Annotated in this window: 103 protein-coding genes, 1 tRNA gene and 1 pseudogene (2 of these 105 only partly in view); 69 read left to right on the top strand and 36 right to left on the bottom strand. The window is 68.4% G+C overall.

What is annotated here, in order from left to right:
• A protein-coding gene (locus tag INQ40_RS10795; RefSeq protein ID WP_194340427.1) for an electron transfer flavoprotein subunit beta/FixA family protein crosses the window boundary here: on the bottom strand, positions 1–348 show its 5' portion. The gene continues 405 nt to the left of window position 1, outside the view; 348 of the gene's 753 nt are visible here — the first part of the coding sequence; its start codon is at positions 346–348; its stop codon lies off the left edge, out of view.
• 151 nt (positions 349–499) lie between these two features.
• On the opposite strand from INQ40_RS10795, the gene INQ40_RS10790 reads away from it, so the two are divergent.
• The 3 genes from INQ40_RS10790 to INQ40_RS10780 all read left to right on the top strand — a co-directional run bounded on the left by INQ40_RS10790 (position 500) and on the right by INQ40_RS10780 (position 4,214).
• Positions 500–1,918, top strand: coding sequence for a mannose-1-phosphate guanylyltransferase/mannose-6-phosphate isomerase (locus tag INQ40_RS10790; protein ID WP_228482208.1), 1,419 nt, complete (start codon positions 500–502; stop codon positions 1,916–1,918).
• 67 nt (positions 1,919–1,985) lie between these two features.
• Positions 1,986–3,689: a proline--tRNA ligase gene (locus INQ40_RS10785; protein ID WP_194340425.1), complete on the top strand. Its 1,704-nt coding sequence runs from the start codon at positions 1,986–1,988 to the stop codon at positions 3,687–3,689.
• A 147-nt stretch (positions 3,690–3,836) separates the two neighbouring features.
• Positions 3,837–4,214 carry an H-NS histone family protein gene (locus INQ40_RS10780; protein ID WP_194340424.1) on the top strand — a complete coding sequence of 126 codons (378 nt, stop codon included), beginning with the start codon at positions 3,837–3,839 and terminating at the stop codon, positions 4,212–4,214.
• A gap of 94 nt (positions 4,215–4,308) precedes the next feature.
• On the opposite strand, the gene INQ40_RS10775 is transcribed toward INQ40_RS10780, so the two are convergent.
• Positions 4,309–5,580, bottom strand: a complete 1,272-nt coding sequence (locus INQ40_RS10775; RefSeq protein ID WP_194340423.1) for a threonine/serine exporter family protein — start codon at positions 5,578–5,580, stop codon at positions 4,309–4,311.
• 71 nt (positions 5,581–5,651) lie between these two features.
• Between INQ40_RS10775 and INQ40_RS10770 the strand changes: the two genes are divergently transcribed.
• From INQ40_RS10770 to INQ40_RS10750, 5 genes are read left to right on the top strand one after another with little or no spacing between them, the layout of a single operon-like run.
• Positions 5,652–6,770, top strand: a complete 1,119-nt coding sequence (locus tag INQ40_RS10770; RefSeq protein WP_194340422.1) for an MlaE family lipid ABC transporter permease subunit — start codon at positions 5,652–5,654, stop codon at positions 6,768–6,770.
• Positions 6,767–7,582, top strand: a complete 816-nt coding sequence (locus tag INQ40_RS10765; protein WP_228482003.1) for an ABC transporter ATP-binding protein — start codon at positions 6,767–6,769, stop codon at positions 7,580–7,582. Before INQ40_RS10770 ends, INQ40_RS10765 begins: the two co-directional genes overlap by 4 nt.
• Positions 7,582–8,508: an MlaD family protein gene (locus INQ40_RS10760; RefSeq protein ID WP_194340421.1), complete on the top strand. Its 927-nt coding sequence runs from the start codon at positions 7,582–7,584 to the stop codon at positions 8,506–8,508. The genes INQ40_RS10765 and INQ40_RS10760 overlap by 1 nt, the downstream gene beginning before the upstream one ends.
• Before the next feature lie 47 nt (positions 8,509–8,555).
• Entirely contained in the window at positions 8,556–9,185 is a 630-nt protein-coding gene (locus tag INQ40_RS10755) for an ABC-type transport auxiliary lipoprotein family protein (RefSeq protein WP_194342536.1), read from the top strand.
• A gap of 51 nt (positions 9,186–9,236) precedes the next feature.
• Positions 9,237–11,345: a glycoside hydrolase family 99-like domain-containing protein gene (locus INQ40_RS10750; protein WP_194340420.1), complete on the top strand. Its 2,109-nt coding sequence runs from the start codon at positions 9,237–9,239 to the stop codon at positions 11,343–11,345.
• Positions 11,346–11,506: 161 nt separating this feature from the next.
• On the opposite strand, the gene INQ40_RS10745 is transcribed toward INQ40_RS10750, so the two are convergent.
• The 4 genes from INQ40_RS10745 to INQ40_RS10730 form a co-directional block, all read right to left on the bottom strand.
• Positions 11,507–12,139, bottom strand: a complete 633-nt coding sequence (locus INQ40_RS10745; protein ID WP_194340419.1) for a CoA transferase subunit B — start codon at positions 12,137–12,139, stop codon at positions 11,507–11,509.
• Positions 12,139–12,885 carry a CoA transferase subunit A gene (locus INQ40_RS10740; protein ID WP_228482002.1) on the bottom strand — a complete coding sequence of 249 codons (747 nt, stop codon included), beginning with the start codon at positions 12,883–12,885 and terminating at the stop codon, positions 12,139–12,141. The genes INQ40_RS10745 and INQ40_RS10740 overlap by 1 nt, the downstream gene beginning before the upstream one ends.
• 138 nt (positions 12,886–13,023) lie before the next feature.
• Positions 13,024–13,839, bottom strand: coding sequence for a DsbC family protein (locus INQ40_RS10735; RefSeq protein WP_194340418.1), 816 nt, complete (start codon positions 13,837–13,839; stop codon positions 13,024–13,026).
• Positions 13,840–13,939: 100 nt separating this feature from the next.
• Positions 13,940–14,653 carry an SIMPL domain-containing protein gene (locus INQ40_RS10730; protein ID WP_194340417.1) on the bottom strand — a complete coding sequence of 238 codons (714 nt, stop codon included), beginning with the start codon at positions 14,651–14,653 and terminating at the stop codon, positions 13,940–13,942.
• Positions 14,654–14,799: 146 nt separating this feature from the next.
• On the opposite strand from INQ40_RS10730, the gene INQ40_RS10725 reads away from it, so the two are divergent.
• The 21 genes from INQ40_RS10725 to INQ40_RS10625 all read left to right on the top strand — a co-directional run bounded on the left by INQ40_RS10725 (position 14,800) and on the right by INQ40_RS10625 (position 32,656).
• On the top strand, positions 14,800–16,029 hold the full coding sequence (locus tag INQ40_RS10725; RefSeq protein ID WP_194340416.1) for a cation:proton antiporter: 1,230 nt from the start codon (positions 14,800–14,802) through the stop codon (positions 16,027–16,029).
• 166 nt (positions 16,030–16,195) lie between these two features.
• Positions 16,196–16,543 (top strand): zinc ribbon domain-containing protein, encoded by a 348-nt coding sequence (locus INQ40_RS10720; RefSeq protein WP_194340415.1) that lies wholly within the window; start codon positions 16,196–16,198, stop codon positions 16,541–16,543.
• An 84-nt stretch (positions 16,544–16,627) separates the two neighbouring features.
• A complete protein-coding gene (aspS, locus tag INQ40_RS10715) occupies positions 16,628–18,400 on the top strand; it encodes an aspartate--tRNA ligase (protein WP_194340414.1) in 1,773 nt (590 codons plus the stop codon).
• Positions 18,401–18,409: 9 nt separating this feature from the next.
• Positions 18,410–18,937, top strand: a complete 528-nt coding sequence (locus INQ40_RS10710) for a GNAT family N-acetyltransferase (protein ID WP_194340413.1) — start codon at positions 18,410–18,412, stop codon at positions 18,935–18,937.
• 89 nt (positions 18,938–19,026) lie between these two features.
• The gene (locus tag INQ40_RS10705) at positions 19,027–19,569 is read left to right on the top strand and encodes a DUF3016 domain-containing protein (RefSeq protein WP_194340412.1); all 543 of its coding nucleotides are present in this window, start codon (positions 19,027–19,029) and stop codon (positions 19,567–19,569) included.
• A 2-nt stretch (positions 19,570–19,571) separates the two neighbouring features.
• Positions 19,572–20,237 (top strand): alpha/beta hydrolase, encoded by a 666-nt coding sequence (locus tag INQ40_RS10700; protein ID WP_345776524.1) that lies wholly within the window; start codon positions 19,572–19,574, stop codon positions 20,235–20,237.
• Between the two features lie 110 nt (positions 20,238–20,347).
• Positions 20,348–21,079 (top strand): YebC/PmpR family DNA-binding transcriptional regulator, encoded by a 732-nt coding sequence (locus INQ40_RS10695; RefSeq protein WP_194340411.1) that lies wholly within the window; start codon positions 20,348–20,350, stop codon positions 21,077–21,079.
• A gap of 17 nt (positions 21,080–21,096) precedes the next feature.
• On the top strand, positions 21,097–21,624 hold the full coding sequence (gene ruvC / locus INQ40_RS10690; RefSeq protein WP_194340410.1) for a crossover junction endodeoxyribonuclease RuvC: 528 nt from the start codon (positions 21,097–21,099) through the stop codon (positions 21,622–21,624).
• Positions 21,621–22,214 (top strand): Holliday junction branch migration protein RuvA, encoded by a 594-nt coding sequence (ruvA, locus tag INQ40_RS10685; RefSeq protein ID WP_193984421.1) that lies wholly within the window; start codon positions 21,621–21,623, stop codon positions 22,212–22,214. Before ruvC ends, ruvA begins: the two co-directional genes overlap by 4 nt.
• A 124-nt stretch (positions 22,215–22,338) precedes the next feature.
• The gene (locus INQ40_RS10680; protein WP_228482207.1) at positions 22,339–24,180 is read left to right on the top strand and encodes a potassium transporter Kup; all 1,842 of its coding nucleotides are present in this window, start codon (positions 22,339–22,341) and stop codon (positions 24,178–24,180) included.
• Positions 24,181–24,265: 85 nt separating this feature from the next.
• A complete protein-coding gene (gene ruvB, locus INQ40_RS10675; RefSeq protein ID WP_194340408.1) occupies positions 24,266–25,330 on the top strand; it encodes a Holliday junction branch migration DNA helicase RuvB in 1,065 nt (354 codons plus the stop codon).
• Between the two features lie 13 nt (positions 25,331–25,343).
• Positions 25,344–25,784, top strand: coding sequence for a tol-pal system-associated acyl-CoA thioesterase (gene ybgC / locus INQ40_RS10670; RefSeq protein WP_194340407.1), 441 nt, complete (start codon positions 25,344–25,346; stop codon positions 25,782–25,784).
• Between the two features lie 105 nt (positions 25,785–25,889).
• Complete coding sequence (gene tolQ / locus INQ40_RS10665) at positions 25,890–26,663, top strand: protein TolQ (protein WP_193987350.1); 774 nt, start codon at positions 25,890–25,892, stop codon at positions 26,661–26,663.
• 77 nt (positions 26,664–26,740) lie between these two features.
• Complete coding sequence (gene tolR / locus INQ40_RS10660; RefSeq protein WP_194340406.1) at positions 26,741–27,181, top strand: protein TolR; 441 nt, start codon at positions 26,741–26,743, stop codon at positions 27,179–27,181.
• Complete coding sequence (gene tolA / locus INQ40_RS10655) at positions 27,178–28,188, top strand: cell envelope integrity protein TolA (RefSeq protein WP_194340405.1); 1,011 nt, start codon at positions 27,178–27,180, stop codon at positions 28,186–28,188. The genes tolR and tolA overlap by 4 nt, the downstream gene beginning before the upstream one ends.
• A 94-nt stretch (positions 28,189–28,282) precedes the next feature.
• Complete coding sequence (gene tolB / locus INQ40_RS10650) at positions 28,283–29,614, top strand: Tol-Pal system beta propeller repeat protein TolB (protein WP_193984410.1); 1,332 nt, start codon at positions 28,283–28,285, stop codon at positions 29,612–29,614.
• Between the two features lie 113 nt (positions 29,615–29,727).
• On the top strand, positions 29,728–30,243 hold the full coding sequence (gene pal / locus INQ40_RS10645) for a peptidoglycan-associated lipoprotein Pal (protein ID WP_193984408.1): 516 nt from the start codon (positions 29,728–29,730) through the stop codon (positions 30,241–30,243).
• 99 nt (positions 30,244–30,342) lie between these two features.
• The gene (gene ybgF / locus INQ40_RS10640; RefSeq protein ID WP_228482206.1) at positions 30,343–31,068 is read left to right on the top strand and encodes a tol-pal system protein YbgF; all 726 of its coding nucleotides are present in this window, start codon (positions 30,343–30,345) and stop codon (positions 31,066–31,068) included.
• A 70-nt stretch (positions 31,069–31,138) separates the two neighbouring features.
• Positions 31,139–31,789, top strand: coding sequence for a 7-carboxy-7-deazaguanine synthase QueE (gene queE / locus INQ40_RS10635; protein WP_228482001.1), 651 nt, complete (start codon positions 31,139–31,141; stop codon positions 31,787–31,789).
• Between the two features lies 1 nt (position 31,790).
• Positions 31,791–32,483, top strand: coding sequence for a 7-cyano-7-deazaguanine synthase QueC (gene queC / locus INQ40_RS10630; protein ID WP_228482000.1), 693 nt, complete (start codon positions 31,791–31,793; stop codon positions 32,481–32,483).
• A gap of 97 nt (positions 32,484–32,580) precedes the next feature.
• Positions 32,581–32,656, top strand: a tRNA-Lys gene (locus tag INQ40_RS10625).
• Positions 32,657–32,696: 40 nt separating this feature from the next.
• Here INQ40_RS10625 and recQ read toward each other — a convergent pair.
• Positions 32,697–34,523 (bottom strand): DNA helicase RecQ, encoded by a 1,827-nt coding sequence (gene recQ, locus INQ40_RS10620; protein ID WP_194340402.1) that lies wholly within the window; start codon positions 34,521–34,523, stop codon positions 32,697–32,699.
• A gap of 394 nt (positions 34,524–34,917) precedes the next feature.
• Positions 34,918–35,460, bottom strand: a complete 543-nt coding sequence (locus tag INQ40_RS10615) for a Dps family protein (protein WP_305059709.1) — start codon at positions 35,458–35,460, stop codon at positions 34,918–34,920.
• Positions 35,461–35,591: 131 nt separating this feature from the next.
• Between INQ40_RS10615 and hrpA the strand changes: the two genes are divergently transcribed.
• The gene (hrpA, locus tag INQ40_RS10610; RefSeq protein WP_194340401.1) at positions 35,592–39,800 is read left to right on the top strand and encodes an ATP-dependent RNA helicase HrpA; all 4,209 of its coding nucleotides are present in this window, start codon (positions 35,592–35,594) and stop codon (positions 39,798–39,800) included.
• A 3-nt stretch (positions 39,801–39,803) separates the two neighbouring features.
• On the opposite strand, the gene INQ40_RS10605 is transcribed toward hrpA, so the two are convergent.
• Positions 39,804–40,313, bottom strand: coding sequence for a hypothetical protein (locus tag INQ40_RS10605; RefSeq protein ID WP_194340400.1), 510 nt, complete (start codon positions 40,311–40,313; stop codon positions 39,804–39,806).
• Between the two features lie 66 nt (positions 40,314–40,379).
• On the opposite strand from INQ40_RS10605, the gene INQ40_RS10600 reads away from it, so the two are divergent.
• Both INQ40_RS10600 and INQ40_RS10595 read left to right on the top strand, forming a co-directional pair.
• Entirely contained in the window at positions 40,380–42,590 is a 2,211-nt protein-coding gene (locus INQ40_RS10600; protein WP_194340399.1) for a bifunctional (p)ppGpp synthetase/guanosine-3',5'-bis(diphosphate) 3'-pyrophosphohydrolase, read from the top strand.
• Positions 42,574–44,064 (top strand): hypothetical protein, encoded by a 1,491-nt coding sequence (locus tag INQ40_RS10595; RefSeq protein ID WP_194340398.1) that lies wholly within the window; start codon positions 42,574–42,576, stop codon positions 44,062–44,064. Before INQ40_RS10600 ends, INQ40_RS10595 begins: the two co-directional genes overlap by 17 nt.
• A 12-nt stretch (positions 44,065–44,076) precedes the next feature.
• Here INQ40_RS10595 and INQ40_RS10590 read toward each other — a convergent pair whose 3' ends face one another.
• Complete coding sequence (locus INQ40_RS10590; protein WP_194340397.1) at positions 44,077–46,179, bottom strand: glycosyltransferase; 2,103 nt, start codon at positions 46,177–46,179, stop codon at positions 44,077–44,079.
• Between the two features lie 142 nt (positions 46,180–46,321).
• On the opposite strand from INQ40_RS10590, the gene mrcB reads away from it, so the two are divergent.
• Genes mrcB through tsaB form a run of 4 tightly spaced genes read left to right on the top strand, consistent with a single transcriptional unit; the run spans position 46,322 to position 52,152 of the window.
• Complete coding sequence (mrcB, locus tag INQ40_RS10585; protein WP_228481999.1) at positions 46,322–48,754, top strand: penicillin-binding protein 1B; 2,433 nt, start codon at positions 46,322–46,324, stop codon at positions 48,752–48,754.
• Positions 48,751–49,275, top strand: coding sequence for a hypothetical protein (locus tag INQ40_RS10580; RefSeq protein WP_194340395.1), 525 nt, complete (start codon positions 48,751–48,753; stop codon positions 49,273–49,275). The genes mrcB and INQ40_RS10580 overlap by 4 nt, the downstream gene beginning before the upstream one ends.
• A 1-nt stretch (position 49,276) precedes the next feature.
• A complete protein-coding gene (locus INQ40_RS10575; RefSeq protein ID WP_194340394.1) occupies positions 49,277–51,400 on the top strand; it encodes an ATP-dependent DNA helicase in 2,124 nt (707 codons plus the stop codon).
• Positions 51,397–52,152: a tRNA (adenosine(37)-N6)-threonylcarbamoyltransferase complex dimerization subunit type 1 TsaB gene (gene tsaB / locus INQ40_RS10570; protein ID WP_194340393.1), complete on the top strand. Its 756-nt coding sequence runs from the start codon at positions 51,397–51,399 to the stop codon at positions 52,150–52,152. The genes INQ40_RS10575 and tsaB overlap by 4 nt, the downstream gene beginning before the upstream one ends.
• Positions 52,153–52,161: 9 nt before the next feature.
• On the opposite strand, the gene INQ40_RS10565 is transcribed toward tsaB, so the two are convergent.
• On the bottom strand, positions 52,162–53,037 hold the full coding sequence (locus INQ40_RS10565; protein ID WP_194340392.1) for an energy transducer TonB: 876 nt from the start codon (positions 53,035–53,037) through the stop codon (positions 52,162–52,164).
• Positions 53,034–53,987, bottom strand: a complete 954-nt coding sequence (gshB, locus tag INQ40_RS10560; RefSeq protein WP_194340391.1) for a glutathione synthase — start codon at positions 53,985–53,987, stop codon at positions 53,034–53,036. The genes INQ40_RS10565 and gshB overlap by 4 nt, the downstream gene beginning before the upstream one ends.
• A 194-nt stretch (positions 53,988–54,181) precedes the next feature.
• Between gshB and pilG the strand changes: the two genes are divergently transcribed.
• The 7 genes and pseudogenes from pilG to INQ40_RS10525 all read left to right on the top strand — a co-directional run bounded on the left by pilG (position 54,182) and on the right by INQ40_RS10525 (position 65,802).
• Positions 54,182–54,580, top strand: coding sequence for a twitching motility response regulator PilG (gene pilG / locus INQ40_RS10555; protein ID WP_043957694.1), 399 nt, complete (start codon positions 54,182–54,184; stop codon positions 54,578–54,580).
• 18 nt (positions 54,581–54,598) lie between these two features.
• Complete coding sequence (locus INQ40_RS10550; RefSeq protein ID WP_194340390.1) at positions 54,599–54,964, top strand: response regulator; 366 nt, start codon at positions 54,599–54,601, stop codon at positions 54,962–54,964.
• Positions 54,961–55,518 (top strand): annotated as a pseudogene (locus INQ40_RS10545) (chemotaxis protein CheW); the annotation flags it as partial. The gene INQ40_RS10550 and the pseudogene INQ40_RS10545, both read left to right, overlap by 4 nt.
• A 67-nt stretch (positions 55,519–55,585) precedes the next feature.
• Complete coding sequence (locus INQ40_RS10540; protein ID WP_194340389.1) at positions 55,586–57,607, top strand: methyl-accepting chemotaxis protein; 2,022 nt, start codon at positions 55,586–55,588, stop codon at positions 57,605–57,607.
• 91 nt (positions 57,608–57,698) lie between these two features.
• Positions 57,699–64,055 (top strand): Hpt domain-containing protein, encoded by a 6,357-nt coding sequence (locus INQ40_RS10535; RefSeq protein WP_194340388.1) that lies wholly within the window; start codon positions 57,699–57,701, stop codon positions 64,053–64,055.
• The gene (locus tag INQ40_RS10530) at positions 64,045–65,274 is read left to right on the top strand and encodes a chemotaxis protein CheB (protein WP_194340387.1); all 1,230 of its coding nucleotides are present in this window, start codon (positions 64,045–64,047) and stop codon (positions 65,272–65,274) included. The genes INQ40_RS10535 and INQ40_RS10530 overlap by 11 nt, the downstream gene beginning before the upstream one ends.
• 9 nt (positions 65,275–65,283) lie before the next feature.
• Positions 65,284–65,802 (top strand): chemotaxis protein CheW, encoded by a 519-nt coding sequence (locus tag INQ40_RS10525; protein WP_228481998.1) that lies wholly within the window; start codon positions 65,284–65,286, stop codon positions 65,800–65,802.
• 32 nt (positions 65,803–65,834) lie between these two features.
• On the opposite strand, the gene INQ40_RS10520 is transcribed toward INQ40_RS10525, so the two are convergent.
• Positions 65,835–66,614, bottom strand: a complete 780-nt coding sequence (locus tag INQ40_RS10520) for a 16S rRNA (uracil(1498)-N(3))-methyltransferase (RefSeq protein ID WP_194340386.1) — start codon at positions 66,612–66,614, stop codon at positions 65,835–65,837.
• 100 nt (positions 66,615–66,714) lie between these two features.
• Here INQ40_RS10520 and nudE point away from each other — a divergent pair, with 100 nt between their 5' ends.
• The 16 genes from nudE (at position 66,715) to INQ40_RS10440 (ending at position 80,751) form a co-directional block, all read left to right on the top strand.
• Complete coding sequence (gene nudE, locus INQ40_RS10515) at positions 66,715–67,263, top strand: ADP compounds hydrolase NudE (protein ID WP_194340385.1); 549 nt, start codon at positions 66,715–66,717, stop codon at positions 67,261–67,263.
• Between the two features lie 42 nt (positions 67,264–67,305).
• Complete coding sequence (cysQ, locus tag INQ40_RS10510; protein ID WP_194340384.1) at positions 67,306–68,103, top strand: 3'(2'),5'-bisphosphate nucleotidase CysQ; 798 nt, start codon at positions 67,306–67,308, stop codon at positions 68,101–68,103.
• A 120-nt stretch (positions 68,104–68,223) separates the two neighbouring features.
• Positions 68,224–68,934: a response regulator transcription factor gene (locus INQ40_RS10505; protein WP_043957701.1), complete on the top strand. Its 711-nt coding sequence runs from the start codon at positions 68,224–68,226 to the stop codon at positions 68,932–68,934.
• A 16-nt stretch (positions 68,935–68,950) separates the two neighbouring features.
• A complete protein-coding gene (locus tag INQ40_RS10500) occupies positions 68,951–70,267 on the top strand; it encodes a HAMP domain-containing sensor histidine kinase (RefSeq protein ID WP_194340383.1) in 1,317 nt (438 codons plus the stop codon).
• Between the two features lie 153 nt (positions 70,268–70,420).
• Positions 70,421–71,866 (top strand): efflux RND transporter periplasmic adaptor subunit, encoded by a 1,446-nt coding sequence (locus tag INQ40_RS10495; RefSeq protein ID WP_194340382.1) that lies wholly within the window; start codon positions 70,421–70,423, stop codon positions 71,864–71,866.
• Positions 71,863–72,561 (top strand): ABC transporter ATP-binding protein, encoded by a 699-nt coding sequence (locus INQ40_RS10490; RefSeq protein ID WP_194340381.1) that lies wholly within the window; start codon positions 71,863–71,865, stop codon positions 72,559–72,561. Before INQ40_RS10495 ends, INQ40_RS10490 begins: the two co-directional genes overlap by 4 nt.
• Complete coding sequence (locus tag INQ40_RS10485) at positions 72,558–73,793, top strand: ABC transporter permease (protein WP_194340380.1); 1,236 nt, start codon at positions 72,558–72,560, stop codon at positions 73,791–73,793. Before INQ40_RS10490 ends, INQ40_RS10485 begins: the two co-directional genes overlap by 4 nt.
• A 183-nt stretch (positions 73,794–73,976) precedes the next feature.
• On the top strand, positions 73,977–74,867 hold the full coding sequence (locus INQ40_RS10480) for an isoaspartyl peptidase/L-asparaginase (RefSeq protein WP_345776523.1): 891 nt from the start codon (positions 73,977–73,979) through the stop codon (positions 74,865–74,867).
• Positions 74,868–75,042: 175 nt separating this feature from the next.
• Complete coding sequence (locus INQ40_RS10475; protein WP_194340378.1) at positions 75,043–75,435, top strand: diacylglycerol kinase; 393 nt, start codon at positions 75,043–75,045, stop codon at positions 75,433–75,435.
• 88 nt (positions 75,436–75,523) lie between these two features.
• Complete coding sequence (locus INQ40_RS10470) at positions 75,524–76,249, top strand: TerC family protein (protein WP_194342529.1); 726 nt, start codon at positions 75,524–75,526, stop codon at positions 76,247–76,249.
• Positions 76,250–76,351: 102 nt separating this feature from the next.
• Positions 76,352–76,954, top strand: a complete 603-nt coding sequence (locus tag INQ40_RS10465) for a LemA family protein (protein ID WP_194340377.1) — start codon at positions 76,352–76,354, stop codon at positions 76,952–76,954.
• 180 nt (positions 76,955–77,134) lie between these two features.
• Positions 77,135–78,001: a TPM domain-containing protein gene (locus INQ40_RS10460; RefSeq protein WP_194342528.1), complete on the top strand. Its 867-nt coding sequence runs from the start codon at positions 77,135–77,137 to the stop codon at positions 77,999–78,001.
• Positions 77,970–78,521 carry a TPM domain-containing protein gene (locus tag INQ40_RS10455; RefSeq protein WP_228481997.1) on the top strand — a complete coding sequence of 184 codons (552 nt, stop codon included), beginning with the start codon at positions 77,970–77,972 and terminating at the stop codon, positions 78,519–78,521. Before INQ40_RS10460 ends, INQ40_RS10455 begins: the two co-directional genes overlap by 32 nt.
• A 64-nt stretch (positions 78,522–78,585) precedes the next feature.
• Positions 78,586–79,455, top strand: coding sequence for a prolipoprotein diacylglyceryl transferase (gene lgt, locus INQ40_RS10450; RefSeq protein ID WP_194340376.1), 870 nt, complete (start codon positions 78,586–78,588; stop codon positions 79,453–79,455).
• A gap of 1 nt (position 79,456) precedes the next feature.
• The gene (locus INQ40_RS10445) at positions 79,457–80,251 is read left to right on the top strand and encodes a thymidylate synthase (protein ID WP_194340375.1); all 795 of its coding nucleotides are present in this window, start codon (positions 79,457–79,459) and stop codon (positions 80,249–80,251) included.
• Positions 80,248–80,751 (top strand): dihydrofolate reductase, encoded by a 504-nt coding sequence (locus INQ40_RS10440; RefSeq protein ID WP_194340374.1) that lies wholly within the window; start codon positions 80,248–80,250, stop codon positions 80,749–80,751. The genes INQ40_RS10445 and INQ40_RS10440 overlap by 4 nt, the downstream gene beginning before the upstream one ends.
• 50 nt (positions 80,752–80,801) lie before the next feature.
• Here INQ40_RS10440 and INQ40_RS10435 read toward each other — a convergent pair whose 3' ends face one another.
• From INQ40_RS10435 to INQ40_RS10395, 9 genes are all read right to left on the bottom strand, one after another.
• Positions 80,802–81,683: a symmetrical bis(5'-nucleosyl)-tetraphosphatase gene (locus INQ40_RS10435; protein ID WP_194340373.1), complete on the bottom strand. Its 882-nt coding sequence runs from the start codon at positions 81,681–81,683 to the stop codon at positions 80,802–80,804.
• A 13-nt stretch (positions 81,684–81,696) separates the two neighbouring features.
• Complete coding sequence (gene apaG, locus INQ40_RS10430; protein ID WP_193984347.1) at positions 81,697–82,080, bottom strand: Co2+/Mg2+ efflux protein ApaG; 384 nt, start codon at positions 82,078–82,080, stop codon at positions 81,697–81,699.
• A gap of 72 nt (positions 82,081–82,152) precedes the next feature.
• Positions 82,153–83,010 carry a 16S rRNA (adenine(1518)-N(6)/adenine(1519)-N(6))-dimethyltransferase RsmA gene (rsmA, locus tag INQ40_RS10425; RefSeq protein ID WP_194340372.1) on the bottom strand — a complete coding sequence of 286 codons (858 nt, stop codon included), beginning with the start codon at positions 83,008–83,010 and terminating at the stop codon, positions 82,153–82,155.
• Positions 83,007–83,993, bottom strand: coding sequence for a 4-hydroxythreonine-4-phosphate dehydrogenase PdxA (gene pdxA / locus INQ40_RS10420; RefSeq protein ID WP_194340371.1), 987 nt, complete (start codon positions 83,991–83,993; stop codon positions 83,007–83,009). The genes rsmA and pdxA overlap by 4 nt, the downstream gene beginning before the upstream one ends.
• Entirely contained in the window at positions 83,994–85,343 is a 1,350-nt protein-coding gene (locus INQ40_RS10415; RefSeq protein WP_194340370.1) for a peptidylprolyl isomerase, read from the bottom strand. It abuts the gene before it with no gap.
• Positions 85,340–87,700: an LPS assembly protein LptD gene (gene lptD / locus INQ40_RS10410; protein ID WP_345776521.1), complete on the bottom strand. Its 2,361-nt coding sequence runs from the start codon at positions 87,698–87,700 to the stop codon at positions 85,340–85,342. Before lptD ends, INQ40_RS10415 begins: the two co-directional genes overlap by 4 nt.
• Positions 87,701–87,809: 109 nt before the next feature.
• Positions 87,810–88,733, bottom strand: coding sequence for a histone deacetylase family protein (locus tag INQ40_RS10405; protein ID WP_194342526.1), 924 nt, complete (start codon positions 88,731–88,733; stop codon positions 87,810–87,812).
• A 27-nt stretch (positions 88,734–88,760) separates the two neighbouring features.
• Positions 88,761–89,315, bottom strand: a complete 555-nt coding sequence (locus tag INQ40_RS10400; RefSeq protein WP_193984330.1) for a cob(I)yrinic acid a,c-diamide adenosyltransferase — start codon at positions 89,313–89,315, stop codon at positions 88,761–88,763.
• 9 nt (positions 89,316–89,324) lie between these two features.
• Complete coding sequence (locus tag INQ40_RS10395) at positions 89,325–89,900, bottom strand: DUF6580 family putative transport protein (protein ID WP_194340368.1); 576 nt, start codon at positions 89,898–89,900, stop codon at positions 89,325–89,327.
• 41 nt (positions 89,901–89,941) lie between these two features.
• Here INQ40_RS10395 and ubiH point away from each other — a divergent pair, with 41 nt between their 5' ends.
• Both ubiH and INQ40_RS10385 read left to right on the top strand, forming a co-directional pair.
• A complete protein-coding gene (ubiH, locus tag INQ40_RS10390; protein WP_194340367.1) occupies positions 89,942–91,270 on the top strand; it encodes a 2-octaprenyl-6-methoxyphenyl hydroxylase in 1,329 nt (442 codons plus the stop codon).
• The gene (locus INQ40_RS10385; RefSeq protein ID WP_194340366.1) at positions 91,267–92,481 is read left to right on the top strand and encodes an FAD-dependent oxidoreductase; all 1,215 of its coding nucleotides are present in this window, start codon (positions 91,267–91,269) and stop codon (positions 92,479–92,481) included. The genes ubiH and INQ40_RS10385 overlap by 4 nt, the downstream gene beginning before the upstream one ends.
• Before the next feature lie 28 nt (positions 92,482–92,509).
• On the opposite strand, the gene INQ40_RS13100 is transcribed toward INQ40_RS10385, so the two are convergent.
• The 4 genes from INQ40_RS13100 to INQ40_RS10365 form a co-directional block, all read right to left on the bottom strand.
• Entirely contained in the window at positions 92,510–93,253 is a 744-nt protein-coding gene (locus INQ40_RS13100) for a hypothetical protein (RefSeq protein ID WP_228481996.1), read from the bottom strand.
• A gap of 115 nt (positions 93,254–93,368) precedes the next feature.
• Complete coding sequence (gene rlmM / locus INQ40_RS10375) at positions 93,369–94,442, bottom strand: 23S rRNA (cytidine(2498)-2'-O)-methyltransferase RlmM (RefSeq protein WP_194340365.1); 1,074 nt, start codon at positions 94,440–94,442, stop codon at positions 93,369–93,371.
• Between the two features lie 2 nt (positions 94,443–94,444).
• Positions 94,445–95,020 (bottom strand): nucleoside deaminase, encoded by a 576-nt coding sequence (locus INQ40_RS10370; protein WP_194342524.1) that lies wholly within the window; start codon positions 95,018–95,020, stop codon positions 94,445–94,447.
• 50 nt (positions 95,021–95,070) lie between these two features.
• Positions 95,071–96,825 carry a glutamine--tRNA ligase/YqeY domain fusion protein gene (locus INQ40_RS10365; protein WP_194340364.1) on the bottom strand — a complete coding sequence of 585 codons (1,755 nt, stop codon included), beginning with the start codon at positions 96,823–96,825 and terminating at the stop codon, positions 95,071–95,073.
• A 128-nt stretch (positions 96,826–96,953) separates the two neighbouring features.
• Here INQ40_RS10365 and INQ40_RS10360 point away from each other — a divergent pair, with 128 nt between their 5' ends.
• A complete protein-coding gene (locus INQ40_RS10360) occupies positions 96,954–97,223 on the top strand; it encodes a DUF2007 domain-containing protein (RefSeq protein WP_194342523.1) in 270 nt (89 codons plus the stop codon).
• A 29-nt stretch (positions 97,224–97,252) separates the two neighbouring features.
• Here the strand turns inward: INQ40_RS10360 and INQ40_RS10355 are convergent, their stop codons facing one another.
• The 3 genes from INQ40_RS10355 to ahpC form a co-directional block, all read right to left on the bottom strand.
• The gene (locus INQ40_RS10355; RefSeq protein WP_194340363.1) at positions 97,253–98,167 is read right to left on the bottom strand and encodes a LysR substrate-binding domain-containing protein; all 915 of its coding nucleotides are present in this window, start codon (positions 98,165–98,167) and stop codon (positions 97,253–97,255) included.
• A 56-nt stretch (positions 98,168–98,223) separates the two neighbouring features.
• Positions 98,224–99,837 carry an alkyl hydroperoxide reductase subunit F gene (ahpF, locus tag INQ40_RS10350; protein WP_194340362.1) on the bottom strand — a complete coding sequence of 538 codons (1,614 nt, stop codon included), beginning with the start codon at positions 99,835–99,837 and terminating at the stop codon, positions 98,224–98,226.
• 318 nt (positions 99,838–100,155) lie between these two features.
• A complete protein-coding gene (gene ahpC, locus INQ40_RS10345) occupies positions 100,156–100,719 on the bottom strand; it encodes an alkyl hydroperoxide reductase subunit C (protein ID WP_193984314.1) in 564 nt (187 codons plus the stop codon).
• A 297-nt stretch (positions 100,720–101,016) separates the two neighbouring features.
• On the opposite strand from ahpC, the gene prmC reads away from it, so the two are divergent.
• On the top strand, positions 101,017–101,838 hold the full coding sequence (gene prmC, locus INQ40_RS10340; RefSeq protein ID WP_194340361.1) for a peptide chain release factor N(5)-glutamine methyltransferase: 822 nt from the start codon (positions 101,017–101,019) through the stop codon (positions 101,836–101,838).
• Between the two features lie 72 nt (positions 101,839–101,910).
• On the top strand, positions 101,911–102,855 hold the full coding sequence (gene pip, locus INQ40_RS10335; RefSeq protein ID WP_194340360.1) for a prolyl aminopeptidase: 945 nt from the start codon (positions 101,911–101,913) through the stop codon (positions 102,853–102,855).
• 37 nt (positions 102,856–102,892) lie between these two features.
• On the opposite strand, the gene INQ40_RS10330 is transcribed toward pip, so the two are convergent.
• Genes INQ40_RS10330 through INQ40_RS10320 form a run of 3 tightly spaced genes read right to left on the bottom strand, consistent with a single transcriptional unit; the run spans position 102,893 to position 104,954 of the window.
• Positions 102,893–103,459 carry an NUDIX hydrolase gene (locus INQ40_RS10330; protein ID WP_194340359.1) on the bottom strand — a complete coding sequence of 189 codons (567 nt, stop codon included), beginning with the start codon at positions 103,457–103,459 and terminating at the stop codon, positions 102,893–102,895.
• Positions 103,460–103,491: 32 nt separating this feature from the next.
• Positions 103,492–104,436, bottom strand: a complete 945-nt coding sequence (locus tag INQ40_RS10325; RefSeq protein WP_228481995.1) for a 5'-3' exonuclease H3TH domain-containing protein — start codon at positions 104,434–104,436, stop codon at positions 103,492–103,494.
• Entirely contained in the window at positions 104,433–104,954 is a 522-nt protein-coding gene (locus INQ40_RS10320) for a nitroreductase (protein ID WP_228482204.1), read from the bottom strand. Before INQ40_RS10320 ends, INQ40_RS10325 begins: the two co-directional genes overlap by 4 nt.
• A gap of 204 nt (positions 104,955–105,158) precedes the next feature.
• On the opposite strand from INQ40_RS10320, the gene INQ40_RS10315 reads away from it, so the two are divergent.
• Both INQ40_RS10315 and INQ40_RS10310 read left to right on the top strand, forming a co-directional pair.
• Positions 105,159–107,555 (top strand): DUF1631 family protein, encoded by a 2,397-nt coding sequence (locus tag INQ40_RS10315; protein WP_194340357.1) that lies wholly within the window; start codon positions 105,159–105,161, stop codon positions 107,553–107,555.
• A gap of 128 nt (positions 107,556–107,683) precedes the next feature.
• Positions 107,684–108,847: an NAD(P) transhydrogenase subunit alpha gene (locus tag INQ40_RS10310; RefSeq protein WP_194340356.1), complete on the top strand. Its 1,164-nt coding sequence runs from the start codon at positions 107,684–107,686 to the stop codon at positions 108,845–108,847.
• A 143-nt stretch (positions 108,848–108,990) separates the two neighbouring features.
• Here the strand turns inward: INQ40_RS10310 and INQ40_RS10305 are convergent, their stop codons facing one another.
• From INQ40_RS10305 to INQ40_RS10295, 3 genes are read right to left on the bottom strand one after another with little or no spacing between them, the layout of a single operon-like run.
• Complete coding sequence (locus INQ40_RS10305) at positions 108,991–109,422, bottom strand: DUF3106 domain-containing protein (RefSeq protein WP_194340355.1); 432 nt, start codon at positions 109,420–109,422, stop codon at positions 108,991–108,993.
• Positions 109,419–109,868 carry a hypothetical protein gene (locus tag INQ40_RS10300; RefSeq protein WP_194340354.1) on the bottom strand — a complete coding sequence of 150 codons (450 nt, stop codon included), beginning with the start codon at positions 109,866–109,868 and terminating at the stop codon, positions 109,419–109,421. The genes INQ40_RS10305 and INQ40_RS10300 overlap by 4 nt, the downstream gene beginning before the upstream one ends.
• Positions 109,865–110,482, bottom strand: coding sequence for an RNA polymerase sigma factor (locus INQ40_RS10295; protein ID WP_194340353.1), 618 nt, complete (start codon positions 110,480–110,482; stop codon positions 109,865–109,867). The genes INQ40_RS10300 and INQ40_RS10295 overlap by 4 nt, the downstream gene beginning before the upstream one ends.
• Positions 110,483–110,673: 191 nt before the next feature.
• Here INQ40_RS10295 and INQ40_RS10290 point away from each other — a divergent pair, with 191 nt between their 5' ends.
• Positions 110,674–111,018, top strand: coding sequence for an NAD(P) transhydrogenase subunit alpha (locus INQ40_RS10290; protein ID WP_228481994.1), 345 nt, complete (start codon positions 110,674–110,676; stop codon positions 111,016–111,018).
• A complete protein-coding gene (locus INQ40_RS10285; protein ID WP_194340352.1) occupies positions 111,015–112,439 on the top strand; it encodes an NAD(P)(+) transhydrogenase (Re/Si-specific) subunit beta in 1,425 nt (474 codons plus the stop codon). The genes INQ40_RS10290 and INQ40_RS10285 overlap by 4 nt, the downstream gene beginning before the upstream one ends.
• Positions 112,440–112,497: 58 nt before the next feature.
• Here INQ40_RS10285 and INQ40_RS10280 read toward each other — a convergent pair whose 3' ends face one another.
• Entirely contained in the window at positions 112,498–112,932 is a 435-nt protein-coding gene (locus INQ40_RS10280) for a hypothetical protein (protein WP_194340351.1), read from the bottom strand.
• Positions 112,933–113,029: 97 nt separating this feature from the next.
• Between INQ40_RS10280 and sufT the strand changes: the two genes are divergently transcribed.
• A protein-coding gene (gene sufT, locus INQ40_RS10275) for a putative Fe-S cluster assembly protein SufT (RefSeq protein ID WP_194034136.1) crosses the window boundary here: on the top strand, positions 113,030–113,507 show its 5' portion. Its footprint extends 80 nt past the window's final position; only the first 478 of its 558 coding nucleotides appear in the window; it begins with the start codon at positions 113,030–113,032; the stop codon falls past the right edge of the window.

Below are 113,507 nucleotides of genomic sequence, written 5' to 3'. Positions count from 1 at the left end.
GATCACCAGGTCGGGCTGCTCCTTCTCGATCAGCTTGAGAAAGACCCGCGCGGCCGTCAGAGGCTGGACGTCCTGGCCGTCCTCGATCACCACGTGCAGCGCGCGATTGGCGCCCATCGCCAGGCCGTTGCGCAGGTGCGCCTGGGCGTTGGCCGGTGCGATGGTGGCGACGACGACCTCGGTGGCGATGCCCTTGTCGCGCAAACGCAGCGCCTCTTCCAACGCGATTTCATCGAACGGGTTGGCCGACAGCTTCACGCCATCGGTCACCACGCCGGAGCCGTCCGGCTTCACTTGGACGCGGACGTTGTAGTCCACGACGCGCTTGTAACCAACCAGGATTTTCATCGTTGTGGGGGGTCCTTGATGAGTCTGCATTACGTCTGCGGCCGTGCCCGGAACACCATGGATCGGGGGCCGAAAGAACGCCCATTCTATCCGAGCGGGGCCTCCGCCGCCTCGTCTGACGAGCTATTCTGTCCGGGTTCAATCCAAAGGAATCGGCATGTTACATCCGGTCGTTCTCAGCGGTGGCAGCGGTACCCGCCTGTGGCCGCTGTCGCGGCAGAACCAGCCCAAGCAGTTCCTGACCCTGATCGGCGAGCGCTCGCTGTACCAGGAGACGGTCCTGCGGGCCAGCCGTCTGCCTGGTGTCCAGCCGCCGATCACCATCTGCAGCCAGCTGCACCGGTTCATGGTCGGCGAGCAGTTGCAGGCAATTGCGATGGGCAATGGCGGCATTGTCCTGGAGCCCCTGGCACGCAATACCGCGCCGGCAATCGCGCTGGCGGCGATGCAGGCCCTGCGCTCGGACCCGGATGCCACCTTGCTGGTGATGCCCGCCGATCACCTGATCGAGGACGAGGCGGCGTTCCGCGACGCCGTCGGTCGCGCCCTGTCGTTGGCCGAACAGGCCTGGCTGGTCGCCTTCGGTATCACGCCCGATTATGCCGAAACCGGTTACGGCTACATCCGTCAGGGCGGGGCGTTGGGCTTCGAGGGCTATCGCATCGACCGGTTTGTGGAAAAGCCCGATCTCGAAACCGCGCAGGAGTATCTGGACGTCGGCGGCTACGCTTGGAACTCGGGAATGTTCCTGTTCAGCGCACGGGTGTATCTGGACGAGCTTGCGCGGCATGCTCCGGCGATCGTCGATGCGGTGGAGCAGGCTTGGGCGAAGGCCTCCACCGACTTGGATTTCATCCGGATCGACGAGCATGCCTTCGCGGCCAGTCCCAGTGACTCCATCGACTACGCGGTCATGGAGAAAACCGATCGCGCCGCCGTTGTACCGGTCAGTTGCGGCTGGAGCGACATCGGCTCGTGGTCCTCGCTATGGTCGGTGGCCGAGCATGACGCCGACGGCAACCGCCAGGAAGGCGACGTGATCTCGGTGGATACCACTGGCAGTCTGGTGAAGGCCTCCGAACGTCGCCTGATTGCCACCATCGGCGTCGAGGATCTGATCATCATCGATACGCCGGACGCCACGCTGGTGGCGCGCAAGGACCGGGTCCAGGACGTGAAACTCGTGGTCGACCGGCTCAAAGCGGCCGGGCGCAGCGAGCACCTGATCCATCGCAAGGTGTATCGGCCGTGGGGCAGCTACGACTCGATCGGCGTGGGTGAGCGTTTCCAGGTCAAGCGCATCGTGGTCAAGCCCGGCGCGGCGCTGAGCCTGCAGAAGCACCGGCACCGCGCGGAGCACTGGGTGGTGGTGTCGGGCACCGCCGAGGTGACCTGCGGCGAGCGCGTGTTCGACCTGCACGAAAACGAGAGCACCTTCATCCCGCTGGGCAGCGTGCACCGGCTGCGCAATCGCGGCACCGAGCCGGTCGAGTTGATCGAGGTGCAGTCGGGCAGTTACCTGGGCGAGGACGACATCGTCCGCCTGGAGGACGTGTACGGCCGGTCCTGAACGCAGGTGGGCCGGTACCGCGCTCACTGAGGCAGAATAGGCGCCCGACCATTCTGCCGGTTCCGCCATGCGCCTCTCGCAATTCCATCTCCACACCAGCAAGGAAGTCCCCGCCGAGGCGGAAATCATCAGTCACAAGCTGATGCTCAAGGCCGGGATGATCCGCAAGCTGGCCTCCGGCCTGTACACCTGGACGCCGCTGGGCCTGCGCGTGCTGCGCAAGGTCGAGCGCGTGGTCCGCGAGGAGATGGACGCCGCCGGTGCGATCGAGATGCTGATGCCCGCCGTGCAGCCGCGTGAGCTGTGGGAGGAGACCGGGCGCTGGGAAAAATTTGGCGGACAGTTGCTGAAAATCCAGGACCGCAAGGAAGCCTGGTACTGCTATGGCCCGACCCACGAGGAAGTCGTTACCGATTTCGCGCGCCAGGAGTTGGCCAGCTACAAACAGCTGCCGGCGTGTTTCTACCAGATCCAGACCAAATTCCGCGACGAGATCAGGCCGCGTTTCGGCGTCATGCGCGCGCGCGAGTTCCTGATGAAGGACGCCTACTCCTTCCATCTGGATGACGCCGACCTGGACCGCCAGTACGAGGTGATGCACGAGGCATACAACCGCATATTCACCCGACTGGGGTTGGAGTTCCGTGCGGTGTTTGCCGATACCGGTGCGATCGGGGGCAGCGCCTCGCACGAGTTCCACGTGCTGGCCGCGTCCGGTGAGGATGCGATCGCATTCTCCGATGCCTCCGGCTATGCCGCCAATGTCGAACTGGCCGAAGCACTGGCGCCGGGTTCACGAGCGGCTGCCGGCGAGAACATGACCCGGGTGGAAACCCCGTATCAGCGCACCTGCGAGGCAGTGGCGGAGCTTCTCGGAGCCGATCTGGAGCGCACCGTGAAGTCCGTTGCCGTGGTCGGCGAGGAGGGTTTCGTTCTCGCGCTCGTGCGCGGCGACCACCAGATCAACGAGATCAAGCTGGCCAAGCTTCCCGGACTGGCCGACTACCGGATGGCGACGGAGGCCGAGATTCTCGAGAACCTCGGCACGGAGCCTGGCTTCATTGGCCCGGTGAAGCCGCTCAAACCGGTGCACGTGATCGCCGACCGCAGCGTGGCGGCGATGACCGACTTCGTCGTCGGCGCCAATGAAAAGGGGTTTCATCTGGCCGGGGTCAATTGGGGCCGCGACCTGGCCGAACCCGATGCGGTCGCCGATATCCGAAATGTGATCGCTGGCGACCCGTCGCCCGACGGCAGTGGCAGCCTGCAGATTGCCCGGGGTATCGAGGTCGGCCACATCTTCCAGCTCGGCCGCACATATGCCGCGGCCATGGATTGCACGGTGCAGGACGCCAATGGCAAGGCCGTGACGCCGACCATGGGCTGTTACGGGGTGGGCGTGTCGCGCATCGTCGCCGCCGCGATCGAGCAGAACCACGACGCCAACGGGATCGTCTGGCCCGAGGCGATGGCGCCGTGGCAGGTGGTGATCTGCATCATCAATCCCAAAAAAGACCCGGCGGTGGTGGTCGCGGCTGAAGCGCTGCACCGTCAATTGCTTGGAATGGGCATCGAAGCGGCAATGGATGATCGCGGTTTGCGTCCCGGCGCGATGTTCGCCGATATGGAGCTGATTGGCATCCCGCACCGGATCGTGGTTTCCGAGCGCGGCATTGTCGCTGGTACCTTCGAATACCGGCATCGGCTGGCCGAGGCGTCCGAAAATATCGGGCTGGACGCATTGCTGATCCGGATCGGCGCCGGTGCTTGATCGCTCATTGCGCAAACCTGGGGGCAAGTAAATGAATGCCGGGCCGGCCGGGATAATAGTCAGCGTTTACTAACTCCGCTCGCCGGCCTAGTATTGGCTCGCCGGCCGTGCCGCGGCCGAGTTTCACCAATTCCCGGAGAATCCCCCATGTCAGTCGATATTGAATCCCTGTCAGCCAAAGAACTCACCGCGCTGATCAACGAGGCGAAGAAACGCAAGACCACGCTGAGCAAGCGCAAGCCCATTACCCAAGCGCGCAAGCGTGTAATGCAGGCGGCGAAGAGCGAGGGCTATACGATTGCCGAGCTGTTCGGCGCCGGCGGTGCCGCGGCGGCTGAACCACGTGTGCGCGCCAGTGCGCCGCGTAAAGCGCGCAAGACCACCGGCAAGGTCGCGCCAAAGTACCGCAATCCCGAAAACGCCAACGAGACCTGGACCGGCCGCGGCCGCCAGCCGCGCTGGTTGACCGCCTTCACCGATGCCGGCCGCAACCGCGACGAGTTCCTGATCAACCCCGAGGGTTGATGCCGGGACGCACTGGATCGAACTTCTCCGGCGATGCGCCGGCAGCAGGGAAACGCCGGCGAATGCCGGCGTTTTTCTTTCTCGCTTCAGTTATCTAGAGGTTCTTGCGCGTGGGCAGGAGCAGGTTGCCAAACAGCAGTCCGGCAATGACCGCCAACAGGATGTTCACCACCGCCATCAGCGCATCTTGTCCCACACCCACGTCCTGACGCTGGACCAGGTCCATCATTCCGCGCAGGCTGACGCTGCCCGGCAACAGCAGGATGATACCCGGCACCCGGACCAGTGCGCCGGGGCGGTCAAACCACCGCGCATAACCGTTCCCCGCCACCGTCAATACCAGCGCGGCCAAGAAGATTCCGACCGGACTGCCCCAGGCCAGCCCCCCATAGCGCGAGATCAGATAACCCGTCGCGGCGGAAATCATCACCAGTGGGTAATCGCGCACGTGCGCCCGGAACAGCACCGCAAACGCCAGTGATGCGGCGGCCAACGCCGGCCATTCCACCCATGGCGGCTGCGGTCGCAGCGCGCGCACGGCGGGCTCCAGGCCGACCAGGTGCGCCAGGTAAAGGGCGATGACCGTCCCCAGCGTCAACTTGAGCACCGTCGATAGCGCTCCGGCCGCGCGCGCCGTGCCGGACACCAAGTGCTGGCTGGTCAACTCGTTCATGGCGTTGGTCAGCGAAAGACCCGGCAGCAACACGATCAGCGAAGCGATGATCACCGTGTTCTGGTTGAGCGGCGCGATGAAGGTCGCCACCAGCACGACCACCAGCGTCGCGACCATCGCCAGCAGCGCGTCGGAGGCCTCGCGCAAGCGTGGTCGCGACGCCCCCAGCAGGGTCAGCACACCGATCAGCACGCCGTTGAATCCGGCCACCGCGATATCCAGCCACGGCAAGCGCAGCAGTCCACCCACCGCCGCTGCCACGAGGCCGAACGCCATGACCTGCAGGGCCTGGGCCCAGCGCGAGGGCGGCGTGTCCAACTCGCTCAGCGCCTCGAAGGCGGCCGCCAATCCCATCTCGCCGGCAATGACCGCCTCGGCGATGCGGTCCGTCTCGACCAGGCGCTGCAGGTCGGTGTCTCCCGGAGGCAGGCGGATCACGCGGGTGATGTCGCTGTGCCCCGGCAGCTGCTGCGGATCGCTGAAGGACATGATCAGGGCCGTCGGGCTGACCCAGGGCTCGCACTCCACGCGCAGGCGCTCGGCGACCGACAGCAACGCGCCTTCCAGGCGCTGGGCGGTGGTGCCGTACAGGTGCAGGCGCTCGGCCAGCTCGACCATGAAGGCGATGCGGTCGGGATAGCTGGCGTTGCTCAGCGGAATGGTGGCGGTGGCGTGGGATGACGTGCTGATCATCCCGCTAGGATCGCACGCGGGCCGGGGACCACGCGCTGTGCATGGGTCGCGCATGTATCCTTCGATCACCCATGAGTGCATCCAACCCTTCGCCACCGAGCTTCGCCCCCGATGACCGCGACGGCGGTCGCCAGGTGCTCGCCGGCCAGTGGACGATCGAACAGGCGCAGGCGGTCGGTGATCAGTTGGCATCCATGCCCGAAGACACCCGCGTGCTGGATGCCACTGGCGTGGACCGGCTCGATTCGCTGGGCGTGCTGCAGTTGCTGCGCTTCGCACGCGAGCGTGGGGTCGACTTCCAGGCGTTTGAGTTCCATCCCGACCACCGCGCGCTCGTTGCAGTCATCGACGACGTCACCGATGAGCGGTTGCCACGTCCGCGCGAGTTCGGCGTGCGCGAGGCGCTGGCACGGCTGGGCCGGGCCGTGGCCGGCAATTGGCGCGAGGCGCGCGCGCTGCTGGGGTTTTTCGGCGAGGTGCTGGTCAAGATGCTGCGACTGGTCCGCGACCCCAGGCGGTTCCGGCCCACCGCCACCGTCTTCCACATGGAGCAGGTGGGACTGGACGCGGTGCCACTGGTGGCGCTGCTGTGTTTCCTGGTCGGCGCGGTGGTCGCGTTTCTCGGCGCGAACGTGCTGCGTGACTTTGGCGCCACGATCTTCGTTGTCGAGCTGGTGAGCATCGCGTTCCTGCGCGAGTTCGGCGTGCTGCTGACCGCGATCATCCTGGCCGGCCGAACCGCCAGTGCGTTCACCGCCCAGATCGGCGCCATGGTCGGCCGCGAGGAGGTCGACGCGATGCGCACCCTGGGACTGGATCCGGTCGACCTGCTGGTGATTCCGCGGGTCCTTGCGCTGCTGGTCACCCTGCCGCTGCTGACCTTCGTGGCGATGATGGCGGGCTTGCTGGGCGGGCTGACGGTCGGTGCATTCAATCTGGACATTCCACCGCAGCAGTACCTGGCGCGGATGCAGGACACGATGTCGCTGAAGCATCTGTGGGTCGGGCTGGGCAAGGCGCCGGTGTTTGCGCTGGTCATCAGCCTCATCGGCTGCCTGGAAGGCCTGCAGGTGAAGGGCACCGCGCAATCGCTGGGCGAGCGCACCACCTCCAGCGTCGTGCAGTCGATCTCGCTGGTGATCGTGCTGGACGCGTTCTTTGCGATCTGGCTGATGGAGATGGGCTGGTGACGGCCCCCGCGGATCCCCGCCCGATCATCCGCGTGCGCGGGCTGGTCAACCGCTTTGGTGCGCAGGTGGTGCACGACGGGCTCGACCTGGACGTGATGCCCGGAGAGATCCTCGGCGTCGTCGGCGGATCGGGCACCGGCAAGTCCGTGCTGATGCGTTCCATCCTTGGCCTGCGCCGTCCCAACGATGGCAGCATCGAGGTGTTGGGCGTGGATGCGCTCAGCAGCGACAGCAGGACGCGCAGGCATATCGAGCAGAACACCGGCGTGCTGTTCCAGGACGGCGCGTTGTTTTCGTCGCTGACAGTGGGCGAGAACGTCGAGGTGCCGCTGAAGGAGTACTGCCCCGACCTGTCGGACTCGCTGCGCTACGAGCTGGCCTTGCTCAAGGTGAAACTGTCGGGATTGCCCGGTGACGCGCTGGAGAAGTTTCCGTCCGAGCTGTCGGGCGGCATGCGCAAGCGTGCCGGCGTCGCGCGTGCGCTGGCGCTGGATCCGCCATTGCTGTTCCTCGACGAACCCACCGCCGGCCTGGATCCGATTGGCGCGGCCGCCTTCGACCGCCTGATCCGGACCCTGCAGCAGGCGCTCGGGCTCACCGTGTTCCTCATCACGCACGACCTCGACACCCTTTACGCTATATGTGACCGGATCGCCGTGCTGGCAGACGGCAAGGTCGTGGCCTGCGCCCCGATCGAAGAAATCGAACAATGCGAGCACCCGTGGGTGCGTGAGTACTTCCACGGCCCCCGGGCCCGCGCCGCGCAGGATGCCGGCTCGGCCGCCCGCCCGCTCAACGAGGTCGTCCCCTGATGGAAACCAAGGCCAACTACGTCCTGATCGGCGCGTTTACGATCGTCATGACGCTCTTCCTGCTGTTTTTTGCGCTGTGGGCGGCCAAGTACTCGACCGACAAGAGCTGGCAGAGCTATCGCGTGATCTTCAACGAGCCGGTCACGGGCATGAGCGAAGGCAGCAGCGTGCAGTACAACGGCATCTCGGTGGGCACCGTGGAGAAGCTGCGCCTGGCACCCGATGATCCGCGCCGCGTGATTGCCACGCTCAAGGTCCAGGCCAGCGCGCCGGTGAAGACCGACACGCGCGCCAAGATGTCGATGACCGGCATCACCGGCAGCCCGATCATCCAGCTCACCGGCGGCGACCCGGCCAGCCCGCGGCTGGTGGACGTGGACAAGAGCGAGACCCCGGTCATCCAGACCGAGGCCTCCGCGCTGCAGAACATCGCCGATACCGCCAACCGGCTCGTCGCGCGCATGGACCAGTTGTTGAGCGAGGAGAACGTGGAGAGCGTGGCCCGCACGTTGGCCAACGTCGAGACGCTCACCGGCGCGATATCCGATCAGCGCGAAGACCTCAAGGCGTTGATCACCCATGCGCGCGCATCCAGCGAACAGCTGGAAGCGACCATCGGCAACGCCAATACCGCCGTGCTGAGCATCGACCGCGAGCTGGTGAGCAAGTTGCCGCAACTGGTCGCGCGGCTGGACCACACGCTGGCCCGCCTCGACTCGGCGGCCATCGGCGCCGACGGCATCGTCAACGACAACCGCGCGGCAATCAACAGTTTCGCCAACGACGGATTGTCCCAGCTTGGCCCGACGCTGAGCGAGCTGCGCGGCCTGGTGCGCGACCTGCGCCGGGTAAGCGACCGCCTGGACAGCAATCCGGCCCGCTACCTGCTCGGCCGCGATTCGCTCAAGGAGTTCGAACCCGAATGAACACCAACACGACCACGTCCCGCCCACGCAACCGCGGGCTTGCCGCTATGCGTACCGCGCTGCTGTTGTTCGGGTGCCTGTTGCTGGCCGCCTGCTCGGTGCTGGGCAACAACACCCGCGACCGCGCCACGGTGTACGACCTTGACCCGCGGGTGCAGGCGGATCCTTCGTGGCCGCGGGTGGACTGGCAGCTGTCGCTGGCCAAGGTGAACGCAACGCGGGTCGGCGACAGCCTGCGCATCGCCGTGCGTCCGTCAGCCAACGAGTTGCAGATCTACAAGGGCGCCAGTTGGGCGCGAATCCCGACCGACATGCTTGAGGGCGCGATATTGCGCACCCTGGAGGACTCCGGGCGGATTGCCGCGGTCGCGCGCCAGGGCAGCGGGATGAGCGCGCAGTACCGCCTGATGCTGGAAGTGCGGCGTTTCGAATCCGACTACGATGCGCCCGCGGCGCCGCCGACGGTGGTGATCGAGGTCAACGCCAAGCTGCTGCACATTGCCAGCCAGCGCGTGGTCGCGTCGCGTACTTTCCTGCAGCAGGCGCCGACGGCCAGTACATCGATCGAGGACGTGGTGCAGGCGTTCGACCAGGCCCTGCACGCGGTGACCGGCGAGATCGTGGGTTGGGTGCTGACCAGTGGCAGAACCGCCGACGCGTCCCGCGAGGACGTCTGAGCGGGGTCTTGCACCGGTCCGTGCGAGCCAACCCCCTGTAAGCTGCGCGCCATGCCGAATGCCAGAAATCTGATGCGCATCGCGCGCGAACGCTTGTTCCACGTATTACGCGTCGCCTTCCGGCTGGTGCCGCTGGGCGAGGCCAGGCGCGACCACTGGCGGCAGTGGTTTCTGCAGCGCTTCCCGGACGTGCGTCCCGCCGCGATCCCCGGCCAGTCGTCCGGGGCCACTCCGGCGCGACGCGCGCTGGCGACGTCCGATGGCCGGGCGCTTGGATACCGCGCCCACCAACCCGAAGCGCTGCCTGCACCGCTCCCGGCGACCTTGGTCGCGTTCTACCTGCCACAGTTCCATGCCATTCCAGAGAACAACGAATGGTGGGGCGAGGGCTTCACCGAATGGCGCAATGTCGGCCGCGCGCTGCCGCAATTCCAGGGGCATGCACAGCCGCGTTTGCCCGGTGCGCTCGGTTATTACGACCTCACCCATCCCGAGACGATGCGGGCGCAGGCCAGGCTCGCACAGGCGTACGGCATTTCTGCCTTCTGCTGCTATTTCTACTGGTTCCAGGGCGAGACCCTGCTGGAAGCCCCGCTGCGCCAGTGGCTGGATGATCCGTCCATCACGTTGCCGATCTGCCTATGCTGGGCGAACGAGAGCTGGGCGCGACGGTGGGACGGTCGCGCGGGCGAGATCCTGGTGCAGCAGAGCCACGATCCCGACGACGATCTGGCCTTCATCGCCTACGTATCGGACTATTTCCGCGATCCGCGTTACCTGCGCGTCGATGGCAAGCCGCTGCTGCTGGTGTACCGCCCCGGTTTGCTGCCCGATCCGGCCGCGACGGCTGCACGCTGGCGCCAGTGGTGTGACGGCAACGGCGTCGGCGAGATCTGCATTGCCTATGTGCAGGGGTTCGAACGCCCTGATCCGGCGACGCTGGGGTTCGATGCGGCGGTGGAGTTTCCGCCCAACCTGTCCACGCCGGCCGACATCACTGCGGATCAGGTGCTTGTCAACGACGCGTACACCGGTCAGGTACTGGACTGGCGCGAACTGGCGACCGACTACAGCCGACGGACGTCACCGACGTATCGGCTTTTCCCGGCCGTGAACTGCGGTTGGGATAACGAGCCCCGCCGTCCGGCGCAGGGCCGTACCTATCTGCATGCCGCCCCGCGGCGCTATCGGGACTGGCTGACCGCCGCCATCGGCCGCTCCGGACGGGACACTTCGGCAGTCAACCGGAACCCGGCTCCGCTGGTCTTCGTCAATGCCTGGAACGAATGGGCCGAGGGCGCGGTGCTTGAGCCCGATGCCCGGCTCGGCCACGCCTGGCTGCATGCAACGGCGGACGCATTGCGCAGCGCTGCGAAGGGGCCGGCGGCGAGCAGGAAAGCCAAAGTAGCGACGCGCCCGTGCGTGGTGATCCACGCCTGGTACGTCGATGCGTTTGCTGGTTTGCTCGACGCGCTGGCTGCACTTGCAGCCCCCATGCGATTGGTTGTGACCACCGGACAACAACAAGCCAGGCAGATTTCAGCCGAACTCGCGCGCCGCGGGATGACCGCCGAGGTGGAAGTCCACGAGAATCGCGGCCGCGATATCCTGCCGTTCCTGCGTGTCGCAGACCGTCTGCTCAACGAGGGCGAGACGCTGGTACTGAAGCTGCATACAAAACAGTCGCCGCACCTTCAGCACGGGTCGAAGTGGCGGCGCGAGCTGATCGATCGGCTAGCATCGCCCGAACGCAAAAAGAAGATCACGGAAGCCTTTCAGGAAACTCCATTGCTCGGTCTAGTAGCTCCGGAGGGACACTTGCATCCGCTGCCACATTACTGGGGCGCCAACCGTGACAACGTTCGCCATCTGGCAACCAGGTTGGGGATCCAAAAGCCAGAGGCCTTGGCCGACCACTTTGTTTCCGGCAGTATGTTCTGGGTGAGGCTGGAGGGGTTGCGGCCGTTGCTGGACGCGCATCTGGACGAGTGGGAGTTCGAGGCCGAAGCCGGCCAGCTCGATGGCACCTTTGCCCATGCGGTCGAGCGGGTATTCGCCCTGTGCGTTCGCGAGCATGGCATGCGGGTAGTGGACGCTGCGGCCCTGTGTGGGGACGCTCCCGTGGCCGCCGGAGCGTATCCATATGCGAGGCGCGACTGAGTCGCGACGAACAGGCACGGCGATCGCCCCGGCCTCCACGGCAGTGCCGCAGAAGCGCTGGAGTGTTTATGTCGCAAGACGCCCACGACGGCCGGAGCGATGCATCTCGCCAAACAACGAAGCCGCCCTCAGGCGGCCTCGTCATTCAGATCCGGAAGCGCTCAGGCCTGAGTGAACTCTACCCCGGTTTTGCTGCGCAGTTCGTCCTCGCTCACGCCCGGCGCCAGTTCGACCAGCTTCAGCCCATCGTCGGTGATGTCTATGACTGCCAGGTCGGTGATGATGCGGCTGACGACGCCCAGACCGGTCAACGGCAGGGTGCACTCGGGCAGGATCTTCGGCTCGCCATGCTTGGTGGTGTGCTCCATCAGCACCACGACGCGCTGCACGCCGGCAACCAGGTCCATCGCGCCGCCCATGCCCTTGACCATCTTGCCGGGCACCATCCAGTTGGCCAGGTCGCCCTTGTCGGTGACCTCCATCGCGCCCAGGATCGCCAGGTTGATGTGGCCACCGCGGATCATCGCGAAGGAATCGTGGCTGCCGAAATAGCTGGCGCCCGGGCGCGCGGTGACGGTCTGCTTGCCGGCGTTGATCAGGTCGGCGTCCAGTTCGTCCTCGGTCGGGAACGGGCCGATGCCGAGCAAGCCGTTCTCCGACTGCAGCCACACGTCCATGCCGTCGGGGATGTAATTGGCCACCATCGTCGGCAGGCCGATGCCGAGGTTGACGTAGGCGCCGTCGGTGAGTTCCTGCGCGGCGCGCTGCGCCATCTGCTCGCGTGACCAGCCCATTACTTGCCTCCTTCGCGCACGGTGCGCTGCTCGATGCGCTTCTCGGGGTTCGGGTTGTGCACGATCCGGTCCACGTAGATGCCCGGCAGGTGCACCTGGTCGGGGTCGATCTGGCCGATCTCGACGATTTCTTCCACTTCCACTATGCAGACCTTGCCCGCCATCGCGCAGGCCGGGTTGAAGTTGCGCGCGGTCTTGCGGAACAGCAGGTTGCCCGCCTTGTCCGCCTTCCACGCCTTGACCAGCGCCACATCGGCGACCAGAGCGGTCTCCATCACGTAGTGCTTGCCGTTGAACTCGCGGGTCTCCTTGCCCTCGGCGACCACCGTGCCGTAGCCGGTGGCGGTGAAGAAGGCCGGGATCCCGGCGCCGCCGGCGCGCAGGCGTTCGGCCAGGGTGCCCTGCGGGGTGAATTCCAGTTCGAGCTCGCCGGCCAGAAACTGGCGTTCGAACTCCTTGTTCTCGCCGACGTAGGACGACACCATCTTGCGGATCTGGCGTGTCTCCAGCAGCAGGCCCAGGCCGAAGCCATCCACTCCGGCGTTGTTGGAGATTGCGGTCAGCCCGGTCACGCCGGAGTCGCGCAGGGCCTCGATCAGTGCCTCGGGGATGCCACACAGCCCGAATCCGCCAACCGCCAGGGTCTGGCCATCGGCCACGACACCCTGCAGCGCGGTCTTTGCATCGGGGTAGATCTTGCTTTTTGCTCCGCCGACCGGCGGTGACACGGCACTGGCCTGGGCCATGACGAAACTCCTTGTTCGGGATGACGCCAGTCTAGCGCGACGCCCGCTGCGCGCCGAAGCGTACGTTCGGCCAATGGTCGCGGGCCAGATGCAATGACGCCGCCCGCAGGCGGCGCCGACACGGTCATCAGTGGGTGGTCAACCGTCGCTGGCTTCCAGCTTGTCCAGCGCGGCGCGCAGTGCCTTGGCGGGCAGGTAGCCGCCTAGCTGGCTGCCGTCGCGGGCGATGATCATCGGCGTGCCGGTCAGCCCGACGCTTTGGCCGACCTTGTACTGGTCGGCGACCGTGTTCCTGCAGTTGCGGCTTTCCACCTCACCGCTCGACTTGGCCTTGGTCAGCGCGCTCTTGCGGTCGGGCGAGCACCAGACCGAGACCATGTCGTTGTAGCCTTCGCTGCCGATGCCCATCCGCGGGAACGCCAGATACTCCACCGCGATGCCTTCGGCGTTGTACTGCTTGATCTCCTCGTGCATCTTGCGGCAGTAGCCGCATTCCACGTCGGTGAACACGGTGACGGTGTGTTTGGGGTTGGGCGGCGCGAACACGATCCGCTCGCCGGCCGGAATCGTCTGCAGCAACTTGTTGCGCATGCCGCCCAGGGTCGCCTCGCTGAGGTTCTTCTGGGTCCGGGTGTCGAGCAGCCCACCGCCGGCGCCGGTGAACAGCAGGTAATTGCCGTCGTCGCTGACGTAGATCACCTGGCCGCCGACGACCGCCTCGCGGAAGCCGGGCATGGGCGCTTTGCCCACGTAGTCGACCGTGACCTCGGGGTTGAGCGCGGCGATGGCGGCGACCGCGCGCTCCTCGGGTGAGCCGGGGGCCGGCTTGGTGGTCTCGGCGGGGGCCGCTGCAGCGGCCTGCGCCCGCTTCGCATCGTCGGCGGAGGCGGGCGCCTTGGCGCATGCGGAGATGCTGAGCAGGCCGAACGCCGCGGCCAGTAGGAGTCGCTTCATGGAGGTTCCTGACGGTGCGGACGCGCGAGGCGCGGCGCGAAAACAAGGGGAGCGCATTGTTGCACGCGGCGCCTGCGCGGCGACCGGGACCCGCGCGGCGTCAATCGCGCAGGAAGTACTCTACCGTCGTCACCACGCGCACCCGCTTGATCTGCGGGCTGCTCTGGTCGCGATCGCTGATGCTGACCACGCCCTGGTTGGCGCTGCGGATCCCGTCCAGCCGCGAATCGGAGTCCTTGGCGAACTGGACCGCCGAGTCGCGCGCAGCCGCCGTTGCCTCGGCGATCAAGGCCGGCTTGATGTCGTTGAGCTTGGTGTAGTCGAACTCCGGCGAGCTGTCCTCGCCGATCATCACGCCCTGGGTCACCAGCTCGCCGGTGCGCCGGACGGCTTCCAGCGCGCCCGCGACATTGGTCGTGCGCAGGCTGACCGTGGTCGCGTAGCGGTAGCGCTCCGGCGGCCGGCTGTCGCCGTAGGCCCACGCCCAGCGGTCTTCCAGCCGTGGCGGCGACACCACGATCTCATCGGCCTTGAAACCGGCGGCCTCGAAGAACCCGCGGATAATCGCGGTGTTCGCGTCCAGGTGGCGCTGGACCTCGCCCAGGTCGCTGCCGCCCACGGTGTGCGGCAGCGGCCACACCACCAGGTCGGCATCGACGATCTTCTCGGCCGAGCCCTTGACCACCACGTAGCGATCAGCGGTCTTCAGACGTTCCATGCCCCTGGCGGCGAACCAGCCGGCGCCGGCCAGCCCGACCATCAACAGGGCGGCGGCGATGATCGGGAGCGCGGGGCGGACAGTGATATTGGACATCTTCGGGTTTCCCGACGGGTGTGTCGGGCAAGCGTACACAACCCGCGACGTGCCGGCAGGTGTGGCCTGCATCGCGTGCCGGGGTTGTCAGTGGCCCGCGTGGCGCCGACTATGCACGCCGACCTCGCGTGCCGACGGCTGCTGCCATGAACAACGAACTGATCTACCTGCTGCTGATCTTCGGCCTGCTGGTCATCCCGCGGGCGCTGCAACGCTTCCAGCTGCCGGCACCGATCACCTGCCTGTTGCTGGGCCTGGGCGCGGTGCTGATGTGGGGCGAGCGCATGAACGATTCGGTGATCGTGCTGCTCTCCACCCTGGGCATCTCCTCGCTGTTCCTGTTCGCCGGGCTGGAGGTCGACCTGTCGGCGCTGCGCAAGGAGCTTGGCCGGCTGCTGGTGTACCTGACCACCCAGATCGCCTGCCTCGTTGGCGTCGCCTGGCTGGGCTGGAAGTACGCCGACCTCGGCTGGCAGGCGGCGGCGCTGGTGTCGCTGGCACTGCTGACGCCGTCCACCGGCTTCATCGTCGACACGCTGGAGCGCCTGGGCCTGAACGCCGACGAGCGCTTCTGGGTGACCAGCAAGGCCATTGCCGGCGAGTTGCTGGCGCTGGCCGCGTTGTTCGTGGTCCTGCAGGCCGGCGATCCGACCCAGCTGGCGATTTCGTCGGGGGCAATGGTCTTGATGATGGTCGGCCTGCCGCTGGTGTTCATCGCGCTGGGTCGTTGGGTGATGCCGCACGCCCCGGGCTCGGAGTTCTCCCTGCTGGTGATGGTCGGCCTGGTCGCGGCGTATATCACCTACAGCCTGGGGGTGTATTACCTGGTGGGCGCGTTCATCGCCGGCCTGGTGGCGCGCCTGCTGCGCTTCCGCATGCCGCTGCTCGCCTCGGACGAGAACATCCACGCCTTGCGCCTGTTTGCGACCTTCTTCGTGCCGTTCTACTTTTTCCATGCCGGTACCGAGATCTCGCGCGATGCGCTGACCTGGGAGGCCGCCGGCCTGGGTGTCGTGCTGACGCTGGTGATCGTGCCGCTCCGGATCGCACTGGTCTGGCTGCAGCGCCGGGTGATGTTTGGTGAGGGCCACAAGAGCAGCATGAAGGTGTCGGTGGCGCTCGCACCGACGCTGGTGTTCACGCTGGTGATGGCCAATATCCTGCACAAGGAATTCGGTCTGTCCGCCACGTTGTTTGGGGCGCTGATCCTCTACACCACCCTCAACACGCTGCTGCCGTCGCTGGTGTTCCGCACCCCGTTTGATGTCGATCTGTTTGACGCCCCCCTGCCGCCGCATCCGGAGGACCGGATGGGCAAGGCGGGCGAAGCGGGTGAGGCGCCTGCGGTGGCGAACGGGCCGACCGCCCTCACGTAAGCGTGTAGGCCCTCCCGTATTGCGTGGCGGGACTTGAATGCGCGGGCTTCGCCCCCATTCCAGCTGGCGCGCGCACCGCGCTGTACGCATCGCCGATCCGGGCCCCGCCCGGTCGGCGCACCGACTGTCGATCCGACGCGTTTGCTGACTCAAGGGTTCTGTTCCCATGCCGATCTATGCTTTTGAATGCGCCGCCTGCGGTCACGATTTTGATCGCCTGCAGAAACTGTCCGATGCCGATCCCATCGATTGCCCGGTGTGTGCCAAGCCCGAACTCAAGCGTCAGCTGACCGCGCCGCAGTTCCGCCTGTCGGGCACCGGCTGGTATGAGACCGACTTCAAGAAGGACGGCGACAAGAAGCGCAACCTGGCCGGCGACGGCGCAGCGCCGGACGCGCCAGCGAAGGGCGGCGAGTCCAAGCCCGAAGCCAAGCCGGAGTCCAAGCCGGCGGAGGCGAAGTCGACTCCGGCTGCACCGCCCACAGCCAAGCCCGCGCCAGCCGCCGGCGTCTGAGCGGGTTCCCGGAACCGGCGGCCAGCCCGTTAAACTAGGCGGTCCAGCCGGGACCGACCGGCGCGTCCCGTTTCCGGAGCCACCATGCGTACCCATTTCTGCGGCCTGATCGATGAAAGCCTGATCGGCCAGACCGTGACCCTGTGCGGCTGGGCCGACGTCGCCCGCGACCTGGGCGGCCTGTGCTTCATCGACCTGCGCGACCACGAGGGCATCGTCCAGGTGGTGGCCGAGCCGGCCGACGTGGAAGGCAACGACCGCGTCATCGCCACCGCGTCGGATGTGGGCTACGAGGACTGCCTGCGCGTGACCGGTCAGGTGCGCCGGCGCGAATCGGTCAACAACAAGATCCGGACCGGCCAGGTCGAGGTCGTCGCTACCGCCATCGAGGTCCTGAACAAGGCCGAGCCGCTGCCGTTCCACGCCCATGAGAACCCGGGCGAGGACATCCGCCTGAAGTACCGCTACCTGGACCTGCGTACCGCGGACATGCAGCGCAAGATGCGCACCCGGACCAAGCTGGTGCGCGCGCTGCGCCGTTGGTTGGACGAGCGGGACTTCCAGGACATCGAAACTCCGATCCTCACCAAGGCCACCCCCGAAGGCGCGCGCGACTTCCTGGTGCCGGCACGCATGCACCCGGGTGAGTTCTACGCGCTGCCGCAGTCGCCGCAGCTGTTCAAGCAGATCCTGATGGTGGCCGGCTTCGACCGCTACTACCAGATCGCGCGCTGTTTCCGCGACGAGGCCCTGCGCGCCGACCGCCAGCTGGAGTTCACCCAGCTCGACATGGAGTTTGCCTGGGTGCAGGAGTCCGACGTCCAGGAAACCGCCGAGGCGATGATCCGCGATGCCTTCCGCGAGGTGGTGGACGTCGAGCTCGCGCACCCCTTCCCGCGCATGACCTGGGCGGAGGCGATGCGTCGTTTCGGTTCCGACAAGCCCGACCTGCGCATCGCGATGGAGTTCACCGACATCGCCGAACTGGTCAAGGACTGCGAGTTCAAGGTCTTCACCGACTGGGCCAACGATGCGAAGGGCAGGGTCATCGCCCTGTGCGTGCCCGGCGGTGGCGGCCTGTCGCGCAAGCAGATCGACGAGGTCGCCGCGCACGCGGCCAAGTACGGCGCCAAGGGCCTGGCGTGGATGAAGGTCACCGACCCGACGCTCGGCCGCGAGGGCGTCAATTCGCCGATCGCCAAGTTCCTCGACGATGCGACGCTGGCGGCAATCGTGCAGGCCACCGCCGCCAGCGCCGGCGACCTGCTGCTGTTTGGCGCAGCCGCGTGGAGTACCGCCTCGGACTTCATGGGCGCGGTGCGGCTCAAGGTCGCCAAGGACCTGGGGCTGGTCCGTGAGGGTTGGGCGCCGCTGTGGGTGACGGACTTCCCGATGTTCGAGTGGGACGAGGACGCCCAGCGCCACGTCGCCCTGCATCATCCGTTTACGGCGCCGGCCGTGGACGACGTCGAGTCGCTGCGGGCCAATGCGCACACGGCCGTCTCGCGCGGCTACGACATGGTCCTCAACGGCAACGAGATCGGCGGCGGCTCGATCCGTATCCATCGCCCGGCGATGCAGGCGGCGGTGTTCGAACTGCTCGGCATCAATGCCGATGAGCAGCAGGCGAAGTTCGGCTTCCTGCTGGACGCGCTCAAGTACGGCGCGCCCCCGCACGGCGGCATCGCCTTCGGCATCGACCGCATCGCCGCGCTGATGGCCGGCACCGAGTCGATCCGCGACGTCATCGCCTTCCCCAAGACCACCGGTGCGCAATGCATGATGACCGGCGCGCCATCGCCGATCGCCGATGAGCAACTGGCCGAGATCCACATCGCGGTGCGCCCCAAAAAGTAGGGTTCAGCCATGACCCCCGTGATCCGCCGGGCCACGGTCGCCGACGCGGCAACGCTGGCGGAGCTGGCCACGCGCACCTTCACCCAGACCTTCGGCCACCTCTATCCGGCCGAGGATCTGGCTGCGTTCGTGGGTGAGAACTACACGGTCGATCGGCAGCGCAGGATCCTGGCGCACCCGGGCTATGCGGTGTGGCTGGTGGAGCAGGGCGGCGAGGCGGTCGGCCATGCCGCGGCCGGCCCGTGCGGGTTGCCACATCCGGATGTCCATCCCGACGATGGCGAGCTCAAGCGCCTGTACCTGCTGGAGCACATGCAGGGCGGCGGGCTCGGCGGCGAGCTGTGTGGGGTCGCGTTGGAGTGGCTGCTGCGCGACGGGCCACGCACGCTGTGGCTGGGAGTCTGGTCGCGCAACTTCGCCGCCCAGCGCTTCTATGCCCGACGCGGCTTCCGGCACGTCGGCGACTACCAATTCCCGGTCGGTCGCGTCCGCGATCACGAGTTCATCCTGCGCCGCATGCCCGTGCCGCTGGCTTGAACGGCTTTCGCCAGCCAACCCGAACCTACACGGTGCTGCGGCATGCGACGAGGCAGAATGGAGGCTCATTCGGCACAGGGAGTTCGACCATGAAAGCCATGACTGCGGGCATCGCCGCGTGCGTTCTGACCCTCGGCCTCGCGGCGTGCGCAAGCACACCGGTGGCAGGTGCGGGGCCGGGCCAGCTTCCGGCGGCGGGACCGGTCCAGGTGGCATGGGACGATCCGGCCACGTTCCGCGAAATCACCTACGGCCGCGACCTCATCGATACCCGGCGCGGCGTCTGGATCGAGCAGTTGGCGACCTACCTGCGGACCCAGGCGGAGCGACGCCTGCCTGCCGGTGAACAACTGCAGGTGACCTTGCTGGACGTCGACCGCGCCGGCGAGTACGAGCCGTGGCAGGGCCCGCGCTACGACGACGTGCGGATGATGCGCGACATCTACCCCCCCCGGATCACGCTGGAATTCCGCCGGCTGGACGCAGCGGGGCAGGTGATCGACGAAGGCCGCCGCCAGTTGACCGACATGGCCTATCTGTCGCGGCCCGGTTTCGGCCGCGACAACGATCCGCTGCGCTACGAGAAGCGGGTGCTGGACGACTGGCTGCGCCGGGAATTCCCGGCGCCCTGAGCGTGGCGGCAGACGCCGAAGACAATCCCGCCAGTACCGATCATGCGGGTGGTCCGGGCCGTCGCGTGTTGCTGCTGCACGGCCTGTGGATGCCCAGCGCGTGCATGGCCTGGCACGCGCGCCGGCTGCGCCGCGCCGGCTTTGACCCGCATTTGTTCGGCTATGACACCGTCGGCGGCGGCCCCGCGCGGGCGATCCCGGGACTGATGGAGGCCTTGCGCGATCCGGCCGACATCGTGGCGCACAGCCTGGGCGGACTGATCGCGGTACGTGCGCTGGAGCGCGAGCCGGGCTTGCCGGTTCGGCGCGTCGTCTGTCTCGGCACGCCGCTGGCGGGCAGCGCGGCGGCGACGGGCATGGCGCAATTGCCGGTGCTTCGGCGCTTTCTGGGCCGCAGCGCGCGGTTGCTCCGGCGGGGCTGCCACGCTTGGGAAGGCCACGCGGAACTGGGCATGGTGGCCGGCAACTCCGGCCTTGGCCTGGGCCGTTTCTTCGGCGATTTCGCCGGCGCGAGCGATGGCACCGTAGCGATCGCCGAGACCCGCGTGCCGGGGCTGGCGGACCACATTGTGCTGCCGACCAGCCACAGCGGCATGCTGGTTTCCGCGCCGGTGTCGCGCCAGGTGATCGCCTTCCTGCGCACGGGGCGCTTCGTCCATGACCGGTGAGGCGCCAGGGCGCTTCGGGTAAGCAAACAGCGATCGTGCACGCGCCGCCGGGCATCACGGGTTGGAGTAAAGTATCCGGCTGTCACCGTTCACTCAATTGGACACTGCACATGGGTAGGGGACCGTCAATCGAGGGTCGCAAGAACGCCTCGGACGCCAAGCGCGGCAAGATCTTCACCAAGCTCATCCGCGAGATTTCGGTCGCCGCGCGTGCCGGCGGGGGCGATCCGACCAGTAATCCGCGCCTGCGCTCGGCCATCGAGAAGGCCTACAGCGCCAACATGACCAAGGACGTCGTCGAGCGCGCGGTCAAGAAGGCCACCGGCGAGCTGGAAGGCGTCAATTACGAGGAAATCCGCTACGAGGGCTACGCCCCGGGCGGGGTGGCGGTGATCGTCGACTGCCTGACCGACAACAAGGTTCGCACCGTGGCCGACGTGCGCCATGCGTTCGGCAAGTTCGGCGGCAACCTCGGCACCGACGGCTCGGTGGCATTCATGTTCAACCGCCTCGGCGTGCTGACCTACGCGGCCAACGCCGACGAGGACGGCATCACCGACGCAGCGATCGAGGCCGGCGCCGACGACGTGGTGGTGTATCCGGAGGACGGTGCGATCGAGGTGTTCACCTCGCAGGAATCCTTCGAAGCGGTCAAGGCGGCGATGATCGCCGCCGGCCATCCGCCGGGCCATGCCGAGGTCACCTACCGCGCCGACAACGACATCGCGGTCGAGGGCGACGTGGCCGAGCAGGTGGTCAAGCTGCTGGACTGGCTGGAGGATCTGGACGACGTCCAGAACGTCTATTCCAACGCCGATCTGGGCGCGGGCGCCTACGCCTGAGGGCGTGAGCAGACGACGTGACCCGCATTCTCGGCATTGACCCCGGTTCCCAGTGGACCGGCATCGGCGTGATCGACGTGGGCGCCGATGGCCGTTGCCGTTTCGTCCATTGCGAGGCGCTCAGGTTGCTCGCTGCGCCGGACTTTCCTGCGCGGCTGGGCCTGTTGTGTGACGGTCTGGAGCGCGTGCTCGACCAGTGGCAGCCGCAGCAGGTCGCCATCGAGACGGTGTTCATGGACAAGTCGGCGATGTCCGCGCTCAAGCTCGGGCACGCGCGCGGCGCGGCGATGGCGACGGTGGTGCGGCGCAAGCTGGCGATCAGCGAATACGCGCCGCGGGTGATCAAGCAGTCGCTGGTCGGCAAGGGCGCGGCGGACAAGCTGCAGGTCCAGCACATGGTCCGGCTGCTGCTGAACCTCTCGGCGATGAAGCTGCAGGCGGACGCCGCCGACGCGCTGGCGGTCGCCCTGACCCACGCGCACATGAGTGCCACCGCGGCCCGCACCGGGCTGGCGGTGACCCAGTTACGGAGACGCGGCACATGATCGGCAGACTGAAAGGCAACGTCATCCACAAGCAGCCGCCGTGGCTGGTGGTCGACGTCAATGGCGTGGGCTACGAGCTGGAGGCGCCGATGAGCACCTTCTACGACCTGCCCGAGCTGGGCCGGGAAGTCTCGCTGTTCACCCACTACGCGCAGAAGGAGGACAGCGTGTCGCTGTACGGCTTCCTGCGCGATTCCGAGCGCCAGCTGTTCCGCGAGGTGCAGAAGGTCAAGGGGATCGGCGCGAAGATCGCGCTGGCGATCCTGTCGGGCATCAGCGTCGACGATTTCGTCCGCACCGTGCAGGCCAGCGACGTGGCCGCGTTGTGCCGCATCCCCGGTATCGGCAAGAAGACCGCCGAGCGCATGGTCGTCGAGCTGCGCGACCGCGCCGGCGACATGGGCGGGGAGGGCGTGATCCTGTCGCCGTCCGACATCCCGCGCGATCCGCAGAGCGAGGCGGTCATTGCCCTGCAGCAACTGGGCTACAAACCGGCCGAAGCTGCGCGTATGGTGCGTGACGCTTCCCCCGGCGCGGCCGATGACGCCGCCGCCATCATCCGCAAGGCGTTACAGTCCGCGCTTCGTTGAGCGTGCCGCTCACCCGTTTTCGCCGCTGACCCACTGCCCCATGTCGACACCCAAGATTCCCCCCGCGGGCACCGGCGCCCGCGCCGACGCTGCCGGCCATGGCCAGGTGGGCCTGGCCGGTCTCATGATGGGTGCCATCGGCGTCGTCTTCGGCGACATCGGCACCAGTCCGCTGTACACCCTGCGCGAAGCCTTCAGTCCGCACTACGGGCTGACCGCCAACCACGACACCGTGCTGGGCATCCTCTCGCTGGTGTTCTGGGCGCTGATGCTGGTGGTCACGGTGAAGTACGTGACCATCATCATGCGCGCCGACAACGAGGGCGAGGGCGGCATCATGGCGCTGATGGCGCTTGCCCAGCGCACCCTGCCCAAGGGGTCCAAGTCCGCATACGGCGTCGGCATCCTGGGCGTGTTCGGCGCGGCGCTGTTCTTCGGCGACGGGGTCATCACACCGGCCATCTCGGTGCTCTCGGCCCTGGAAGGACTGGAGGTCGTCGCCCCGGAGCTGGGCGCGTGGGTGGTGCCGCTGACGGTCGTGGTGCTGGTCGCGCTGTTTGCCAGCCAGCGCTTTGGCAGCCACCGGATGGGCAAGGTGTTCGGGCCGATCACCGGTACATGGTTCCTCTCGCTGGCCGCGCTGGGCGTGCTCAACATCACCCATGCGCCGCAGGTGCTGCACGCGCTCAATCCGATGTGGGCGGTGGAGTTCTTCCTCGTCCACCAGTGGCACGGCATCTTCATCCTTGGCGCGGTGGTGCTGGCGGTGACCGGCGGCGAGGCGATCTACACCGACATGGGCCACTTTGGCGCCAAGCCGATCCGCTACGCCTGGTACTACTTCGTTCTGCCGGCGCTGGTCCTGAACTACCTGGGGCAAGGGGCGCTGGTGCTGGAGGACCCGGCCGCGATCCGCAACCCGTTCTACGTCGGCGTGCCCGAGTGGGCGCGGATGCCGATGGTGGTGCTGGCGACCGCCGCCACGGTGATCGCCTCGCAATCGGTGATCACCGGCGCCTTCTCGGTCACCCGCCAGGCCATGCAGCTGGGTTACATCCCGCGCATGCACACCAAGCACACCTCGCGCGACACCATCGGCCAGATCTACATCCCCGCGGTCAACTGGGGAATGATGGTGGTGGTGATCGCGCTGGTGCTGGCGTTCGGCAACTCTTCCTCGCTGGCGACCGCCTACGGCGTATCGGTGTCAGGCACGATGCTGATCGACACCCTGCTGCTGGCGATCGTCGCCCAGGCCACCTGGAAGCACCTGCGCCGCTGGGTATTGCCGCTGTGCGTGGTGTTCATCATCGGCGACATCGGTTTCGTGATCGCCAACGGCGCCAAGATCATGCAGGGCGGCTGGTTCCCGCTCGCCGTCGGCGTCGTGTTGTTCACCCTGCTGCGCACCTGGCGCCGGGGACGCGAGTTGCTGCGCGAGGAAATGCAGAAGGGCGGCATCCAGCTGGAGAGCTTCCTGCCCGGCCTGATGCTGGCGCCTCCGGTGCGGGTGCCGGGCACGGCGGTGTTCCTCACCGCCGAGAAGGGCGTGGTGCCGCACGCCCTGCTGCACAACCTCAAGCACAACAAGGTGCTGCACGAGCGCAACGTGTTCCTGACCGTCGATACCCTGAAGGTCCCCTACGCCCCCAGCGAGCGGCGCCTGCAGATCGATGCCATCGGGGATGACTTCTATCGCGTGGTGGTGCGTTTCGGTTTCATGGAAACCCCGGACGTGCCGCTGGCGCTGATGCGCTCCTGCGACCAGGACGGCATCGCCTTCGATCCCATGGAAACCACGTACTTCGCCAGCCACGAGACGGTTGTGGCCGCGGCGCGCGGTGGCATGCCGGTCTGGCGCGACAAGCTGTTCGCCTTCATGCACCGCAATGCCGCGCCGGCGACCGGCTTCTTCCGCATCCCCGGCAACCGCCTGGTCGAGCTCGGATCGCAGGTGGAGATCTGATGCGGTCGTGGCGTGAACCGTTGCGACATCTTCCAATGCGGGCGCGGCCGCTGCCCGGCATCGTGCGCCATGCGACCATAGCGCGATGAACGAGGACCGCATCATCGCTGCAGACGCCACCTTCGATGACGAAGCGCTGGAAACCTCGATCCGGCCCCGGAGGCTGGACGAATACCTGGGCCAGGTGCCCGTCCGCGAGCAGATGAAGATCTACATCGAGGCGGCCAAGGGACGCGGCGAGGCGCTCGACCACGTGCTGATCTTCGGACCGCCCGGGCTGGGCAAGACCACCCTGAGCCACGTGATCGCCAACGAGCTGGGCGTCGGCCTGCGCCAGACCTCCGGCCCGGTCATCGAGAAGGCCGGCGACCTGGCCGCGCTGCTGACCAACCTGCAACCGTTCGACGTGCTGTTCGTCGATGAGATCCACCGCCTGTCGCCGGCGATCGAGGAGGTCCTCTACCCGGCGATGGAGGACTACCAGCTCGACATCATGATCGGCGAGGGTCCCGCTGCGCGCTCGATCAAGCTCGACCTGCCGCCGTTCACCCTGATCGGCGCGACCACCCGAGCGGGCCTGCTGACCGCGCCGCTGCGCGACCGCTTCGGCATCGTCCAGCGGCTGGAGTTCTACAGCGTCGAGGAGCTGACCCGGATCGTGCGCCGCTCCGCGGGCATCCTCGATATCGCCTGCGCGCCCGAAGGCGCGGCGGAGATCGCCCGGCGTTCGCGCGGCACGCCGCGCATCGCCAACCGGCTGCTGCGGCGCGTGCGCGACTTCGCCCAGGTCCGCGCCGGCGGCATCATCGACCACGCCACCGCGATCGCCGCGATGGAGATGCTCAAGGTCGACCCGGAAGGTTTCGACGAACTGGACCGTCGCCTGCTGCGCACCATCATCCAGTCCTTCGACGGCGGCCCGGTCGGGGTGGAGTCGCTTGCCGCCGCGCTCAGCGAAGAGCGCGGCACGCTGGAGGACGTCATCGAGCCCTATCTGATCCAGCAGGGCTACCTGATCCGCACCGCCCGCGGCCGCATCGCATCACCCAAGGCCTACCGGCACATCGGCCTGACCTCGCGCTCGCCGGTCGGCGAGCTGTTTGACGATCCGGTTGCCGGGGATGCCATCCCCGGCTCGCCGCGGCAGTAGGCGGCCGTTCGCGATGACGCCCCCGGAACCCTCCGCTATGCCTGCGTTCAGCCTTCCCGTCCGGGTTTACTGGGAAGATACCGACGCTGGTGGGGTGGTCTACCACGCCCGCTACGTTGCGTTCCTGGAGCGCGCGCGCAGCGAGTGGATGCGCGAGCAGGGCTACGGCCAGGAACTCCTGCGCCATGAACATGGTCTGGTGTTCGCGGTCCGGGCGATGGAGATGGACTTCCTCAAGCCGGCGCGGCTGGACGATGTGCTGCAGGTCGGCGTGGTCCTGCACGAGTGCCGGCGCGCCAGCGCGGTGTTCGTGCAGGACGTGCGTTGCGACGGTCGCCTGCTGCTGACCGCGCGGGTACGGATCGCCGCGCTGGATGCCGGCGGCTTCCGGCCACGGGCGATCCCCTCGCCACTGCTGGAGGCGTTGCAGGCGCAACAGGTTCCGGCAGGCTGACTGCCCGGAAATTCCGCGACAGATGTACAGACACGCTTTTACTCCCAACTCAACGCACAGCCATTTCGCCCCGCACCGGGCACCGGAGATCCAGGCATGACCCCAATGCTGAGCCTGATGCAGGCCGCCACCGCCGTCGAACCCCTGCCCGAGGAGGCCGCCAACGCGAGCACCAACCTGGCCGCGACGCTGCCGCCGGCGATCACCAGCGACGGCGGCCTGGATATCCTGCAGCTGATCCTGCATGCCTCCCTGCCGGTGCAGCTGGTGATGGTGCTGCTGCTGGGCGCCTCGATCGCCTCCTGGGTGATCATCTTCCGCAAGACCAAGGTGCTCAGCCGCGCCGAGCGCGAGGCCGAGACCTTCGAGGAGCGCTTCTGGTCGGGGACCGAACTGAGCAAGCTCTACGCCGGCGCGACCAGCCGCAACCGTGACACCGGCGGCATGGAGTCGATCTTCGAAAGCGGCTTCCGCGAGTTCTCCCGCCAGCGGCGGGTCGCCGATACGCGCATGCAGCTGGAAACCGCGCAGCGCGGCATGCGCGTGGCCAGCGCGCGCGAGCTGGACGGCCTGGAGCGCAACCTGGAGTTCCTCGCCAACGTCGGCTCGATCGCGCCCTACGTCGGCCTGTTCGGCACCGTGTGGGGGATCATGATCTCGTTCCAGGGCCTGGCCAACGTCACCGAGGCGACCATCGCCAGCGTCGCCCCGGGCATTTCCGAGGCCCTGATCGCGACCGCGATGGGCCTGTTCGCGGCGATCCCGGCGGTGTGGGCGTACAACCGATTCGCGACCAAGGTCGAGCGCATCGCCGTGCGTTACGACGCGTTCTCCGAGGAGTTCTCGTCGATCCTGGAGCGCCAGGTGCCGCAGGAGTGATCGACGGCGCGCGCCGCACCCCTGCGCGCCCCCGCCGGTCCTGACCTTCCGCCGCCCCAAGAACCCGGAAACCCCCTATGTCCGCCCCCTACCGACGACGCCGCAAGCGCCAGCTCAAGGCCGAGATCAACGTGGTCCCCTACATCGACGTGATGCTGGTGCTGCTGATCATCTTCATGGTCACCGCGCCGCTGATGAATCTGGGTGTCGGCGTGGAACTGCCGCGTTCCAATGCCAAGAGCCTGGCCCAGAAGCAGGAGCCCGTGGTGGTCAGCGTGGACGCCGAAGGCAACTACTTCCTGACCCTGCAGGGCGCGCCGCAGGAAGCCATGCAGGCGCAGGAACTCACCGCCCGCGTCGCCGCCTTCGTCAACAACAATCCCGACGTGCCGGTGTACGTCGCCGGTGACCGGCTGGCGAACTACGAGGTGGTGCTCAACGCGATGGCCCTGCTGCAGTCGGCCAACGTGCCGCGCGTCTCGCTGCTGACCCGGCAGGCGGAGACTCCGCCCAAGTGAGGGAAACGCGCGCCGATACGCAACAGGCCATCGTGCTGGCGATCATCCTGCACGTGGTCCTGTTTGCCCTGATGTTCGCCGGCATGCTCTGGACGCGCAGCGCTGCGCCGCAGTCGGCCGCCGGTGCGCCGGTGGAAGCCGACCTGGTGGATGCCAACGCGCTGTCGGCGGCCATGCAGCGCGTGCTTGACGACCGCCCCGAGCAGGTGCCGCCGCTGCCCGAACCGGTCGATGAGCCCGTCGAGGAGCCGGTCGCGCCGCCACCGGGGCCCACCCCGCAACCGCAGCCGCTGCCATCGCCGGTCCCGGAGGATTCGCCGACCCCGCCGCAATCGCAGCCGCAGGACTTCATCCCCAAGCCCGACACCACCGAGCAGGCCGAAGTGGTCGCCACGCCGACCCCGACGCCGTCCGACGAGAAGAAGCTGCAGGAAGAAAAGCGCCGCCAGGCGCAGGTGGACCTGACCGAGCGCGAGCGCCAGCAGGAGGCCGAGCGCAAGCGCCGCCTGGCCGAGCAGGCCAAGGAAGCCAAAGAAACCGAGGAACGCGAGAAGAAGCTCGCCGAGATACAGCGCAAGCGCGCCGAGGCCGAGCGCGAGATCAAACTCGCCGAGCAGAGACTCAAGCAGGTTGCCGACGCGCAGGCGCGTGCGTCCAACCGCAGCTCCGAGAGTAGCGGCGCGTCCGACGCCAGCCCGCCGCCGGGCAACAACGGCCGCGACACCGGGCTGGAGGCGCAGTACGCGGCGGCGCTGCGGCAGGCGATCGTTTCCAAATGGACCCGCCCGGAGACCGTGCCGCTGGGATCCAAGTGCACGATCGTCATCAAGCAGCTGCGCGGCGGCGAGGTGACTAGCGCCAGCGTGTCCTCCCCGTGCGCCTACGATGAACAGGGCCGGCGCTCGATCGAGGCCGCTGTCCTGAAGGCGCAACCGCTGCCCTACAGCGGCTTCGAGTCGGTGTTTGCGCGCACCCTGACCCTAAATTTCGAAGCCGCGGACCGCTAGTTTCCGCGCGCTTGGCCGCGTCTGCGTGTTCAGCTTTGAGAAAGCGTTCACACGGATGCTGGTACACCTTCTGCCTCACCACGGGACTTGCCGAATGAAACGAATCACCCCAAGACTGCCCGCGCTGTTCGCGATCCTGGCTTTCCTGCTCGTGCTGCCTTTCTCAACGATGGCGCAGCAGCGCGGCCTGGAGCTCGATATCGTCGGCGGCAGCGCGTCGGCCTTGCCCATCGCCATCGTGCCGATGCCCTATCAGGGCAGTGGCACCGCGCCGGAAACCGACGTGGCAGCCGTGATCGCCGCCGACCTCAACCGGTCGGGCCAGTTCCGTACCCTGCGCGAGGCCGACCTGGTCGAGCGTCCGACCCGCGGCAGCGAGGTCAATTACCCGACCTGGCGCGCGCTCAACCAGGACTACCTGCTGGTCGGCCGCGTGGTGGACGCCAGCGGCGGCTACCGGGTGGAGTACGAACTGTTCGACGTCGCCAGCCAGCAGCGCCTGCTCGGCTTTGCGATGACCGCGCGCGGCACTGCGATGCGCGACGTGTCGCACCAGATCGCCGATGCCGTCTACGAGAAGATCCTTGGCGTGCCGGGCGCATTCTTCACCCGCATTGCCTACATCACCGCCAAGGGCCTGGGCCGTTCCACCAGCTACTCGCTGATGGTCGCCGACTCGGACGGCTACAACCCGCAGACCGTGGTCAGCTCACCCGAACCGCTGCTCTCGCCCAGCTGGAGCCCGGACGGCAACCGCCTGGCCTACGTCAGCTTCGAGAGCGGCAACTCGGCGATCTACATCCAGAACATCAGCACCGGCAGCCGCGAGGTGGTGTCCAAGTTCCGCGGCATCAACAGTGCTCCGGCCTTCTCCCCGGATGGCCGCCGGTTGGCGCTCACCCTGTCGCGCAGCGGCAACCCGGAAATCTACGTGATGGATCTGGGCAGCAAGGCACTGAACCAGCTGACCAACCACTTTGGCATCGACACCGAGCCGGAGTGGAGCGCGGACGGCAGCGAGATCTATTTCACTTCCGACCGCGGTGGCAATCCGCAGATCTACAAGGTGTCTGCCGGAGGCGGCAGTGCCAGCCGGGTGACGTTCCAGGGCAGCTACAACGCGAGTCCCTCGCTGTCCTTTGACGGCAAGAAGCTCGCCACCGCGCAGGGCGCAGGCAACACCTACCGCATCGCCATGGCCGATTCCAGCCTGGGTTCGCCGCGCTGGAGCACGCTCTCGCCGGGCTCGCTGGATGAGTCGCCGGATTTCGCACCTAATGGCGCGATGATCATTTATGCTGCGCGGGAAGGCACACGGGGCGTGCTGTACGCGGTGTCGTCCGATGGCCGGGTGCGTCAGCGCCTGGTGCTGGCCGATGGCGATGTGCGTGAGCCGGCCTGGGGTCCATACCGAAAACCACAGTGAGGTCCTCCTGATCAGAGGACGTCGCTGGCGTCGCAGCACCTGTTGCACCGTTCCTGCCCGTTGCTCCAATCCGTCGTTCCACCCTTCCATTTCGCCAAGACGAGGAAACAACAATGAACAACACCACCCGTGTCCTGATGGTCGCGCTGCTCTGCGCCGCCGCCATCGGCTGCTCCAAGAAGGTCAAGGAAGCGCCGCCGGTCGATACCGGTACCACCGCTCCCGGTGCGCAGACCACCCCGGGCACCGCTGCCGGCGTGTACGGTCCCAACGACCTGGACACCGACTCCTGCCTGCGCCAGCGGGTGGTCTACTTCGACCTGGACCGCGACGCCCTGCGTCCGGAGTTCCAGGCACTGGTCGGTTGCCACGCCAAGTACCTTCGTGATCGTCCGTCCTCGCGCATGACCCTGGAAGGCCACGCCGACGAGCGCGGCAGCCGCGAGTACAACATGGGCCTGGGCGAGCGCCGCGGCAACTCGGTCTCCTCCGCGATCCAGGCCAACGGTGGTTCGGGCGGCCAGCAGAACGTGGTCAGCTACGGTGAAGAGCGTCCGGTGTGCACGGCGTCCAACGAAGATTGCTGGGCCAAGAACCGTCGCGTCGAGATCATCTACACCGCCAAGTAAAAGGGTCCGATGATGATGCGCAAATTGTCCATTGCAATTGCGACATCGCTCATTGCAGCGGCGGCCCTGGTGGCCGCCGCACCTGCTTCTGCCCAGCGCATGAGCCTGGCCGAACGGGTCGGCGTGCTGGAACAGCAGGCCGGCAACAATGATGCGACCGTCGACCTGCTGCGGCAGGTGAACATGCTCAAGGAGGAGGTCACGTCGTTGCGCTCCCAGGTCGAGGAGCTCAATCACTCGCTGGGGCAACTCAAGGACAACAGTCGCGCGCAGTTCCTGGATATGGACCAGCGCCTGGAGGAACTGGAAGGCGGCGGCGCGGCACCGCGGCCTGCGGCGGCGGTCGGCTCCGGTGCACCATCAACAACGCCCGCAAAGCCTGTCGCCGAGCGGGCCCCCAGTGTGCACGGCGATGCCGGGACGCTGGCGATGGGTGCCGACGAGCGCGAGGCCTACGAAACCGCTTTCAACGCGTTGAAGAACGGCGAATACGCCGAGTCCGCGCGCCTGTTCCACTCCTTCCTGGGTCACTATCCGGAAGGTGTCTACGCGCCCAACGCGCTGTACTGGCTGGGCGAGAGCTACTACGTCACCCAGAACTACAAGTTGGCCGTGACCCAGTTCAAGACCCTGCTGGATCGCTATCCGACCCACGACAAGGCGCCCGGTGCATTGCTGAAGGTCGGCCTGGCCCAGCAGGGGCAGGGTGATGAGGGAGCTGCCGAGCGCACCCTGACCGAAGTCACGACACGATTTGCCGGCAGCGACGCGGCGCGCATCGCCACCGATCGGCTCGGCGCGATCCAGCTCGGTCGCCTGCGCTAGGCAAGCCGGCCCGCCGGCCCGCCGGGTCGGCTAAAATGGGCGCATGAATCCTGTTGCTTCAGAACCGGGCGTGGCCGCGCCCGACCGCCTGCGCCTGACCGAGATTTTCCTGTCCCTGCAGGGCGAGTCGCGCAGCATCGGCTGGCCGACCGTGTTCGTGCGCCTGACCGGTTGCCCGCTGCGCTGCCAATACTGCGACACCGCGTATGCGTTTCATGGCGGGCAGTGGTGGGAGTCCGACGCGATCCTGGCCGAGGTTGCGCGGCATGGCGTGCGCCACGTCTGTGTCACCGGCGGTGAACCACTCGCGCAGAAGCGTTGCATCGGACTGCTGAAGCGCCTGTGCGATGCCGGTTACGAGGTGTCACTGGAAACCTCCGGCTCGATCGACATTGGTCCGGTCGATACACGCGTGTCCCGCGTGCTTGACCTGAAGACGCCCGGATCCGCGGAGGTCGCGCGCAACCTGTGGAGCAACATCGGCGAGCTGACGGCCAACGACCAGGTCAAGTTCGTGATCTGCTCGCGCGAGGACTACGACTGGGCGCGCGGCGTGGTCGAGGAGCATGGATTGACCGCGATTTGCGACGTCATGTTCTCGCCCAGCTTCAACCAGGTCAGTGCGCGCGATCTGGCGGACTGGATCGTCGCCGACCGGCTGCCGGTCCGCTTCCAGCTCCAGTTGCACAAGATCCTCTGGGATGACGAGCCGGGGCGCTGACATGCACGGGTCATCGGACAAGAAAAAAGCGGTGGTCCTGGTCTCCGGCGGCATGGACTCGGCGGTGGTCATCGCCATGGCGCGCGAGCAGGGCTTCGCGCCGTACGCGCTGAGCGTGGACTACGGTCAGCGCCATACGTCGGAGCTCGAGGCCGCGGCGCGCGTGGCGGCACAGCAGGGGGCGATCGCCCACAAGACCGTGCGCATCGATCTGCGCAGCATCGGCGGGTCGGCGCTGACCGACGACATCGACGTGCCGCTGGACGAGGTCGCGGGCGACGAGGCCATTCCGGTGACCTACGTGCCGGCGCGCAACACCATCATGCTCTCGGTGGCGCTGGGCTGGGCGGAGGTTCTGGGTTCGGCCGACCTGTTCTGCGGGGTCAACGCAGTGGACTATTCGGGCTATCCGGATTGCCGCCCCGAGTTCATCAGCGCGTTCGAGCGGCTCGCCAATCTTGCGACCAAAACCGGCGTGGAAGGCGTCGGTATCCGCGTGCACGCGCCGCTGCAGCACCTCAGCAAGGCGGACATTGCCCGCGAGGGCGTGCGGCTGGGAGTTGATTTCGCCGCCACCGTGTCGTGTTACCTGGCCGATGATGCCGGCCGCGCGTGTGGCCACTGCGACGCGTGCCGCCTGCGCGCGGACGGGTTTGCCGCTGCGGGCATCGCCGACCCGACACGCTACGTCTGAAGCGCAGCGCCAAGGATTCACTTTCGGATCCGGTGTCGCCGCACAGCTCCGCGTACTTGCGTTAGAATTCACGCCCCCGGCGCAACGCCGGGACTGTGGGCCGTTAGCTCAGTCGGTAGAGCATCGGACTTTTAATCCGCTGGTCGATGGTTCGAATCCATCACGGCCCACCATTTCAGAGGTCGACGCGGACGCATCTCGCGCGGCCCGTCCTCAGGCCACGTCGCAGTCCAATAGTTGCTGCAGCACCGCCTCGCCGTAACGCTCCAGCTTGCTGGTGCCGATACCGGCGATACGGCCCAGCTCCTCCAGGTCGGCCGGGTCGCTTTCCGCGATCTCGCGCAGGGTCGCGTCGTGGAAGATGACGTACGCAGGCACGTTCTGTTCTTTCGCCAGTTCCGCGCGCCAGCCGCGCAGGGAGCGGAAACGGCTGGCCGCCTCGGGCGCCAGGTCCATCGGCGGCGGCGCGGAGCCCGTGCGTCCGCGTCGGCCGGCCGGCTTGGGCGCATCGCGGCGCAGGCGCAGGGTCTGTTCGCCCTTCAGCACAGGGCCGGCCTTGCTGGTCAGGTACAGGGCGCCGTGGCGCTCGTGATTGGCCGCCAGCAGGCCGGATGCGACCAGCTGGCGGAACACGCTGCTCCACTGGCGCGTGTCCAGATGGGTGCCGATGCCCCAGGTGCTCAGTTTCTCGTGGCCGTGCTGGGCGACCTTGTCGGTTGGCACGCCGCGCAGCACATCGATGACGTGCCCCGCGCCGAACCGCTGGCCAGTGCGGAACACGCACGACAGCGCCTTGCGCGCGACCTCGGTGCCGTCCCAGCTTTCCGGCGGCTGCAGGCAGTTGTCGCAATTGCCGCAGTTGCCGGGATGCTCCTCGGCGAACCAGCCCAGCAGGGCCTGTCGCCGGCACTGGGTGGACTCGCAGTAGCCCAGCAGCGCGTCGAGCTTGCGCAGCTCCAGCAGCTTGCGCTCCTCGCTGGCATCGCCCTGCTTGATCAGCATGCTCAGGTTGACCACGTCGCCCAGCCCGTAATTGAGCCAGGCCTCGGCGGGCTCGCCATCGCGACCGGCGCGGCCGGTCTCCTGGTAGTAGCCCTCGACCGACTTTGGCAGGTCGACGTGGGCGACGAAGCGCACGTCCGGCTTGTCGATGCCCATGCCGAAGGCGATCGTGGCGACCATCACGATGCCGTCCTCCTGCAGGAAGCGGCGCTGGTTGGCCGCACGGACCTCGGTCGGCATTCCGGCGTGGTAGGCGAGCGCGTTGACGCCGGCCTCGCACAGCAGTTCGGCGGTTTTCTCCACGCGCTTGCGCGAGAAGGCATAGACGATGCCGCTCTCGCCGCGGTGGCCGGCAAGGAAGTCGAGTAGGGCGCGCTGGCCGCTGCCATCCTTCTGCGCCACCCGGTAGCGGATGTTGGGACGGTCGAAGGAGCTGACGAACTGGCGTGCATCCTCGAGCGCCAGGCGCTCGGCGATCTCCAACCGGGTCGGCTCGTCGGCGGTGGCGGTCAGGGCGATGCGCGGCACGTCGGGCCAGCGCTCGTGGAGCACGGTCAGCTCGCGGTACTCGCGGCGGAAATCGTGCCCCCACTGGGAGACGCAATGCGCCTCATCAATGGCGAACAGGGCGATGCCGCCGCCGGCATGGGCGCGGTCGATCAGGTTCATGCAGCGCCCTGACAGCAAGCGCTCGGGAGCGACGTAGAGCAGGTCCAACTCGCCGTCGAGCAAGCGACGCTCCACGTCGGCAGCGGTGGCCGCGTCCAGGGTCGAGTTGAGGTAGGCGGCGCGCACGCCGAGCTGGAGCAGCGCTTCGACCTGGTCCTGCATCAGCGCTATCAGCGGCGAGACCACGATCCCGCAGCCCTCGCGCAGCATCGCCGGCAGCTGGTAGCACAGCGACTTGCCGCCGCCGGTCGGCATCAGCACCAGGGCGTCGTCGCCCTTGACCAGGCAGTCAATGATCGCGGCCTGCTCGCCGCGGAAATCGGGGTGTCCAAAGGTGGTGCGGAGCAGGTCGAGGGCGGCGTCGTTCATGGCGCACAGGGTAGCAAGTGGCAGTCTCGCGCTGACCGCTCGAGCGCGGCCTGCAGACCTTCGGGGCGAATGTCCTCCGGCCCCGCCTGCGGCGGTGCCTCCTCCTTTATTTCGCCCCGAAGGTCTGCAGGCCACACACGCAGGTGTCGGCAGCGCCGGGAACCATCGCGATGCTTCAAAGACGGGAGTGGATGCCCTTGGCGCGAAATAAAGGAGGAGGCACCGGCCTCATCGGTGCCGGGGGACATTCGCACCAAGGGCATCCACTCCCGGTGCCCAGCCGCTCAGGCCACCCAGCAGGTGCCGCACTTTCCTCCCCGATGAGGGAAGAAACCATAAAAAATGCCCCCGGACGCTTCCAGTGCGGCCAGGGGCTGGTCTTCCAGTGCTGCGCCTACTGCAGCAGCGAGCGCAGCATCCAGGCGTACTTCTCGTGGGTATGCAGGCGCTGGGTCAGCAGATCGACGGTCGGATCGTCGCTGGCGTCATCGGCGGTGGAGAGCACCGAGCGTGCCGTGCGGCAGACCGCCTCGTTGCCGACGGTGAGCTGGCGTACCATCTCGCGCCAGTCGGCGGTATCGGCCAAGCCGGGTTCCTCGCGGATCGAGGAGAGCTTGGTGAACTCGGCGTAGGAACCCGGTGCATTGAAGCCCAGCGCGCGGATGCGCTCGGCGATCTCGTCCAGCGCCACCCACTGCTCGGAGTACTGGGTCTCGAACATCACGTGCAAGGTGTTGAACATCGGACCGGTGACGTTCCAGTGGAAGTTGTGCGTCTTCAGGTACAGCGTGTAGGCGTCGGCGAGGAAGTGGGACAGGCCGTCGGCGACGTTCTTGCGATCGGTGCTGCTCATCCCGATATCCACCGGTGGGGCGCCTGAGCCCTTCGCCGGGGATGCGACCGGACTGGGCCGCTTGCTCGCGCTCTTGGCCTTGATGGCGGAATCGGGGGTCTTCTTCGTTGCAACCGGTGCGGACTTGGCCACTGAGGTTCTCCTTTGATCGATCAGTGCGATGACAATGGCGCGTCGCGTGACACCCCACTGTGCTGTTTCTTTGAATCAACCCGATGAACCCTAGCAACTCCCATGGCAACGCCGCGTCACGACCCCGCAGCCCGGCGGCCGCAGGGCTCGATGCCGCGCGTCGCAACATCGACGCCGCGCTGACCCGGGATCGCGGGCGCTTGCACGGCCTGTGGTCGCGCTGGCGCAATGCCCCGGCCGATGCGGCGCTGCAGGCGCGTTTTGAGGATGCGCTGAAGGACTCGATCGCCCGCCGCGAGGCGCGGGCTGCAACCCTGCCGCGCGCACCGGTCGACCCGTCTCTGCCGATTGCCGGCCAGGCCGAGCGCATCGTCGAGCTGATCGGCAAACACCAGGTAATCGTGGTCGCCGGCGAGACGGGCTCGGGCAAGACCACCCAGTTGCCCAAGCTGTGTCTGGCGGCAGGGCGCGGGGCGGCGGGCATGATCGGGTGCACCCAGCCGCGACGGATTGCCGCGCGCGCGGTGGCCAAGCGCGTCGCCGAAGAACTCAACACGCCGCTGGGGACCACTGTCGGCTTCCAGGTCCGCTTCAGCGAGAACGTCGGCGACGACACCGCGATCAAGTTCATGACCGACGGCATCCTGCTGGCGGAGATCCAGTCGGATCGCTGGCTGTCGCGCTACGACACGATCCTGATCGACGAGGCGCATGAGCGCAGCCTCAACATCGACTTCCTGCTGGGGTATCTCAAGCAGCTGCTGCGCAAGCGGCCGGACCTGAAGGTCATCGTGACCTCGGCGACGATCGACACCGCGCGCTTCTCGGCGCATTTCGACAACGCGCCGGTGGTCGATGTCGAAGGCCGCGGCTATCCGGTGGCGGTGCGTTACCGTCCGCTGGAAGGCGGCGGCGAGACCGGGGATGGTGCCGCGGCGGGCGACGGCGAGCGCACGATCAATGACGGCATTGTCGCCGCCTGCGATGAGATCAGCCGCGAGGATCCGCGCGGCGACGTGCTGGTCTTCCTGCCCGGCGAGCGCGAGATCCGCGACGCCCACCGGGCGCTGGAGGCGCGCAAATACCGCCACACCGAGGTGCTGCCGCTGTACGCGCGGCTGTCGGTGCGCGACCAGGACCGGGTGTTCAAGCCCGGCACCCAGCGCCGGATCGTGCTGGCCACCAACGTCGCCGAGACCTCGCTGACCGTGCCGCGGATCGGCTACGTGGTCGATCCGGGGCTGGCAAGGGTCAAGCGCTACAGCCCGCGCAGCAAACTGGACCGGCTGCACATCGAGCCGATCAGCCAGGCCAGCGCCAACCAGCGCAAGGGTCGTTGCGGGCGGGTGTCGGACGGCATCTGCTACCGGCTCTACAGCGAGGCGGACTTCGAGTCGCGCCCGGAATACACCGACCCGGAGATCCACCGCGCCGCGCTGGCCGGCGTGATCCTGCGCATGCTGTCGCTGGGCCTGGGCGACATCGAGCAGTTCCCGTTCCTGGAGCCACCCGATACCCGCGCGATTGCCGACGGCTGGCAGCAACTGGCCGAGCTGGGCGCGGTCGATGAGAAGCGCAAGCTGACCGCGATCGGCCGGCTGATGTCGCGCATGCCGGTGGACGTGAAGCTGGCGCGGATGCTGGTGGCCGCCAACGCCCACGGCTGCATGCGCGAGATGCTCGCGATTGCCTCCTTCCTGGGCATCCAGGACCCGCGCGAGCGCCCGGCCGACCAGCGCGCGGCGGCGGACACCGCGCATGCGCTGTTCGCCGATCCGGCGTCCGAGTTCGCCGGCATCCTCAAGCTCTGGGACGCCTACCAGGACGCGCATGAGGCGTCCACCCAGTCGCAGCTCCGACGCTGGTGCGAGAAGCACTTCCTCGGCTTCCTGCGCATGCGCGAATGGCGCGAACTGCACCGCCAGCTGAAGTTGATGGCGGTCGAACTGGGCTGGGATCCGGGCGCGTCGGCCGTCGCCGCCGGCGGCACCGGACGCAACGACAAGACCGCGGTGCCAGCGTCCACTTCGGCGCCACGCGCGAGGCGACGTCGCCGCGGCGGCCGCCCGCCGGTTGATCAGCCGGTAGCGGCTGGTGACGGCCAGGTGGCGCCGACAGTTGAGGGTGAAGCGGAACGCCTGGGCCGGGGCGCCTATGCGCTCTTGCACCGAGCCCTCATCGCCGGCCTGCCAACCCAGATCGGTCACCGCATCAAACCGGCCGACGCGCCACAGCCTGCGGCGACGCCCAAGCCGGGCGAGCGCAAGGTCGTTGATCGCAAATCCGGTGGTTACGAAGGCCCGCGCGGCCGCCGCTTCCAGCTGTTTCCCGGATCGGCGCTGGCACGGCGACCGACGCCGTGGGTGTTGTCGGCGACGCTGCTGGATACGGCCCAGTTGTGGGCGATGACCAACGCCGCGATCGAGCCGGACTGGGTCATTGAGGAATTGCCGCACCTGCTTGCGCGCCGCCATCACGATCCGCGCTGGGCGCGCTCGCAGGGCAAGGTGCTGGGCAGCGAGCAGGTCAGCCTGTTCGGCCTGGTGCTCGCACCCAAGCGGCCGGTTCATTACGGAGCCCTCTACCCGGAGGAGAGTCGGGTGATCTTCGCCCGCGACGCCCTGGTGACCGGCGAGATCAACACCCGCAGCGTGTTCCTGCAACGCAACCTGGCCACCCTGGAGAAGGCGCTGGAGGAGGAAGCCAAGCAGCGTCGCGCCGGGCTGGTGGTCGATGAGGCGTGGATGGCCGAGTGGTACCTGCAGCGCCTGCCCCCCGATGTCCACAACGCGCAGGCACTGGATGCCTGGTACGCCCGCCTGCCCGCCCCGCAGAAAGCCGCGCTGGAGTGGACGCTGGATGACCTGATGGTCGGCGACAGCACCGACGGTCGCCGCTTCCCGTCATCCATTGCGCTGGGCAGCGTGCAATTGGCGGTCAGCTACCGCTTCGAGCCGGGCGCGCTCGACGACGGGATGACCGTGTCAGTGCCGCTGCACCTGCTCAATGCGTTGGACCCGGTGCGCTTGGGATGGCTGGTGCCGGGGCTGGTGGAAGACAAGGCCACCGCGCTGATCCGGGCCCTGCCCAAGGCGCAGCGGCGCAACTACGTGCCCGCGCCGGATTTTGCCCGCGCCTTCCATGAAGCGTTTCCCGACCCAGAGGGCGCGCCGATGACGGAGGTGCTCGCGCGCTTCCTTGGCAAGGTCACCGGCAGCGCGCTTGAGGCCGGTGAACTCGACGAGTCGGTCCTTGAGCCGCACCTGCGCGTCAACCTGCGCCTTTTGGACGCTGCGGACGAGCGCCAGCGCGGTGCCGACGTGGTGCTGGCCGAGTCGCGCGACCTGCAGGAGCTTCGTGCGCGCTTCGGCGAGCGCGCGGCCAGGGCCTTTGCCGCACGCGCAGCCAAGGGCATGGGCCAGCGCGGCCTGGTGCGCTTTCCCGACGAGCCGATCCCGGCCAGCGTTCCGGGGGTCGCGGGGATGCCGGCGTTCCCGGCGCTGCACGATGACGGCGACAGTGCCTCCCTGCAGGTCCACGCGGACCGCGCGAAGGCCGATCGCGCGCATCCCGGCGGCGTCCGCAGGCTTCTGTGGCTGACCCTGGGTGATGCGCGCAAGCAGGCGCGCAAGCAGCTGCCGGTGTCGGCCAAGGTGGGATTGCTGTACGCCGCGATCGAGGCCGCCGCCCCGCGCACGCAGGCGCCGCCGGAAGGCGATCGTCTGCGCGCGGATCTCGTCGATGGCGCCTTCGCCGCCCTGGTGGCCAACGATGTCGCCGGCATCCGCGATCCGGCGGCATTCGAGGCACGTCGTGCCGAGGTCGCCAAGGCCCTGTTCGGCGAGGCCATGGGGCGCCTGCAGCAGGCCGAGGAGATCCTGACCGCGGTCTCGCACGCCCGCGCCAGCCTGGAGTCGTCGCTGATGGGATGGGCCAGCGGCAATCTCGACGACATGCGCGCGCAACTGGCCGCGCTGACGCCGGCGGGTTTCCTGCGCGACGTGCCGGCCGACGTGCTCAAGGAGTACCCGCGCTACCTCAAGGCGCTGGCCTTGCGCGGCGAGCGCGCGCTGCGCGATCCCACCCGCGACCAGGCACGAATGCTGGAGCTGACGCCGTTCAGCGATGCGCTGGCGGAGGCTGCCGCGCGGGGTGACCTGGAGCAATCCGGATGGCAGGCGCTGCGCTGGCAGCTGGAGGAGTTGCGGGTGTCGCTGTTCGCCCAGGAACTGGGCACACGCGGCGTCTCGGCCAAGAAACTGGCCGCGCAGCTGGCCCGGCTGCGCGGGTGAGGCTTACTCGACGCGCTCGACCTTGGCCCGGCTGCCGTAGCCCTCGACCTGCATGTACCAGGCGGTGCCGACCAGGCTCGGGGTGATCCGGATCTGCGGGTTGTCGAGCTTCACGCCGTACAGGGTGGAATCGTCGGTCTGGCGCCAGACCTGGCCATTGTCGAGGGCGAAGCTGCGCCCCTTGCCAAACCCGTTGAACACGCCCTTCAGCCGCGCCGCCACCGGCTCGCGCGCGGCGCTGCCGCCAAATCCGAGGTTCCAGCGGTTGACCTTCTCCTCGGCGGCTTTGGCGGCCTTGGTCACCTCGATGTCCATGGTGCGATTCAGCCAGTCGTTGAGGTTGGCCAGTTGCGCGGGGTCCAGCCGGTCCAGGCCGGCCGCGCGGAACTGCTCGGGCGTCATCTGCTGCTCGATGCGCGCCGGTTCCTGCGCCATGGCGGCGGAGGCCATCAACATCGCGGTGGCGAAAACCAGGGGAAGCAGACGGCGTGGCGCGCGGGGGATGGCGTACATGGGCTGTTCCTGCAGACGGTTGGTCGATAGTGTAGTCAGTCCTCCAGGTCGATACGAAACACTGCAATGAAGCCGCCCGCGCGCTCCTCCCCGGCCACCGCCGGTCCGACGGCAGCCATAGGGCCGCACGCCGGCCCGGTCGATGCGTTGCGCGCGCTGCTCGACGTGGCTCCGGCGGATGCCATTGCCGCGCCGTTGCTGGAGCGCCTGCGGGACGCAACGGATACATCGCCCGCCGTCGCCGAAGACCCGCGCGATCCGGCGGACGTCGTCCGCGGCATGTTGCGCGCGTTGCAGCGTCTGGACGCCGACAGCGACAGCCTGGCCGCCGCGATCCTGCACACCTACCCGCAGTTGCTGGCCGCGCTGGGGCCGAAGTTCGAGGCCGAACACCCATCCATCGCGACCCTGCTGGACGGCCAGCGCGCCTCCGCCCAGGTGTGGGTCCTGCACGCCGAGCAGCAGGGCCGCAGTGGCAGCGAGGGCCTGCGCCGGCTGTTGCTGGCGATCGTCCGCGACATGCGGGTGGTGCCGATCCTGCTGGCACGCCAGCTGGCGCGGATGCAGCAGGCCGCCAGCCTGCCGGAGGAGCGCCGCCTCGTGCTGGCGACCCTGGCCCGCGACATCCACGCACCACTGGCCAACCGGCTGGGTATCTGGCAGCTGAAATGGGAGCTGGAGGACCTCGCCTTCCGCTACCTGCATCCCGATACCTACCGCCAGATCGCCCGCCTGCTGGACGAGAAGCGCGGCGACCGCGAGCGCTACATCGAGCAGGTCCAGCAGACCCTGCGCGAGGCGCTGGACGCGCAGGGTCTTGCGGCCGACATCGCCGGCCGGCCCAAGCACATCTACAGCATCTGGAAGAAGATGCAGCGCAAACAGGCGCCGATCAGCGAACTCTACGACCTGCGCGCGGTGCGCATCCTGGTGGACGACGTGGCGGCCTGTTACGCCGCGCTGGGCGTCGTGCACGCCACTTGGACGCCGATCCCCAGCGAGTTCGACGACTACATCGCCCGGCCCAAGCGCAACGATTACCGCTCCCTGCATACGGCGGTGATCGGGCCGGAAGGCAAGACCCTGGAAGTGCAGATCCGCACCGTGGAGATGCACCGCCAGGCCGAACTGGGCGTGGCCGCGCACTGGCGCTACAAGGAGGGTTCGGGCGGCGATGCGGCGTTTGACCGCAAGATCGCCTGGATGCGCAAGCTGCTGGAGCAGGCCGATGAGGGCGCTGGCGACGATGCGGCGCTGGCCCGCGAGCTGGACACCGAGCTGGTCGAGGACCGCGTCTACGTGCTGACGCCCAAGGGCGAGGTGATCGACCTGCCGGCCGGCTCCACCCCGCTGGATTTCGCCTACCGGGTGCATACCGAGGTCGGCCACCGCTGCCGTGGCGCGAAGGTGGACGGGCGGATCGTGCCGCTGGACCACCGCTTGCACAGCGGGGACCGGGTCGAGATCATGACCGCCAAGACGGGCGAGCCGCGGCGCGACTGGCTGATCGAAGCCAACGGTTTCCTCGCCAGCAGCCGCTCGCGCGAGAGGGTCCGCAACTGGTTCCACCGCCTGGACCGGGAGCGCAACGAAACCGCCGGCAGGGAGTTGCTGGACAAGGAACTGCGCCGGATGGGCCTGCTGGGTGCGGACCTGGCGCCGGCGCGCGAGCGTTTCAGCCTGGCCAGCGACGGTGAGCTGTATGTCCTGGTGGCGCTCGGCGACGTTGGGCCGCATCAGGTCGGCCGCTTGCTGCAGGATCATCAGCGCGCGCAGAGCGCTCCCGCAGCGACCGGAGCCGCGCCCGCGCCGGAGCGCCCGCGGCGGCGATCGGCCGGCAAGCAGCGCGACTTCACGGTGCAGGGCCTGGGCAACCTGCTGGTGCAGCCCGCGCGCTGCTGCCAGCCCCTGCCCGGGGAGCCGATCGCCGGTTACTTGACCCGGGGGCGCGGGGTGACAGTCCACCGGCAAGGCTGCGCGACGCTGCAACGTCTGGCCGACAAGGATCCCGACCGGGTGCTCACGGTGGAGTGGGGCGCCAGCGGCGGCTACGAGGTCGACATCGAAGTGCTGGCGGTGGACCGCAAGTGGCTGCTCAAGGAAGTGACCAACGTCGTCGCCCAGGCCAACGTCAACATGGGCGGCATCCGCAGCGATTCGCAGCACAACCGGATGCGCATCCGCATGCGCGTCAAGGTCGAGGATTTCGACCAGCTGACGCAGCTGCTGGGCAAGCTGGGCGCCGTGCCGGGAGTGGAGCATGCGCGCCGCTGCTGACCCGCGCGACCGTGGCGCGCGGCGATGGGGCTCGCTGGCCCTGGGCGCTCTCCTCGCCGCGGCTTTGTTGTGGTGGCACAAGCCGATCTCGGAGGCGATCTGGCCCGATACCCGCATCCAGCAGCTGCAATCGGACGCCGCCCGTGCATTGCAGGCCGGCGAGCTGAGCCGGTCTGACGGCCGCGGTGCCCGCGAGCTCTACGAGGCCGCGCTGGCGTTGGATCCGGATCGCGGCGACACCCGCGACGGATTGCTGCAGGTCGGCGAGGTGGCGCTTGCTCGTGCCGAAGCGCAAATCGAGGCCGGCAGGCTGGATGACGCGCGCGCCTCGCTGCAACTGGCACGCGAACTGGCCATGCCGCGGGCGGCCATCGACGAAATCGCCACCCGGCTGGAGCGCACCCGCGACAGCGCCGTTGACGTCGAGCGACTGGTGCGTCGCGCCGATGCCGCGCGCGCCGCGGGCCGGCTCGACGGCGACGGTGACGCGGCGCTCCCGCTCTACCAGAAGGCGCTGGGCTTGCGGCCCAATGACGTGGGTGCCCTGGAAGGGCGCGAGGATGCGCTGTCGGACCTGCTGCAGAGGGCGAGCCAGGCTGGCGAGGCCGGCGATCTGCTCGCTGCCGCGACCATGGTGGAGCGCGCAAGCGAGCTGGACCCGGGCCATATCGACCTGCCGCGCGTGGTCTCCCTGTTGGCCGGTCGGGTCGACCAGCGCCTGCAGAAAGCCGACGCGGACCTGCGGCGGGGGCGCCTGGAGCGTGCGCTTGAGGGCTACGACATGGTCGCCGCGATCCAGCCCGGCAACGAGGCGGCCGCGCGCGGTCGCTTGCGGGTCGCCAATGCCCACGCGTCGCTGAGCCAGCGCCACGCTGCCGATTTCCGGATCCGCGAAGCGCAACAGGAGCTGGGCGCCGCCGCGGCCATCGCGCCGGACGCTCCGGCGGTGATCGAGGCCAACGAGCACCTGGCGCAGACCCGTTTGCTGCAGGCGCGACTGGAAAGTGGCCTGCCGCCGGTGCAACGGAAGAAGCGCGTGCGCGAACTGCTCAAGGCCGCCGCGGCTGCCGAGGCGCGCGGCGACCTGCTCTCGCCGCCCGGCGACAGCGCCTACGACAAGCTGCGCACCGCCCGCGCGATCGCAGCCGATGACCCGGACGTGATCGCGATGACGCGACGCCTGCGCCCCGCGGCGCACGCGTGCTTCGTGACGGCCCTGCGGCGCAACCAACTGGCCACCGCAGGCGGATGCCTGGATGCCTACGCCGTGCTGGAAGGTGAGGAGAACAGCGTGCAGGCGTCCCGTCGCCAGCTGGCGCTGCGCTGGATCGCGGTGGGCGACGAACGCGTGGGCGCCGGCGACCTGCAGATGGCACGGCGCGCGCTCGGCATGGCCCGTTCGCTGGATCCCTCCGCCGAGGGGTTGGAGGCATTTTCGCGTCGGCTGGAGCGCGCCTCGCTGCCGCCGCGCTAGCGCGTGGATGCGTCAGCCACGTCCGAGCAGCACGCGACGCACCACCGCGCGTCCGGCGTCCAGCGAGAAATGGCGCTGGATATTCTCCCGACCATTGCGTGCGAGCTGCTGCCACAGGCCGGGCTCCCGGTACACACGAAGCACCGCGGCGGCGAACCCCGCGGCGTCATCGGCGACCAGCACGTCCACACCCGGCCGCAGGTGCATGCCCTCGATCGCGCACGCGGTCGCGACCACCGGTTGGCCGTGGGCCATCGGCTGGTTCACCTTGCCCTTGACGCCGGCGCCGTAGCGCAGCGGCGCGACGGTCAGGCGCACCCCGGCCAGCAGCGGCGTCAGGTCGGGAACGTGGCCGTGCACGACCACCCCCGGCCGCGTCGACAACGCCTGCACCTCCGGCGGCACATCGCCGCCGATGCAGTGGAACTGCAGCTCCGGCTCCTGCTCGCGCAGCAACGGCCACACCTCGTCGACGAACCAGCACGCCGCATCGACGTTGGGCGGATGGCGGAAACCACCGACGAACATCAGGTCGCGGCGCTGCTCAAACGGCAGGCCCTCGCCGCCCATCCGGTGCAGGTTGGACAGCACCTTGACCGGGCTCCCGGGCAGCTCGTTGGCCAACAGGTCCCGCTCCACCTCGCTGACCACGAAGGTGGCATCGCTGCGGGCGATCACGTCCAGCTCGCTGCGCCGGGTGCGCATCGCGGCGCGGGCGCGCGCCGGATCGTTGGCCAGTTCGGCGCCACGCTGCTCGCGAAGGTAGTGCAGATCCACCGTGTCCAAAATCACCCGCGCCTGCGGCGCGTGCCGGCGGAGCAGCGGCAGCACCTCGCGCATCACGTAATGGCGGCACACCAGCACGCTGTCGAAGCGAGGGCCGTGCTTGCGTAGCCAGGTCGGCAGCGGCTGCAAAAATGGCCTGTACCAGACCTCGATGCCGAGCTGCTGCATCTCCCGCGTGTAATCACCGGCATGGCCGCGGTCGGCCGGGACGAACACCACGTGGGCGCCTTCCTCGCGCAGCATCCGCATCAGGTTGAGCAGGCGCAGCGAGGCCGAGTCACGGTCCGGTCGCGGGCTGAACGCATCGATGACCAACACGGTGTGACGGCAGCGGTGGTTGGAGGCCTGATCCGCGTCGGCACCCGCTGCCGGCTGCAGCGCCAGCGCCGCTGCCCACTTGTCGGCGAATATCGCCTGGTTGCGCACCTGGTAGGCCTTTGGCCCGTGGCGTACGTCCGTGCCGGCGGTGATGCCCTCCAGGTGGACGACCCTTGCAGCCGGCTGATAGCGGACCTTCCAGCCGGCGTCGCGGACCGCGAACCCCAGGTCGGTGTCTTCGTAGTACGCCGGTGAGTAGCGCGCATCGAAACCGTCCAGCTGGGTAAACAGCGATCGGCGGATCGCCAGCGCTGCACCCGAGCAATAGTCCACTTCGCGTACGAACGCGTGCGCCGGCGCATCGGGCGCACCAAATCGCCCGTAATTCCAGCCGCTGCCATCGGCGAAGACGATTCCGCCCGCTTCCTGCAATCGGCCATCCGGGTAAACCAGCTGGGCGCCCGCAAGACCGGTGTCGGGGTACTGCTCGAAGGTGTCCAGCAGGCTGTCCAGCCAGCCGGGCTGCGGCACGGTGTCGTTGTTGAGGAACACCACAAACTCGCCGCGAGCCAGTGCTGCCCCATCGTTGCAGGCCGCGATGAATCCACCATTGCCGGCGCGGGCCTGGTAGCGAAGCCCTTCGATAGCGGGCAGGGCCGCGGCGGTGCCGTCGCTGCTGCCATCGTCGACCACGATGATCTCGATCTCCGCGCGAGGCGGATGCGCCGCCAGCGCGCGCAGGCAGCCTAGGGTGTGCTCGATCTGGTTGAACACCGGAACCACGATGCTGGCAAGCGGGCGAGCGCTTGTCGGGACCCGCTCAGGGACCGTCGAGGACGCCTGCGGCAGGTACAGCTGTGCCAGCTGCGCTTGTGGCACCGGTTGCAATTGCGCGATGGCGCGTTGGAGCGACGCCCGCACGCCGCGGGTGCGCACGCTGGTCAGGCCGCGCTGGAGCAGGCCGCTGCCACGGTCGAACAGGAACCGCAGTTCGGCCCGCGATATCGGCATCTTGCAACTCCATGATGAGGACAAATCCTGCGGCCATCGTCCGGTCGGGCGCTGAACCTGCATCGAACCGGGCCGCGCCAACCCGCCGGGCTGCCCGCGCCGGCTGCGTTAGACTCGGGTCTGTGAGGGCGCAGCCCTGTCATTGTCCCATGCCGTGGCCCGAATCGATTACGACGAAGACGATGTTGAAGAGGGCGATTCGCCCGGGCCGCGCTGGCCGCGCCTGCTGTCCACGGCGATCCTGGCTACCATCGGGCTGGGCCTGGGCTTCCTGATTCCGTATTCGCTCTACCTCAACCACGAGGTCGGGCAGCGCTTTGACCAGTTGCGCTGGCAGCTGCCCACGCGCGTGTACGGCCGGCCGCTGGAGCTGGCGCCGGGAGTGGCAACGGACGCCGCCACGCTGGAGGTCGAGTTGCGTGCCGCCGGGTACCACCCCGGTGACGGCCTGCGCCCCGGCACCTACCAGCACGATCAGGCGCGCTGGAAAATCTCCAGTCGGGGGTTCAACGACGTTGATGGCCCGGTTGCTCCGCGCCTGGCGCAGCTGACCCTGGGCGGCGGACGGGTCACCAAACTGGAGGCGACCGGCGGCAGGAATGCGCCGCCCCGGCTGCGACTCGATCCTGCCCGCATCGCCACCCTGTACGGGCAGAAGCAGGAAGAGCGCCGCCTGGTCCAGCTGGACGAGGTGCCAGAGTTGCTGGTCACGGGCCTGCAGGCCGTGGAGGACCGCGACTTCGCCAGCCACCACGGCATCGACGTGTCGGGCATCGTGCGCGCTGCGTGGATCAACATGCGCTCGGGCGAGGCACGCCAGGGCGCCAGCACGCTCACCCAACAGTTGGCGCGTAGCGGCCTGCTGGGCATCGGCCGCGAACAGACCTACACCCGCAAGTTCAACGAGATCCTCTACGCGCTGCTGATGGAGGCGCGCTACGACAAGCGGCTGATCCTGGAGGCCTACTTCAACCAGGTCTACTTGGGTCAGCGCGGGGCCCAGGCCATCCACGGGATGGCCGCGGCGTCGGAGTTCTGGTTCGGGCGCGACCTGGCCGACCTCAACACCGAGCAGATCGCACTGCTGATCGGCATCGTGCGCGGCCCGTCCTACTACGACCCGCGACGCAACCCGGAGCGGGCGACCGAGCGGCGCAATTTCGTCCTCGACAAGATGCTTGATTCCACCCTGATCGACGCTGCCGAGCATGAGCGCGCCCGCCAGGCACCGCTGGGAATCAGCACCGATCCGGGACGCACCTCGGCCAACCGTTTCCCGGCGTATGTCGACCTGGTCAGGCGCCAGCTCGCCCGCGACTATTCCTCCGAGGCGCTTGCCGGGGCCGGCCTGAGCGTAATGACGGCGATGGCGCCGTCCGCGCAGGCCTACGCCGAAGGCGCGGTGATCAAGACGCTGAAGGGCCTGGAGGGGAAGAACCGTCCCTCCTTGCAGGCTGGCCTGGTGCTGACCGATGTCGAACATGGCGACGTGCTCGCCGTGGTGGGCAGCGGCACCCCCGCCCAGCCGGGCTTCAACCGCGCCGTCGAAGCGCGACGGCCGGTCGGCTCGCTGATCAAGCCGTTCGTCTACCTGCTGGCCCTGGCCAGCCCGCAGCAGTGGTCGCTCGCCAGCTGGGTGGATGACTCGCCGGTCACGGTCACCCTGGGCAACGGCAAGCGCTGGACGCCGGGCAACTCGGATTCGCGCAGCCACGGAACGGTCCGCCTGATCGACGCGCTCGGCCGTTCCTACAACCAGGCGACCGTCCGCATCGGCATGCAGGTTGCACCGGCGCGCATCGCCGAACTGCTGCACACGCTGGCCGGCATCACCGCCGAGCCCAATCCGGCACTGATCCTGGGATCCCTGGACCAGAGCCCGTACGCGATGGCGCAGCTGTACCAGTTTCTGGCATCCGGCGGCGAGATCCAGCCGCTGCACTCGGTGCGCGGCGTGCTGGACACCGAAGGCAAGGCGCTGAACCGCTATGACGATCGCCCTGCCGCCGCCCAGGAAGGGGACATGGTCTTCGCCCGGTTGGTCACGATCGCCCTGCAACGGGCGGTCACGGCTGGAACGGGCCGGCAACTGGTGGCCGACGGTCTGGGCCACCTCAACGCCGCGGGCAAGACCGGTACCAGCAACGACGGCCGCGACAGCTGGTTTGCCGGCTATACCGGCGACCATCTCGCCGTGGTCTGGGTCGGCAACGACCAGAACGAGGCCACGGGTTTGTTCGGTGCCACCGGCGGCATGCGGGTGTGGTCCAACCTGTTCAAGCTGCTGCCCAGCGCGCCGCTCAAAGTGGGCGATGAAGGCATTGACTGGCAGTGGGTCAGCGGCAGCAACGTGAGCGATGCCAGTTGCCCGGGCGCCAGCCGCTTCGCCTTCGCCGATGGCTTTGCGCCCGCGTACATGCCGTGCCGACCGGCCGAACCTGTGTTCACTGACGATGCCCAGACGGCGGACGAGCAGGACGGTGCCCGTGGCGGTTGGCGGGAATGGTTCGGCTTCGGACGCGACCGCCGTGACGAGCCCGCAGCCCCGGCGCCCGCGCCGCAGGACTCCCCATGAAGCTTGTTGCGACCTGCGCTGCGGCCGCGCTCCTGTGCCTGCTCGCCGGCTGCACCTTCGCGCCCTTGGTGCCTGCGCCGCCGGTCGCCGCCGACTTCGACCCGGCGGCGATGATCGCCGCCATCGACCAGGCCGGCATTGCCGAAAGCCGCGAGCTGGTGGTGCGGCCGCTCAGCAATGGAAACATCGGCGGACTCAAGGAGGACCTCGGCGACCTGCGTGCACCGGATCGCCTGGAGGAAAACGCGCAACAACTGGACCTTGCGCTGGACACCCATCCCGACGATGCCGAACTGCTTCAGGCCCGGGCCGAGAACGCGATCCTGCAGCGTGACCTGGCCACCGCGGAAGACATGGCGCGCCGCGCCGCCGCCGTCGGCGCCCAGGCCGGCCCGCACTGCCGGCGCCATAGGGAGACCGTGGTCCAGGTCCTGCTCGCGCGCGCGCCGGACGGCGACGCCCTGGCCGAGGCTGAGGCCCTCCGCGACGCGTGCACCGTTGCCGCACCGCCACGGTACTGAAATGAGCGCCGACTCCAGCCGCCTCGGTCAGGCCGCGCGCGCCGCGCTCAGCGAAGGCGGCGACCTGGCCGGCAACATCCCGGCGTTTGCTCCGCGCGAGGCGCAGCAGGACCTGGCCGCAGCCATTGCGCACGCGTTCGATACCCGCGGCGTCCTGTTGGCGGAGGCCGGCACCGGCACCGGTAAGACCTTCGCCTATCTGGTCCCGGCGATCCTGTCGGGTCAGAAGACCATCGTCTCCACCGGCACGCGCGCCCTGCAGGACCAGCTCTACCATCGCGACCTGCCGCGCGTTCGCGAGGCGCTGGGCATCGGCCTGAAGACGGCGCTGCTGAAAGGGCGCTCCAACTACCTGTGCCACTACCGCCTGGAACAGGCCAAGGGCGAGGGCCGGTTCGCGAACCGGGAGACGGCCGCGCAGTTCCAGCGCATCGTCGCTTGGGCCGGGCGGACCCGGATGGGCGATCTGGCCGAGCTGGAGACCCTGCCCGATGACTCGCCGCTGCTGCCGCAGGTCACCTCGACCGCGGACAATTGCCTGGGCAGCGAGTGCCCGTTTTTCTCCGAGTGCTTCGTCGTCCAGGCGCGTCAGCGCGCCCAGGCGGCCGACCTCGTGGTCGTCAATCACCACCTGCTGCTGGCCGACCTGGCGTTGAAACAGGAAGGTTTCGGCGAGATCCTGCCCGGCGCGCAGGCTTTCGTGGTCGATGAGGCCCACCAGTTGCCCGAGCTGGCCGCGCAGTTTTTCGGCGATGCGCTCAGCGCCCGGCCGCTGGTCGAGCTGGCCCGCGACGCGCTGGCCGAATGCAGGCAGGTTCCTGCTGCGCTGGCGGTGTTGCAGGAGCCGGCCCGTGCGTTGGAACAGGCCGTCCGCGGATTGCGCGCGGCGATGGATGATCTGCCGGTGCGCGGCACCCGCCTGCGTGCTGCCGAAGACCCGGTCGCCGAGGCCGGGCTGGATGCGTTGCTGGAGGCGCTGCGCGCCCTGCACGCCGCGCTGCTGCCCTTGCGCGAAGCCGCGCCGGGCTTTGACAGCTGCACGGCGCGCGCCCGCGAGTTCGAGATGCGCCTGATGCGCTGGCGCGGCGGGGCCGATGCGACCGCGGACGCGGTGCCGGATGCCGACTTCGATCCCTTCGAGGAAACGGTTCCACCGCTTCCCGCCAACGATGGCGACGACGGCATCGCTCCGGCCGATCCCGACGACCGCGCACCGCTGAACGCCGATGATGCGCCCAGCGTGCTGTGGTACGAGCTGACCGCGCGCGGCTTCCGCCTCAGCCGTACCCCGCTGGACGTGGCCGGCCCCTTGGCCCAGCACCGCGCGCGCTCGCATGCGGCCTGGGTTTTTACCTCCGCGACACTCGCGATCGGCGGACGCTTCGAGCACTACGCGATCAAGCTCGGCCTGCGCGAACCGGCCACGCTACTGGCCCCCAGCCCCTTCGACTGGGCGCAACAGGCGCTGTGCTACCTGCCGCCCGGCCTGCCCGAACCGTCGGCCCGGCACTACACCGAATCGATCGTGTCGGCGATCCGGCCCGTGCTGGAAGCCTCCGGTGGCCGGGCGTTCGTGCTGTTCGCCTCGCACCGCGCACTGCGCGAGGTGGCCGACCTGCTGCGAAACGGGCCATGGCCGTTGTTCGTCCAGGGCGAAGCTCCGCGCTCCACCCTGCTGGAGCGCTTCCGCGCTTCGGGTAATGGCGTGTTGCTGGGTGCGGCCAGCTTCCGCGAGGGCGTGGATGTGGCGGGCGATACGCTCAGCGTCGTGGTCATCGACAAGCTGCCCTTCGGCGCGCCGGATGATCCGGTGTTCGAGGCCCGGCTGGAGGCGATCCGGCGCGCCGGCGGCAATCCGTTCCGCGACGAGCAGCTGCCGCAGGCGGTGATCGCGCTCAAGCAGGGCGCCGGGCGCCTGATCCGCAGCGAGACCGACCGCGGTGTGCTGGTGCTGTGTGATCCGCGGCTGGTGGCCAAAAGCTACGGCAAGGTGTTTCTCGATTCCCTGCCGCCGTTGCCACGCACGCGGCAAATTGCGGACGTGCAGTCTTTCTTCGATGACAGCCAGCAAGGCGAAACGGCGTTCGCGCCGGCCGCGGCGCAGGAGACGGGGATGCTGCTGTGAAACTGCTGGCGTTTGAACTGGCCACCGAGGCGTGCTCGGTCGCGCTGTGGGTCGACGGCGAGGTGCATGAGCGTTTCGAGATCGCGCCGCGCCGGCATGCCGAGCTCGCGCTGCCTTGGGCGGACGCGCTGCTGGCCGAGGCGGGTGTCGCCCGCGCGCAACTGGACGCCATCGCGGTCGGGCGGGGCCCGGGCGCCTTCACCGGCGTGCGGCTGGCGATCGCGATCGGGCAGGGCATCGCCCTCGCGCTGGACCGTCCGATCCTGCCCGTGTCGACGCTTGCCGCCCTCGCCGTGGGCGCGGTCCGCGCTGACGACCATCGCGACCAACGAAGCGCAGACCAGGTGGAGGGCGCCGCCCATCGCGTGTTGGCGTCGATTGATGCGCGCATGGGCGAGGTTTACGTGGGCGCGTTCAGCGTGCACGACGGTGACGCGGTCATGATTGGGAGTGAGGCCGTGCTGGCCCCCGATGCGGTCGCGCTGCCCGATGCCGACGCCGGCTGGCTGGGTGCCGGTACCGGCTTCGCCGCTGCCGAGGGCGCGCTGCGCATGCGCCTGTCGACACAGCTGGCGGAGGTCGATGCGGACGCACTCCCGCGCGCCGGCGATGTCGCACGGCTGGCGGCAAAAATGTGGCTGCGCGGTGAGGCGCTCGCGCCCGAGCGGGTGGAGCCGGCCTACCTGCGCAACCAGGTGGCACTGACGATCAGCGAGCAGAAAGCGCTGCGCGCCGAAAAGGATCGGGGCTGAGCGCAGGCGTCAGCGATCCACCAGCTCGCCGCCGGCAAGGAAGGCCCAGGTGCGCGTCACATGCAGGATGTCCGGGTTGTCGTCGGTCTGCGGCAGCGGTGGATAGGGCTCGGCAAGGCTGGCAATCCGCAACGCCGAGGCATCCAGCAGTGGGATCCCGCTGCTCAGCACGATCTGCGAGTTCTCCACGCTGCCGTCGCGACGGATCGCAATGCTGATCACCACCTGGCCGGCCAGGCGCCGCCGCCGCGCTTCATCGGGGTAGTTGAGGTTGCCGACCCGCTCGACGCGGTCGACCCACTCGCGCAGGTAACCCGCCCAGGCATATTCGGTGGTGCTGGCGGACACGAACTTGCGCTTGGGGCGCTTGGCATAGCGCTCGGACCGCAGGTGGATCTCGGCGGCCAGCCTCGCCATCGCCATGTCACGGTCGATTTTTTCCTGGCCCGGCGGCAGCGTGCGCTCGGCCGGCTCCGGGGTCTCCTGCGCGCTGGCGACGGCGTCCTCGCCGCGCGTGCTGGCGATGATCCGCGCCTGCGGCGGCGGCTGCTGCGTTGGCGACTGCGCGCGCAGCTCCCGCGGCGCCTGGCCGTCGGCATCCTGCGGCAATGGCCCGGACTGGTTGTCGCGCGGACGCACCGCGCGTTCGCTTTCCCCTCCGCCATCGTTGTTGGCCTGGGCGAGAAAGTCGGCCTGCTTGGGGGTCAGCGCACTGGTGGTGCGGGTAAGGATCACGTCGAGAGTGGGCACGACCGGCGCGGCCAGTTCCATGCTGAAACCCACACCCAGCAGAAGCACCGCGTGCAAAAGCAGCGACAGCACCATCGTCGCGCCCAGTCGTTGGCGCTCAACCGTGCCGGTCATCGATGCCGCCGCCACGCTCATGCCGTGGCAGCAACCCGCGCTTCGATCGCGTCAAACAGGCCGGAGGAGATGTTCAGGCCGAACTGGGCATCGAGCTCGCGGATGCAGGTCGGGCTGGTCACGTTGACCTCGGTGAGGTAGTCGCCGATCACGTCCAGGCCGACGAACAGCATGCCGCGCCGCTTCATTTCCGGCGCCACCTGGGCCGCGATCCAGCGGTCGCGATCGCTCAACGGACGCCCCTCGCCACGACCGCCCGCAGCGAGGTTGCCGCGGAACTCGTCGCCCTGCGGGATGCGCGCCAGGGTGTAGTCCACCACCTCGCCGTCGACCAGCAGGATGCGTTTGTCGCCCTCGCTGATCTCCGGCAGGTAACGCTGCGCCATCGCCAGGCTGCCTTCGCCGACCAGCGTTTCCAGGATGACATTGGTATTGGCATCGCCGTGGACGACGCGGAAAATCGAACGCCCGCCCATCCCGTCCAGCGGCTTGAGCACCGCCACCTCGTGTTCGGCGACAAAGGCCTTGAGTACCGCCGGATCGCGGCTGACCACCGTCGGCGGGCAGCAGTGCGGGAACAGCAGCGCAGCGAGCTTCTCGTTGTAGTCGCGCAGCCCCTGCGGATCGTTGACCACCATCGCGCCGGCAAGCTGGGCGAGACTGAGGATCTGGGTGTCGTGCATGTAGTCGTTGTCCACCGGCGGGTCGCGCCGCATCAGCACCACGTGGCCGGGGCCGAGATCGAACTGTGATGCGCGTCCCAATTCGAACCATCCGTCCGGATCGTCGCGAACCGTCAACGGCGCCATCATTGCCACCGCCTTTCCATCGCGCAGTCCAAGCCCTCCGGGCACCACGTACCAGAGCCGGTGCGAGCGCCGCTGCGCCTCCAGCAGCATGGCAAACGTGGAGTCCTTGGCTATCGTGATCGATTCGATCGGATCCATCACGACGACAACATCAAGAGGCATGGCAGGTGGCCTTGGCTGGGGTCGCGTGGATGGTAGCAGGCAGGCATCCGGGCAATGCCGCAGCGGCCCGCATTCAGCATCCAGGCGGCGCGCAAACGCGCTTGACACCTTGCGCCCGGCTTGGAATAAAGGGACCCTAGCTGGCGCGACGGGGAATTCGCGCGAGCGCTTCGCAATACTGGGGAACAGGGAACATGCAAGACGAGGTCCGCAGCGGCAGCCTCGATGGGCTGCGAGTCATGGTGATCGACGACTCAAAGACCATCCGCCGCACCGCTGAAACATTGCTCAAGCGCGAAGGCTGCGAAGTAGTGACCGCCACCGATGGGTTCGAGGCACTGGCCAAGATCGCCGACCAGAAGCCGCAGATCATCTTTGTCGACATCATGATGCCGCGCCTTGATGGTTATCAGACCTGCGCATTGATCAAGAACAACCAGGTTTTCAAGCACACACCGGTGATCATGCTGTCCTCCAAGGACGGCCTGTTCGACAAGGCCCGCGGCCGCATCGTCGGCTCCGAGCAGTACCTGACCAAACCATTCACGCGCGGGGAACTCCTCGACGCCATACGAACACACGTCAACGCCTGACCGGGGGGTAGGGCATTTATGGCACGCATTCTGCTGATCGAAGATTCGCCGACGGATACGGCGGTCCTGACCCAATTGCTGGAGCGCAACGGACACGACGTCCTGGTGTCGGGGAATGCGGAGGACGGCATCGAGATGTGCCGCCGCGAGCAGCCCGACCTGGTGCTGATGGACGTGATCCTGCCCGGCATGAACGGCTTCCAGGCGACCCGCGCACTGTCGCGTGACGAGAAGACCAGCACCATTCCCGTGCTGATCGTCAGCACCAAGGGCATGGAGACCGACAAGGCCTGGGGCCTTCGCCAGGGCGCGCGCGATTACATCGTCAAGCCGCCGCGCGAAGACGAACTGGTCGCGCGCATCAACGAGCTGCTCGGCCCGTGAGTCCAGCCGGCGTCGAGCGGGTCGACCCGTTCGCCATCCTCCACGACTACGAGCGCCGCAGCCTGGATCACGTGGCCGGTCTGCCCGAGCAGCTGGACGCGCCCGGGATGTGGCGCGGCGTGGGCTATCGCGTCGGCTCGCGCCGGCTGGCGTCGAGCTTCGATGAGGTGCTGGAAATCCTCCCGCTGCCGCAGGCCACGCCCGTGCCCGGCGCCCAGCCGTGGCTGCTGGGGCTGGCCAACGTGCGCGGCAACCTGCTGCCCGTGGTCGACCTGAAGCACTTCCTGGAAGGCGAGCGCACCGTCCTGCACGAGGGCCAGCGGATGTTGCTGGTGCGCCAGCCCGGCGGCGATGTCGCGGTCCTGATCGACGAACTGTTCGGCCAGCGCAGCTTCAACGAATCACAGCTCGACCCCGAGGCCGTCCGCGCGACGGGCCTGGGTGAGGGCCGCTATTCCTACTTCATCGACCAGGCCTACCGTCTGGGCGAACACACCTGGGGTGTCTTCAGCCTGGACCGGCTGGCACGCACCCCCGAGTTCCGTCACGCAGCGCTCGATACCCCACGGCTCGAGCGGTCCGCTACCGAAAACCACGCCAGCACCGAAATTGAGGTCGATCATGAGCACTGAGATGAATTCCGTCGCCGGCAAGGGCCGTACTGTTGGCTCCAACACCTGGCTCGTGGTGCTGGGCATTTCCGTACTGGTGCTTGCGCTCAACGTGGGTTACGCCACCTACAAAGCCAGCCTGCTCAGCGGCGCCGGCGCATCGGCCAGCAGTCTGCAGGTGGCCTCACAGCGCCTGGCGGTGCAGGGACGCGAGGCGGTGGGTGGCGACCAGGCGGCCTACTCGGCGTTCAAGACCACCCGCGGCGAGGTGGTTGCGGATATCGGCGAGCTGAACACGAATTTCGGTGACACCCCCGGCGTGTCCGGGCCGATCGCCACCGTGACCCAGACCTGGGCGCCGCTGGACAAGAGTGCCGAGCAGTTGATCGCCAGCGAGAACGCGGTGCTGGGCCTGGCCACCAACGCCAACAGCTTCGAGCAGCGCGTGCCGGATCTGCAGGCGCGACTGGATGAACTGGTGCGGGCGATGTCCGCCAGCGGCTCGCCGTCCTCGCAGGTCTATTACGCGCTGCGTCAGGTCGTGCTGTCGGGCACCATGGCCCGCCGCGTGACCGAGATCCGCGCCGGCGGACGCAACGCCGAAGCGGCGGGTGAAGGCCTGGCACGCGACGCGGCCGTGTTCGGCAACGTGCTGGCCGGTCTGCGTAGTGGCGACGAGGCGACCGGTATCACCGCGCTGGGCAATGCCGGCGCGGTGGCTGCGCTGGGCCAGGCCGAAGCGCTGTGGGAGACGATGAAAACCGACCTGGACGCGATCCTGGCAACTTCGCAGGACCTGTTCGCGGCCCAGTCGGCGGCCGATGCGATCACCACCGGCTCGGACAAGCTGCTCGCCGACAGCCAGTCGCTGTTCAACGCGTTCAACGCGCTCGGAACCCTGAAGGATCCCAGCCTGCTGGGCAACCTGTGGGTGTCCATCCTTGCCGGTGCGTTCGCGCTGGCCGCGATCGTGGGCCTGCTGTTCTCCCTGAGCAAGGCCCAGCGCGACCGCTACACCACCACCAAGGAACTCAACGACCGCAACCAGGAGGCGATCATGCGCCTGCTGGATGAAATGGGCTCGCTGGCGGAAGGCGATCTGACAGTGAAGGCCACGGTGACCGAGGACATGACCGGCGCGATCGCCGACTCCATCAACTTCGCGATTGAGCAGCTGCGCACCCTGGTGCAGACGATCACCGACACCTCGGTGCAGGTAGCCTCCAGCGCGCAGGAAACGCAGGCCACCGCCATGCACCTGGCCGAGGCCGCCGAGCACCAGGCGCAGGAGATCACCTCCGCGTCCAGCCGCATCAGCGAGATCGCGACCAGTATCGACCAGGTGTCCCGCAACTCCGCCGAGTCCGCCGACGTGGCGCAGCGCTCGGTGCAGATCGCGACCGCCGGTGCGGGCGTGGTCCGCCAGACCATCCAGGGCATGGACTCGATCCGCGACCAGATCCAGGAAACCTCCAAGCGCATCAAGCGCCTGGGCGAGAGCTCGCAGGAAATCGGCTCGATCGTTGAGCTGATCAACGACATCTCCGAGCAGACCAACATCCTGGCGCTGAACGCGGCGATCCAGGCGGCCTCCGCCGGTGAGGCGGGCCGCGGGTTCGCGGTGGTGGCCGACGAAGTGCAGCGATTGGCGGAGCGCTCCTCCAACGCGACCAAGCGGATCGAGTCGCTGGTCCAGGCCATTCAGGCCGATACCAACGAGGCGGTCAGCTCGATGGAGCAGACCACCACCGAGGTGGTCGCCGGTGCACGCCTGGCCGAGGACGCCGGCACCGCGCTGGGCGAGATCGAGAAGGTCTCCTCCGACCTGTCCGGGCTCATCCAGGGCATCTCGCTGGCCTCGCAGCAGCAGTCCGGCGCGGCGGCCAACATCACCGAGACGATGAACACGATCCAGCAGATCACCTCGCAGACCACGCAGGGTGCCAACCAGACCGCGCAGTCGATTGGCAACCTCGCGCAGATGGCCTCCGACCTGCGTCGTTCGGTCGCCGACTTCACGCTTCCTGCCTGAGCCCTGCATTGGATCGAAGGATGAACAGCATGACCCCCGGCCGCCGCCCGCACCCGCTGCGCCAGTGCGCAGCGCAATGGAGCATCGCGCCATGACGGTGATGCGCGATGCCATCGACACCACCACGCTGGGCTGGATCAAGCCGGAGCTGGACGAGACCCTGCGCCAGGCACGCGAGCAGATCGAGGCCTTCGCCGAGTCGCCCGCCGACAGCGAGGCGATGCGCATCTGTGCCAGCCACCTGCACCAGGTGCACGGCACGCTGCGCATGGTCGAGCTGTACGCTCCGGCGATGGTCGCCGAGGAAATGGAACGGCTCGCCCTTGGCCTGCTGCACGGCGAGATTGCCAACCGCGACGTCGCCTGCACGATCCTGATGCGCGGCGCGGTCCAGTTGCCCGATTACCTGGAACGCCTGCAGAGCGGCCACCGCGACATCCCCATCGTGCTGCTGCCGCTGCTCAACGAGCTGCGCGCCACGCGCGGCGAGTCGGGCCTCAACGAAAGCGTCCTGTTTGCACCCAACCTGGATCGCCCGCTGCCCGTCGACCTGCCGGCACCGGTGATCGAAGACGCGCCGACCATCCGCACCGGCGTGCAGCCGATGAGCGCGAACCTGACCGGTCTGCGCGAGGCCATGGCGCAGTGGCCCGAAGGCGGCGAGCCTGCCGATCCGGCCCGGCTGGCCGAAGTGGTCGATGGACTGCTGGCCGAAGTCTCGGTCGAGCCCCTGCGACGCATGCTGTGGGTGGCCTCCTCGGTGGCCGGTGCGCTGCGCGATGGCGCCCTGCCTGCGACCCGCGCCCTGCGCCAGGCGTTCGGCGGCGTCGAGCGCGAAGCGCGCCAGCTGCTGCGCGACGATTTCAGCGTCCCCGGCATCGAGCCCAACGCCGAGCCGACCCGCCAGTTGCTGTACCACGTCGCCCACAGCGATGGCGGCCATCCGGCGCTGGACAGTCTGCGCAAAACCTTCGAACTCGACAGCCAGTTGCCGTCGGAATCCGAACTGGACCACGCCCGTGGCAGCCTGAGCGGGCGCAACCGCGCGCTGCTGGACACGGTGTCGGCGGCAATCAAGGAAGACCTGCTGCGGGTCAAGGATGCGCTGGACCTGCACCTGCGCACAGGCCAGACCGGGGTCGAGGACCTGCGCCCGCAGGTCGACGCCCTCGGCCGCGTCAGCGACACCCTGGGGATGATGGGGCTGGGCGTGGCGCGTGGCGTGGTGATGCAGCAACGCGACGCCATGCACGAGATCGTCGCCGGCAACCGCGATGCCGACGAATCGGCGCTGCTGGATGTGGCCGGTGCGTTGCTGTACGTGGAGACCTCGCTGGACGACCAGGTGGCACGCCTGGGGCTGTCGGACGAGCGCGCCGACAAGGACCTGCTCGAGAGCGAGTCGCGCAAAGTGCTCGAAGTGGTCGTGCGCGAGGCCATCGGCAACTTCGGTGACGCCCGCCAGTCCTTCGTCGCTTTCGTGGAGACCAACTGGGACCACGCCGAACTCGTGGAAATCCCGCGCCTGCTGGACGAGGTCTGCGGGGCATTGCGCATCCTGGACCTGAACCCGCCGGCGGACTACCTGTATGGGGTGAAGCGCTACATCGAGGTTGAGCTGATCGGCCGCAAACGCATTCCCCACGGCAAGCAGCTGGACACCCTGGCCGACGCCCTGGCCAGCGTGGAGTACTACCTGGAGGCGCTGCGCGAGCAGCGTCCCAACCGCGACCGGATCCTCGAAATCGCCCGTTCCAGCTTGGAAGCGCTGAGCTATTGGCCGGTGCCCGAAGAGCAGGCGGAGGCCGACCAGACGGCCTCGCCGGTGTCGGAGCAGGATGAGGAGGACGCCGCCGCCGCGCTGGACCAGTGGGCCACCGCGGCGCGCCGGATGGACGCCCCGCTTTGGGTCGAGCCTGCCGGGAACCCGAGCGAAGAGATTGACGCGCCCGACGCCGGACTCGATGCGGGCGACGAACCCGCACGCTCCGAGCCGGTGCCCGTCAGCGGGCTGCCGGTCGACAGCGACGGGGTCGAGACGGCCGAGCATGTCGAAACCGTGGCCACCCCGGCCGCAGTTCCGGTCGATGCGGACGGGTTCGAAACGAGCGACGACATCGACGACGAGATCCGCGAGGTGTTCCTCGAGGAGCTCGAAGAGGAAATCGCCAATCTGGGCACGATGCTGGGCCAGTGGCAGCACGCGCCGGAAAACATGGAGCAGCTGCGTGGCATCCGCCGCGTGTTCCACACCCTGAAGGGCAGCGGCCGTCTGGTCGGTGCGAGGACGCTGGGCGAGTTCAGCTGGAAAGTGGAAAGCATGCTCAACGGCGTGCTCGGCGGAACCCGGCTTGCCAGCCCGGCGGTGGTTGCGTTGGTGCAGCAGGCCCACGCCGTGCTGCCGCAGCTGCATGCCGCCCTGGCCGGCACCGGCTCGGTCAGCGCCGATCTGGCCGCCCTGGAAGCCGTGGCCGAGCGGGTCGCGGAAGGGCAGGAGGTGTTCTACAGCGCGTCTGCGCACGAAGAGCAGACAACGGCGCAGCCCGACGTGTCCGGCGCGGATGCGGGTGTGCCGACCGTGGAGGACGAGCCGGCGCTGGAGCTGGAGGGTGTGCCCGCATCGGTCGATGCAGTGCTGCTGGAGATCCTCAACAGCGAGGTCACCGGACACCTGGAAACGATCCAGCAGTGGCTGGGCGAGGCGCAGCAGACACCGCAGCCGGCCGACGATCGCCTGCAGCGCGCCATCCACACGCTCAACGGCGCCTTCGCGATGACGGAGGTGCCGGTGATTACCGACATCACCACGCCGGCCGAGGCGTATGTGCGCCGCCTGCTGGTCGCCGGCGAGCCCGCCAGCGCCGACGGCGTCGCGGGGATCGCGGCGGTGTGCGCAGCGGTCGAGCACACCATGGCGGCGCTGCAGTCGAGCCATCCACGTATTCCCGCGTTTGCCGGTGTCGCCGAGCAACTGCTCGCCTTGCGCGACAGCCTGCCGGAAGTGCGAACCCAGCATCCGGTCGATCTGGATGTGCCGCTGCCCAGCGTTCCGACCGCCGGCCCGTCGGTGGTCAACCTCACTCCCTACGTGGATACGACGGACAGCGCGCAAGCTGATCCGGATTCCGAGACCGGTCTGGTCGGCGAAGTTGAGGATTCCGCGGAGGCCGAAGAGCTTGAGGCCGAGCGGCTGGAAGCCGAGCGTATCGAAGCCGAGCGTGTTGAGGCCGAGCGCATCGAAGCCGAGCGGCTCGAGGCCGAGCGGGTCCACGCCGAGCGCATCCAAGCCGAGCGCGTTGAGGCGGAGCGACTCGAGGCAGAGCAGATTGAGGCGGATCGGATCGAAGCCGAGCGGCTTGACGCGGAGCGGGTCGAGGCTGAGCGTGTTGAAGCCGAACGCCTTGAGCTCGAACGTCTTGAAGCCGAGCGCGAGGAAGCGGAACGGATCGAGGCGGAACGGCTCGAAGCCGAGCGCATCGAAGCCGAGCAGCTTGAGGCCGAGCGCATCGAAGCCGAACAGATCGAGGCCGAGCGCATCGAAGCCGAACGGCTTGAAGCGGCGCGTATCGAAGCGGCGCGAATCGAGGCGGAGCAGCTCGAGGCCGAGCGTGCAGAAGTCGAGCGGCTTGAGGCCGAGCGCGTAGAAGCCGAGCGGATTGAGGCCGAGCGCCTTGAAGCCGAGCGGCTTGAGGCCGAGCGCATCGAAGCCGAGCGCGTGGAAGCCGAAGATGCGGCCGAGTACGCGCGCCTGGAGGCGCAGTACGAGGCCGAGCGGATTGCAGGTGAGCAGGGCGAGGGCCCGGAGGCTGACGCCGACGCCGACGCCGATGCCGATTCCGACGCGCCGGCGATCGCCGCGAGTGCCGAAGCCATCGTCGTCGCACCGTCGGTGGCGTTTGCGACCATCGAGGATCCCGATGAGCCGCTCGACCTGAGCGACCTGGACCCGGAGCTGGTCGACATCTTCGTGGAGGAGGGCGGCGATCTGCTGGACCACTCCGACTCCCTGCTGGCCCAGCTCCGCGAGAGCCCGGGCGACGACGAGTTGCTGGTGGGCCTGCAGCGCGACCTGCATACGCTCAAGGGCGGCGCGCGCATGTGCGGCATCATGGAGGTCGGCGAACTCGGCCACGTCATGGAGTCGCTGCTGGAAGCGGTGGTGGCGCAGCGCTCCGAGCTCGGCAGCGACGGAGTGCCGTTGCTTGAACGCGGCTTCGACCGCCTGCACGCCATGCTGACCCGTGTCGGCGATCGCCGCGCCATTGCGATGCCGACGGCGCTGATCCACGAGTTCGAAGCGCGCGCGAGCGGCCAGGCCGTGGTTGCGGGAGTCGCCGATGTGCCGGCGAAACCGTTGGCGAGCGTGGTCGCGCAGACGAGTGCGACCGCAGGTGCCGAAGGGGCAGAGGACGCCGCGGCGACCAGTGATGCGTCAGACGCAGCGCAGCCGGAAACCACCGATGTGCCGGAAACCTCGGCATCGGCGCGCGTCGTTGACGACATCGAAAGCGTCGTCCCAGTCGCCCAGGTGATCCACAAAACGGTCGACGTCGGCCCGCTTTCCGCGCCGATCGTCGAGCAGCACGATGACGACGACGAGATCGGCATCCGTGCCCCGAAGGAGCAGGTGCGCATCCGCGCCGACCTGCTGGACCGGCTGGTCAACTACGCCGGCGAAGTGGCGATCTACCGCGCCCGCCTGGAGCAGCAGCTGGGCGCATTCCGCGGCGCAATCGGCGAGATGGCCGCCACCAACGAGCGCATGCGCGATCAGCTGCGCCGCCTGGAGATGGAGACCGAGGCCCAGATCGTCGCGCGCTACCAGCGCGAAGGCGAGGACGCCGAGCAGGCCTTCGATCCGCTGGAGCTGGACCGCTTCTCCAACCTGCAGCAGCTCTCGCGCGGCCTGTCCGAGTCGGCCGCCGACCAGAGCAGCCTGCAGGTCACCCTGGATGACCTGACCCGCCAGTACGAGACCCTGCTGCTGCAGCAGTCGCGGGTCAGCTCGGACCTGCAGGAAGGCCTCATGCGCACGCGCATGGTGCCCTTCGATGGCCTGTTGCCACGCCTGCGCCGGGTCATCCGCCAGGCCTCCGGCGAGCTGGGCAAGCAGGTCGCCCTCAAGCTGGACGGCGCGCAGGGCGAGCTGGACCGCAACGTGCTGGAGCGCATGACCGCGCCGCTGGAGCACATGCTGCGCAACGCGATCGCGCACGGCGTGGAGACGCCTGAGCAACGCCGCAGCGCGGGCAAGCCCGAGGAAGGGATCGTCCGCATTGCGATCCGGCGCGAAGGCTCCGAAGTGGTGCTGGAGGTCAGCGACGATGGTCGCGGGCTCGACAGCGCCGCCATCCGCCGCCGCGGCGAGGAGCGCGGCCTGCTCGCGCCGGACGCGGTCATGAGCGATTTCGCGCTGCATTCGCTGATTTTCCAGCCGGGCTTCTCGACGGCCGATTCCGTCAGCCGTCTGGCAGGACGCGGCGTGGGCATGGACGTGGTCGCCAGCGAGGTCCGCCAGCTCGGTGGCTCGCTGGACATCCAGTCCCGCCCGGGACAGGGAACCACCTTCGTCCTGCGTCTGCCGCAGACCCTGGCGGTCACCCAGGCGGTGTTCGTCAAGATCGGCGAGACCACCTTTGCCGTGCCGATTGCTTCGGTCCGCGGTGTCGGCCGCATCGCCCGGGAGGAGCTGGTCGACGACCAGGGCCAGCCGCGCGAGGCCAATTACCGCTACGGCGGTGATGACTACGCGGTGCATGACCTGGGACAGCTCGTCGGCCAGGCGCCGGCGAAGGCCGAAGGCCAGTTGCAGGTGCCCGTGCTGCTGATCCGCTCCGGCGATCTGCATGCCGCGGTGACGGTCGACCAGGTCATCGGCAACCGCGAGATCGTGGTCAAGCCGGTCGGGCCGCAGGTGGCATCGATGCCGGGCATCTTCGGCGCGACCATCATGGGCGATGGCCGCGTGGTGGTGATCCTGGATGTCGCCCCGCTGGTCAGGCGTGCCGTCTCGATGCCGCTGGCCGCGCTGGTGGCGCCGGTCGCGGCGGTGGAGTCGCGACCGGTTCCGCTGGTCATGGTCGTCGACGATTCGGTGACCATGCGCAAGGTCACCGGGCGCATCCTGGAGCGGCACAACTTCGAGGTCGCCACCGCGCGCGACGGCCTGGATGCGCTGGAGCGGATGGCGGAGATGGTCCCGGACCTGATGCTGCTGGATATCGAGATGCCGCGCATGGACGGCTACGAGCTGGCGACGCGGATGAAGGCCGATGCGCGCCTGCGCGATGTCCCGATCGTGATGATCACCTCGCGCACCGGCGACAAGCATCGCCAGCGAGCGATGGAGATCGGCGTGGACCGGTACCTTGGCAAGCCGTACCAGGAACCCGAATTGATGCGCAACGTGTACGAGCTGCTCGCCCTTGAGAACCGCCATGAGCAGTGAGGCGCTGAAGGTCGCCCTGCTGGCGCGCGAAGGCGCGGCGCGCGACCGGCTGCGCGAGGCGATCGAGGCGGCCGGGGCGCAATGCGCGCTCGAATGCGATCCGCAGGATATCGTCCCGGCCGACGTCGCCGCGAGCGGGGCCAAAGTCGTGCTGGTCGCTCTGGATCCGCAGGTCGAGGACGCGCTGGAGGCGTTTGACGAGGCGCTGGCCGATCCGGATCTGGAGGTCATCTACGAGGAGGCCAGCCTGGCCGCGGCGCGCGAGGGCTGGGACATGGCACGCTGGCAGCGCCACCTGGTAGCCAAGATGCAGCGCCACGGCGACGTGCTTCCGCCGGGAACCGAGCAGGAAGCGGAATCGACCACCCCGGAAAGCGCGGCCGGCACTGACGGTACTGAGCTCCAACTGGACGACGCCGAGCTGTCATGGGAAGCCGATACCGGCCTCGCCGCCGTTTCGGTCGAGACCGCGGGGCCCGACGTGGTCGAGACGATCAACCCCTTCGATCCGGTGTTCGCCGAACACGAACCCGAGGCAACGCCGCGGTTCGGCGAACTCAGCCTGGACGACGGATCCGCCCCGGCGGCCGTAATGTCCACGGGCACCGACGAGCGTTTCGCGCGCGACATCGATGAACTGGAAGAACGCATCGCCGGCCTGAGCCTGGTGGACGACTCGCCAGAAGAAGACGAGCCTGAGCAGTCGCGCGGCGCCGTGCTGGTGCTGGCCGGACTGGGCGGACCGGATGCGGTTCGCCAGCTGGTTGCCGCATTGCCGACCGAATTCCCGCGACCCATCCTGATCCAGCAACACCTGGACGGTGGTCGCCACGACCGGCTCGTGGCACAGATGCAGCGGGCGACCGAACTTCCGGTCCGGCTAGCCGAGCACGACCAGTACGCGATGGCGGGCACGGTCTACATCCTGCCCGATGACCTCGGCGTGGCGGTGAACGATGCCGGCGTGCGCTTCCAGGCGGGCACCGAGCTGCTCGCCGCCTTGCCGTCGAGTGACAGCGCGGTGTTGCTGCTCAGCGGTACCGACCCTTCGGTCCTCGACACGGCCCTGCGGCACGGCTGGGCGGGCGCGCTGGTCGCCGGCCAGACGGCCGAAGGCTGCTATGACGCCACCGCGTCGGCCGCATTGGAAGCCCGCGGCGGCGACACCGCAACCCCGGCAGAAATGGCGCAGCGGCTGGCCGATCGCTGGCCGGCCTGAGGAATGACAATGTCCAATGATCCAGTGATGACGCTTCACCACGACACCGGCCCATCTGGCGATGGTGCCGAACGCGACATCCGCGGCGTGCTCATCCAGATTGCCGGCGCGCGCCTGCTGCTGCCCAACGCGACGGTGGCCGAGGTGATGTCGTTTGCGCCGCCCGAATCCGTTGTCGGTGCGCCGGCATGGCTGCTGGGCCGGACCCGCTGGCGCGGCTGGCAGGTCCCCTTGATCGGCTTCGCACAACTGACCGGGCTGGCCGACGAACAAGGCACGCTGAACAGCAAGGTGCTGGTGCTGAAGGCCTTGGGCGGCAACCCGAAGGCCCCGTATTTCGCCATCCTCAGCCAAGGGTTCCCCAGGCTGGTGACGGTGTCGCGTGCGACCCTGGAGACCAGCGGCGATCCAGCCGAGCTACCCCCGATGGTGCTTGCCGAGGTACGCCTGAACGAGGACGACGCGTACGTGCCCGACTTGGTCGCCGTCGAGACCCTCATTATCGAGACGCTGTCCGCGGCGGCTTGAGATCGGCGCCATCGCGGCAGGCCAAGCGGCTCTCAGCGCAAGTCGCCAAAACCGGCTTGCAATGCCGCGATCGCCGCCAGCCCCGCGGTTTCCGTTCGCAGGATCCGTGGGCCCAAGCGCAATCCGCGGAAACCGGCTGCGAGCAGTTGCACGCGATCAGCCGGTGACCAGCCACCCTCGGGGCCAACCGCCAGCACGACCCCGGCATTGCCCAAGCCAAGCGGCAACCCGTTGAGTGCGAGGCCGCCGTCGGGGTCCAGCAGCAATCGCAGCGGCGCATCGCCGGATGGGAGCGCCGAACGGGCGTCCTCGGCGTCCGGATCGAGGCCCGCCAGCACCTTGGCCAGCGGTTCCGGTGCGGCCACCCTTGGCACGCGTGCCCGCCCGCATTGACCGCACGCGGCCGCGACGACGGCTTGCCAGTGGCTGAGCCGCCTCGCCGCGCGCGCGTCATCAAGTTTGACCTCGCTGCGTTGCGAAACCAGCGGCCGCACTTCGGCGATTCCCAGCTCGGTCGCCTTCTGCAGGATCAGGTCCATCTTTTCGCCGCGGGCAATTCCCTGCAGCAGCACGATGCGCAGCGGCGACTCGTTATCCACCGCAACCGGCGCCTCCAGGCGCACGCGCACCTCGCGCTTGCCGATGGTCGTCACGATGGACGGGTAGTCGTTGCCGTCGCCATTGAACAGCACGCAGCGATCGCCGACCGCCAGACGCAACACGCGGCTCAGGTGGGTCGCCGGGCCCTCGGGTAACGGCAGCTCTTCGCCAGCCGCCAGCGGCGTGTCCACGTGTACCCGGGTCAGGCGCATCCGCTGGCCTCTGCTAGCATCATGGAATCGTGATCCAGACTCGTCATTTTTCCATTATCGCTGTTCCGCGCTGTCGCGCCCGCGCTCCGGGGCGTCACGGATGACGCGCAAGCTGCCGATCATCCACCGCATCGTCGAGACCGACGCGGCGCCGTACCGTGTGGAAGAGCTCGACCTGGAGTTCAGCAACGGCGAACGGCGCCGGTTCCAGCGCATGCACGGACGTGGCCACGGCGCGGTGATCGTGGTGCCGATGCTGGACGCGGACACCGTCCTGTTGGTGCGGGAATACGCTGCCGGCGTCCACCGCCACGAGCTGGGTTTGGTGAAAGGGCGCATCGATGCCGGGGAGAGTCCGGTGGAGGCGGGTGATCGCGAGTTGAAGGAGGAAGCCGGCTATGGCGCGCGCTCCCTGCTCAACCTGCGCGAACTGACCCTGGCGCCGTCCTACATGAGCCACTCGGCCCATGTCGTCCTGGCTCGCGACCTCTACGAGGAGCGCTTGCCGGGCGATGAGCCCGAGCCGCTGGAGGTCGTGCCGTGGCGCATGGATGCGCTGCATGAGCTGATCCTGCGCGAGGATTTCTCCGAGGGCAGGAGTCTGGCCGCCTTGTTCATCGTGCGTGAGTGGTTGCGCATCCATGGCTGAGCCGCAGGAGCAGGCAGCGCTGCGCCGAGCCGGGACGAGCGCATGATCGAGCCGGCACTGCGCGAGGGCGTGATCCGCGTTGCCCGTGCGGCCGCTGCGGAAATTCTTAAGGTCTACCGGGGTGAATTCGACGTCGACCACAAGGACGACCGTTCGCCCGTCACCGCCGCCGACCTGGCCGCCCATCGCTGCATCGCGGCGGGGCTGGCGAGTCTGACGCCCGCCATTCCGCTGCTTTCGGAGGAGTCCTCCAGCCACGACATCGCCGAGCGCCGCCGGTGGTCGCGCCTGTGGCTGGTCGATCCGCTGGATGGCACGCGCGAATTCATCAAGCGCAACGGCGAGTTCACCGTCAACATCGCGCTGATCGAAAGCGGGGTCGCCACCTGGGGCGTGATCCAGGCGCCGGCGACCGGCGTGGTGTGGCACGGCGGTGCCGGGTTGGGTGCTTTTCGCCGCGAGAATGGGGGCAGCGACCGTGCGGTGCAGGCGCGGGCCCCGGCCACGCCGCCCCTGCGGGTGGCCGCCAGCCGTTCCCATCGCGACCAGCGCAGCATCGACTTCATCGCCCGCATGGGCGACACGCAGCCGCTGGGCATGGGCTCGTCGCTGAAATTCTGCCTGCTCGCCGAGGGTGAGCTGGACGTGTATCCGCGCTTCGGGCCGACCAGCGAGTGGGACACTGCCGCCGGCCAGGCCATTCTGGAAGGGGCCGGCGGTGGGCTGTTCGATCCGCTGGGACGTCCGTTCCGCTACAACCAACGCGCGAGCCTGCTCAATGGCGGCTTCGTCGCGCTGGGAGATACCGCACTGCCCTGGCAGGAGTGGTGTGGCGGGTGAGCGCGCGTCGCTGAAAGATCCGTTTCGCGACGGTTGGCCCGGTCATCTGTGGCCCCGCCTTCACGCCGTGTAGACCCCTTTGGCGTCAGCCTTCACAAAACTGAAGCCTAGGGGACTTACATGCAGAACACGCAAGACGGCGGACTCGTCCTCATCATTGAAGACAACCGCAATATTTCCGAGATGGTCGGCGAATACCTCGAGAGCAAAGGCTTTGAGGTCGACTTTGCCGCCGACGGGCTGGACGGCTATCGCCTCGCCGCGGAGAACAGCTACGACGTCATCGTGCTGGACCTGATGCTGCCACGCCTGGACGGTCTGGAAGTGTGCAAGCGCCTGCGCGAGGAAGCGCGCAAGTCCACGCCGGTGCTGATGCTGACCTCGCGCGACACCCTGGACGAGAAGCTGACCGGTCTGTCGGCGGGCGCGGATGACTACCTGACCAAGCCGTTCGCCATCCAGGAGCTGGAGGCGCGCCTGCGTGCACTGATCCGGCGCGAGCGCCGCCAGGTGGGCGGGGAGGTGCTCAAGGTGGCCGATCTGGTGCTGGATCCGGCCAGCCTGCGCGTCACCCGTGGCGGCAGCGAGCTGCAGCTCTCGCCGATCGGCCTGCGCCTGCTGACGATCCTGATGCGCGAGTCGCCGAGGGTGGTCAGCCGCCAGGAAATCGAGCGCGAGATCTGGGGCAATGGCCTGCCCGATTCCGACACCCTGCGCAGCCACCTCTACAACCTGCGCAAGACGATCGACAAACCGTTCGACAAGCAACTGCTGCACACCGTGCAGTCGGCCGGCTATCGCGTGGCGGACATCTCGCAGCCGCAGGAATGACGTTGCGGTTGTGTCAATGACTCCCGGGCTGCCGCGGCGGATCAAGCTGGCGTTTTTGCTGCAGGCGGCGCTGGCGAGCATCGTCATTACCGGCGGCGTGCTGCTGACCGGCGTGATCGTGCGCGACAGCGTCATCCAGGAGCGGCTGGACGCCGAGGCGGCGACCTTCTGGGCCGGGCGCGCGAGCAATCCGGCCTACCCCCTGCCGCAGACGGCCACCCTGACCGGCTATCTATCGCCCACGGGCGCCGGAGGGCGGGCGGTGCCGGACTACATGCGCGGGCTGCCCGCCGGACGCCATCGGATCTCCGCACCCACCGTGCCAGGCCCCGGCCGCTCACCCCGGCAGCGCTTTAGCGATGAGGTCGTGCTGGTGGAGACCCGGGGACCGGACACGTTCTACCTGAGTTTCGAGTCCGGCCACATCGATCGCGCGATCGGCCTGACCGGGCTGGTCTCGTTGCTGTTGTCGTTGCTGGCGACGTACCTGGTCACCTGGCTGACCTATCGCACCTCCAAGCGGCTGGTCGCACCGGTCAGCTGGCTGGCGGGCGTGGTCTCGCGCTGGGACCCGCGCGAATCGGACGTGACCGCCATCAAGGCCGGCAGCCTGCCGGCCGAAGCCGGCGTGGAGGTGCAGCAATTGGCCGAGGCATTGGTCGGGCTGGCCGACCGCGTGGCCGAATTTGTCCAGCGCGAGCGCGACTTCACGCGCGATGCCAGCCACGAGCTGCGCACCCCGCTGACGGTGATCCGGGTGGCGACCGACATGCTGCTCGCCGACCCCAACACCTTGCCGGCGACCAGTCGGGCGCTGGCGCGGGTGCAGCGCGCGGGTCGCGACATGGAGGCGGTCATTGACGCCTTCCTGATCCTGGCCCGCGAATCGGATGTGGGCCCGCAGGACCGCGAGTTCGACGTGGGCGAGGTGGTGCGCGAGCAGGTGGAACGCATGCAGCCGCTGCTGGCGGACAAGCCGGTCTCCATCGAGCTGCTCGACGAGGGCGCGCCCAGCGTGGTGGGTTCCCCGCACGTGCTGGCGGTGATGGTCGGCAACCTGCTCAGCAATGCGGCGCACTTCACCAACCTGGGACGCATCCAGGTGCGCATGTCGGCGCAGGAAATCGTGGTGCGTGACAGCGGTATCGGCATGGATCCGGAAACCCTGGCCAAGGCCTTCATGCCTTTCTACCGCGCTGACATCGCCAGCGAAGACCGCAAGGGAATGGGCCTGGCGATCACCTACCGCCTGGGCGAACGGGTGGGTTGGCCGGTGAGCCTGCGCAGCCAGCCCGACAAGGGCACCACGGCGACGATCCGGCTGCTCCCCTGACGCCGCAGCCGCGGGCGTGGCCGGGAGGTCAACCGATGGCCGCCTCGGGCGTTGACGGCTCCATTCCCTGGATTGACGGCGCCACCGATGACTGCAGCGACCAGCAAGAGCACTGACTCCCGCCGGGCCCGGACGTGGCCACGGCGATTGTTGATGGCCGGCGGATTGCTGGCCCTAGTGGTCGCCGGCGTCTACTTCTGGCAGCAGCGTGCTTCCGGGGACGGTGCAGGCGACTACCGCACCGCGACCGCCGAGCGCGGCGACGTGCGGGTGAGCATCTCCGCCACCGGGACGCTGGGCGCGATCTCCACGGTCGACGTGGGCAGCCAGATTTCCGGGCTGGTCACCGAGGTGCTTGCCGACTTCAATGACACGGTGAGCAAGGGGCAGGTGATCGCCCGGATCGATCCAAGCACCTTTGATGCGCAGATCGCGCAGGGCAATGCCGCCGTCCAAGCCGCGCAGGCCAGCCTGGCGACCGCCCGCGCCGCGGCTGCCAACGCCGAAGCCGATTTCCGCCGCAAGACCGAACTGGGCGAGCGCCAGCTGGTGGCGAGCAGTGACATCGACCTGGCGCGCACCGCGCGCGATCAGGCACGCGCTCAGGTGCAGGCGGCACAGGCGCAGATCACCCAGCAGCGCGCATCCACCCGGACCTCGCAGCTCAACCTGGATCGCACCGAGATCCGTTCGCCGGTGGACGGCGTGGTCCTGACCCGCACCGTCGAGCCCGGGCAGACGGTGGCCGCCAGCCTGCAGGCGCCGGTGCTGTTCCAGATCGCCGAGGACCTGTCGAAGATGGAGATCGTGCTGGCCATCGACGAGGCCGACATCGGCCAGGTCAAGACCGGCCAGGGCGTGTCGTTCGGGGTGGATGCGTTTCCGGATCGCCAGTTCCGCGGTAGCGTGCAGCAGGTGCGACTGTCGGCCACCAACACCAACAACGTGATCACCTACCCCGTGGTGGTGGCGGTCGACAACCCCGACCAGATCCTGCTGCCCGGGATGACCGCCAACGCCGAGATCGAGGTGAGCCGGCGCGATGACGTGCTGCGGGTGCCCAACGCGGCGCTGCGTTACAAGCCCGCTGAGGGCGACGCGGCTGCGCCACCGACCGCCACGCGCGCCAGTCCGACCGAGGAACTGCCGCGGATTGCTGCCGCGCTGGAGCTGGACGCCCACCAGCAGGCGGCCTTCGATGAGGCGCTGGCCGGCATGCGCGAGCGCGCCGCCGCCCGCGCCACTGCCGCACCCTCGCGTCCACCCGCCGGCGGACCGCCGATGATGGGCGGCGGGCGCGGCCCAGCCAATGCCGGCGCCGGCAACAGCGGTGCGATGCGCCAGCGGATGCAGGAGCGCTTCACCCAGCAGTTCGCCGCCTTCCGCGAGACCCTCCCGGATGAGAAGAAGGCCCGCTGGGACGGCGAACTGGCCTCGCTGCTCGCCGCCCGTCGCGCGCCGCTGTACCTCCTGGTGGCTGGCAAGCCAAAGCCGATCACCGTGCGCCTTGGCGTCAGCGATGGCAGCTGGACCGAGGTGGCGGGCGATATCGCCCAGGGCGACCAGGTGATCATCGGCAGCGGGCGTCCGGCACGATGAGCACTGCCGTCGCGGTGATCCAGACCCGCGGCCTGGGCAAGGTCTACTCGCCGGGCACCGAGGCCGAGGTGGTCGCTCTGCGCGACGTCGACCTGCGGATCGAGCGCGGCGAATTCGTCGCCATCATGGGTCCATCCGGCTCTGGCAAGTCGACGCTGATGAACCTGCTGGGCTGCCTCGACAGTCCGAGCACGGGCACCTACCACTGCGATGGCGTCGACATCGCCAGCCTGGACGCTGAAGAGCGCGCGCTGCTGCGGCGCGACAAGATCGGATTCGTCTTCCAGGGCTTCAACCTGCTGCCGCGCATGAGCGCGCTGGAGAACGTGGCCATGCCGATGGGCTACGCCAACGTGCCGGCCGCCGAGCGCGCGCAACGTGCCCACGCGGCGCTGGCGGCGGTCGGGCTGGGCAGCCGCGAGCAGCACCGGCCCAGCGAGCTGTCCGGCGGCCAGCAGCAACGCGTGGCGATCGCCCGCGCCCTGATCAACCGGCCGCCGATCCTGCTGGCTGACGAGCCCACCGGCGCGCTGGACAGCAAGACCGGCGAGGAGATCCTGGCGCTGTTCAAGCAGCTTCGCGACGACGACCACACGGTGATCCTGATCACCCATGACCCGGAAGTGGCCGCGCACGCGGACCGCACCTTCGTCATGCACGACGGTGAGCTGCACGAGCAGGGAGCGTCGGCATGAATTTCACCGAGGTCCTGCGGACGGCCATCTTCGCCCTGCGCGGCAACTGGCTGCGCAGCGCGCTGACGTCGCTGGGGGTGATCATCGGCATCGCCGCAGTGATCGTCATGGTGTCGGTCGGCCAGGGCACCCAGGCGCAGATCGACAAGCTGGTGTCCGGGCTGGGGTCCAATCGCCTGGACATCAGCTCCAACTCGGGCCGTGGCGCCGGCGGCGTGCGCATGAGCGCCGGCAGCGCCTACACCCTCACCACCGGGGATGTGGACGCGATCCGCGAGGAGGTGCCGGAGGTCCAGTACGTCGCCGGCACGCTGCGCGGCAGCACCCAGGTCGTGTTTGCCGAGAACAACTGGGCCACCAGCTGGTACGGCGTGCAGCCGGACTATTTCGCGCTGGAGAGCTGGACAATGGCGCTGGGAGAGGAGTTTGACGCGCGCGAATATGGCGGCGGCAGCAAGCCGGTGATCCTGGGCGAGACCGTGCGTCGCTCCCTGTTCGGTGACGAGGACCCGGTCGGACAAAGCGTGCGCATCGGCCGGGTGCCCTTCACCGTGGTCGGCGTACTGGCGTCCAAGGGGCAGGGCGGCTTCGGCCAGGACCAGGACGACGTGATGCTGGTGCCGTTGGAAACCGGTCGGCGGCGGCTGATGGGAGCGATGGGCCTGCCGCCGGGCGCGGTGCAGCAGATCGCGGTCGGGGTCGCGCGCGCGGATGACCTGGCGTGGGCGCAGGAGCAGATCGAATCGCTGCTGCGCCAGCGCCACAAGCTGCAGCCGGGCGCCGACGACGACTTCCGCGTGCGCAACATCGCCGAAATCGTCGAGGCGCGCAGCCAGACCACGCGCCTGATGTCGCTGCTGCTGGCGGCAGTGGCGACCATCTCGCTGATCGTCGGTGGCATCGGCATCATGAACATCATGCTGGTCTCGGTGACCGAGCGGATCCGCGAGATCGGCCTGCGCATGGCGGTGGGTGCCGGACCGTCGGACATCCGCTCCCAGTTCCTCGCCGAGGCGATGCTGATATCGCTGATCGGTGGCGCCGTGGGGATTGCGATCGGGATCGCCGGCGCGCTGCTGGTCGGCAAGTTCGGTGCCCTGCCGGTGGTGCTCAACGCGCAGGTGATCCTGCTCGCGGCCGGGTTCTCCATCGCGACCGGGCTGTTCTTCGGCTACTACCCGGCGCGCAAGGCCTCCCTGCTGGACCCGATCGAGGCGTTGCGCCAGCAGTAGCGCGACGGCTCGCGTTATCCTCATCGCTCTGTCAGCGGGGATCTCGCGATGCGAACCTGTCTTGTATTGCCGGCTCTCGTATTGGGCCTTGCCGCCCCGGCCACCGGAGCGCAGCAGGCGCCAAAGAGTCCGGGTCCGGCCACTCCACGCACCGCTTTGGTGATCCACGGCGGAGCGGGGTACGTGGCCCGCGACGCGCTGAGCGCCGAGGACGAGAAGGCGGCGCGCGCGGATCTGGACGCCGCCCTGGATGCGGGCAATGCGGTCCTCTCCAGCGGCGGTGCCGCACTGGACGCGGTGCAGGCGGCCGTGCACGTGCTGGAGGAGTCGCCGCGGTTCAATGCCGGCAAGGGGGCGGTGTTCAATGCCGAAGGCGGCCACGAACTGGACGCCTCGATCATGGAAGGACACACCCGCCGCGCCGGAGCCGTGGCGGGAGTCACCACCGTGCGCAGCCCGATCGCGCTGGCCCGCGCGGTGATGGAGCACTCGCCGCACGTGATGCTCGCAGGCGCTGGCGCGGAGGCGTTCGCCGATACACGGCCCGAGGTCGAGCGCGTTCCCAACCAGTGGTTCGACACCGACAAGCGGCGGCGTCAGCTGGATGCGGCGCAGCGCAAGGCGCAGGCACGTACCGACGTCGGCGATGAGCCGGGCCGGTACTTCGGCACCGTCGGCGCCGTGGCGCTGGACCGGCACGGCCACATCGCCGCGGCGACCAGCACCGGCGGCATGACCAACAAGAAATGGGGCCGGGTCGGCGATGCGCCGATCATCGGCGCGGGCACCTGGGCCGATGACCGCTGCGGCGTCTCGGGCACCGGCTGGGGCGAGTTCTACATCCGCAATGCGGTCGCCCACGATATCTGCGCCCGCGTGGCCTACCGCGGGGATTTGCTGGCGGATGCGGCGCAGGAGGTGGTCAACACGATTGTCCCCGCAGCCGGCGGAGACGGTGGCGCGATTGCGCTGGACCGGGACGGCAACATCGCCATGCCATTCAACAGCGGGACGATGTTCCGCGCCTGGATCCGGCCCGACGGCAGCCGCGGCGTGGCGATTTTCGAGGACTGACGCCTTGTCGCCAGCGCAGAGACGCAGCCTTGCGACAGGCGCGGAATGGGGCGATGTGGCAGACTTCTGCGCTTGCTGCGGCACTGCCGCGCCCCGGTGCGGATGATGCGCTTGAGTTTGATGACCTGGCCGTGCGTTTCCATTGGTCGCGTTGCACTCCACGTGGGGCGCTGAGGTGGCTGACGGCTACGGCCATGTGCCGCGGGGACCGCGCGGCGTGCTCAAGGCGGGCCAATGGTCGATCCAGGGGCTGAAGGCGGCCTGGCTGCACGAGTCCTCTTTCCGCCTCGAGGTATGCGCGTTCGTGCTGCTGGCACCGATCGCACTCTGGCTTGGAGCCACCGGGGTCGAGAGGGTCCTGCTGGTCGGTACGATGCTGCTGGTCCTGGCCGCCGAGCTCCTCAACTCCGCCATCGAGGCGGTGATCGAGCGCTTTGGCAACCAGTACCACGAGTTGATCGGCCGGGCGAAGGACATGGGATCGGCGGCGGTGTTCGTGCTGATGATGAACGTCCTGATGACCTGGTCGCTGATCCTGGGGCCGCGGCTGATGGCCGGGTTGTCCTGATCCGGCGGGTTGATAGTGCGGCGCTCACCCTCAGTTATTACCCTTGCGCCACGTTCCCCGTCGAACCTAGGAAATCCCCGTGATTGAAATGCTGATGGATCCGGAAGTCTGGATCACCCTGATGACCCTGAGCGCGATCGAGATCGTGCTTGGCATCGACAACCTGGTGTTCATTTCGATCGCCGTGAGCCGCCTGCCGGTGCAGACGCGCGAGAAGGCTCGCAAGCTGGGAATCGCAGTCGCGTGCATCAGCCGCATCCTGCTTCTGCTCGCGTTGGCCTGGCTGGCGGGGCTGAAGACACCGTTGTTCGAGCTGTTCGGCGAAGGCATCTCGGTGCGCGACCTGGTCCTGATCGTGGGCGGCATCTTCCTGCTGGTGAAGGGCACCATGGAGATCCGCGACTCGATCCTGGGGGGCGAGGATTCCGATGGCCTGCCAGCCAAGCCGGTGGCGACCTTCGGCATGGTCCTGGCGCAGATCGCGGTGATCGATATCGTGTTTTCGCTGGACTCGGTGATCGCCGCCGTGGGCATGGCCAACCACACCTGGATCATGGTGGCCGCGATCCTGCTGGCCGTGGTGGTGATGCTGTTCGCGGCCACCCCGCTGGGTCGCTTCATTGACCGCAACCCGCCGGTGAAGATGCTGGCGCTGGCGTTCATCGTCCTGATCGGTGCGTACCTGCTGCTGGACGGCCTCGGCATCCACATTCCCAAGGGCTACATCTACGGCTCGATGGGGTTCTCGGCGCTGGTGGAAGGGCTCAACCTGTGGGCCAAGCGGCGCGCCGTCCTGCGCGAGCTTGGGGAGTAGCGGTCAGCGTAATTGCAGGGCGCCGGTCGCTTCACACCGCGCCCATTGCCCCAACCGTGGCCCGGTGGTGGAATGAGCCATTGACCTGAACGGAGAATTTCCATGCGCATCGTGCTTCTGCTCGTGCTGGCGACCTTGCTCAGCGGTTGTGGTTACAACACCATCCAGCAGAAGGACGAGGCGGTGGATGCGGCCTGGTCGCAGGTCCTCAACGTCTACCAGCGCCGGGCCGACCTCGTGCCGAACCTGGTCGCGACGGTCAAGGGCTACGCGAGCCACGAGCAGCAGGTACTGACCCAGGTCACCGAGGCGCGTGCGCGGGTCGGCAGCATCAAGGTCGACGCGGATGACCCGGCCTCGCTGGAGCAGTTCCAGCAGGCCCAGGGCCAGTTGCAAAGCGCGATCGGCCGGCTGCTGATGGTCAGCGAGAACTACCCGGACCTGAAGGCGGACCAGAGCTTCCTGCAGCTGCAGGCGCAGCTGGAGGGCACCGAGAACCGGATCACCGTCGAGCGCCAGCGCTACATCCAGACGGTGCAGGACTTCAACACCTATATCCGCCAGTTCCCGACCAACCTGACCGCCAAGGTGTTCGGCTACAAGCCCAAGCCCAATTTCACCGTCGACAACGTGCAGGAAATCCAGCGTCCGCCGGAGGTCGACTTCGGCCAGCCCGCGCCGGCCCCCGCGCCCGCCAATGGCTGATCCGGCCTGCGTTTCGCACCTCTCCCCGCCAGCGCTGTTGACATGAACCTGGGTGAGCCAGCGAATCGTCGTACCGACACTGGCATTGCGGATGCCGCGCAGTCGCAGGCGCCCGCCGGGCTGCGCCGGCTCCGCGCGCGGGGGCAGCGGAAGTTCCGTTCGCCTGCATGCCGGGTCTGGATGCTGGCGCTGTTCTTCGCGGCCGGGGTGCTGCACGCACAAACGCTGGCGCCGGTGCCGGCGCTGGACTCGCCCGTGGTCGATACCACCGGCACCATCGACGCGGCGACACGGCAGCAGCTGGAAGCCCAGGCAGTCGCGCTGCGCGATCGCAAGGGCAGCCAGCTGCAGGTGCTGGTCGTGCCCACCACGTCGCCGGAGGACATCGCCCAGTACGCCACCCGCGTCTACGACGAGTGGAAGCTGGGCCGCGGCAAGGTCGATGATGGGGTCTTGCTGATCGTGGCCAAGGCCGATCGCCGCGCCCGCATTGAAGTCGGCTACGGCCTGGAGGGTGCGATCCCGGATGCCACGGCCAGCCGGGTGATCCAGGAGTATCTGGTACCGCACTTCCGGCGTGACGACTATGCCGGCGGAATCGTCGAGGCGACCGCCGCGCTGACCCGCCTGATCGACGGAGAACCGCTGCAGGCGCCGATGGCCGACAACCGCCCGGACGCGGGCGGCGGGAACTGGTTGTTTGCCCTGATGGCCGCCTTCATCGTTGCCCGCGTCGTGGCGGGCATGTTCGGCCGCACACCCAAGCCGATCCGCGGCATGGCGGGAGCGGCCGCGGCAGGCGGGGTTGCGTGGCTGCTGTCCTCCTTGCTGTTAATCGGCGGCATCGGCGCCGTGATGGGACTGGTGCTCGCGCTCGCCGGTTCCGGCGGTGGCGGCTTCGCGCGACGCGGCGGCTTTGGTGGATTGGGCGGCGGCGGCTGGGGTGGCGGTAGTGGTGGATGGGGCGGCGGCATGGGCGGGGGAGGTGGTGGATGGAGCGGCGGTGGCGGCATGAGTGGAGGCGGCGGCGCCTCGGGCAGCTGGTGATGAACTCGATCCCGACCACAGGGGCGTGCTGATGCGCTGGTTCCGGCACCTCTTCCCACCTTCGAGCCGGCGCTGGTTTCCCGACCCGGTGATGGCGCGCATTGCCACGGCAATCGCGGCTGGCGAGCAGCGGCATAGCGGCGAGCTGTGCTTTGCGGTGGAGCCGGCGCTGAAACTTCGGGCGATAGTGGCCGGCGTGAGTGCCCGCGACCGGGCGCGCGAGCTGTTCGGGCAGTTGGGCGTGTGGGACACAAGGGACAACAACGGCGTGCTCCTCTACCTGCTGCTGGCGGAGCACCGGATCGAAGTGGTCGCCGATCGCGGCTTTGACGGCCGGGTTGAACCGGCCCAGTGGCGGCAGGCGTGCGGCTTGATCGAGCAGCACCTGCAGGCCGGCGACGCGGAGGCCGCGATCCTCGGCGGCGTGGATGCGCTTTCGACCTTGGTGGCGGGCGCCTTCCCGGCCATTCCGGGGCAAGCGGACGACAACCAGCTGTCCAATCAGCCGCATCGCCTGTAAATCGCGCCGTCAGCGGCGACAATAGACGGGCGACAGCCCACTTCCAGCGGATACAAGCGACTCAATGATCATCCTGCATCAAATCGACCCGATCGCCCTCAGCCTGGGCCCGCTGGACATCCACTGGTACGGCGTGATGTACCTGCTGGGTTTCGGCATCGCCTGGTGGCTGGGCGTGCGGCGGATCCGCGCCGGGCGCCTGCCGGGAGTGACCGAGCAGGCGTTCGGTGACCTGCTGTTTTACGGAATGCTTGGCGTTGTCCTGGGCGGCCGCATCGGCTATGTGCTGTTCTACGGTTTTGCCGATCTGCTGAAGGATCCGCTGATGCTGCTGCGGATATGGGAGGGCGGCATGAGTTTCCACGGTGGCCTGCTCGGCGTCGCCGCCGCCGGTCTGTGGTGGTCGCGCAAGCAGCACCAGCATTTCTTCGATGTGGCCGACTTTGTCGTGCCGCTGGTGCCGGCCGGCCTGGGTCTGGGCCGGCTGGGCAACTACATCGGTGGCGAGTTGTGGGGCAAACCCACCGGCGCCGACTGGGGCGTCGTGTTTCCGCGGGCGCCGGAATTCGCCGGCTGGAGCGCGGAGCAACTGCAGGCGCAATTCGCCAGCGGGGCGCTGGACCGCTTCGCCCGGCATCCGTCCCAGCTCTATCAGGCGTTCCTGGAGGGTCTGGTGACGTTTTGCGTGGTGTGGTGGTTCTCGCGCAAGCCGAGGCCGCGCTATGCGGTGTTGGGGCTGTTCCTGCTGATGTACGGCAGCTTCCGCTTCCTGGTCGAGTTCGTGCGCGTGCCGGATGTGCAACTGGGCTACCTGGCGTTTGGCTGGCTGACAATGGGCCAAGTCCTGAGCCTGCCGCTGATCGTGCTGGGCCTGTTCGGCCTGTGGCTGTCGCGGCGTTCGCCCACGGTCCAGCCGGCCGCCTCGGGAGCCTGAGATGCGCCAATACCTGGATCTGATGCGCCATGTGCTCGAGCACGGCGATGAAAAATCCGATCGCACGGGCACCGGCACCCGCAGCGTGTTCGGCTGGCAGATGCGCTTTGATCTTGCCGCCGGGTTCCCGCTGGTCACGACCAAGAAGCTGCACCTGCGCTCGATCATCCATGAGCTTTTGTGGTTCCTGCAGGGCGATACCAATATCGGCTACCTGCGCGAGAACCGGGTGCGCATCTGGGACGAATGGGCCGATGAGGCTGGCGAGCTGGGCCCGGTGTACGGCAAGCAGTGGCGGCGTTGGGCGGGAGCGGACGGGATCGAGATCGACCAGATCCAGTGGGTGGTCGACGAGATCCGGCGCAATCCGGACTCGCGGCGGCTGATCGTGTCGGCGTGGAATGTCGCCGAGCTGCCACAGATGGCGTTGATGCCGTGCCACACGCTGTTCCAGTTTTACGTGGTCAACGGCAGGCTCAGCTGCCAGCTCTACCAGCGCAGCGGCGACATCTTCCTGGGCGTGCCCTTCAACATCGCCAGCTACGCGCTGCTGACCCACATGGTGGCGCAGGTGTGCGGGCTGGAGGTCGGCGACTTCGTCTATACCCTGGGCGATGCGCATCTGTACTCGAACCACTTCGAGCAGGCGCGCGAACAGCTGTCGCGGGAGCCGCGCGCACTGCCGCGGCTGGGCCTCAACCCGGAAGTCAGCGGCATATTCGACTTCAGCATCGAGGACATCAGCATCGAGGACTACGATCCGCTGCCCGCCATCAAGGCGCCGGTGGCGGTGTGAGCCCGCCGGTAGTGCTGGTCGCCGCGCTGGATCGCAACGGCGCGATCGGGCGCGACAACGACCTGCCCTGGCGGCTGCCCGACGATCTGAAACGCTTCAAGGCGCTGACCTTGGGCAGGACACTGCTGATGGGGCGCAAGACCGCCGACTCGTTGGGCAGGCCACTGCCCGGACGACGCAATCTTGTATTGACCCGCAGCGGTCGCGCACCGTTTCCCGGCATGGAGGCCGTGGGCAGCGTGGAGGAGGCAATCACCGCCGCGCGAAGCGGGGGAACCGATGCGCTGTGCGTCATCGGCGGCGGTGAGGTCTACGCGCTGTGCCTGCCGATCGCGACGCAGCTGCAGCTGACCCACGTCGACACGGCTGTGGAAGGTGCAGACGCGTTCTTTCCGCCCTTCGACGCGAACAACTGGACCGTCATTTCGCGAGAGTCACACCCGGCCGATGAACGTCACCGGTTCGCGTTCGAGTTCGTCGAGTACGCGCGCGCGCCCTGATCCGCCTTCTCCCGCATCGGCCGCGGCCGGGCGCAGCCACCGGCAACCGCTCAGGACGCCTGCGGCTGCCGCCGTTGCCGTGAGCGGTGACGAGGCCGCGGCGGCGGCGCGGGCTTGTCACGCCCGGCCACCTGCACGACCCGCAACTCGTCGGTGTCCAGCTGCAGGGCGGTGAGTTTGCCGCCCCAGACCGCGCCGGTATCGATCGCATGGACGCCATGGCCGATGAAGAGGTCGAGCGCCGACCAGTGGCCGCAGACGATCTTCAGGTCGCGCTCGGCGCGGCCCGGAACCTCATACCACGGGTACAGGCCCGGCGGCTGGGTGCCGGGGACGCCCTTCTCCTCGTAGGCGATACGGCCCTTGGGGGAGCAGTAGCGCATGCGTGTGAGCAGGTTGATGATCGCGCGATGGCGGTCCATCCCGGTCAACCTGGGATTCCACGCCGGCCCGTCGCCGTACATGTGCCGGAGCAGCTGCCGGTACTGGTCGCCGCGCAGCGCCGCCTCGACCTCGCGGCCGTGCTTTTCCGCCAGTTGCGTGGTCCATTTGGGCGCGAGTCCGGCATGGATCATCATCCAGCCCAGCTCGCGGTCGACGTGCACCATCTCCTGCATCCGCAACCACGTCAGCAGCTCGTCGCGGTCGGGCGCGAACACCACCCGCTGCAGGTCGGCATTGACCTTGCGCTGGTCCTCTTCACGCCGTTCGCCGATGGCCAGCAGCGACAGGTCGTGGTTGCCCAGCACGACGCTGGATTGCCCGCGCAGCGAATGCACCAGACGCAGCGTTTCCAGCGATTGCCCGCCGCGGTTGACCAGGTCGCCACAGAACCACAGCCGATCGCTGGCCGGGTCGAAGCGGATGTGCTCCAGAAGCCGCTGCAACTCGTCGTAACAACCCTGCAGGTCCCCAATCGCCCAGACACTCATGCCAGAGCCGCCATCAGTGCAGGGTTCGCGGGACGGTCAGGGTGAATGCGGGGATCGGCACTTCAAAACTGGTGCCGTCCCGGGTGGCCATGGTGTAGCTGCCTTCCATGGTGCCCAGGTCGGTGTCCAGCATTGCGCCGGAGGTGTATTCAAAGCCCTCGCCGGGGTGCAGCCATGGCTGCTCGCCCACCACGCCGTCGCCCTGGACCCGCTCGACCTTGCCGTTGGCGTCGGTGATCACCCAGCGACGGGAGACCAGTTGCGCCGACTCGTCGCCGGCGTTGCCGATGCGGATCGTGTAGGCAAACAGGAAGTGGCCGTTCGCAGGCTCGGATTGGTCATCCAGGTAGCGCGTGATGACGTCAATGGTGAATGCGGGGCCGCGTCGGTGTTTCATGCAGGACAGTGTAGAGGGTGGCCGCGGCATAGGGGAGCGACGGCGACCGATTCACGCCGCCTCGTGGCCTGATCAGTTCACCAGCGAGTTGGCAAGGCGGACGAAATCGGCCACCGGAATCTGCTCTGCGCGAGCCTGCGGGGAGACGCCCGCCGCTTCCATCGCCGCCGGGTCGCAGATCCGCGAGAGGGCGTTGCGCAGGGTCTTGCGCCGTTGGCCGAACGCATCGCGCACGACGTTGGCGAACACCGTCCGGTCACGCACGCCGATTCCGCTCGCCGGTCGCGGCACAAGGCGCACGAGCGCCGAGTCGACCTTGGGCACCGGATGAAACGCGCCCGGTGGGACAATGAACAGCGCGCTGACCGTGCAGTAGGCCTGCAGCATCACGCTCAGTCGTCCGTAGACCTTGCTGCCGGGCCCGGCAGCCATGCGGTCGACCACTTCCTTTTGCAGCATGAACACCATGTCCGTGATGGCAGCGGCGTGGTCGAGGGCGTGGAAGAGGATCGGCGAGGACAGGTTGTAGGGCAAGTTGCCCACCAGGCGGATGCGTCCGCTGCGGTCGTCGGCCGGCTCGTCGCCGGACGGTCCGGCCTCGGCAGCCAGCGCGGTGAAGTCGACCTGCAGCACGTCGCGATGGATGACCTCCAGATGGCCGTGCTCTTGGGCCATCTCCGTCAGTGGCCCGACCAGGTCGCGATCGAACTCGATAACGGTCAAGCGGCCGTGGCGGTCCAGCAGCGGGAAGGTCAACGCGCCCTGGCCCGGACCGATCTCGACCAGCCGGTCGCCGGGCTGGGGATTCACCGCCTGCACGATCTTGTCGATGACCGAGCGGTCGTGGAGGAAGTTCTGGCCCAGGTGCTTCTTGGCCGGACTGGAGAAGGCCGAGCCGAACGGGCGGGCCGGGCTTTTGGGTGAACTCATCGGGGCATTATGGCGGTGCGGGCGCGCGCCATGCGAGCGCAGGTGGCGGCGGCGGCGATCAGGCTGGATGGATCGGCGGTGCCTTTCCCCGCCAGATCGAGCGCGGTGCCGTGGTCGACGGCCACGCGCGGGTAGGGCAGTCCCAGGGTGATGTTCACCGCGTGCTCGAAACCGCTGAACTTCAGCACCGGCAAACCCTGGTCGTGATACATCGCCAGCACGGCGTCATAGCGCTTCAGCCGTCCAGGCAGGAAGGCGGTGTCGGCCGGCAGCGGCCCTTCCAGGGACATGCCCTCGGCGCGCAGGACCGCCAGCACCGGTTCGATGACGGCGATCTCCTCGTGGCCCAGATGTCCGGCCTCCCCGGCGTGGGGATTCAGGCCGAGTACGGCGATGCGTGGCTGGTCGATGCCGAAGTCGGTCCGCAGCGCGGCATGGACGGTGCGCAGGGTGGCGCTCAAGGATGCGGGCGTGATCGCGTCGGCGACCTCGCGCAGGGGCAGATGGGTGGTGGCCAGCGCCACGCGCATCGTCGGGTTGGCCAGCATCATCACCACGCCGCATCGGGCCTGCTCGGCCAGCAGCTCGGTGGTGCCGGTGTAGGGAATCCCGCCGTCGTTGATCACCGCCTTGTGCACCGGGCCAGTCACCAGGCCGTGGCAATCGCCGCGAAGGCAGTGGGCTGCAGCGGTATGCAGCGCATCGATGACCGCGCGCGCATTGGCCGGAGCTGGCTGGCCGAATGCCACGTCGACCGCATTGGGAATGGGGTGCAGGGCGAGCTCGCCGGCGCGGCCCTGATCATCCTCGGGCGCGACCAGGTGCAGCGGGAGCTTGAGGGCGTCGGCGGCGGCCCGCAGGGTCTGCGGATCGCCAAAAGCCGTCATCTCATAGGAGCGTGCGGTCTGGACCAGCCGCACGCAGAGCTCCGGCCCGACGCCGGCCGGTTCTCCCGGGACCAGCGCGAGCCGCAGCGGAGTCAATCAGTTCCCGCTGGTATCGCGGGTGCCGTCAGCACCCTCGCCGGCGTCGCTGTCTCCGGCGCCGGCGACGGTACGGAAGTCGACGAACGCCTCGCCGCGCATCTCGCGCAGGAACCGGTTCCATTCGTCTTCCAGCTTGCGCCGGCCGATCGTCTCGCGGACCTGGTCGCGCTGGGACGTGTCGCCAACATCGCTCTGGCGCGTGCCGACTCGCTTGACGATGTGCCAGCCGGCTTGGGTGCGGAAGGGTGACGAGATCGCGCCATCATCGAGCTTGGCCACTTCGGCGCCGAAATCGGGACCGAACTGATCACGGGCGAACCAGCCCAGATCGCCGCCGCGGGCCTGTGAACTCGGATCCTGCGACTCCTCGCGGGCGAGCGCGGCGAAATCCGCGCCACCGAGGAGGCGGGCATGCAAGGTGTCGGCCTTGGCTTTCGCCTCCGCCGCCCCCGTGTTTTCGTCAACGCGGATCAGGATGTGGCTGGCGTGGTACTGGGTGACCATGCTGGGCGCGGCCTGCGACGCATCGCGGCTCTCCACCACCTGCAGCATCTGGAAGCCGCTGGGACCACGGATCGGCTCGGTGACCTGGCCCGGGCTCATGTTGCGCACCATCTCGGCGAACGCCGAGGGGATCTCGTCGCTGCTGCGCCAGCCCAGGTCACCGCCCTCAAGGGCGTTGGGGCTGTCGGAGTAGCGCACCGCGGCGGCCGCGAAATCCATCTCGCCGCGCTTGATCAGCGCCTGCACCCCTTCGATCTTGGATTGGGCCGTGGCGATCTGCTCGGGAGTGGCGCCTTCGGGCACCGCCACCAGGATGTGGGCCAGGTGGTACTGCATGCCCGAACCCTGCTGGGCGGCGAGCGCGGCATCGACCTCGGCGTCGCTTACGGAAATCTGCGACTGCGCCAGGCGCTGGCGCAAACGCTGCACCAGCAGCTCATCGCGAATGGACTCGCGGAACTGGGGCAGCGAGGTGCCATCGCGGGCCAGCTGGGCGGCGAGCTGGTCGACGCTGACCTGGTTCTGCGCGGCGATGGCATTGATGGTCTGCTCGACCTCCTGGCTGCTGACCTTGACCCCGGTGCTGTTGGCACGGGCGATCTGCAGCTTGAGCAGCACCAGCCGCTCGGCCACCTGGCGCTCGAGCACCTCCGGTGGTGGCAACTGCTCGGTGCGGCCCGCGTACTGGGCGCGGATGTTCGCCACCGCCCGGTCCAGCTCGCTTTGCAGGATGACGTCCTCGTCAACCACCACCGCGATGCCGTCAATGGGCGCAGGCTGTTGCGCAAACGCAGGCGCAAGCAGCAGCGCGCCGGCCAGGAGAGACGCGAATAGTTTCTTCATGGGATTTGATCGAGGGAGTTGTCGAAATCGTCGTCTTCCACGGAGGAAGGCGGCACAAGATAGAGATCATCACGATCGTAGCCGAGGATAGCACGGCTCAAAATCGTCTCGGTTTTCTGGCCCGCCGAGCCCAGGCCCTTGAGTTCGAACTCCACCCGCAGCGAATCATCCAGGTCGCCGTTGCGCTCGCGCACGTAGCGGCGGGCGATCAGGCGCACGGCCATGCAGCAGCTTTCCCACTGCACGCCGGCGATGGATTCCAGCAGTTTGCGGTCGTCGATGGCGTAGTAATAGCGGCCGACCACGCTCCAGGTCTGGTTGATCGGGTACAGGAACGAGAAGTCCGCCTGCTCGGTCAGATCGCGCCGGTAGCGGTAGCCCAGGTTGACCACGCCCTTGTCGCCGATCAGGTAGCGCGTGCGGATGCTGGCGAGGTCCTGGCGACGGTACTTGGGATCCCACTGGTAGGCCATGTTGATGCTCCAGCGCTTGGTGGGCGAGATGCCCACGTCTGCCACCCACGCCGACTTGCCCTGCTCCACGGCGGTCTCGCCGGGCACGACCACGCGGCTGTCGTCGAAGTACTGGATCTGGCCGAGGCTGGCGGACAGGCGCTCGCGCCCGTTCGCGTCGTTGATGAAACGCGTGGTCAGCGCGGTGGTCAGCTGGTTGGCGTCGATCTGCCGGTCCGGCCCGGTGTAGCGGTTGTCGCGGAACAGCTGGCCCCAGCTGAAGGTCATCGGGTTGGTGTCGAAACGCGGCAGCCCGTTCTGGTCGCGGTACGGCACGTTCAGGTAGTAGAGCCGCGGCTCCAGTGTCTGCGTGTAGGTGTCCTTGCCGAAACTGACCTTGCGGTCGAAGAACATGCCGGCGTCTAGCGAGGCGATCGGCAGGCTGCGGCTCGGGGTGGCGTCGCCGCCATTGGCTGCCGCCAGGGTGTCGTCGAGATCGTAGGCGGTGTAACGCCACGCCAGCTTGGGCGTCACGTACCAGCTCGAGCCCTCCAGCGGCATGCTGACATAGGGCTTCAGATCGATCCGGCTGCCCTCGTTCTGGACCTTGTGGCGGAAGCGGACGGCCTCGGCGTTGATCCCCGCCTCGAACCACGTTCCGATGGGTTGCGACCAGTTGAGGAACGCACGCGGCAGACGGTCATACGTCAGGTTGGCCTCACTCAAGGTGTAGTCGGCCAGCTGCGCGTGGTCGGCCATCAGGCCGGCGTCCCAGCGCTGGCCGATCCCGTAGATCCCGGCGGTGCTGACGATCTGCCAGGTGGACAGGCCGTACAGCGTGTTGCTGAAATCTTCCAGGTAGTGGGTGTCACTGACCCAGCCCAGATTGGCCTGGGCACGCCAACCGCCGCCGAGGCTGTGCTGGCCGTGAAACTGGAACTGGCCGCGATTGTCCACCGGCAGGGTGGCGCCAGGGATCGGATTTCCGAACGGATCCTCCAGGTAACGGTAGGGCTCGTTCTCCGCCAGTCGGTCCTTGGGCATCCAGTCACCCGACAGTTCGCCGCTGCCGCCGGCGTACAGCCAGCGGAATTCACCGCCCAGTTGCACGCCGCGCTTGCTCATCCAGCGCGGGGTCAGGGTCGCATCGTAGTTCGGCGCCAGGTTCAGGTAGATCGGCTGGCGCCAGTCGAAGCCGTTGCGGCCGGACAGCTTCACCGCCGGGTACAGCAGCCCGGTGCGGCGCTGGTCGTCGATCGGGAACATCAGCCACGGAACGTAGAGGATCGGCACGCGGCCGACCCGGACCACGGCGTTGCGTGCAACGCCCGTTCCTTTCTCGGTGTCGAAGTCGATCCGCTTGGCCTGCAGCTCCCAACTGCGCTGCGATGGCGGACAGGTGGAGTAGGTGGAACCGACCAATGAGCCGCTGTCACCCTGGATATCGATGCGTTCCGCGCCGCCATTGCCGCGCTGCTCGATCAACTGGTAGCGCAGGTCTTCGATCGTGTGCGTGTCCGCGTCCTGGTCGCCGTGGGCGCGTTCGGCGACGATCCGCATGCCCGAGTCCTGGTAGCGCACGCTGCCATCGGCGACGTAGGTGCCGTCATCACTGCGGTAGCTCAGCCGGTCGGTACCGAGGAACTGGTCGCCGCGGCGCAGGGCGACGTTGCCCTGGAAGACCGTGTTGTCGGTCTCGCTGGCATTGAGCGCATCACCGGAGATGTCGGTGGGCTGGTCGATGCGGGCGCCATCCAGTCCGCCCGGCGCGGGCGCGTCGTCGAACGCGGGTACCGCGTCCTCCAGCGGACACAGGCTCCAGTCCTCCGACGCCCGGGCGGAGAAGGCCGGCAGTGCCAGGGCGATGCACATCGATAACGGAAGCAGGTGGAGGCGGTTGCGCACGCGGCGATCCGGTAGGCATGGAGCGGCCGCTAGCTTGCCGCATCGCCCGGAGCGCGGCAACGCCGCGTTGCAATCCGGCGCAGGCGCGCCGTTCATGTTGCGTCTGTCCTCAAGCGTGCAGCAGCACATCGACGTGGACCAGGACGCACTCGCGCAGCGCCTGCAGATCGTAGCCACCTTCCAGCATCGAGACGAGGCGTCCCTCGGCATGCCGATCCGCGACTGCGGCCAGTTCCCGGGTCAGCCAGGCGAAGTCGTCGGCATCCAGTTGCAGGTCGGCCAGCGGGTCGCGGCGGTGCCCATCGAAACCGGCCGAGACCAGCACGAGCTGGGGCCTGAAGGCATTCAGCGCGGGCAGCAGGTCGCCGGACCACATTCCACGGAATGCGCCGCTTCCGGTCTGCGGGGCCAGTGGCCGGTTGAGCACGTTGCCGATGCCGACGTCGCCGGCCGCGCCGGTGCCGGGGAACAACGGCGACTGGTGGGTCGAGAGGTAGAGCACGCGCGCGTCGGAGGCGAAGATCGCCTCGGTGCCGTTGCCGTGATGCACATCGAAGTCGACGATGGCCACCCGCGCCAGGCCGTGGACCTCAATCGCGTGCTCCGCGGAAACGGCGATGTTGTTGAACAGGCAGAAACCCATCGCCTGCGCCGCTGTTGCGTGGTGGCCCGGCGGGCGAACGGCGCAGAACGCACGTCGCGCCGGCCCGCCCATGACCGCGTCCACGGCTTCGATGCCGGCGCCGGCCGCGTGCAGGGCCGCGTCCGCGGAGCCCGGGCTGAGCACCGTCTCCGCATCGATGTGCAGAGTGTCGTGGGCATCCTGGAAACGGCTGTCGAGCACGAGGGCCACCAGGTCGGCGCGATGCACGCGCATCACCTCGGCGCGCGTCGCGGCACGCGGATGGTTCCAGCGCTCCTCCGGCCACTGCGTGGAGATCGCGTCCACCACCGCCTGCAGGCGGGCCGGGGCTTCGGGGTTGCCAGGCCCGGGTCGATGGTCCAGGCAGGCCGGGTGGGTGTACAGGCGCAGGCGTGGTGCGCGGGCGCTCACTGCCGATCAGCCCTTGCGGCGTTCGTGGTTCCAGACCACTTCGCCGTGACCGCTGCCGCGGGCAAGCACCCGCGCCAGCACGAACAGCAGATCCGACAGTCGGTTCAGGTAGCGGATGGCCTCGGGACGGACCGGCTCCTCGCGCGCGAGGGTGACCGTTTCGCGCTCGGCGCGGCGGACCACCGTGCGCGCGATGTGGCAACGCGCGCCGGCCTCGCCGCCGCCGGGCAGGATGAACTCCTTCAGCGGCGGCAGGTCCTCGTTGAACGCGTCCAGATGCTGTTCCAGGCGGTCCACGTCCGCGGCGGTGATCGCCGCGTGGCCGGGGATGCAGAGTTCCCCGCCCAGGTCGAACAGTTGATGCTGGATCGAGACCAGCAGGTCGCGTATCGCATCCGGCACTTCCACCGCGAGCAACAGGCCGATGGTGGAATTGGCCTCGTCGATCGTGCCGTACGCGTTGACCCGCGCCGAGTCCTTGCCGGTCCGGCTGCCGTCGCCCAGGCCGGTGCTGCCATCGTCACCGGTGCGGGTGTAGATCCGGGAAAGCCGGTTGCCCATGGCGCCGGCTCAGACCGTTTGCGGGCGCAGCGAAGGCACGCGCGAGCGCAGCAGTTCGAAACCGCCAAACAGGACCGCCGAGTAGAACAGCGTTCCCAACACGCTCCACTTGAAGAACGGAATGCCGGCGACGTAGGCGGCGGTCAGCCCGGCGATCGTCTTGGGATACATCGCATCGAAGGCGAACACGCTGAAATTGGTGACCAGGAAGAACAGGATTGACCCGGCGAGCGAGTAGCCCAGCACCGAACCGCCACTGACCTTGCCGCGCATACCGAAGCCCATCACGGTGGTCAGCACGATGCAGCCGTAGACCACCCAGATGCCGGCGCCGCTGAACCAGCTGGCATACAGGCCGCCGTTGACCCCTGCCAGGACCAGGTCGGACACGAACAGGCCGATCAGGGGCACCAGCATTGCCCAGCTGCGGTTGGCGAAATACGCGCCGCCAAACAGGGCGATCGCGGTGATCGGCGAGAAATTGGGCGGGTGGGGCAGTACCCGGGTCAGCGCGGCAAGCACGATCAGTGCGACGAGCACGAGCGGGCCGGCGGTCAGCAGGGAGCGGGAGGCGGAATTTTTCATCGTGGCTGGGTGTGGAACGACGGAGCCGTTAGCATAGCGCAATGGCCGCATCGTCCCGATCTCCCGAATCCGCACCCCGTTCCGGCAACGCTGCATTCGCCTCCGGGGGTTCCGCGGACGGCACCCCGGCCGAGCCGGTCATCCATGACGTTCTCATCATCGGCGGCGGTCTGGTCGGCTCCAGCCTGGCCATCGCGCTGGAGCCGCTGGGGATCACTGTCGGGCTGGTCGAAGCGGTCGCGCCGGGCCCGTCTGATGCCAGCGTGTTCGACCAGCGCAACCTCAGCTTTGCCGAGGCGACGGTCAACGCGCTGACCGCGCTGGGCGTGATGCAGGAGCTTGCCGCGGCGGGCGGACCGATCAGGCGGATCCATGTCAGCCGTCGGGGTGATTTCGGGCGCAGCGTCCTGGAAGCCGCCCACCACGGTCGCAGCGAATTCGGCCGGGTGGTCGTCGCGCGCGACTTTGGCGATGCGCTGGGGAAACGCCTGGCCGGTCTGCAGCGGGTGCGCCGGTACCGCCCTGCGCGCTTCCTGGGGTTCGCCGACACCGCCCACAGTGGCTGCCGGGCCGTGCGGTTGGCCGACGCGGACGGCGAGCGCACCGTGCTGGCGCGTCTGGTGGTGGGCGCCGACGGCACCCGCAGCGCCGTGCGCGGCGCCCTGGGCATCGGCACCAGCGAACACGACTACCGGCAGACACTGTTCGTCACCCGCCTGCGCACCGACCGCGCCCCCGACGGCACCGCCTATGAGCGCCTCGGCGATGACGGCCCGACCGCGCTGCTGCCACGCGGTGATCGCCACTACGGCCTCGTCCACGGGGTCGCGCGCGAAGACGCCGAGGCGGTCGCCGCCCTGGATGAAGCCGGTTTCCTGCAGCGCGTGCAGGAGGCCTTCGGCTGGCGCGCGGGGCGGTTCCTGTCCTGCGGTCCGCGGGTGGCCTATCCGCTGGTACGCGTGCTGGCGGATCGAACCGTCGCTGAGCGCGCTGTGCTCGTCGGGAACGCCGCCCAGACCATTCACCCGCTGGGCGCCCAGGGATTCAACCTGGGACTGCGGGATGCCCTGACGCTTGCCGAGTTGATCAGCAAGGCACGCGACGCCTCCGCAGCAGTCGATTGCGGTGACGCCGAGCTGCTGTCCGCTTATGTCGCTGCTCGCGCAGACGACCGGCGGCGCACACTGGAATTCTCCGATGGTCTGGCGCGCGTGACCGCCAACCCCTCCGACCTGCTCCGACCGCTGCGCAGCATCGGCCTGCTCGCGATCGACCGCTTGCCCTCGCTGCAGGCCGAAGTGGTGGCGGGCGCCCTGGGCTACCGGGCCGACGTGCCCGCGCTGTGCCGTCCGGACGGACTGCGGCCATGAGCCGGCGCGGCGTCCTGGATGCGGTGGTGGTCGGTGCCGGGGTGGTGGGCGCCGCGGCGGCACTCGGCCTCGCCCGGCAGGGCTTGCAGGTGGCGCTCGTCGAGGGTCGCGAGCCCGCGCCGTGGCGCCACGATGTACCGGACCTGCGCGTGTTCGCCGTCGCGCCCGACAACATCGCGCTACTGGAGCAACTGGGCGTATGGGAGGCGATTCGCAGCGCCCGGTCTCAGCCGTATCGGCGCATGCAGGTCTGGGACGCGGCCGGCGGCGGCACGCTGGACTTCGACGCCGACCGCCTGGGTCGCCGCGAGCTGGGCTGGATCCTGGAGAACGGCCTGCTGATCGATCGCCTGTGGAAGGCCGCGCTGGACGCGGGGGTGGCACTGCATTGCCCCGACAAGGTCACCGCGCGGGAGCACAGCGAGGACGGGCGCAGCGAGGTGCTGACGCTGGGCTCGGGCGAGCGCTTGCGGGCGCGGCTGGTGGTGGCCGCTGACGGCGCGGATTCCCATTTGCGGCAGATGGCGGGCATCCACGCTCCTCGCCACGATTACGGCCAGCGCGGCCTGGTCGGTTTCGTCCTCCACAGTCGATCGCACCAGTCGACCTGCTGGCAGCGCTTTCTCCCCGGCGGGCCGCTGGCATTCCTGCCCTTCGCCGACGCCGATGACGGGACCCCGCGCAGCTCGATTGTCTGGAGCCTCCCGGACGCGGACGCCGAGCGCCTGCTGGCGGTCGATGACGCGGCCTTTCTGGTCGAACTCTCGCGTGCCTTCGATGGGCCTCTGGGCGAGCTGACCGGTGTCTCGCGCAGGGCGGCGTTTCCGCTGCGGCGGCAGCTGGCGGGCACGCAGCTCAGTGGGCGGATGGTGTTGGTGGGCGATGCCGCGCATGCGGTCCATCCACTGGCCGGTCAGGGCGTGAATCTGGGTCTGCGCGACATCAGTGCGCTGTTGACAGCCCTGCAACCGTCGACGCGGCGCGGTCCCGCCCACCCGCACGACGATATCGGTGCCACGCACCGGTTGAGCCGTTGGAACCGCCAGCGGCGCAGTGACGCGACTGCATCGGCCTATGCGTTCGAAGCGATCAACCGCGTCTTTTCCAACGACGCGCTGGTACCGACCCTGTTGCGCGGCCATGCGCTCGCTTTCGCCGGACGCGTGCCGCCGTTGACGCGCGCCCTGTGGCGCCACGCGGCCGGGCTTTAGGGCATCCGGCCACGCGGCGCTGACCGCATCAGCGCTTCCAGCCTTCCAGCTCCTTCCTGCTTAGCTTGCCGTCGTGGTTGTTGTCCACCGCGCGGAACTCGGCGGTGAGGGTGGAGTTGGACGCCGCCTCCGTGGAACTGATCGCTCCGTCGTGGTTGCTGTCCATGCGATCGAAGTCGACGGTGTAATCGCCCACGATGGAATCCGCCGGTGCCGATACGACTGTCACGTCCGGCTCAAGCGACGTGGCCATCGGCTCAGACGACGGCAGCCCGGCATCGGGCCGGGTGGCGGCATCCTCGGCGGCCGCGGCAGCAGCGGCCGCGTTGGCCGCCGCATCGGCCGAGAGGTTGCCGGCGAGCTCGGCCTTGGTCGCGGCGTCGCGGGCTTCCATGACGGCGCGCTTGGGCTGGTTGCCGACATCCGCCGCGGTCTTCGCTCCGAGCGCTTCGTTGGCCGCATGCCCGGCGAAGTCGGACGCCTGGTCCGCTTCGTGCGCCGAGCGGTCGGCCACGGCGGCGGCATCGGAGGCGATGGCGGCGCCATCGGCAGTGGCGACATTCGCCTGCACGCCGCGGGCGTGTCGGGCCGCTTCGCGCGCGGCCTCGGCATGCTCGCGCGCGGTGTGGGCATCATCGACCGCCTGTTCGGCGGCTTCCGCCGCGTCGACCTTGGATTTGGGATCCAGCCGGGCATCCTGTGCACCCGCCGTGGCGGATGCGCCCAGCGCCATTGCGAGGGCCAGGCCGAGCAGGGTCGCTTGCGTTTTCATGGTGCCACCTCACAGTCTGCGGGGGAGGCAAAAAGCGTGCGGCGGGCCAAGTTAATCCGACGTCAAATCGGCAGGGGTTGGCTGAACCTGGCGTATGGACAGCGCGATGCGCCCGTCAGCGTGAGGGCATCGCCAGCACCGTGATCTCTTCACGGTCGTGGTAGAGCTGGCGCGCGCGGATGGTCATCGGCCGGTGGGTCTGCAGCTCGAAAGCTTCCAGGCAGATCCGGGTTTCCTCCCAGCGCTTCTTCATCGGCAGCTTGAGGTTGAACACCGCCTGCTTACACCAGCCCTCACGGAACCAGGTCGCCATGCGGTCGGCCACCTTGCGCGGCTGCTCGACCATGTCGCAGACCATCCAGTCGACCGGTCGCCGCGGCTGCCACTGGAAGCCGTCGGCCCTGACGTGCTCGACCCGGCCGCTGTCGAGCAGCTGCTCGCGCATCGGGCCGTTGTCGACCGCGGTGACCAGCATGCCGTGGCGCATCAGTACCCAGCTCCAGCCCCCGGGCGCGGCGCCCAGATCGGCCGCCTGCATGTTGTCGCGCAGCAGGAGCCCGCGTTCGCGCTCGTCGAGCAGGGTCATGAACGCCTCCTCGAGCTTCAGCGCCGAGCGGCTGGGCGCCTCGGCGTGCATGCGCAGGCGTGGAATGCCCAGCGGCCACGGTGCGCCGTCACGCGGATCGCTGGTGGCGAGCACGACGTGGTGCCCGCCAAGGAAGGCGACATGCAGACGCGGCCGGCGCGGGTCGTCCTTTGCGCTCAGCCAGCCGGCCTTGCGCAGGCTCGGGCGCAGTGCGTTGGCGAAGCTGCGGGACAGCCCGGCGAGGGTCTTTCCGTCATCGGAATCGGGGTGCTCCACCCACAGCTCGCCGAACATCCCCGGCGCCACTTCGCCCTGTTCTTTCAGGGCATCCAGGGCCTGCATGATGGGCGTGATGCGGTCGCTGGGGTTCAGGCCGGGCAGGTCGGCCAGGCGCAGCAGCTTCTGGCGGGCGAAGACGATCCGCTCCAGCGGCAAGGCCATCGCCAGCGCACGCGCCCCGGAGGCAATGAACTCGACGTAGCCGTTGCCGCGTTCGGCGCGGGCATAGCCGGGGTGCCCGGCCAGCGCGGCGCGCTCGGTGAGTTCGGCGGCCAGTTCGGGTTCAAAGCCCGCGCGGCACCAGCAAAACAGGGCATCGGTCATCGTCAATAGCCCGCCCCGCCGGAGCGGGCATAGTCTTTCAGGACCGCGCAGGCCGCGTCGCGCTGGATGTCACGCACGACGTCGATCCCGCGGCGGGTCAGTTCGCCGACCCAGTCGGCCGGCAACGGGCCTTCATCGAACTGGGTCAGCGCTTCGACGTCTTCGCTGCGGGCGCCGATCAGCAAGCGGTCCACGCCGGCCCAGATGGTCGCGCCGTAGCATTGGCAGCACGGCTGCGCCGAGGTGGCCAGGGTGACCGGTCCGGCGCGGACGCCGGGCTCGCTCTCGTTCAGTCGGCTGCGCTGGGTGCGCTGCTGGGCGAGCATGTAGGCCATCGTTTCGGCATGCGCCAGCGAGCACGCCTGCGGGATCACCCGGTTGACGCCGACCGAGATGATGCGGTCATCGGGGCCGAATACCGCCGCGCCGAACGGGCCGCCGCTGCGCGCTTCGATGTTGCGTGCCGACAGTTCGATTGCCAGGGCGACCTTCGCCTCATCGCCAAGATAGGGCGCGCTGGTATCGATGCCCTCGTGAATCCACGCGGGCAGGGTCAGGTGCACCTGGGCGTACAGCATCGGCTGGAACTCCTTGGCAGGCTGCGCAGGGTGCTGCAGCCGGGGATCGGTCACGCCTTGGCTGCCCAGATGTCGCGCAGGGTGACGCTGCGGTTGAACACGGGGCGCTGCGGGCTGTGGTCGTGGCGATCGGCGACGAAATAGCCCAGGCGTTCGAACTGCCAGGACTGCTCGGGCTTCGCGTCCGCCGCGGCCGGCTCGATATAGCCGGTGACGGTGCGGCGTGATTCGGGATTGAGGTGGTCTTCGTAGGATTGGCCGTCACTGTTGTCGTCCGGATCGGCGACCGAGAACAGGCGGTCGTACAGGCGGACCTCGGTGGCCACCGCGTGCTCGGCGCTGACCCAGTGGATGGTGCCCTTGATCTTGCGGTTGGCGCCTTCCATGCCGGGCCGCGATTCCGGATCCAGCGTGCAGCGCAGCTCGATGACAGTACCGTCCGCGTCCTTGATGACTTCATCGCAACGCATGATGCCTGCGCCGCGCAGGCGGACCTCGCCGCCGGGCACCAGACGCTTGAAGCCCTTGGGCGGCACTTCGGCGAAATCGTCGCGCTCAATCCACAGGCGATTGGAGAAGGGCACCTGGCGGTTACCGAACGACTCGTCCTTCGGATGGTTGGGGAACTCCAGCGACTCGCTGTGACCGTCCTGCAGGTTGGTGATCGTCACCTGCAGCGGGTCGATCACAGCCATCCGCCGTGCAGCGTTGACGTCCAGGTCCTCACGCAGGCAGCCTTCCAGCACCGAGAAATCGATTACCGAGTTCACCTTGCTCACGCCCAGGCGCTCGACGAACAGGCGCAGCGACGCGGGCGTGTAGCCGCGGCGGCGCAGGCCCAGCAGCGTGGGCATGCGCGGATCGTCCCAGCCGTCGACCAGGCCGGACTGCACCAGCGCCATCAGCTTGCGCTTGCTCATCACGGTGTAGTTGATGTTGAGCCGCGAGAACTCGATCTGGCGCGGCTTGGCGGCCTCCAGCGGCATGCCCTGTTCGGTCAGCGGGCGCAGCAATTCGGGATGGCCGGCCAGGTCGACCCGGTCCACGCACCAGTCGTAGAGCGGACGGTGATCCTCGAACTCCAGCGTGCACAGCGAGTGGGTGATGCCTTCGACCGCGTCGCCCAGTGCGTGCGCGTAGTCGTACATCGGGTAGATGCACCAGGCGTCGCCGGTGTTCTGGTGGGCCAGGTGGCGGATGCGGTAGATCGCCGGATCGCGCAGGTTGATGTTGCCGCTGGCCATGTCGATCTTTGCGCGCAGGGTGTGCGCGCCTTCGGCGAACTCGCCGGCCCGCATGCGCCGGAACAGGTCCAGGTTCTCCTCGACGCTGCGGTTGCGCCAGGGCGATTCACGGCCGGGTTCGGTCAGGCTGCCGCGATACTCGCGCACCTGCTCGGCGGTGAGGTCGCAGACGAACGCATCGCCTTGCTCGATCAGCTTTTCCGCGCCCAGGTAGAAGACCTCGAAATAGTCCGAGGAATGGCGCAGCTCGTTCCACTCGTAGCCCAGCCAGCGCACGTCCTCCTGGATCGCGGTGACGTACTCGATGTCCTCGCGCGAGGGGTTGGTGTCGTCCATGCGCAGGTTGCACACCCCGCCGAATTCGTCGGCGATGCCGAAGTCGAGGCAGATCGCCTTGGCGTGGCCGATGTGCAGGTAGCCGTTGGGCTCGGGCGGAAAGCGCGTCCGGATCGCGGTGTGCTTGCCGCTGGCGATGTCGTCACGGACGATCTGGCGGACGAAATCCTGCTTGATCGGCGCGTCGGCCGTAGGAGGGGATGCAGAGGCGGTCGAGTCGGACATGCGGCGCGGATCGGCGTGGGAAAGCGACCAGTCTAGCCGGTGTCGCCGGACTGCTGGCGCTCACGCGCGGCGGCGTATGGTGGAGCGATGCGAAGCCACGTCTCTGCCCGCCCCGGAGCCCGCCCATGATGCGGGTGGTCTATGAAGCCGCCGGCATCATCGATGCCCACCTGGTGCGCCACGCGCTGGAGGCGGCGGGGATCCCGGTTTTCGTCAAGGGCGAGGCCCTGCTGGGCGGCATGGGCGAGCTGCCGATGTTCGGTCTGGTCCAGGTCTGCGTGCCGGAAGCGGCGTGGATGCAGGCGCGCGAGGTGGTCGACGCGCTGGAACTCGGCAATCCCGTTTCGCTCGAAGACGACCAGGTTGACTGGCTGGATGGGGCAGCGCCGGCGGTCTGAGTGATCTGCGGCGGAGTTCTGCGCAGTTTCTAGGATTCCGCCGGCGGCAACAGCAAACCGGGTGGCAGCTCACGCAGCTGGCCGGCGATGCGCTCCAGCAACGAGGCCATCGCCGAGGTCCTGCGCCAGACCATGGCGATCGTGCGGTGCGGCGACTCGCCCTCGAAAGGCAACAGCGCGATGTCCGGCGACGGCGGCACCGGCGGTTGCACCGACAGCGCCGGCAGCAGGGTCAGCCCCACACCGGCGGCGACCATCTGCCGCAGGGTTTCCAGGCTGGTCGCGCGGAAACCGTCACGCTCGCCCGCGCCGGTCAGGCGGCACACATCCAGCGCCTGGTCGCGCAGGCAATGGCCTTCCTCGAGTAGCAACAAGGGGATCCGGTCGAGGTCGTCGATGGCCAGCGAGCGGCGCTTGGCCAGCGCGTGCTGGCGTGGAACCGCGAGCAGGAACGGTTCCTCGAACAGGGTCTCGACGTGGAGTTGGTCGTCGTGGATCGGCAGTGCCAGCAGCGCGGCATCCAGCCGTCCCTCGCGCAGGCGCTCGAGCAGGGCGTCGGTCTTCTCCTCCACCAGCAGCATTTCCAGGCGCGGGAACTTCTCCCGCAGGCCCGGCAGCACGTGCGGCAGCAGGTAGGGCCCCAGGGTGGGGAACATCCCCAGACGGGTCGAACCGGCGTCGGGATCCTGGCTGCGACGCGCGATCTCGGCCATCTGGTCGACGTCCGCCAGCACGCGCCGGGCGCGTTCGACGATGTCGCGACCGACGGGGGTCAGCATCACCTTGCGCGGCGCTCGCTCCACCAGGGTTACGCCCAGCTCCTCTTCCAGCTTGCGGATCTGGGTGGACAGGGTGGGCTGGCTGACGAAGCTGGCCGCCGCGGCGCGGCCGAAGTGGCGGTGTTCGGCCAGGGCGACGAGGTACCTGAGGTCGCGAAGATTCATCGGGGATTCCAGGCCCGCTGCCGCCGGCCGTTGGGCGCGGCGGCAACGGTTGGCCCTCAGGCCGCCGCGGTGTCCGCGGCCGCTGCCAGGGCGGCTGCGGCTTCGGCCGGTGCCGGGGTGCGGATCAGGTAGTCGAACGCGCTCAGCGCGGCGGTCGAGCCGGCACCCATGGCGATCACGATCTGCTTGTAGGGCACGGTGGTGGCGTCGCCGGCGGCAAACACGCCCGGCATCGAAGTCGCGCCGCGCTCATCGATGACGATCTCGCCGCGCGGGGAGAGGTCCAGGTCGCCCTTCAACCATTCGGTGTTGGGCAGCAGGCCGATCTGGACGAAGATGCCGTCGAGCGCCACGCGGTGGATATCGCCACCCTCGCGGTCCTTGTAGACCAGTCCGGTGACCTTTTTGCCGTCGCCGAGCACCTCGGTGCTTTGTGCGCTCACCAGGATGGTGACGTTGGGCAGGCTGCGCAGCTTGCGCTGCAGCACCTCGTCGGCGCGCAACCGGCTGTCGAACTCCACCAGGGTGACGTGGTTGACGATGCCGGCCAGGTCGATCGCGGCCTCCACGCCGGAGTTGCCGCCACCGATCACCGCCACGTCCTTGCCCTTGTACAGCGGGCCGTCGCAGTGCGGGCAGTACGCCACGCCCTTGTTGCGGTACTCCTCCTCGCCGGGCACGCCCATCTGGCGCCAGCGCGCGCCGGTGGCGAGCACCACGCTGCGCGACTTCAGCGACGCGCCGTTGGCCAGTTGCACCTCGACCAGGCCGCCGGGCTCGCTCGCCGGCACCAGTCTGGTCGCCTGCTGCAGGTTCATGATGTCCACGTCGTACTCGCGCACGTGCTGCTCCATGGCCACCGCAAACTTCGGACCCTCGGTGTGCGGCACGGAGATGAAGTTCTCGATGGACATCGTGTCCAGCACCTGGCCGCCGAAGCGCTCGGCGACCACGCCGGTGCGGATGCCCTTGCGTGAGGCGTAGATGGCCGACGCCGCTCCGGCGGGACCGCCGCCGATGACCAGCACCTCGAACGGCGCCTTGGTCCTGATCTCCTCGGCCATGCGCTTCCCGGCGCCCGTGTCGAGCCGGGCGACGATCTGCTCGACCGTCATGCGCCCGGTATCGAAGGCCTCGCCGTTGAGCAGCACGGTGGGCACCGACATGATCTCGCGGGCCTCCACTTCGTCCTGGAACAGCGCGCCATCAACGGCGACGTGGCGGATGGCGGGATTCAGCACGCTCATCAGGTTCAGCGCCTGCACCGTGTCCGGGCAGCTCTGGCAGGACAGCGACATGAAGGTCTCGAAGTTGAACTCGCCCTCCAGCTCGCGCACCTGCCGGGCCAGCTCATCGCTGATCTTGCCCGGGTGGCCGCCGACCTGGAGCAGCGCCAGCACCAGAGAGGTGAACTCATGGCCCATCGGGATCGCCGCGAAGGCAACGCCGATATCGGTGCCGACGCGATTGATCGCGAAGGAGGGCTTGCGCGTCTGCGAATCGTCATCGCGGCGCAGCGTGATCTTCCCGGACATCGCGGCGATGTCGGTGAGCAGGGCATGCAGCTCCTGCGGCTTGGCGCTGTCGTCCAGGCAGGCGACCAGCTCGATCGGCTGGGTCACGTTTTCCAGGTAGGTCTGCAACTGGGTCTTGAGGCTGTCATCGAGCATGGCAACGGCTCCATTGAAGGTGGAAAGAAGGCGTGTGGATGCTTGCAGGAGCGGCCTGGGCCGGGGGAGGGGGCCGGTGGGGGGTGCCGGTGGATATCTCCAGCATCCGGCTCAGCCCAGGCCGCTTGTGCAAGCAACCGGTGACGCGTCACCCACTCGCGTACGGCGAGATCGGGTGTGGGATCGGTGTGGAATCAGGCGAAACCAGCCCTGAAGAGACCCGGGTGGAGGACACCCGGGGCTCGGATCATGCGCCCGGGCGGCTACAGCGCCCGGGCGGACATCTGGGCGACGCCGCAGCGTCGCCCTTGCAGCGGTTTAGATCTTGCCAACCAGATCAAGCGAAGGAGCAAGGGTCTTCTCGCCTTCCTTCCACTTGGCCGGGCAGACCTCGTTGGGGTGCGCAGCGACGTACTGGGCGGCCTTGACCTTGCGCAGCAGCTCGCTGGCATCGCGGCCGATGCCGCCGGCGTTGATCTCGACGATCTGGATCTTGCCCTCGGTGTCGATCACGAAGGTACCGCGGTCGGCCAAGCCGACTTCCTCGATCATCACGTCGAAGTTGCGGGTGATCGTGCCGGTCGGGTCGCCGATCATCGTGTACTTGATCTTCTTGATCGACTCGGAGGTGTCGTGCCACGCCTTGTGCGAGAAGTGGGTGTCGGTGGAGACGCTGTAGATCTCGACGCCGAGCTTCTGGAACTCCTCGTACTTGTCGGCCAGGTCTTCCAGCTCGGTCGGGCAGACAAAGGTGAAGTTGGCCGGGTAGAAGAAGAACACCGACCACTTGCCCTTCAGGTCGGCCTCGGTGATTTCCTTGAATTCGCCGTTCTTGAATGCCTGGGCCTTGAACGGTTTGATTTCGGTATTGATCAGGGACATCGCTGGATCCTCTTGCAGTGGATGGGGGAGAAGAAGCTACGAATCACAGGTTAGTGGCGCCTATGGGATTAATCAAATCGATTGATGTGATTGATTCGATAGCCACTACCTATCGTTAGAGCGGGTCTTGCGAAAACGCACATCGCCTGGTGACGGCGATCCTTTCGACATCGCGGCGTGGGTGGCGCTTATCAACCCCGCGCCCTCCGGATGTCTGCGAGACGGGCTCGCCTATCATGGCCAGCCTGGGCCGGACCGCCTCAGGCATCCGCAGCTTTCCAACGTTCGGTAGAACCTATGGCGCGAATCGATTCAATCCTGCGCGAAGCGCGCGCCGGCACGGGTGCGGGCGAGGCGGAGTTGCTGCTCGCGCACGCGCTCGGTCGCTCGCGTACCTGGCTGTACGCGCACGGCGACGAGGAGCTCGATGACGCGGTCGCGGAGCGATTTGGAGCGCTGCTGGAGCGCCGGCGCGCGGGCGAACCGGTCGCCTACCTGACCGGGCAGCGGGGATTCTGGCGCTTCGACCTGCAGGTAAGTCCGGCCACGCTGATCCCGCGGGCGGAAACCGAGCTGCTGGTGGAGCAAACCCTGGCCCGGCTGCCAGCGGACCGGAAGCTGCGTGTTGCAGATCTCGGCACAGGCAGTGGCGCGGTCGCCCTCGCCGTGGCGATGGAGCGCCCGTCGGTCCACGTGATCGCCACCGACGCCAGCGAGAGCGCGCTGGCAGTCGCGGCCGGCAACGCGCGGGCGCTGGGTCTGGGCAACGTGCAATTCTGCCACGGCGACTGGCTGCAACCGCTGGCCGGCATGCGCTTCGACCTGATCGTCAGCAATCCGCCCTATATCGCCGAAGACGATGCGCATCTGGGCCAGGGTGACCTGCGATTCGAGCCGCGCAGCGCGCTGGCCGCGGGTGCCGACGGACTGGACGACATCCGCACCATCATTGGCGATGCACCGGCGCTGCTGGCCTCCGGCGGCTGGCTGCTGCTGGAGCACGGCCTGGACCAGGGCAACGCGGTGCGGGCCCTGATGCGGGAGGCCGGTCTGGGCGAATTGGAAACGGTCCTCGATCTGGAGCAGCGCGACCGCGTGAGCCTGGGTCGCGCGCGCTGAAGCCGCGGCCGGCCGCTGCGGGGACCGGCGGCGCTGGGTAGAATTACCGGTCAAACCTGCGGCGGAGTCCCCATGCGCACCCTGTATCCCGAGATCCAGCCCTACGACACCGGCACGCTCAGCGTCGACGAACGCCACACGCTGTATTACGAGCAGTGCGGCAATCCCGACGGCAAGCCGGTGGTGCTGCTGCATGGTGGCCCGGGTGGCGGATGCAGTGCGAAGATGCGCCGGTTCCACGACCCTGCGCGCTACCGCATCATCCTGTTCGACCAGCGCGGCAGCGGTCGCTCCACGCCGCACGCCGACCTGGTCGCCAACACGACCTGGCATCTGGTGGAGGACATCGAGAAGCTGCGGGTCAAGCTGGACATCGACAAGTGGCAGGTCTTCGGTGGCAGCTGGGGCTCGACGCTGGCGCTGGCCTATGCGCAGAAGCACCCCAAGCGCGTGACCGAGCTGGTGCTGCGCGGCATCTTCATGCTGCGTCGCTGGGAACTGGAATGGTTCTACCAGGAAGGTGCGAGCCGCCTGTTCCCGGAACCGTGGGAGCACTACTTGGCGGCGATCCCGGTCACCGAGCGACACGACCTGATCAGTGCCTACCACCGCCGCCTGACCAGCGCGGACGAATCCATCCGGCTTGCCGCGGCCAAGGCGTGGAGCGTCTGGGAAGGTGCGACCAGCTTCCTGCATATCGACGACGACTTCACCACCAGCCACGAGGACCCGAAGTTCGCGCTGGCATTCGCCCGGATCGAGAACCACTACTTCGTCAACGGCGGCTTCTTCGAGGTCGATGACCAGCTGCTGCGTGACGTGGGCGCGATCGCCGACATTCCCGGCGTGATCGTGCATGGGCGCTACGACGTGGTGTGCCCGGTGCAGAACGCCTGGGACCTGCACAAGGCCTGGCCGAAGGCGACGCTGGCCATCTCGCCGGCGTCCGGGCATTCGGCCTTCGAGGCCGAGAACGTCGACTCGCTGGTGCGTGCCACCGACGGGTTCGCCGGCTGAGGCCAGCGCGCCTGCCGAGCCCGCCGGTCAATGATCGTCAGGGCGCGACGGGCGATCCGTCCGGGTTGCGGTCGATCATCCACAGGCCGCCCCACAGCTTGAGGTCCAGCTCGAAGCCTTCGCGCTGCTTTTCGATCAGCCAGGCCGGCGCGTGTTCGCGCGGCACGTGGTGGACGGTGATGTCCTCATTGCCGACACCGCCGCCTTCGCCCACCTTGACCAGGTCACGGGCGCGCACGTAGGCGATGCGTTCGCTGCTCATCCCAGACGAAGTGGGACCGACCAGCAGCACCTCGACCCGGCGGGGCTCCCAGCCGGTTTCCTCGACCAGTTCGCGATGCGCGGCGGCGGCCAGCGTATCGGAGGCGTCATCGTCGCCGACCAGCCCGGCCGGCATCTCGATGGTGCGCGAACCCAGCGGCACGCGGAACTGCTCCACGAACAGCACCTCATCGGCCGGGGTCACGGCAATGATGATCACCGCGATGCCCTTGCCGTGGGTGCGCTCGACGTACTCCCAGCGGCCGCGGCGCAGCATCCGCAGCCACTTGCCGTCGTAGATGGTTTCAACGGGCTTTTCGCGATCGTCCAGGGGATTGTCCATGGACGGATGCTAAACCTTCCCGGCGACGCTGTTCACGCGCCGGGATTGAATTCCAGCCCGGCAGCGCCGTACAGCCGGCGGCGCGTCATCGGTCCGAAGCGGACCCGTTCGCACAGCGCATGCAGGCGGGCGGAATCAGCGGAATCGCGGATGAAGTGGCTGCCCGCATCGTCCAGGACCACGTCGCAGGCCACCGTCGACAAGCGGCGACACAGCAGGGCCAGGTCGCGATGCTCGCGCAGCCGGGCCGCGCACGCCGCCGCGCCCCGCAGGCGCAGGTACGGAACCTCGTCGATGCGCTCCAACAGCGCATCCAGGCTGCCGAAATGCGTCAGCAGCGCCGCGGCGGTTTTAGCACCGATGCCCGGCACTCCCGGAATGTTGTCGACCGCATCGCCCGTCAGCGCCAGGTAGTCGGCCATCTGGCGGGCCTCCACACCGTGGCGCGCGGGCACGCCGTCCGCGCCCCAGCGCTGGCCGCGGGCGAAATCCCACTGCTCGTCCCCCTCAGCCAGCAGCTGCGACAGGTCCTTGTCGGCCGAAACGATCACCGAGCGGAACCGCTGCGCACGCGCGCCGATGCAGGCGCTGCCGATCAGGTCGTCGGCCTCGTACTCGGGGTGGGAGAGCACGCTCAGGCCAAGCGCGGCGCACAGTTCACGGCAGTGCACGAACTGTTGTTTCAGCGCGTCCGGCGCCGGTTCGCGGTTGGCCTTGTAGGCCGGGTAGATCGCGTTGCGAAAGCACGAGTCCAGCGCCTCGTCGAAGGCCACCGCGATGTGCTGCGGGCGGGCGCGATCCAGCAATTCCAGCAGGAAGCGGGCAAATCCGTGGACGGCGTTGGTCGGCGAGCCATCCGCGCCGCGGAAATCGTCGGGCATCGAGTGCCAGGCGCGGAACACGTACAGGCTGGCATCGACCAGGTAGAGGGTCGGCGTGGCAGCGCGCGGCGAGGCAGCGACGCCAGCGTGGCTCAAGGTACCCACTCGGACAGCAATGCCGCCGGATCGGGGCGGCGACGCTCGCCGATTTCCTGCGATGGCGTGCCCAGGTGGATGAAGCCAATGATGTGCTCGTGGTCCGCCAGCCCGAGCATTGCGGCGACGCCGCGGTCGTAGGCGGCCCAGCCGGTCAACCAGCAGCCGCCAAAGCCCGCGGCCTGGGCCGCTTGCAGCAGCGCAAAGCCGGTGCACCCGGCGCTCATCAGGCGCTCCTGCTCCGGGATCTTCGGATCCGGGCCCAGTTCGGCCACCAGCACCACGATCAGCGGCGCGTGCAGGTAGCGGTCAAGATCCTTGGCAATCGCGCCCTCGCTGGCCTCGGCATCGGCCTGGCGATGGCGCGCGGCCAGGCGCTCGCCGAACACCCGCCGGGCATCGCCGCGCAGGCTGATGAACCGGAACGGCACGCGGGCGCCATGGTCGGGCACGCGGGTCGCGCTGGCGAGCAGCCGCAGCAACACCGCGCGGTCCGGCCCGGGCTCCTGCAAGCGCATGAAGGGCACGGAACGGCGGCGATCCAGGTGCGCCAGCGCAGCATCCAGGGCGTCGAGCGAAGGCCCTTGTTGATACGATGTATCGGCTTTGGGGGTCATAAGTCACAGTTCAAACATTGAGCGGAGAAACCTGACCCATATTGCCACTATGCTCCCATACAGGTTTGTGGGCAGCGGTCTGCGTCACCCAGGTCTGGAGCACACGTGTCTATCCCATCCGCCCGCGGTTTCCATTCCACCCCCGTGGATCCCACGCGGGTGCTTGAGGAGATCAAGCGCCTCGTGCTGGAGCGCCTGGCCGGGCTGCCGGGCGAATTCTACCCGGCGATCGATACCGCGCTGGCGGCCATCACCGCCGGCGGCGATGCAAACCATTCGCCGCAGGTCGTCTACCAGGCGCAGGCCGCCCTGTGGGTGCTGCGCCAGCACCACGCGGCCCATGTGATGCGCTTCCGGCAGGGCATCGCGCGCGGCTTCGACGATTTCCGCCTGCTGCATGCCCGCGACAGCGTCGACGTTCCACTGGGGCTGATCGACGAAGGCCAGATCGATTTCCATCTGGCCGGGCAGGCGCTGGCCGCCAGCCTGGACCATCGGCACAGCGCCAGCCTGGACATGATGGGCGCACGCCTGGACATCCTGGCCGGCGCGCTGGGCGCAGAGCCCTCGATGAACCCCTTGGGCCCTACCCGCCTGGCGATGGCCTTCGTGGACACGTTTGAAGACGAGCAGATCCCCGAACTGCTGCGGACGCTGTTGTTCGAGCACTACGCCAAGGCGCTGGGCAGCGTCTTGGGTGAGCTTTACGACGCGGCCAACGCGGTGCTCGCGCGCGGTGGCTACGGATTGCCGGAGGCTCCGGAGGCGCCAGCGGCGGCGCCTTCTGCGGCCGCGGTTGGTGCATCCAGTGGAACGCCCGGAGCGCTGGGGCCGGTGCCGGCAACGGGTTACTCCAACGCGGCCCAGGGGGCGGCTGGCTGGGGTCTGGGGCAGGGCCAGCACGTCGCGGGTCCGGCCGGGTTTGCAGGTGGTTCCGGCCAGCCTGCGTATGGCGGTCATGGTCACGCGGGTAGCGGACACGCCGCGTCCGGCACTGGTACGGGCGCCGGCGGAGCGGGTTGGGGCGACGGGCGCGCGGGCGCTCCCGGTGGCGGCGCCGAGGCCCCGACGCCGGCCGAGCTGGACGAGCTGCGCACTATGTTGCACGCCTGGCGCGAGGGTCGCCGCGACGAGGCGCCCGCTCCCAGGGCCGGCACTTCCACGGGCGGCACGCCGGGGCGCCGCGAGTTGCGCCTGGACGAACTGGTCAACGTCGCCTCGCTGATGCAGGCCGAACCGGCGGACGTCTTCGCGCGCGCGCTGGCCGGTACCGGCACCCTGGCGGGCGCGATCCGCGACCAGCTCAACACCGGCTCGCGCCGTCTCGGCCTGGATCCGGAACAGATCAGCTTCAGCGCCGAGGACGAGGACGCGATCGACCTGGTCGGCCTGCTGTTCGACGCGCTGTTCCGCAGCCAGCAACTGCAGGACCGCGCGCGGCGGATGTACGCGCGCCTGGTGCTGCCCTACGTCAAGGTCGCGCTGACTGACCAGCAACTGTTTGTCAGCCCGACCCATCCGGCGCGGCGCCTGTTCGATGCGATCACCGAGGCGGTCGCGGGCAACGCCGGCAACACCCCGCAGGAGCGCGAACTGCTGGACCGGGCCACCTCCATTTCCCAGCGGGTGGTCGCCGAATACACTGAGGACCTGGTGATCTTCGAGACCGCGCACCGCGAGCTGGACGCCCTGTTGCAGCAGCAGCGGCGCCGGATCGAGTTGCAGGAGGAGCGTGCGGCCAAGGCCACCAACGGTCGCGAACGGCTGAACCATGCCCGCGAGCAGGCCGATACCGTGCTGGCGCGGCGCCTGTCGGCCCCGCCGCTGAGCCCGGCGATCGCCGAGTTCCTGCGCGGATCCTGGCGCCATCACCTGGTCCAGACCTGGCTGCGCGACGGCGACGACCGCGAGCGCCTGGTCGACGCGGTATCCTTGGGCGATGCACTGGTGGCTGCCGACCGCCTGGCGGCGGAAGGCCGCGGTTCGGAATTGGCCGATCACCTGCTGGCGCTGGAGCCGCGCATCGCCGAATGCCTGGCCAGCTCGGGACTGGACCAGTCCGCGGCGGAGCACGCGCTCGCGCTGCTGGTCAAGGGGCTGGTCTACCCGCACACCCCGCGCGACCTGTATCCGCCGCCGCCCCGGCAGGCCCAGGACGACGACGACGAGCGCAGCCTGTGGCTGGATCCGCGCGGCAGCGCGCGCGCCAGGCCGGCGCAGGTCGAGGAACTGCGCGCGCTGGAGGCCGGGTCGTGGCTGCAGATCAGCGACCTGAAGGGCGAGTCGCTGGCCGCGAAGATCGCCTGGGTCAGCCCGCTCAGCGACCGCAGGCTGCTGGTCAACCGACGCGGCTTGCGGGTCCTGGTGGCCACGGTGGAGGAACTGGCGGTGATGGCCGCTGCCGGCCGGCTGGAGGTGGGCTGCGAGCCGACCGCCTTCGAACAGGCGATGCAGCACGTCCGCGAGCAGCTGGACCGCGCCGCCGGTTCGGTGGCGCGCTAGCGCACGCACAAAGCGGCTCGCGATGCGAGCGCGGTAGAGGCGCGCCGTTTCACCCGCCGTCCCGTTTTCCGGCGCGCCCAGGCGCCGTCATTCGCTAGGATGGGCTGAACCCGCACAAGGAATGCCTGATGACGATCATTATCGGCGTCGCCCGCGAAACCGCGGCCGGCGAACGTCGCGTTTCCCTGGTTCCCGAAACGGCGAAGAAACTCGCCGCGCTGGGCGCGCGCGTGCGCATGGAGCGCGGCGCTGGCAGGGCGGCGGGTTTCGCCGACGAGGCCTATGTCGGCGCCGGCGTCGAGCTGGTCGCTGACGCCGCCAGCGCGCTGACGGGTGCCGACGTCGTGCTTTGCGTGCAGAGCCCGCCAGTCTCGACGCTGCAGGTGCTGGCGTCCGGCACCGTGCTGGTCGGGCAGTTGGCGCCCGAGGCCGACCCGGCACGCGCAGAGGCGATCACCGCGCAGCAGCTGCTCGCTTTTCCGCTGGAGCGCCTGCCGCGTACCACGCGCGCGCAGGCCATGGACGTACTCAGCTCGCAGGCCGGCATGGCCGGCTACAAGGCGGTCCTGCTCGGTGCCCAGCTGGCGCCCCGGTTCTTTCCGATGCTGACCACCGCCGCCGGAACGATCCGCCCGTCGCGCGTACTGATTATCGGTGCCGGCGTTGCCGGCCTGCAGGCGGTCGCGACCGCAAAACGGCTGGGCGCGCAGGTCGAGGGTTTCGACGTGCGCCCGGAAACCCGCGAGCAGATCGAATCGCTCGGCGGCAAATTCCTCGACCTGGGCGTCAGCGCGGCGGGCGAGGGCGGCTACGCGCGCCAGCTAACCGAGGAGGAACGGGCCGAGCAGCAGCGCCGCCTCGGTGAACACCTCAAGCTAATCGACGTGGTGGTGACCACGGCGGCCGTGCCCGGCAGGCCGGCGCCGAAAATCCTCACCGGGGCGATGGTGGCAGGGATGCGGCCGCGCAGCGTCATCGTCGATCTGGCGGCCGAAACCGGCGGCAACTGCGAGTCCACCCGGCCCGGGGAGACGGTCGATGTGGGCGGTGTCACCGTCGCCGGGCCGCTGAACCTGCCCAGCAGCGGCGCCACCCACGCCAGCGAGATGTTCGCACGCAACGTCCTGAATTTCGTCAGCCTGTTCGTCCGCGACGGGGCGATCGATTTCGACTGGGACGATGAATTGCTGGCCAGGACCGTGTGGCCGTCGCGCCCGGAAGCCGCGTCCGAGGCGCCAGCAATGGCCGTCTCACCTCAGGCGTCGGCAGCCGGGCAAGCCACCGGCGCCTGAGCATCACGCGAAAGGGTGGGTGCAGTCCGCACCGGGATCGAAGGTCCGCCGGTGCGAATACGTCGTCGTCGTCGCAGAGGCGCGACCGTCTCCGGCAACGTGGCGCGAGACCGGCTCAGCCGGTGCCGGCCCGGGTCGTCAACTCAGCGCGGGCGTTCCCCGCTATCCGGCGCCGGGTTGGCCTCCACCCAGGCCTTGCGTTGCTCCGGCGTCATGTTGCGCCACTGCTCGCGCAGTGACTTGCGAGCGTCCGGATTCATTCCCCGCATCTTGCTGTAAAGCGCACGCGCCTCCAGCCGTTGGGCGGGTGACATGTGGTGCCAGCGGTCCATGCCGTGGCGCGCCTTGCCGCGCTGTTCCGGCGTCATCTCGCTCCAGCGTTGCGCGCGCTGCAGCATCCGTTCCCGGCCGTCGGGCTGGCTGTTCCAGCGCTCGCGGATCGGCGCGATCAGCGTGGCGCGGGTCTCCGCGCTGAGCTGGTCCCATTCGGGCATGGTCGGCTCGGAGGCCATCGCCGGCAGGCACACCGCGGCGGCCAGCACCGTCAGGCAGGTCAAGCGCATTGAACGGTTCATGGGAAACGCTCCGTAGGTGGCGACAGGGCGCCGTCGTTGGCGGCCAGCCAGAGATAGAAGTCCGGGTTTTCGTCGAGCGCGGCGAGCAGGCCGCTGACCTCGCTGTCGATGGCGTCCACCGTATCGGCGGACTGGCGTGTCGAAGTGGCCGCCGTGGAGGCCATAGGGACGCTGCCGCCCGGCGCCGGAGCCGGCACGCGCTGCAGCTGGATCCCCGCCCCCAGCGCGAGTGCCAGCACGGCGGCGCTGCCTGCCCATGTCCACAGGCGGCTGTGCTTCCGGGAAGCGCCCATCGTTGCGGCGTGGCGGGCCTGCTGAAGCCGGCGGCGGACCTGCGGCGAGACGTGCGCGAGCGCGTCGGCGTGAAGCGCGCGCGCCTGAGCGTCGAACATGTCTTGCGGGCTGCTGCGCGGGTCCGGGACCGGCGGCGATGCGTAGCGGTTCATTTCCAGTCCTCCAGCTGCAATTGCAGCGCCGTGCGTGCACGGGATAGATGGGTTTTCACCGAGCCCTCGCTGCAGCCCATCGCCTTGGCGGTGGTCGCCACGTCAAGCTCTTCGAGGATGCGCAGGCTGAACGCCTCGCGCTGGCGGCGCGGCAATTGCTGCAGCGCATCGACCAGGCGCGCGTAGCCTTCGCGGCCCTCGTGATTGCGGGCCGGGTCGGGGCCGTGATCGGGCCAGTCCGGCGTGCTGCCGTCGTCGCGCTCGATCGCTGGCGCCATCCAGCGCACGCGGAATGTCCGCCGACGCTGGATGTCGATGATCCGGCTGCGCAGGATGCTCCAGAACAGCGGCGTCCACTCCGCCGGCGGTCGGTCCTGGTAGTTCATCATCTTCATCATCGCGTCCTGCACCGCGTCGAGCGCGTCCTCGCGCTGTCGCAGGCCGATTTCCGCAAAGCGGAAGGCGCGCGTTCCCAGACGTGCGAGGAACTCGTCCAGCGTCCTGGGCTCGCGCAGGGCCGGCTCCTCGGCAACGGCAAGGGCGCCCGTCGGGTCGGGCTCAACGGCGGTCTGCAGCAGGGGTTCGATGGCGTCATGGGTCACGAAATCAAGCATATACGGCCGGCATCCGGTCGCTCGCGACAATCGTGTCGCGGGGCGGCTCGCAGCGGTTGCTGCAGACAGGGAAACGCGCGAGGCGGGTGCGGGTTGACAGGCCGCGCGGAATTGCGGTCGCAGGCCAGCGGCTTTGCCGGCGCGCCTGAATGCGTGGTTATGATGGGGAACTACCGCGCGGGGAAGGAACGATGGGCGAAGGGCTGATGGTGCAGGCGTTTGCGATGCTCTACATCTTCATGCTGGCGGCGATCGCCGGCCATGTGATCATTTCGCGGGTGCCGGTGATTCTGCACACGCCGCTGATGTCGGGTTCCAACTTCATCCACGGCATCGTGCTGATCGGCGCGATGGTGGTGCTTGGTCAAGCCGATACCACGCTGGAGAAAGTGATCGGCTTCGTCGCCGTATTGATGGGCGCGGGCAATGCCGCCGGTGGCTACGTGGTCACGGAGCGCATGCTGGACATGTTCAAGCCCAGCATGAAGCGTGCACCGGCCGGCGAAGCGTCCAAAGCAGCGGACGCCCGGGCGTGAGCGCGGCCGAACTGCAGTCGCTGGTCGCCGCGAGCAGCTACTTCGTCGCTGCCACGCTGTTCCTGCTTGGCCTGCAACGGATGGCCTCGCCCAAGACTGCACGCAGCGGCATCCGCTGGGCCGGCGCGGGCATGCTGGTGGCGACCGCCGCCACCTTCCTGTTGCCGGACCTGCACAACCTGGGCTTGATCGTCACCGCGCTGGTCATCGGCACGGTGGCGGCCTGGGTATCGGGCAAGAAGGTCGCCATCACCGACATGCCGCAGATGGTCGCGCTCTACAACGGCATGGGCGGTGGTGCCGCGGCAGCGATCGGCGCGGTGGAGCTGCTGCGCGCCGCCTCGATGGTCGGCGTTGCGACGCCCGCCTTGGCGGGCACATTGCCGGCCTTGTCCACCTTCACCCTGACCCTGGCGGTACTGGGCGCAGCGATCGGCGCGGTGTCGCTCTCAGGCTCGGTGATCGCATGGGCCAAGCTGGACGGACGCCTGGACCGGCGCGTCGTCTTCCCGGCACAACAAGCCCTCAGCGCGCTGGTGTTCCTGGCCATGCTGCTGGCGGGCGGCTGGGCGGTGGCCACGGTGCAGATGCCGGCGATCGTTGCCTTCTTCGTGCTCGCGCTGCTGCTGGGCGTGCTGATGACCCTGCCGATCGGCGGCGCGGACATGCCGGTCGTGATCTCGCTGTACAACGCGCTGACCGGCCTGGCGGTGGCGTTCGAAGGCTTCGTGCTCGGCAACGAGGCGCTGATCATCGCCGGCACCATGGTCGGCGCGGCCGGCATGCTGTTGACCCGCCTGATGGCCAAGGCGATGAACCGGCCGATCAGCGGCGTGTTGTTCTCGCATTTCGGTGCGACCGGCGAGGCGCAGGAAATCAGCGGCTCGCAGAAGCCGATAGAGGCCGGCGACGTTGCCTCGATGATGGCCTTCGCCGAACGCGTGGTGATCGTGCCCGGCTATGGCATGGCCGTCGCCCAGGCCCAGCACAAGGTGTGGGAACTGGCCCAGCGGCTGATCGATCGCGGGGTGAAAGTGAAGTTCGCGATCCATCCGGTGGCCGGACGCATGCCGGGCCACATGAACGTCCTGCTGGCCGAGGCCGGCGTGCCCTACGACCTGATCGTGGACATGGACGACATCAACCCGGAGTTCCCGCAGACTGACGTGGCGCTGGTGATCGGTGCGAACGACGTCGTCAACCCGGTGGCCAAGACCGATCCGGCCAGCCCGATCTACGGGATGCCGATCCTGGACGTGGTCAATGCACGCAACACCGTGGTGATCAAGCGCGGCAAGGGCACCGGTTTTGCGGGCATCGAGAATGCGCTGTTCTACGCCGACAACACCCGCATGCTTTACGGCGACGGGGCGGAGGCGGTCGGCGCACTGGTGTCGGAGCTGAAGGCGCTGGACGCCTGAGGCTGGCGGCAGTCCGCGGTGGCATCGCGCGGCTGCCGCGTGGAACGCTACGCCAGGTTCAGCGACTGGCGACGGCGGCCAGCACGACGGCCGCGGCCATCCAGAGCAGGTCAACCGGGCCGATCGCGATGCCCGCGAGCGTCCAGGCGTGATGGAAACCCAGCCGGATCGCCGAGCCCCACGGCGTGAGGCCCAGCATCGCCCCCAGATGGGCGGCGATGATCCACCAGATGGCGAGGATGGCGATGCACGCGGTGGCAACGGCGGCGAGCAGGGCACGCGCCGGGCCCGGACGCCAGCCGCCCAGTCGCAGCACGATCACGATGTCGATCGCCCCGAGGATGGCCATCCAGCTGCCCAGACGGCCACTGGACAGGGCGACGAGCACCCAGGCGGCGGCAAAGCCAAACACGCCCAGCGCCAGCAGGACACAGGAAAACACACGGGCAGGCGCGCGGCGTGCGCGCCCGGTCGAAGGCAGGGGAGGGGTCATCGAAGCAATCGGCTCAGGCAGCTGCCCAGCATAACGGGTGGGCGTCGGCCGGCATATTGGACTAGAATGGTACGACTTCACCCAACAGCCAGAACGCATGTATTCCCGTAGCAGCGAACCTGTCCGTTTTGAACGCGATTGCCCCGCCATCCTCGTGCCCCAGGGCGATGAGGTCGAACTCCCGGCCGGGTCGGTGGGTTACATCACCCAGGGCCTGGGCGGCAGCTTCACCGTGTTCGTGGACGGCAACCTGTTTCGCATCGCCGGGCAGGACGCCGACGCGATCGGCAAGGAACCCACCCCGCCGCTCGTGCTGCCCGAGGGCGCCAACGACGACGCGGTTGAGGAGCTCGTCTGGCACCAGCTGCGCACGTGTTTCGATCCGGAAATCCCGATCAACGTGGTGGATCTGGGCCTGATCTACGAAGCCAAGGTCCTGCCACATCCCGAGCAACCCGGCCAGCGGCTGGTCGAGGTGCGGATGACGCTGACCGCGCCGGGCTGCGGCATGGGCGAGGTCCTCGTGTCCGACGTCAGCGACAAACTCAAGCTGATCCCGACCGTGGTGGATACGG

The organism is Lysobacter sp. H21R4, assembly GCF_015277535.1.
Taxonomy (GTDB): Bacteria; Pseudomonadota; Gammaproteobacteria; order Xanthomonadales; family Xanthomonadaceae; genus Novilysobacter; species Novilysobacter ciconiae.
Note: the sequence above shows the minus strand (reverse complement) of the source record. Positions and strands in the feature narration are given on the sequence as shown.

Coding starts and splice junctions, on each gene's coding strand:
- INQ40_RS10785 (WP_194340425.1), top strand. CDS start 1,986: ATGCGCCTCTCGCAATTCCATCTCCACACCAGCAAGGAAGTCCCCGCC.
- INQ40_RS10780 (WP_194340424.1), top strand. CDS start 3,837: ATGTCAGTCGATATTGAATCCCTGTCAGCCAAAGAACTCACCGCGCTG.
- INQ40_RS10775 (WP_194340423.1), bottom strand. CDS start 5,580: ATGATCAGCACGTCATCCCACGCCACCGCCACCATTCCGCTGAGCAAC.
- INQ40_RS10770 (WP_194340422.1), top strand. CDS start 5,652: ATGAGTGCATCCAACCCTTCGCCACCGAGCTTCGCCCCCGATGACCGC.
- INQ40_RS10760 (WP_194340421.1), top strand. CDS start 7,582: ATGGAAACCAAGGCCAACTACGTCCTGATCGGCGCGTTTACGATCGTC.
- INQ40_RS10755 (WP_194342536.1), top strand. CDS start 8,556: ATGCGTACCGCGCTGCTGTTGTTCGGGTGCCTGTTGCTGGCCGCCTGC.
- INQ40_RS10750 (WP_194340420.1), top strand. CDS start 9,237: ATGCCGAATGCCAGAAATCTGATGCGCATCGCGCGCGAACGCTTGTTC.
- INQ40_RS10745 (WP_194340419.1), bottom strand. CDS start 12,139: ATGGGCTGGTCACGCGAGCAGATGGCGCAGCGCGCCGCGCAGGAACTC.
- INQ40_RS10740 (WP_228482002.1), bottom strand. CDS start 12,885: ATGGCCCAGGCCAGTGCCGTGTCACCGCCGGTCGGCGGAGCAAAAAGC.
- INQ40_RS10735 (WP_194340418.1), bottom strand. CDS start 13,839: ATGAAGCGACTCCTACTGGCCGCGGCGTTCGGCCTGCTCAGCATCTCC.
- INQ40_RS10730 (WP_194340417.1), bottom strand. CDS start 14,653: ATGTCCAATATCACTGTCCGCCCCGCGCTCCCGATCATCGCCGCCGCC.
- INQ40_RS10725 (WP_194340416.1), top strand. CDS start 14,800: ATGAACAACGAACTGATCTACCTGCTGCTGATCTTCGGCCTGCTGGTC.
- INQ40_RS10720 (WP_194340415.1), top strand. CDS start 16,196: ATGCCGATCTATGCTTTTGAATGCGCCGCCTGCGGTCACGATTTTGAT.
- aspS (WP_194340414.1), top strand. CDS start 16,628: ATGCGTACCCATTTCTGCGGCCTGATCGATGAAAGCCTGATCGGCCAG.
- INQ40_RS10710 (WP_194340413.1), top strand. CDS start 18,410: ATGACCCCCGTGATCCGCCGGGCCACGGTCGCCGACGCGGCAACGCTG.
- INQ40_RS10705 (WP_194340412.1), top strand. CDS start 19,027: ATGAAAGCCATGACTGCGGGCATCGCCGCGTGCGTTCTGACCCTCGGC.
- INQ40_RS10695 (WP_194340411.1), top strand. CDS start 20,348: ATGGGTAGGGGACCGTCAATCGAGGGTCGCAAGAACGCCTCGGACGCC.
- ruvA (WP_193984421.1), top strand. CDS start 21,621: ATGATCGGCAGACTGAAAGGCAACGTCATCCACAAGCAGCCGCCGTGG.
- INQ40_RS10680 (WP_228482207.1), top strand. CDS start 22,339: ATGATGGGTGCCATCGGCGTCGTCTTCGGCGACATCGGCACCAGTCCG.
- ruvB (WP_194340408.1), top strand. CDS start 24,266: ATGAACGAGGACCGCATCATCGCTGCAGACGCCACCTTCGATGACGAA.
- ybgC (WP_194340407.1), top strand. CDS start 25,344: ATGACGCCCCCGGAACCCTCCGCTATGCCTGCGTTCAGCCTTCCCGTC.
- tolQ (WP_193987350.1), top strand. CDS start 25,890: ATGCTGAGCCTGATGCAGGCCGCCACCGCCGTCGAACCCCTGCCCGAG.
- tolR (WP_194340406.1), top strand. CDS start 26,741: ATGTCCGCCCCCTACCGACGACGCCGCAAGCGCCAGCTCAAGGCCGAG.
- tolB (WP_193984410.1), top strand. CDS start 28,283: ATGAAACGAATCACCCCAAGACTGCCCGCGCTGTTCGCGATCCTGGCT.
- pal (WP_193984408.1), top strand. CDS start 29,728: ATGAACAACACCACCCGTGTCCTGATGGTCGCGCTGCTCTGCGCCGCC.
- ybgF (WP_228482206.1), top strand. CDS start 30,343: ATGAGCCTGGCCGAACGGGTCGGCGTGCTGGAACAGCAGGCCGGCAAC.
- queC (WP_228482000.1), top strand. CDS start 31,791: ATGCACGGGTCATCGGACAAGAAAAAAGCGGTGGTCCTGGTCTCCGGC.
- recQ (WP_194340402.1), bottom strand. CDS start 34,523: ATGAACGACGCCGCCCTCGACCTGCTCCGCACCACCTTTGGACACCCC.
- hrpA (WP_194340401.1), top strand. CDS start 35,592: ATGAACCCTAGCAACTCCCATGGCAACGCCGCGTCACGACCCCGCAGC.
- INQ40_RS10605 (WP_194340400.1), bottom strand. CDS start 40,313: ATGTACGCCATCCCCCGCGCGCCACGCCGTCTGCTTCCCCTGGTTTTC.
- INQ40_RS10600 (WP_194340399.1), top strand. CDS start 40,380: ATGAAGCCGCCCGCGCGCTCCTCCCCGGCCACCGCCGGTCCGACGGCA.
- INQ40_RS10595 (WP_194340398.1), top strand. CDS start 42,574: ATGCGCGCCGCTGCTGACCCGCGCGACCGTGGCGCGCGGCGATGGGGC.
- INQ40_RS10590 (WP_194340397.1), bottom strand. CDS start 46,179: ATGCCGATATCGCGGGCCGAACTGCGGTTCCTGTTCGACCGTGGCAGC.
- INQ40_RS10580 (WP_194340395.1), top strand. CDS start 48,751: ATGAAGCTTGTTGCGACCTGCGCTGCGGCCGCGCTCCTGTGCCTGCTC.
- INQ40_RS10575 (WP_194340394.1), top strand. CDS start 49,277: ATGAGCGCCGACTCCAGCCGCCTCGGTCAGGCCGCGCGCGCCGCGCTC.
- INQ40_RS10565 (WP_194340392.1), bottom strand. CDS start 53,037: ATGAGCGTGGCGGCGGCATCGATGACCGGCACGGTTGAGCGCCAACGA.
- gshB (WP_194340391.1), bottom strand. CDS start 53,987: ATGCCTCTTGATGTTGTCGTCGTGATGGATCCGATCGAATCGATCACG.
- pilG (WP_043957694.1), top strand. CDS start 54,182: ATGCAAGACGAGGTCCGCAGCGGCAGCCTCGATGGGCTGCGAGTCATG.
- INQ40_RS10550 (WP_194340390.1), top strand. CDS start 54,599: ATGGCACGCATTCTGCTGATCGAAGATTCGCCGACGGATACGGCGGTC.
- INQ40_RS10540 (WP_194340389.1), top strand. CDS start 55,586: ATGAGCACTGAGATGAATTCCGTCGCCGGCAAGGGCCGTACTGTTGGC.
- INQ40_RS10535 (WP_194340388.1), top strand. CDS start 57,699: ATGACGGTGATGCGCGATGCCATCGACACCACCACGCTGGGCTGGATC.
- INQ40_RS10530 (WP_194340387.1), top strand. CDS start 64,045: ATGAGCAGTGAGGCGCTGAAGGTCGCCCTGCTGGCGCGCGAAGGCGCG.
- INQ40_RS10525 (WP_228481998.1), top strand. CDS start 65,284: ATGTCCAATGATCCAGTGATGACGCTTCACCACGACACCGGCCCATCT.
- INQ40_RS10520 (WP_194340386.1), bottom strand. CDS start 66,614: ATGCGCCTGACCCGGGTACACGTGGACACGCCGCTGGCGGCTGGCGAA.
- nudE (WP_194340385.1), top strand. CDS start 66,715: ATGACGCGCAAGCTGCCGATCATCCACCGCATCGTCGAGACCGACGCG.
- cysQ (WP_194340384.1), top strand. CDS start 67,306: ATGATCGAGCCGGCACTGCGCGAGGGCGTGATCCGCGTTGCCCGTGCG.
- INQ40_RS10505 (WP_043957701.1), top strand. CDS start 68,224: ATGCAGAACACGCAAGACGGCGGACTCGTCCTCATCATTGAAGACAAC.
- INQ40_RS10500 (WP_194340383.1), top strand. CDS start 68,951: ATGACTCCCGGGCTGCCGCGGCGGATCAAGCTGGCGTTTTTGCTGCAG.
- INQ40_RS10495 (WP_194340382.1), top strand. CDS start 70,421: ATGGCCGGCGGATTGCTGGCCCTAGTGGTCGCCGGCGTCTACTTCTGG.
- INQ40_RS10490 (WP_194340381.1), top strand. CDS start 71,863: ATGAGCACTGCCGTCGCGGTGATCCAGACCCGCGGCCTGGGCAAGGTC.
- INQ40_RS10485 (WP_194340380.1), top strand. CDS start 72,558: ATGAATTTCACCGAGGTCCTGCGGACGGCCATCTTCGCCCTGCGCGGC.
- INQ40_RS10470 (WP_194342529.1), top strand. CDS start 75,524: ATGCTGATGGATCCGGAAGTCTGGATCACCCTGATGACCCTGAGCGCG.
- INQ40_RS10465 (WP_194340377.1), top strand. CDS start 76,352: ATGCGCATCGTGCTTCTGCTCGTGCTGGCGACCTTGCTCAGCGGTTGT.
- INQ40_RS10460 (WP_194342528.1), top strand. CDS start 77,135: ATGCTGGCGCTGTTCTTCGCGGCCGGGGTGCTGCACGCACAAACGCTG.
- lgt (WP_194340376.1), top strand. CDS start 78,586: ATGATCATCCTGCATCAAATCGACCCGATCGCCCTCAGCCTGGGCCCG.
- INQ40_RS10445 (WP_194340375.1), top strand. CDS start 79,457: ATGCGCCAATACCTGGATCTGATGCGCCATGTGCTCGAGCACGGCGAT.
- INQ40_RS10435 (WP_194340373.1), bottom strand. CDS start 81,683: ATGAGTGTCTGGGCGATTGGGGACCTGCAGGGTTGTTACGACGAGTTG.
- apaG (WP_193984347.1), bottom strand. CDS start 82,080: ATGAAACACCGACGCGGCCCCGCATTCACCATTGACGTCATCACGCGC.
- rsmA (WP_194340372.1), bottom strand. CDS start 83,010: ATGAGTTCACCCAAAAGCCCGGCCCGCCCGTTCGGCTCGGCCTTCTCC.
- INQ40_RS10415 (WP_194340370.1), bottom strand. CDS start 85,343: ATGAAGAAACTATTCGCGTCTCTCCTGGCCGGCGCGCTGCTGCTTGCG.
- INQ40_RS10400 (WP_193984330.1), bottom strand. CDS start 89,315: ATGGGCAACCGGCTTTCCCGGATCTACACCCGCACCGGTGACGATGGC.
- INQ40_RS10395 (WP_194340368.1), bottom strand. CDS start 89,900: ATGAAAAATTCCGCCTCCCGCTCCCTGCTGACCGCCGGCCCGCTCGTG.
- ubiH (WP_194340367.1), top strand. CDS start 89,942: ATGGCCGCATCGTCCCGATCTCCCGAATCCGCACCCCGTTCCGGCAAC.
- INQ40_RS10385 (WP_194340366.1), top strand. CDS start 91,267: ATGAGCCGGCGCGGCGTCCTGGATGCGGTGGTGGTCGGTGCCGGGGTG.
- INQ40_RS13100 (WP_228481996.1), bottom strand. CDS start 93,253: ATGAAAACGCAAGCGACCCTGCTCGGCCTGGCCCTCGCAATGGCGCTG.
- rlmM (WP_194340365.1), bottom strand. CDS start 94,442: ATGACCGATGCCCTGTTTTGCTGGTGCCGCGCGGGCTTTGAACCCGAA.
- INQ40_RS10370 (WP_194342524.1), bottom strand. CDS start 95,020: ATGCTGTACGCCCAGGTGCACCTGACCCTGCCCGCGTGGATTCACGAG.
- INQ40_RS10365 (WP_194340364.1), bottom strand. CDS start 96,825: ATGTCCGACTCGACCGCCTCTGCATCCCCTCCTACGGCCGACGCGCCG.
- INQ40_RS10360 (WP_194342523.1), top strand. CDS start 96,954: ATGCGGGTGGTCTATGAAGCCGCCGGCATCATCGATGCCCACCTGGTG.
- INQ40_RS10355 (WP_194340363.1), bottom strand. CDS start 98,167: ATGAATCTTCGCGACCTCAGGTACCTCGTCGCCCTGGCCGAACACCGC.
- ahpF (WP_194340362.1), bottom strand. CDS start 99,837: ATGCTCGATGACAGCCTCAAGACCCAGTTGCAGACCTACCTGGAAAAC.
- ahpC (WP_193984314.1), bottom strand. CDS start 100,719: ATGTCCCTGATCAATACCGAAATCAAACCGTTCAAGGCCCAGGCATTC.
- prmC (WP_194340361.1), top strand. CDS start 101,017: ATGGCGCGAATCGATTCAATCCTGCGCGAAGCGCGCGCCGGCACGGGT.
- pip (WP_194340360.1), top strand. CDS start 101,911: ATGCGCACCCTGTATCCCGAGATCCAGCCCTACGACACCGGCACGCTC.
- INQ40_RS10330 (WP_194340359.1), bottom strand. CDS start 103,459: ATGGACAATCCCCTGGACGATCGCGAAAAGCCCGTTGAAACCATCTAC.
- INQ40_RS10320 (WP_228482204.1), bottom strand. CDS start 104,954: ATGCGCTTGCAGGAGCCCGGGCCGGACCGCGCGGTGTTGCTGCGGCTG.
- INQ40_RS10310 (WP_194340356.1), top strand. CDS start 107,684: ATGACGATCATTATCGGCGTCGCCCGCGAAACCGCGGCCGGCGAACGT.
- INQ40_RS10305 (WP_194340355.1), bottom strand. CDS start 109,422: ATGAACCGTTCAATGCGCTTGACCTGCCTGACGGTGCTGGCCGCCGCG.
- INQ40_RS10300 (WP_194340354.1), bottom strand. CDS start 109,868: ATGAACCGCTACGCATCGCCGCCGGTCCCGGACCCGCGCAGCAGCCCG.
- INQ40_RS10295 (WP_194340353.1), bottom strand. CDS start 110,482: ATGCTTGATTTCGTGACCCATGACGCCATCGAACCCCTGCTGCAGACC.
- INQ40_RS10290 (WP_228481994.1), top strand. CDS start 110,674: ATGGGCGAAGGGCTGATGGTGCAGGCGTTTGCGATGCTCTACATCTTC.
- INQ40_RS10280 (WP_194340351.1), bottom strand. CDS start 112,932: ATGACCCCTCCCCTGCCTTCGACCGGGCGCGCACGCCGCGCGCCTGCC.